Source organism: Thalassospira lucentensis, from assembly GCF_001613805.1.
GTDB lineage: Bacteria > Pseudomonadota > Alphaproteobacteria > Rhodospirillales > Thalassospiraceae > Thalassospira > Thalassospira lucentensis_A.
The window spans coordinates 288,357-402,758 of sequence record NZ_LPVY01000002.1; the positions used below are offsets into that span (position 1 = coordinate 288,357).

The window sequence follows — 114,402 nt, forward strand, 5'->3', positions numbered from 1 at the left end:
AGCGTGTTTCTGAAACTGACCGGGGCCATGATGCCCTGGATGGTCGCGCTGACCGTCATCCTCACCGTGGTCGGGCTTTATCTGGCCCTGATCGGGTCACCGGTTGACTATCAGCAGGGCAACACCGTCCGCATCATGTATATCCATGTGCCCGCCGCATGGATGGGCCTGTTCTGTTATGTCGGCATGGCCCTTTGCGGCGCCATGAGCCTGATCTGGAAACATCCGCTGGCCGATATCTGCGCGCGCGCCACCGCACCGGTCGGCGCGACCTTTACCGCCCTGACCCTGATTACCGGGTCGCTTTGGGGCGAACCGATGTGGGGAACATGGTGGGTATGGGATGCGCGTCTGACCTCAATGCTGATCCTGCTGTTCCTCTATCTTGGCTATATCGCGCTGGTAAATGCCTTTGACGATCCCGAACGCGGGTCAAAGGCCGGATCGGCACTGGCGCTGGTCGGGGTGGTCAATGTGCCGATCGTCAAATTTTCGGTCGACTGGTGGAACACCCTGCATCAACCGGCATCGGTCGCCCGCATGGGCGGCCCCAGCATCGATCCCAGCATGCTGGCCCCGCTTCTGATCATGGCCTTTGCCTTTACAGGATATTATTTCATCGTATTGGTTTTGCGTGTGCGCCTTGAACTGAACCAGCGCCGCATCCGCGCCCTTCAGCTCAGCGGCCTGTTTGACGAACGCGCCGCTGCCAATGGCGATGACGACGCACTTGCCTATGATCAGGGTCACAACGCCGGAGCCGGAAAATGAGTGAATTCTTCTCAATGGGCGGATACGGCAGCTATATCTGGGCCAGCTACGGCATCGCTGCCCTTGCCATGATCGTCCTTCTGATCGCAACCCTGCGGGGCCTGCGTCAAAGCAAAACCGAACTTGATCAGCTTGAAACCGTTCTGAAAGCCCGCCGTCCCAGACGTGCCCGCACCACAGACCAGTCTCAGACATCCTGAGCGGAGAATATCGAAGTGTCTCTTTCGCGTGCCAAATCCCGCAAACGTCAGCGCATGTATATCATCATGGCCGCCATTCTCGCGGTCGGTGCGGCTGCCGCACTTGCCCTGACGGCGTTTGAAGATTCGGTTGTGTTCTTCTTCAGCCCGACCGAAATCGCCGAAAAATCGCCGATTGATCCCGATCAGCGCCTGCGCGTCGGCGGCCTTGTCGAAGAAGGATCGCTTAAAAAACTCGGCGGCGGTGAAACCGTCACCTTCACCGTTACCGACATGGCAAATTCGGTCACCATTTCCTATACCGGCATCCTGCCCGACCTGTTCCGTGAAGGTCAGGGCGTCGTCGCCGAAGGCCATATGGGCTCCGAGGGTCAGTTCATCGCATCCGAAGTTCTGGCAAAACATGACGAGAATTACATGCCGCCAGAAGTCGCTGACTCATTGAAAAAAAGCGGTTATTGGGAAGAAATCGAAGCCCGAAATGCCGAACAAATGCGTAATTAAGCCACATTCTGCCATCATAAAAACCTCATATTGAAGCCTTCAACGCGGCATTAAAACTGGGTGGATGCCTTGCTATTTGACAGCAGGGGCTGAGTGGTGTTCGTTTACCGCACATCACGTACGGGGAAATCTGAAGAAACGCATGATCGCAGAGTTTGGACATTTTGCCCTTATCCTCATTCTCGCATTGGGGACCTGCCAGGCCGTCCTGTTCTGTCCGGCCCTGTTTCGCGCAAGCTATCGCGCGCTCGGCCCGACACCGGCGATGGCTCCGGCAATCGCAAGCGGCTCCCTGCCTGACGGAATGACCGGCACGACCGGGCCTGCCGAAACATCCGGTTTCGGTGTCTGGCCACTGCCCTTTGCCATGTGCGTTCTGGCAATCATTGCCGAGGCCGCCCTGATCCATTCCTTCATTGTCAGCGATTTCACCCTGCCCGTGGTGGCCGGTTACAGCCATTCTTCGACCCCGCTGATTTACCGCATCGGTGCAGCCTTCATCCCCGATAGCGGCGCGATGCTGTTCTGGGTCGCGACCACTACTCTGGCGACATTGTTATTTGCCCTGCAAAGTGTTGCGCGCGGCGTTACCGAACAGGACCGTGTTGCCCTTGGCATTCTTGGCATCGTTGTCGCCCTGCTGGCGGCGGCAGCAATCATTGATGCCGATCCCTTCATGCGTTCCGGGATGGCGCCCCTTGATGGCAGCGGCCTTGACCCGGAATTGCAGGACATCGCCGGCATGATCCGCGGACCGATCCTCTATGCCGGTCTTGCCGGACTGTCGGTGATCTTTGCCGTAACCTTTGCCGCCTTGCCGGGTGCCAAGCTTGATCGTGCATGGTCCGAACAGCTTCGTCCGTGGGCAATGGTCTCCTGGACGTTCCTTGGCGGTGCCATCGCGATTAGCGCCTACCGCGCCTATACCGAACAGGCATGGGGCAACTGGTGGTATTGGGATACATCCGAAAATGCCCTGCTGCTGCCCTGGCTTTTGACCACGGCCTTCGTGCATTGCCGGGCGGTTCTTGAAAAAACCGATACCCTGAAACCCTGGACGGCCCTTTTGGCCCTGTCTGCCTTCGGGGCGGGCTGGTTCGGAACATTCCTTGTGCGCTCTGACCTGCTCGGGCCATTGCCAACCGCCCTGCTCAGCAACGGCGATAGTGTGGCCCTTCTGGTCGGCTTCTGTGTGCTGTTTGCCGGGGCCTATTTCATGTTCTGGCGCTGTGCTGGCGGCATGATCGACAACAAGGACTTTTCCCTGATATCGCGCGAAAGCGGCATGTTCTTAAACAGTGTGATGCTGTCGGTTGCTGCCGCAACCGTTCTGATCGGCACCATTTATCCGCTGTTCCTGCGCTGGTTTGACGGCGATATCATCACGGTCGGTCCGCCGTTCTTCGTCCAGGCGCTGATCCCGATCGGTTTGCCGCTTCTGTTCCTGATGGGTTTTGCCCCGACACTTCGCTGGCGCAATGACGAGGCATGGCAGATCGGACGCCGGATGAAACTGGCGGCCATGATGTCGCTGATTGTCATTCTGTTTGTCTGGATGCGCTTTATCAATGCATCCCCCCTGCCATTGCTTGGCATCGGCCTTGCGGCATGGGTCTTTACCGCCGCCCTTGGTGATCTTTGGGAACGCCTGTGGCGTCAGCCCGATCACGGCGAAGGCAAATACCGCAATCTCCAGCTTCTTGGCCCCCGCTATCTCAGCATGACCTTTGCCCATATCGGCATCGCCATCCTGATCGCCGGTGGCTCGGCCAGTGCCATCTGGGAACAGCAGATATCGCTGTCGGCCCGCACCGGCCAAAGCATCCAGATCGGTCCCTATAACCTGCAATATGAAGGTGTGGCACTGCTGCCCGGTGAAAACTTCGCCACGCGCAAGGCGACCTTTATCGTCTATCGCAACGCCCAGCCGGTTGCCGAACTGTTCCCCGAAGTCCGCTATTATCCGATCCGCGGCATTGAAACCAAGGAAGCCGATATCTGGCACGGACGCGACGGGGATTTGCATGTTTCCGTCGGCGAACGTGCCGAAGACGGCGGACGTGTCGTGACCGTCCGGTTCCTGCCGATGATGCCCTGGGTTTGGGGTGGAATGTTACTGATGCTGATTGGTGGTGCCATCAGCATCTGTACGCGCATCGTCCTGCGCTATAAGAAGAACGGAGTTCCCGCTTCATGAGATTCTGGATCGCAGTCATCCCGCTGGTGCTCTTTGCGGCCCTTGCCGGTGTCTTTCTGATGAATATCGGCAAGGATACATCTGTTGTACCATCTGCCTTGCTCGACAAACCGGCGCCGGATTTCCAGCTTCCCCCGCTGCCCGGTCGTGATCAGGGATTGTCGCGGGCCGATATTTCAAAGGGCGAGGTTTCGGTTCTGAACGTCTTTGCCAGCTGGTGCATTCCGTGCCGTGCCGAACATCCGCTGATCAAGCGCCTCTCGCGCGAGGCCGATGTGCCTGTTTACGGTCTGAACTACAAGGAAAAAGACCCGCAGGACGGGGTGAACTGGCTTGATGAACTGGGCGATCCCTATACCGCGGTCGGCATGGATCTGTCTGGGCGGACCGGGATCGATTTCGGTGTCTATGGCGTGCCGGAAACCTTTATCATCGATGGCAGCGGACAGATCAGATACAAGCATGTCGGTCCGGTCACCAATGAAATCCTCGAAGAAGTCCTCCTGCCCAAGATTGCGGAGTTAAAGGGATGATCCGTCGAAATTGCTCACTGTTCGCGGCCTTCGTGATCCTGCTGGGTTTGCATGCAGCCCCGGCATTTGCGGTCAACCCCGATGAAATGCTGGCCGATCCGAAACTGGAAGAACGCGCGCGCGACATCAGTCAGGAACTGCGCTGTCTGGTCTGTCAGAACCAGTCGATTGATGATTCCGATGCCGATCTGGCTCGCGATCTGCGCATTCTTGTCCGCGAACGTCTGGTTGCCGGTGACAGCAACGAGGAAGTCATCGATTACATTGTCGAACGCTATGGCGATTATGTTCTGCTGAACCCGCCGCTGAAACCCGAAACCTATATCCTTTGGATCAGCCCGGCGGTTCTTGCATTCCTTGCCCTGATTGCCGTGATTGCCTTTTACCGCCGCAAACAGCGCGAAGACGGTGCAGGACCAAAATCGCTTTCCGCCCAGGAACAGAAGCGGCTTGATGAAATCCTCGGCACGTCACAGGATCACTCGTAACGATGCAGTTTGATCACCCTGCATACCGCATTCCCCGCAAGCGAGGTTCCCTGTGATCTGGCTTGGTCTTGTCATACTTGCCGCGTTTGGCGGGCTTGCGATTTATGCCAGCCTGCCGCGCCACCTTGGCAAATCCGGTGATGCTGCAACGCCGGGCACCAAACTTTCCTTTGGCCCCGTCGCCCGGATCGGCTTTTCCGCCCTGCCGATTATTGCCGCGGTTATTCTTTATACGGCGATTGGCATGCCGCAAGTTCCGTCGCGCCCCTATGCCGAACGGGAAGGCGAACGCAATCTTGCCGCGGCGGCGGCCGCCGCAACCGATGTGACAGATCCCGATTTCCAAACCGATCAGCAAATCCGCCGTCTGCTCAGTCAGATCGTCCTCACGCTTGAAGCCAATCCGCGTAACCTGCAGGGCTGGATTGTTCTGGCGCGCGGGTCGTTACGGTTGGGGGACGTTGAACGGGCGGTCGCGGCCTTTGCACGTGCCTATGCCCTGTCGGGGCACAATCCGTTACTCGCCATTGAATATGCCGACACACGCATCACCGCCCAGCAGGGCCAGATTGATCAGGTATCACGTGATCTTGTCCTGCATGCCCTTGGCCAGATGCCAAACCATCAGCTCAGCCGCTATTACTATGGCATGATGCTGAAACAGCAAAACAAGTATCAACAGGCCCTGAATGTCTTTACCGATCTCTATCACGACATTCCAAAGGACGACCCGCTCAGCGGCGCGACCGAGGCGGAAATCCAGTTGCTGAACGCGGAAATCGCCGACGCGACAGAGTCGGAACCGAACTAGGGTTCGACCCCAAACCATCCACTATTGCGTGATCAGGGCGCAACCGGTTTTCGCTGCCAGTTCCGGGTCACATTGCGGGTCGCTACAGATCATGTCGAACTGCTCCAGCTTGGCAAACAGCATGGGCTTGATGACATTGAATTTTGTGGAATCAACAACAAGGATTTTGTTGGCAGCGGTCTGAAGAACCGCCTGTTTGATATCAACTTCATGGGGATTGGAACAACTGACCCCCCGGCTGATATTGACCCCGCCCGCCGACATGAAAGCGGTATTGATATTCAGGTTCAGAATGGCATTCACGCTGTTGCTGTCTGCAAAAGATGCCGATGACGCATGATACATCCCGCCCAGCATGATGACTCGGATGCCCGGCTTTTTGCACAGGATCTCGGCCACATTGATCGAATAGCAGATCGCCGTGATATCGCGGTTTTCCGGTATCGCATTGGCCAGGTAGGGAATGGTCGTACCGCAATCAAGGAAAATGGTATCACCCGGTTTCACATAACGCGCCGCAATATGGCAGGCCGCCCGTTTGAGGTCGGTATGGGAACCGCGTTCGCGGTCCATGATATATCCAAGCCCGCCGGCGGCTGGCGACTTGAGTGTGATATATCCGCCCATATATGTGAAAATGTTATCACAGGCGGCAACATCGCGGCGGACCGTCATTTCTGAAACGCCAAGAAGATCGGCGGCATCCTTCAGGCGGATCACATTGCTGACTTCCAGACTGCGGGTCAGGGTTTCGATCCGATCCAGCGATTTGGTCGACATTCAGACTCCATTAATGGCCGAAAAGCTGGCTGTCGTCAGATATGATCTGACTGGCGCGACGCCACCACATTTAAAGAGACATTCACAGAAACACAATCCAACCAAAGATTTATCAAAGGCCGTCTGGCCAAGGCCTGGTCGGACAGAGAATTACGCAATCAAGTTCTGCAATGCATGATTTTGCCTTGACCGGATGTTAGCCGGATGACAGGATCATTTCAATAAATGTTATAAAATTAACAAAAGACGACTTTGAATCGTCGTCTAGGGAAACGTTAAATGTCGAATGATCAAACTCCGGTCGCTGCTGCCGACCTAGCCGCGTATATTGATCACACCCTTCTGGCTGCCGATGCTACCCCGGATCAGATTATTTCCCTGTGCGCCGATGCGCGCAAACACGCCTTCAAGGCTGTCTGCGTCAATCCGGTCTATATTCCGCTGGTCGTAAGCGAACTGGCCGGTTCGGATGTTCTGGCCTGCTCGGTCGTCTGTTTTCCGTTTGGCGCCGACCCGGTATCGGCCAAGGTGTCCGAAACCCGCTGGGTGGTTGAACAGGGTGCCCGCGAAGTCGATATGGTCATCGCCCTTGGCCTGCTCAAAGCTGGCGATACCGATGCGGTGCGCGCCGATATTGCTGCGGTCAAGGAAGCCTGTGGCGATGCGGTGCTCAAGGTGATTATCGAAACAGCATTGCTGACAGACGAACAGAAAATCATTGCCTGCGAACTGTCCAAACAGGCAGGTGCCGATTTCGTCAAAACCTCGACCGGTTTCGCCGGGGGTGGTGCCACCGCCGAAGACATCGCCCTGATGCGCAAAACCGTTGGCCCGGATATCGGGGTCAAGGCATCGGGCGGTGTACGCACCACAGAAGACGCTTTTAAAATGATTGCGGCCGGTGCATCGCGTATCGGTGCCAGTGCCAGCATCCGTATTATCGGTCAGTAAACGGTACCAGTGGCTTTATCCCCGCCACAGGTAAAATTGCCGTTTTCGGAACCAATCGCGTGAAAGTCGCGGCTTTCATGCCAATAAGACGCAGAAAACTGCCAGTCATAAAATGAGTACAAATTGGAGGTAACAATGAACAAGCTTCTTTCATCGCTTGTCGTCGCCGGTTCCCTGCTTGCAGGTGCGGCCCATGCTGACGAGGCGGTCAAAACGCCGGACATCATTTCGAAATTCACATCCGAAACCACCGGCAAGGAATATTCCATCGCCACCGTGGTCAAGGTTGACGGCATCGCATGGTTCGACCGTATGCGCGAGGGCGTTGAACAGTTCGGTGAAGATACCGGTCATGACACCTGGATGGTCGGCCCAAGTGCCGCTGACGCCGCCGCACAGGTTCAGCTGGTTGAAAACCTGATTGCGCAGGGCGTTGATGCGATCAATATCGTGCCCTTCTCGGTCGAAGCCGTTGAACCGGTTCTCAAAAAGGCCCGTGATCGCGGCATCATCGTGATCGCCCACGAAGCCTCGAACCTGAAAAATGCCGATTTCATTCTCGAAGCCTTTGATAACAAGGCTTATGGCGCAAACTTGATGGAAGTCCTCGGCAAATCCATGGGTGGCAAAGGCAAATATGCTGCCACCGTCGGCAGCCTGACATCCAAATCCCAGAATGAATGGATCGACGGTGCGGTCGAATACCAGAAAGAGCATTTCCCGGATATGGAACTGGTGACCGAGCGTCTGGAAACCTATGACGACGCCAACACCGACTACACCAAACTCAAAGAAACCCTGACCACCTACCCCGACCTTCAGGGCATCGTTGGCGGTCCGATGCCAACTTCGGCTGGTGCTGGTCGTCTGATCGCCGAACGAGGCCTTCAGGGTAAACTGCACTTCGCAGGAACCGGTCTGGTGTCGGTTGCCGGAGAATATCTTGAAAACGGCGATATCGAATACATCCAGTTCTGGGACCCGGCCGTTGCCGGTTACGCAATGAACATGCTGGCCGTTATGGCGCTCGATGGCAAAGCCGACCAGATCAAGGCTGGTCTGGATCTTGGCCTTCCGGGCTATACCGATCTCAGCACCCCGGAAGGCAGCAATGCCAATCTGGTTTATGGCCAGGGCTGGGTCGGCGTGACCAAGGAAAACATGGACAAGTATAACTTCTGATTTCATCAGTTGATGAAGGCGCCCAGTGTGGGCGCCTTCATTTTAATGAGAAATCAGGCCCTTTGCTTCACATTGACGGGCTTGTCATGTCAGAGAATTTTATTGAATTGCGGAACGTCCGGAAAGAATTTGCCGGCGTTGTTGCGCTTAAAGACCTTTCGCTGACGATCCGAAAAGGCGAAATCCACTGTCTTGCCGGTGAAAACGGTTCGGGCAAATCGACCCTGATCAAGATCATGTCCGGTGTATATCAGCCGAATACCGGCGAGATTTACATTGATGGCAACAAGGTTGAAAGCCTGTCTCCCATGGCGTCCATCGAACATGGGGTTCAGGTGATTTATCAGGACTTCTCCCTGTTCGGAAACCTGACAGTGGCCGAAAACCTTGCCATGAATGTACAGCTTCGCGAACAGCGCCATGTGCTGAACTGGCGCAAGGTCCGAGAAATTGCCAGGGAAGCGGTCAAACGTCTCGGGGTCGATCTTGACCTTGATACCGATGTCGAAAAACTGTCCACGGCGGGCAAACAGCTTGTCGCGATTGCCCGTGCGCTGATGTCAGATGCCCGTCTGATCATCATGGATGAACCGACAACCGCCCTGACCGGCAAGGAAATCGAAACGCTTTTTCGCATCGTCAAGGATATCCAGTCGCGCGGAATTGCCATTTTGTTTGTCAGTCACAAAATGCGCGAAATGCTGGAAATCAGCGAACATATCACCGTCATCCGCAACGGTCAGAAAGTGGCCGACGGTCCGACCGGCGATTTTGACGAAGCCCTGATCACCCGCCATATGACCGGCTCTGACATCATTTCCGAACCCTATATCTGGGATCAGCAGAAATATGGTGCGATGCCGCCGCGCATTGAAACCAGAAACCTGACCCACGGAAACGATCTGGACAATATCAACCTTGCCATCAAACCGGGCGAGATTGTCGGTGTTTCCGGTCTGCTCGGATCGGGACGTACTGAACTGGCCCTGTCACTGTTTGGCATGATGCCCGGTTATAGCGGCACCATCGCAGTCAATGGCGAGGAAATCGTCCTTGATACGCCGCAAAGTGCGATCAAGGCGGGCGTGGCCTATGTTCCCGAGGATCGCCTCAGCGAAGGTCTTTTCCTAACACAGGGAATTGATCGCAACATGCTGGCGACCAGTTACGAAAAACTGGCACCGGGCCTTCTGATTGATCAGAAAAAAGCCGAAGAATGGGTTGAAGCCATGATCCGCGACATGCAGATCGCAACCCCCACCGGCAAAAAACTGGTCAAGGAACTCTCTGGCGGAAACCAGCAACGCGTGGTGATTGCCCGCTGGCTTCTGACCAACGCCAAATTTCTGGTCCTGAACGGCCCGACCGTCGGGGTGGATGTCGGATCAAAGGCGGAAATTCACCGGATCATTCGCGAACTGGCCCAGAAAGAGGGGCTGGCGGTGTTGATGATTTCCGATGATGTGCCCGAACTGGTTCATAACTGTAACCGTATTGTCCTGATGCATCGCGGGGCCTTTGTCGAGGAAATGGCATCTGTCGATACCTCCGAAGACCAGATCAGCGACAAGCTCAAGAATTTAACGTAAGGAAAAACTCGATGGCCTGGTTTCATAAATCAGAGGTGGTCATCGCGGGCATTCTTGTGCTTGCCATGATCCTGATCGGGCTGGTCAACCCCGCCTTCTGGAGCCTGGACAACATGTTCAGTCTCCTGCGCAGCAACGTGATCATCGGCATCATGGCGCTTGGGGTTTTACTGGTGATGATTTCCGGCGGGATTGATGTTTCTTTCCCGGCATTCGCTGTTGCCGCGATGTATCTGACCATCAAGGGCATGCTGTACTTCAACTATGATGGCGTGGTTCTGCCATTCGTTGCCGCCGCAACGATGGGAGCGCTGTTTGGCTGCCTGAATGCGTTCTTTGTCTATAAATTCCGCATGATCCCGCTGATCGTGACCTTGGGCACCGGCAGCATGGTGCGCGGTTTCCTGCTGGGTGTTGTCGGCACCAGCATGATCAACATCAACAAAATGCCTGATGCCCTGATTGATTTCGGCAAATCCGAAATCATCAGCATGGTCAAACCCGATGGCACGACCTATGGCCTTACCGCCATGGTTCTTGTTTATGTCGGCCTGGCCATCGCCCTGCATTTTGTCCTGCGTTACACCATGATCGGTCGCGGTGTTTATGCCATGGGCGGCGACCCCGAAGCCGCCAGCCGCGTTGGTTTCAACATCCGCAAGATCACCTTCTTCATCTATTGCGTCGCAGGGGCTCTGGCCGGTTTTGCCGGTCTCCTGCACAGCGGCATGATCTGGCTTGCCAATCCACGTGATTTCGTTGGACTTGAACTGGACGTGATCGCGGCTGTGGTTCTGGGCGGTGCCTCCATCTTTGGGGGGCGCGGTTCGGTTCTTGGCACCATGCTGGGCGTGTTCATGCTGGTTATGGTCAAAAACAGCCTGATCATCATGAAAATCGACACCACATGGCAGCGCGTTGTTGTCGGTGTCATCATTGTAATTGCCACCGCCATCACGGCATGGCGTGACCGCCGTGCAAATGCGTGAGGGGGCCGATATGAAACGTGAACTCGATTTCCGCAACCTTCTGAACAAAGAAAACAATATCGTTCAGCTGATCGCGATGACGATCCTGATCTTTGTTGTCATGACCGCCCTTAGCCCGGATAAATTCCTGCGCTATTACAACTTTGAATCCATCACCTATACCTTCCCGGAACTGGGTCTGCTGTCGATTGCAATGATGATCGCCATGCTGACCGGCGGAATTGACCTTTCGGTGATCGGCATTGCCAACCTGTCGGGTATCTTTGCCGGGGTGATGTTCAAAAAATTCGCCACCGATGCCGGCGTTGCCGATACCGGTTTTGGCATCGTTCTGCTGGGTGGCGTTGTCGCCCTTGGTACCGGGCTTGTCGCCGGTGCCCTGAATGGCCTTTTGATTACCCGGCTTAAAATCACGCCCATTCTGGCGACCCTTGGCACCGGGCAGGTCTTTACCGGACTTGCCATCGTCATGACCGGTGGCCCGGCAATTGTCGGCTTCCCCGAAGCATGGGCCTTTATCGGCAACGGTAAGATCTTTGGTCTGGCAACGCCGTTTGTGCTGTTTATCGTTTTGGCCTGCCTGATTGCCTTCATATTGCGCCGAACGACCTTTGGCATCAATCTGATGATGATCGGCACCAACCCGAAGGCCGCCCTTTTTGCCGGTTTGAAACGCGAAAAGATGGTGCTTCTCAGCTACATGCTGACCGGGGTTATGGCCTCTATCGCCGGGATCATTCTGTCAGGGCGAACCAATGCGGCAAAATCCGATTACGGCACATCCTATCTGCTCCAGGCGGTTCTGATTGCGGTTCTGGGCGGCACCAACCCGGCCGGAGGCCGTGGCACGGTACTGGGTGTGTCAATCGCGGTTGCCGCCCTGATGCTGCTTTCAAGTGGCTTCCAGATCCTGCGCTTCTCGAACCATCTGATCGACTTCATCTGGGGCGTTTTCCTTCTGCTGGTGATTGCACTCAACGCCTATAAAAACCGTTCGCGTTAAACGAGGTGGCTCCATGACTGCGTCAACCAAGGTTAACCTGCGCAAAACCTTCTTCGGTGAAGCCGAACATGTCATCGCATCGCATGGTGGCATGTCGGCCAGCCTGTTTCGCTATGAAACCGGCATCGAAGCAATCCGGCTGAAAAACGAACGCGGCTATCTGGTCATTCTGCCCTTCATGGGGCAGATGATCTGGGATGCGGTGTTTGATGGTGTGGATCTGACCATGGAAAACATGTTCAGCATGCCGCGCCCGGCCAACATCATTGTCGAAACCTATGGCTGTTTTGCGTTCCATTCCGGGCTGCTGACCAATGGCTGCCCCGGCCCGACGGATACCCATCCGCTGCATGGTGAAATGCCCTGTGCCGAAATGGACAGTGCCGCCATTGAATTTGGCCATGATGACGAGGGTGCCTTTATGGCAATCAGTGGCACCCGCGAATATGTCATGGGTTTCGGGGCGCATTACATAGCGCGTCCCCGTGTGGTTCTGCGCCCGGATGCGACGCTTTTTGATATTCAGATGAATGTCGAAAACCTGTCGGGTGCGGCAATGGACCTGATGTATATGTGCCACGTCAATTTCGCGTTCCATGACAGCGCACAGATCATCCAGCCCGCCGGTTTCACTCCGACCGACACCATCGTTCGCACCGAAGTCCCGGCCCATGTGCCGCGCAACCCGGATTACGATGCGTTTCTTGAAACGCTGGCGCAAAATCCGGCGGCGATGGAAACCCTCGACGAACCGCATCGCTATGACCCCGAACAGGTGTTTTACATCCGCAACGCCAAAACCGATGCGCATGGCAACACCGCCTATCTGATGCGCCGCGTCGAGGGCGATGGCTTCCACATTGCTTACAACACCAATGACTTTCCGAAAACGGTTCGCTGGATACTGGCCAATCAGGATCAGAAGGTCGCGGCCTTTGCCCTGCCATCCACCTGCGAACCCGAAGGCTTCAATGCCGAAACGGCCAAGGGAAATGTCATTTCCCTGCCTTCTGGCGAAAGACGGAATTTCTCGGTACGGCTGGGCTATATGACACCGGCCGAAACGGATGCGGCCCAACAGGCGATCCGTTCGCTGTAAATCAGGAGAATGAATATGGCAGGCAAAATTGCCATTGTCGGAAGCAACATGGTCGATCTGATCACCTATACCGATCGCATGCCATTGCCCGGCGAAACCATCGAAGCACCGCGTTTCGAAATGGGATGTGGCGGCAAGGGTGCCAATCAGGCCATCGCGGCGGCACGTCTTGGCGCCGATGTCATGATGGTCACCAAGGTTGGCGATGATATCTTTGCTGATAACACCATCCGTAATTTCGAAACATCAGGCATTGATACCCGCTTTGTCGAACGGGTCCCCGGCACCTCAAGCGGCGTCGCCCCGATCTTTGTCGAACCGTCAGGCGAAAACAGCATCCTGATCGTCAAAGGCGCCAACGCGCAACTGTCCCCGGCCGATGTGGACCGCGCTGCCGATGCGCTCAGGGAATGCGACCTGATTTTGATGCAGCTCGAAATTCCGCTGGAAACGGTGTATCACACCGTCGCCTTTGGTGCCGAACATGGCATTGAAACACTGGTTAATCCGGCCCCGGCCCCGGCTGACCTCGACAGCACCAAAATCGAAAAGGCCACCTTCCTCGTCCCGAACCAGACGGAACTTGCGACGATTTCGGGTATGGCCGTGAATTCACTGGCCGATGCCGAAGCCGCCGCAAGAAGCCTGATCGCACGTGGTGTCAAAACCGTAATTGTGACACTGGGCGGCGATGGCGCGCTTCTGATCAATGGCAATGACGACGCAGTCCATATTGATCCGGTATCGGTCAAACCGGTTGATACGACCGGCGCTGGCGATGCCTTCATCGGCAGCTTCGCGCGCTACTATGTCGAAAACCGTGACGTAAAAGCCGCCCTCGATATGGCCGTGCGTTATGCTGCTGACAGCATCACCCGTCCCGGCACGCAGAAATCATACGCAACCGTGCAGGATTTCGAAAAGTTCTGCCAATCGCTGTAATCAGGTCTGATCTTCGGACAACAAAAAACGGGCGCACTCATCTGCGCCCGTTTTTTATGTGGTCTGACGACGCGGCACAGACAGTACCGGCACAGCACACTAAGCACCAATCAGATACAGCACACCCAGCAAAGCCGCGACAATCAGAATGAAAGTTCCCGCGACCACCGCAAATCGCATCACCGGATGCAGTTTGGCAAGTTCCGTGGTCTCGTCGCTCTGTGATTTATGGCCGCCTGCTTCGCGGTCCTTGTGGAACCGGCGAAGCGCCTCATCCCCACTCATCGGTGGCATCTGCATCCGGTCAAGGACCGTACCCTGATCCCGACGACCAGATGCCGGTTCATCATTGCGATGGTTGTTTGCGGTCATCAATCCCGGCTTAGCGTTCAGCGTTCGGCGGTCAGGCCACTATCACCCGTACCGCCAAGGTCCTGTGACTGGTAAACCGGCCACTGTCCCGCGGCAAGACGATCGAGCGACGGACTATCCTGTCCCAGACGCGACCGATACATCCAAAGGTTCGCCATCACACGCTCGATAAACAGGCGCGTTTCGCGCGACGGAATGCTTTCGATGAAATACAACGGATCTTCGTTATCCTTAAGCGCCTTCTGCCAGCGCCCCAGATTGCCGATCCCGCCATTATAGGCCGCCATCAACTGCAGGAAGCCGTTATCAACCCCGTCCTGCCCCAGCAGGTGATCGACATATTTCTGGCCCAGCGACAGGTTGATTTCCGGCTCATACAGTTCCGCACGCTTTTCACCGCGATAACGGGTATTGCCGATATAGCTGGCGGTTGCAGGCATCAACTGCATCAAACCGCGTGCACCGGCATGGCTTCGTGCCTCGGCATTGAAACCGGATTCCTGACGCATCAGCGCATAAATCAGTGCCCGGTCAACTTCATACCCGCCTTCCGGTGCCCATGGCGGAACCGGATAAAGCGCATTGACGATCACCTCGCCGGTCTTCTGGGCGATATATCCGCCAAGCCGCATGGTCAGCGACGCAAAATTGGCATTGTCCGCAAGGGAAAGCACCGCCCGGCGCAGCTTGTCGTCATCACTTGCCGCGGCCTTGCGCAATTCACGTTCCGCCTCGTCACGATTGCCAATCTGGATCAGGGCAAGTGCACGGCGACCATGCGGATCAAGTTTCAGCTTGTTGGCGCGATTTTCATCCAGCGCCAGACTGTCCCAGTCAAAAACGTCATCCCGGCCAAGTGACCGCAATGCCAGAAGCCCATAGAACGACCGCGGATATTCCGCCGCCATCTGCAACAGCTTGTCGGCTTCGACAAAACGCCCCGCCGCCAGATCAATACGCGCGGCCCAGAACGCCCCGGCCGAACGGGTCCAGCTTGACGCGTATTTGTTTTCGGTCAGTGCGATGAAATGGCTGTGCGCCTGATCCATCTTGCCAAGGCGCCACGCGGTAAGGCCCGCCGTCCAATGCGCCTGCGGCAGGTATTTTCCCGACCGCTTTGCGGCTTCGGCAGCATGACGCAATGCCAGATCCGGCTTGCCGAAATAATAATATCCCGACGCGATCGATGTCCGCGATTCGTCAAGTTCATAGGCATCAAACAGGCGTTTGGTTTCCTGCGCCTCAAGAACCTGCAACGCCCCGGTCGGCCAGCCGTCACCGATCCGCTGGCGAATGCGGCGTTTCAGAACCGAAACGCGCGAACGCTGCGCCGATGAAAGGCTTTTGGTCGATTTATGGTGATAGGGACGGATGTCTTCGTAATCATATCCGGCACCGTTGACATAACCACCAACCGGCTTTTTCGGATAGCTGGCACTGCCACGGCGCTGCAACGCCAGTTTGTAAATGCGCGGTGCCTGCGGATGGTCCGCATAAAGCGCCAGCCAGTCCTTCAATTCCTTGTAACGCGACCGATATGCCGTCGGATGCAGATAACGCTGCGCCAGGACATGGCCCATCAGCAGATCATCGGACAAACGCGAAATCAGGTTATCCGCATCTTTCCAGCGGCCCTGTTCCTGAACGGCAAAAATCTGTTCGTAAAGTTCTGCGTCGCGCTTGGACAGCGCAAGGGGAACCGATACCGAAGCATCGTCACCAGTCTCCGGCGCGCTTAAGGCAGCCTGTTCCTTGGTAGCCTGGGCATGCGTTACGGGCACTGCCAGCGCGATGGCACCAAGTGCTGTGAAGAAAACGGTACGCCGTAATGCCAATGCGGCACGCGGCAGGCCTGTTTTTATTGCTTCGATCAAAACCAGTCTTTCCCCTGCGAGACTCCGGCAAAGCCGTGTTTGTATCCCGAAGCAGTTTCTCGTCGCAACCTGTAGAGTGCGGTGTCCCCCCGCTTGAAGCCGCCATATATACCAGCAAAAGCCTGCCTCGCGAAATGATTTCTCCGAAATCAACCACTTGGCGGGGATGTTCGCACGCTGCCTGCCCGCTGCATATCGGCCATGCATCGTGGGTTTCGTAAGGTAATTTACGACAATTTCTGTGCCACGGCGCGCAAATCACGCCACGCCAGCCGCTTCTGTTCGGGTGTCCGAAGCAGATAGGCCGGATGGAACATGGCCGTCACATCGGCGACACTGGACGCCCCCAGTGTCATTTCCTTCCACGTACCGCGCAACCGGGTAATGCCGCGATCCTCTTCCATCAGGGTCTTGGCCGAACTGCCGCCAAGGCAGACAACAACCTTTGGCCCGATCAGTTCAAGATGACGGCGGACAAACGGTTCGCACACCGCGATCTCGGCGATGGTCGGCTGGCGGTTTCCCGGCGGACGCCACGGCAGGATATTGGTGATATAGACTTCCTCACGCGCAAAGCCGATGGACCGCAACATCGCATCAAGCAACTTGCCGCTCGGCCCGACAAAGGGTTCGCCCTGCCGGTCCTCTTCCGCACCCGGTGCTTCGCCGACCAGCACCAGACGTGCTTCGGGATTGCCCACGCCAAACACAGTATTGCTCGCCGATTTCTTAAGCGCGCAGCCTTCGAACTTTTCGACCGCTTCCTTAAGATCGGCCAGACTGGTTGCCGCCGCGGCAAGATCACGGGCCGATTGCCGGGCTTCGTGGGGCGTATCGGATAACAGGAAACCGGCACCGGGTGCCATGGGTGGCGGCGGTGTCATCGCACCTGCGCCACCGGCGGGCCGGGGCATCGCCGGGCGGGCGGCCCCGCCACCATTGGGCGGCAATGCTGCACGGCCCGGAAGGCCTGCCTGACGGCTGAGGCTTTCGGACGCCTTGAAACGGTCCAGCGGCTCATCGGCAATTGCTTCGTCCGCGCCCATTTCAAACTGCCAGATCAATGCCTGCAGCGGGTCGAGGTTATTTACATCAAAATCTGTAATTGGTTTGCTCATCTACACAGGAACGGTGTATGTTGCGGCGCACTCGTTGGAATGGCGCATGGATTTAAATCGACTTTAACGATTTTGGATCACTTGCACCATATACAAACGCGGCTTAAATCGGTACACCTATACCGATTAACCAATGAATGTGAGAAATCAGGGCTTGGGCGAGACTCTGATCGGTGAATACCGGCTTGTGACCCATACGGACGGAAACAGTCCGAAACGGTCGGCAGCCAAAGGAGAGAGGCCATATGGAACGCGAATCCATGGAATTTGACGTGGTTGTCGTCGGTGCCGGTGTATCCGGTCTGTCGGCTGCCATTCGACTGATGCAACTCGCCCAGGAACATGAAAAAGAAATCACCGTCTGTGTGGTGGAAAAAGGTTCCGAGGTCGGCGCGCATACGCTTTCGGGTGCGGTGATGGAACCGCGTTCGATGAACGAACTTTTCCCCGACTGGAAAGAACGCGGCGCACCGCTGAATGTCCCCGCTGGCAAGGACGAATTCCTGATGCTGAGCGAAACCGGCGGCATCAAGCTCCCCACCCCGCCGCAGATGCATAACAAGGGCAACTATATCGTCAGCCTCGGCAATGTCTGCCGCTGGCTTGGCGAACAGGCCGAAGCCATGGGGATCGAAGTTTATCCCGGCTTTGCTGCCGCCGAAGTCCTGTTTAACGAAGACGGTTCGGTCAAGGGGATCGCGACCGGCGATATGGGCATCACGCGCGATGGCACGCCCGGCCCGAACCACGAACCGGGCATGGAACTGCATGCAAAATACACCTTCTTTGCCGAAGGTTGCCGTGGCTCGCTGTCCGAACAGCTGATCAAAAAGTTTGATCTGCGCAAAAATTCCGATCCGCAAACCTATGGCATCGGGATCAAGGAACTCTGGGAAGTCGACCCCGAAGTTCACGAAGAAGGCAAAATCACCCATACCACCGGCTGGCCGCTTGATAAAAACACCTATGGCGGGTCGTTCCTGTATCACCTTGACAACAATCAGGTGGTGGTCGGCTTCGTGATCGGGCTTGATTACGAAAACCCGCATCTGAGCCCGTTTGACGAATTCCAGCGTTTCAAAACCCATCCGAAAGTCCGCAAGATTTTCGAAAAGGGCCGCCGCATTTCCTATGGCGCGCGCGCGCTGAACGAAGGCGGGTTCCAATCGATCCCCGATCTGGTCTTCCCCGGTGGCTGCCTGATCGGCTGTTCGGCCGGTTTCATGAATGTGCCGAAGATCAAGGGTTCGCACACCGCGATGAAGACCGGCATGCTCGCCGCCGAAGCCGCGTTCGAGGCGCTAACTGCCGAAACACCACCCGCTTCGATGGAAAGCTACCCGGAAAAGCTTAAAAACAGCTGGGTCTATCCCGAACTGCACAAGGTCCGCAACATCCGCCCAAGCTTCGCCAAATGGGGCTTCTGGGGCGGCATGGCCTATAGTGCGGTCGATACTTATCTGTTGGGCGGCAAGGCCCCCTGGACCTTCAAGAACCATGCGGACCACGCCTGCCTAAAACCGGCGGCCGACATGCCGAAAATCGACTATCCGAAACCGGATGGCAAAATCAGCTTCGACAAGCTGTCATCGGTGTTCCTGTCAAACACCAACCACGAAGAAGACCAGCCGATCCATCTGACGCTCAAGGATGCCAGCGTGCCGGTGGACGTCAACCTTGCGGTCTATGACGGGCCCGAAGCCCGCTTCTGCCCGGCTGGTGTTTACGAATTTGTCGAGGACGAGGATAAAGGCGGCAAACGTCTGCAAATCAATGCGCAGAACTGCGTGCATTGCAAGACCTGCGACATCAAGGACCCGACCCAGAACATCGTCTGGGTGGTGCCCGAAGGCGGCGGCGGCCCGAACTATCCCAATATGTAATGCTTTAAAAAAGGGAATGCTTTAAAAAAGGGCCGCGTCGTGCGGCCCTTTTTCGTGATCCTGATGATCGATATGCGCCCTATTCCGGCGCATAGCCAAATGCGGCGGGCGGATTGGCCGCCGTTTCGGTCCAGACACTTTTGGGCTGCATATATTCCATCAACCCTTCCTTGCCGCTGGATCGGCCATAGCCACTGGCCCCAAATCCACCAAAGGGCGACATGACATTGATCGTCTTGTAACTGTTGATCCAGAACGTCCCGGCACGGACATTCGCCGCCACCCGGTGCGCCCGGTCCACCGATTGCGTCCACACCGCCCCGGCCAGACCAAACTTGCTGTCATTGGCAATCGTAACCGCCTCGGCTTCATCCTCGAACGGGATGACGGAAACAACCGGGCCAAAGATTTCCTCGCGCGCAATCGCCATATCATTGCGCACATTGCCCAACACCGTCGGACGCAGGAAATAACCCTCGTCATACCCTTCCGGGCGAACGCCGCCGGCCAGCAGTTCCGCGCCTTCTTTCTGACCCGCCGCCACCAATCGACGCACCGTCTGATATTGCGCGTCATTGTTGATCGGGCCGATCTGGGTTGCGCTATCCATCGGATCCCCGACCGGAATGCGATTGGCCCCATCGACCAGCATATCAAGGAACCGGTCAACCACATTTCGCTGCACCAGAAGACGCGATCCCGCGACACAGCTTTGCCCCGCGCCGCTAAAGATCGCGGCCTGCGCACCAAGCACCGCACGTTTAAGGTCGGCATCGCCAAACACGATATTGGCCGATTTCCCGCCAAGCTCCAGCACGCAGGGCACGATATTCTGTGCGGCCTGACTTGCGATAATCGCCCCTGTGCGCGGCGACCCAACGAAAACAACCTTGCGCGTCACGTCATGGGTGGTCGCCGCCACCCCGGTCGTGGTGCCAAGCCCGGTCAGAACCGTAATCACCCCATCGGGCAATCCGGCCTTCTTGGACAAAACACCAAGCGCCAGCGAGGTCAAAGGCGTCATTTCGGACGGTTTCAGAACCGCGGCATTCCCGGTGCAAAGGGCCGGGGCCAACTGCCAGCCGGCAGTAAAGATCGGCGCATTCCACGGCGTAATCTGTGTCACCACGCCATAAGGTTCGGGACGGGTATAGTTCAGATGGCTGGTCGGGACCGGGATCACATCACCATGCAGCTTGTCGGCCCAACCGGCGTAATATTCAAACATCTCCGCGACTTTAAGGACTTCAACCTTGGTATCGCGGATCGGCTTGCCCGCCGCCACGGTTTCCAGCAACGCAAGCGCATCAAGGTGATCACGCACCTGTTGCCCGATCCGCCACATGATCCGGCCACGTTCCGCCGCCGTCATGCCCCACCAGACTTTCTGTCCGGCACTGGCCGCCTTCATTGCCGCATCGACAACCTCCGCCCCGGCATCCTTCAGCGTCAAAAACGCCTTGCCGGTCGCCGGATCGATCAGTTCGAACATATCACCGCGTCCGGGCATCATCGCCCCATTGACCCAGCTTCCGATCTCATCGCTGCCAAAAAACGGCGCCATGGCCTTGTGATAGTCACGCGCCATCATTTTGGAATCACTGCTCATGATTTGGCTCCTTTTTCGGCAGGATCACATTCGGTGATACGGTTGAAATCAGCGTCATCGGCAAGAACTTCGGCACTCGCCGCCCAAATCTGTCCGGCCAATCCCGAAACTGGCAGGGAAACGTCCTTGTCCTTGGCCAACGCCATCGCAAGGCGCACGTCCTTTCGCATCAGTCCCATGGTAAAGCCGCTGTCAAAGGCACCGTTCATCACCCATTTCGGATAATTGACCTCGCTGATCGCACTCCGCCCTGATCCGGCATTCAATGCCGCAATCAGGTTTTCCGTCGTCACGCCTGCCGCATTGCCAAGACGCACCGCCTCGCTCATGGTCAGAAGGTGGCTTGCCACCAGCATGTTATTAACGATCTTGACCGCATGGCCGGCACCGACCGGCCCGACATGGGTAATCTTCCCGCCCAGTGAATTCAGGACCGGCATCGCACGCGCCACATCGGCATCCCCGCCGCCAACCATCATGGTCAGATTGCCGCTATTGGCACCGGCCGGTCCGCCGCTGACCGGCGCATCAATCAGGATATGCCCCTGTGTCCGCAGCACCGCGTCAAGCTCGCGGGTTACATCGGGTTCCGATGTCGTGGTGTCGATCACAAGCCTTGGGTCCATATCGCGTGCACCAAGGCCATCCTCACCGGTCAGAACCGTGCGCACATGGTTCGCCGTCGGCAGCGACAGGACAATCGTCGGGCACGCTTCAAACAGTTCAGGCAGGCGGGCAACGATGGTCGCCCCGGCGGCGGCGGCTTCGGCCTGACGTTCCGGCGAAAGGTCAAACCCGACCACCGAAAAGCCATCCCGCAACAGGGTACGGACCATGCCCAGCCCCATATTGCCAAGACCAACGACACCAATGGTGCCGGTTTCTGGATTACTCACGATAAATGCCTCTTTGCTTTCAGACAGCCGGGCTCAGCCGGTGAAGACACGCGCCTTCCCGTCACGGCACCAATGCGGTCCGATGTGATTTTTTGATTTTGCCCCCCGACTTTCCGGTGGATATCGGGTGAACTCAAGATCAATTGCCGGAACATGTTGTTGCCGAAACAGCAACACATGTGGTCTGATTAGGTGATCAGCTTCACAAGCACCAAATATCCGCCACCCCAATCAGGCACCACCACCATGAAGATCGACGACAAGCCGCTGCGTTATTTCCTTGCCGTGTTCGAGGCCGGCTCCATCCGCACCGCGGCCGAAAACCTGCGCATTGCCCCATCCGCCATCAGCCGCCAGATCGCATCCCTCGAAGCCCATCTTGAAACGCTTCTGATGGAACGCACCAAACGCGGCATCATCTTTACGGAATCGGGCCATATGGTTGCCGCCCATGCCAGACGCCGCTTTGAAATGGACGAGGCCTTTTCGGTCGATCTGGCCGCTGCACGCGGTGCCATTGCCGGAACGGTGCGCATCGCGACCGGCGAGGGCTTTGTGGTTGATCTGGTCAATCACGTTGTCCGCCCGCTTCGCGATGAATTCCCCGATATCCGCCTTGAAATCGATGTCGCGGGTACTGAAAAAATCACCCACGGCATCCTGCGTGATGATTACGATATGGGGCTTGTCTTCAACCCGCCGCGCAATCCCGATCTGGAACTGCTGGCCGAGGATCACGCACCGCTATGCGCCCTTGTCCCGCCGGGATTTGATCTGGCGAAAAAGGAAACCTGCACGCTTTCCGATACGCTGAATTACCCGGCTGCCTTGCTGAACCCGCATTTTGGCGTTGCCAAGCTTCTGGCCAATGTCGATCACGGCAACCGGGTGGCGCGTGATGCGTTCCTGACCGCCGATTCGATCAATGTTGCCGTCCATTTCGTGCTATCGGGGGGCGGCATCACCTTTCTTCCGGCCTTTGCCGTATCGCGACAATTACGCAGGGGCGAGGTCGTGGCGATCCCCCTGACCGACCCTTTTCTGGCCCGCGTTCCATCGCATCTTCTGGTCCGCAAGGGACGGCCGAAAACCGCCGCCGTGCGGGCGGTTACCGGCATGATCCGCGACCGGATGGAGGCCTTCGGCTCCGCCTGGTATCCCGAAGAACACGCATAGCATCAAGGCACCTGTTGCCGTTCCGGCAACAGAAGCATCCCAAAATGGCACTTGCTCCACCCCGGTCGAGTTTTCATTGTCGGACAAAATCCCCGGCGCCAAAAATGGCAAAATTGTGAAATCCGCCAATGCCGGGATACGCAGGGATGATGCAACAGTCTGGCCTTTTTGACCGTGGCCATGGTTGCGTCGAACACGCCACGTCAAGGAGATTGGGAAATGAACGCGCTTCGGGGACAATTGGAGCTTTGGCGGCTCCACCTCGCCGTTATCGTACTCGGCGCCATCGCCGAACTGATCGGCATTCAGAAAATTCCGTTGGGCATCGGCGCGATCCTGCTGCTGCCGCTGCTTTATGCCTTCGTCATGGCGGCATTGATGAACCCGAATGTCATGCCGAAATTCGGAAAATTCATCCGCCAGAAGGAAGTCGCCGCCGCATCGCCGCTGATCGTGATTGCGATCATGCCGTTCATTGCGAAATTCGGTACCACCATCGGCCCGGCAATCGAAACCATCATCGCAGCCGGCCCGGCCCTTCTGTTGCAGGAACTGGGCAATCTCGGCACCATCGTTCTGGCCTTCCCGCTTGCGGTCTGGGGCCTGAAAATGGGCCGCGAGGCCATTGGCGCGACCTTCTCGATTGCGCGTGAACCCAACCTTGCGATCATCGCCGACCGCTATACCCTCAAAAGCCCCGAGGGCACGGGTGTGATGGGCGTCTATGTGATCGGTACCCTGTTTGGGACGTTCATCTTTGCCATTCTGGCGTCCCTTTTCGCCAGTGCGGACATCTTTGATCCGCGTGCCCTTGCCATGGCATGTGGCATCGGCAGTGGCTCGATGATGGCGGCCTGCACCGGCGCGCTGACCGAGGTCATTCCGTCCATGAAGGACGAAATCCTTGCACTTGCCGGGGCCAGCAACCTTCTGACCTATGCGACCGGGCTTTATGCCGGCCTGTTCATCGCCCTTCCGATTGTTGAAAAACTCTATAACGCGACGGCTGGTAAAAACGACATCGCCACCGCAAACAAGAAGGAGGCCTGATCATGTCCGAGAACGCAATTGCAATGGAACGTACCCGTCCGAACATTGATCTGACAGATCACGCCGTCACCCTTGTCATCGTCTGCCTTGTCGGACTGGTGATGAATACGGTCGGTCCGGCCATCCCGCTTGCCGATGGTTTTGTCGGCATGGTGGTGATTTATCTGATCACCATGGTCGGCCTGCTTCTGACGCGCTTTGCACCTTTCTATCTGCCAAGCGTCGCATGGATTTCGCTGGTCGGTATCCTCGCGACCCTGCCCTGGACCCCGGGTTCGGAATGGATCGTCGAGCAGGCCAAATCGGTCAACTTCCTGGCCCTTGCAACCCCCGCCCTTGCCTATGCCGGCTTTGCGATTGCCAAAAAGGAAATCGAGGTCGCCAAACATTCCGGCTGGAAACTGGCACTGGTTGCCTGCCTTGTCTTCCTTGGCACCTATGCCGGTTCGGTTCTGGTGGCCGAACTGATCCTGCGCCTGCAAGGCGCCTGATCAGACACCATATGAACGGGGGCGATCGCGTCCCCGTTTATCGCGGGGCTCCGATGCCCACGATAAGACCCCCGCTTTTGATATGACACACGACAGAGTATGCAGATGACAGTCTCCGCTTCCTCCCTTCATCCTCGTGCCACCCAACTCGTTGATGAATTTACGGCCTGGCGACATCATCTGCATGCTCACCCCGAAACCGCGTTCGAGGAAAAGCTGACCAGCGCCTTTGTCGCGCAAAAGCTTCAATCCTTCGGGCTGGACGTCAAGACCGGCATCGCAAAAACCGGTGTGGTCGCCACCCTTCAGGGCAAAGGCGGACCCGGAAAACGTATTGGCCTTCGCGCCGATATGGATGCGCTTGATATCCACGAAACCACCAATCTGCCCTATGCCTCGAAACATCCGGGCAAAATGCATGCCTGCGGTCATGATGGTCATATGACCATGCTGCTCGGTGCGGCCAAAATTCTGGCCGAAAATCCCGATTTCACCGGCACGGTCGATTTCATTTTCCAACCTGCCGAGGAAAACGAAGGCGGCGGGCGCGAAATGGTCGAAGAAGGCCTGTTTGACAGCCACCCCGCCGATGCGGTTTACGGCATGCATAACTGGCCCGGTCGCGATGTCGGCACCATGGCAATGAAGCCAGGTCCCATGATGGCCAGCTACGATATTTTTGAAATCGCCATTGATGGCCGGGGCTGCCATGCCGCCATGCCCCATCTGGGCCGCGATCCGATTACCGCTGCCGGTCAGGTGCTGCTGGCCCTGCAAACCATCACTGCGCGCAACGTCAATCCGCTGCAAAGTGCGGTGATTTCGCCGACCCAGATTTTTGCGGGCGACACATGGAATGTCATCCCCGATACCGCCACCATCCGCGGCACGGTCCGCACCTTCGCGCCCGACATTCAGGATCTGGTCGAAGAACGCCTTAAAACCGTTGCCGATGCCACCGCGCGTGCTTTCGATTGCACCGCGCGCGTGATGTATCAGCGCCGTTACCCCGCCACGATTAACAGCGAAGCCGAAACCGCCATCGCCTTTGCCGCCGCCTCACGCGTCGTCGGCGCCGATCAGATCGATCAGACCCCCGAACCCTCCATGGCCAGCGAGGATTTCGCGTTCATGCTCAATGCCAAACCCGGAAGCTACGTCTGGCTTGGCAACGGCCCGACCGATGGCAACTGCCTTTTGCATAACGCCGCCTATGATTTCAATGACGATGCCATCCCTTATGGTGTGAGTTACTGGATATCACTGGTCGAGGAATGCCTTTCCGCATGATTTTCTGACGGAAATATCGCATTTTCCTTGTCTAAGCCCCAATCTGCGCGTTCAATAGCCGCCCTTTTTTGACTGGCGATGGATGTGTGATGGAAATCGCGATTGTAACGCTTGATGGTTTTAACGAACTCGACAGTTTTGTCGCGCTCTCGATCCTGAACCGGGCCAGGGGCAATGGCCTTCGTGCCGTCATTACCGGCACGGGCCAGTCCGTAACCTCGATGAACGGGGTCGAAGTCACGATACAGGAACCGTTATCCTTTACCGCGACGGCCGATGTCGTCCTGTTTGGCAGCGGCATCCACACCCGCGATCATATCAATGATCCCGACCTGATGGCACAGATCAACCTTGATCCGTCGCGCCAGATGATCGGCGCGCAATGTTCGGGTGTGCTGTTCCTGCATAAACTGGGCCTTCTGCCCGCCACCATCACCACGGATACCAAAACCCGGTCCCTTCTGGCGCGCACCGATACGGTCCTTGAAGACCGCCCGCTGGTCGCGCAGGGCAATATCGTCACCAGTGGCGGCTGCCTGTCGTCGCAATATCTGGCGGGATGGGTGCTGGCGCGTGCGCTTGGCACCGACAGGGCAATGTCGATCCTGGAATATGTCGCCCCGGTCGGCCAGAAATCACAATTCACCAAACAGGCGCGCGACATCATCGTGCCGCAGCTTGATGTTCCGGCCAAACGCCCGCTTTACTGCTAGGGTCAGGACCCATCACGAGAACGTTTCTGGCTTTGCGCAACCACCTGTGGGAAGTCATCGTACAATCACGTATGCTGGCGCATGACCGGTTGCGCGAAATGGCAAATGTTTTGCCTTATATTTGCCGACTAGTTAGGGTTAGCTCAACAAAAGTTAGTGGCCCGCATTGAAGGCAAAAAATGCGGCCGGTTGCGAATTGCAGACGCAGGACAAGTTTTTGAAACGCCATCTGTTAAATATCGTCATTCCGATGACGGCTCTTGCCCTTTCGGCCTGTGGCACCATGTCGCAGCGCGCCGACCGTGCCGAGTTCGATTATCCGCAAAGCAACAGCTTCTCTGGCAATTTCCTTGCCGGCAAGGCCGCCCAGATCGAAAACCGCACGGATTATGCTTCGCGCTATCTGCTGCGCGCCCATGAAATCGACCCGGGCAACGATGATCTGCGCCGCCGCGCCTTTCTGGCCCTGATCGCCGAAGGCCGCATTGCGGACGCGGAACCGATTGCACGCGTTCTGGTCGATGAAAACCCCGAAGACCTGTTTGCCGTGATGGCGGTGATGGATGCCGAAATCCGCGATCAGGATTATCAGGCCGCCCTTGATACCGTATCAACCCTGCCGCAACGCGGGATCACATCGCTGATCGTGCCGCTCGCCAAGGCATGGCTTTATACCGGCCTTGATCAGCCGCAAAACGCCATGGCCGCCCTTAACGAATTGCAGGGCAACGGGTCGCTCAATCCGCTGTCGGAATATCATCGTGGCCTGATCCTTGCCTATTTCAATGACCTGAACGCCGCCGAAGTCGCCCTTGCCAGCGCCTATGGCGATCCGGCCGATGCGCCGCTCCGCGCGGCCGAGGCACTCGGTTCCGTCTACGAACGCAAAGGCCAGACGCAAAAGGCATCGCTTTTGTATGAAAGCTATATGGATCGCCATCCGCAGTCGCTGGCGATGCCCTATCACCTTGACCGTCTGGCAAAGGGTGAACCACCAACCAGCACGGTTGTGACCCCGGCATCGGGTCTGGCGGAGGCATATCTTGATATCGCGACCCTGCTCAGTCAGGAAAACGCGGTTGATCCGGCCCTGCTCATGGCGCGCTTTTCGCTGTCGCTGCGCCCCGGTGATGACATAACCCGCCTTCTGGTCGGCGAAATCATGGAAATCCAGAAACGCTTTGACGCGGCGATCATTGTCTATCAATCGATCCCCATCGAATCCCCGCACAGCTGGAACGCGCGCCTGCGCGCCGCCTCAAGCTATGAACAGCTTGGCAAGACCGACGACGCCATTGCCCTGCTCGAAACCATGGTCAATGAACGCGGGGATCGTCCCGATGCCCTGATCCAGCTTGGCGATATCCTCCGCTTTGATCAGGACTTTGCTGGCGCGGCCAATGCCTATGACCGGGCGATTGAACGTCTGGGCGGGGCCGATGCTGTCGGCTGGCGTCTGCTTTATCGTCGCGGCATTGCCTATGAACGCGCCGGAAACTGGCAAAAGGCCGAGGCCGACTTCCTCAAGGCGCTCGAACTTGAACCCGATCAGCCCTATGTCATGAACTATCTTGGCTATAGCTGGGTCGATATGGGCAAAAACTTCGATCAGGCCGAAGACATGCTCAAACGCGCGGTCGAACTGCAACCTGATGACGGTTACATCATCGATAGCCTTGGCTGGGTCTATTACAAGCTCGGCCGTTATGACGATGCCGTCGAACAGCTTGAAAAGGCGGTTGAACTCAAACCCGATGATCCGACCATCAATGATCATCTGGGCGATGCCTATTGGCAGATCGGCCGCTTCCACGAAGCCCGTTTCCAATGGCACCGTGCGCTTTCCTTCAACCCGACCGAAGAACTGCGTGCGGATGTTCAGGCCAAGCTTGAAGGCAAAACACCCCTTGTTGGTGCGGTTGCCGCAAACTGATTGATCGGGGATATCGGGCATATGTCTTCGACCCATACCGAACCGGCCCCGGCCAAGCTGAACCTGTTCCTGCATGTCACCGGCAAACGCGATGACGGCTATCACCTGCTCGATAGCCTCGTCTGCTTTGCCGATTGCGGCGATGTGATTACCGCAACCGCACGCGATGATGCTGAACTCACCCTGTCGATCACCGGCCCGATGGCGGGTGACCTCGCCACCGGCAATATCGAAGACAACCTGATCCTGCGTGCTGCCCGCCTGCTTCGGGCCGAGGCGAATGTGACACAGGGTGCCGACCTCACACTTGAAAAAAACCTGCCCGTCGCATCTGGCATCGGCGGCGGATCGGCGGATGCCGCCGCCGCCCTTCGCGTGCTGTGCCGGGTCTGGCAGCTTGATATTCCGGCCGACTCCCTTGCAAAACTCGCCCTTAAACTCGGTGCCGATGTGCCAGTGTGTTTGCATGGCAAAACCGTGCTGATGCAGGGCATCGGGGAAAAGCTGATTGATCTGCCGGAATTGCCCAGCCTGTCACTGGTGCTGGTCAATCCGGGCAAGGCGGTTTCAACGCCTGAAATCTTTGCCGCGCGCGATGCCGCTTTTACCGACGAAAACCTGTGGGATCGCACGGCAAAGTTTAACAGCGGGGCATCGCTTGCTGCCACCCTTCAGGAATGCCGCAACGACCTGACCCTTCCGGCATCGGGCATATTGCCCGAAATCTGTGACGTGCTAAATGCGCTGGCCCGCGAAGACGGCTGTCTGCTGGCCCGCATGTCGGGCAGCGGGGCGACCTGCTTTGCGATTTATGACACCGAAAATCAGGCGGAACGTGCGTCAAACGCCATCGCCGAAAGCCAGCCCGACTGGTGGGTACAGGCCACCGGAATTCAAACGACCGAGGATCGCGCACGCGCACAAATCGGCGCATCCTTCCCGGCCTAAATCCCCGGCAAAAAAAGGTTCAAATAGAGGGTTGCACTCCGGCGCGGGGAACGCTATTTTCCGCGCCACACACGCTGATGGGGCGTGGCCAAGTGGTAAGGCATCGGTTTTTGGTATCGTGTACCGTAGGTTCGAATCCTACCGCCCCAGCCAAGACAAACCGCTTTGAGGTTTTCCTCAAAGCGGTTTTCTTTTTTCTGCTTCAAAACGACCGATAGCAGCGATTTTTTCCCTGACATCGCGCGGGGTAGTATCTCGCTGGCCGGACATATTCGAGCTTGATGACCGCAAGGCGACACCGTGCAATGAACTAGGATCTATTCCTTGGTCAGCCCCCTTGGCCGGAATGCCAGTCCCGCCTTAGAAATCAAAATAATAGAAGTTTTGGGGATGCTGTGACGCCAGTACCGAACTTCCGATAATCATTACCAGCAGCACCGGAACAAGAAGCGGGGCAGGAATGCGGCTGGCGGCTGAGCGAATTTTCGCAACCTGATCGACTGGATGCAACGCCAGCAAGATAATCCCGCAGATCACCGGCACCGTGGCATCTCCTGCCCAGATGCTCCAACCGCCTCGGGTAAAGCTCCCGATGGCCACATCATAGGCCACAGACAAGTTCGGTGAGCGGAAAATGACGGCCAAAAAAGACCAGATCAGAAAAGTCCCAGCTACGCAAAGGCCAGCCTGCCAACCGCGGACTTTATTCGCATAACGGGAATATCCGGTTGCGTTCTCGGCAAACATGATCAAGCCATGGAGAAGCCCCCAGAGAACAAATGTCCACGCCGCCCCATGCCAAAGACCCGATACCGTCATGGTCAGGATGATCGATAGATGGCGGGCATACTTATGCAGACGGTAATGCAGAGGCTTGAACACATAATCGCGCAACCAGAAGCTAAGGGTCATGTGCCATCGCCGCCAAACTTCGGTTAGCGAGGTTGAGGCATAAGGCGAGCGAAAATTCTCCGGAAAGGAAATGCCCAGCATCCCGGCAAGTGCGATCGCCATGTCGGAATAAGCAGAGAAATCACAGTAAATCTGTATCGCAAAACCAAATATGGCGGCCAATCCTTCCCAACCGGAAAGTGTGGCATGCCCCGCATAGGCTTGATCAACAAAAGCCCCGACTGGATCTGCCACCAACACTTTCTTCAGCATACCTGTTGCGAACAGGGCAAGATTTGGCACAAAGGCGGAGCGATCCAACCTCAGTTGTGGCAGTTGTGGCAAAATGTGATGAGCCCGCAAGATAGGCCCGGCGATCAGATGAGGAAAGAAGGTCACATAGACAGCAGTTGGCCAGAATCTTGGTGGGGTTTTCTCAGGCTTTTGCGCCGTATCCACCATGTAGCTGACGACGGAGAAGGTTACAAACGAAACGGCCAGCGGCAAGGTCCAGTCAAGGCGAGGTGTAGAAAGTCCTGTCATCGTCGCCACCGAGCCGAGAAGAAAATCGGTGTATTTGAATAGCACCAACGGCATAAACGAGATAACGAGCGACACCGGCAACCAGCGTTTATCATGCCATATCAGCTGTAAAAGCAGCCAGCACCCGACCACCATGCCAACCAGCAAAAGAAGATAGGGCGGATACCACCACGCATAAAAAAACAGGCTGGCCAGAGTGACAAAAACCAGTCGTAGACGTTTAGGACAGAACGCGAACAAAACGCAGAACGCCACGAAGAAAATCAGAAACGATGGCAATTGAAACAGCATCGCTGCTTAGTCCTTCGGGATGGTTAGTTCTGGCACTAGAAGATCGGTAAAAATTTCAAAGGCTTTAGCATTCGCATGCACATCATTTGATGCCACCCAGTATTTCTCGGCCGGAGCAGATTTCATCACTGGCACGGGATCAATAAATATCCAATCCCGTTCTTTTGCCTTTGCAGCCATGACCTGATTGATAAAATCGAAACGATAGGGATCAAAACTGTGGGGCTCGGGCACCAGAAGAATAACGACGCGATACCCCCGCCTTTCCTGATCCAGCTTAAGCCGGTCCATCGCCGCATCCATTGCCGCCATGCCAGGCCCTTCGGTCCAGACAGCTCGGTAGGAATCGACAAGCTCTTGCTCCCCCGTGCTGTTGCTGGCAGCCATTTCTATAAACGAGACGATCAGGGCATACAGTTGGCTATGACGCACCAGCCAACCGGCATGATCTGATTTTTGAATGATCGGTGCACGCGCCGTGGCGAGCATAACGACAGTCTGGGGATCAATTTTGGGACTATAGTGCAGCCAGTGCGCAACGATCTGCGACATGTTCATATTGCCGACACCCGTTGTCATCACTTCGGCATTTGGCCCGAGACGATCTGCAAGTTGGCCGCGCAGCGTGTCTTCTTCCGGCACACCCCAACCCATAGCAACGGAATCCCCGATGATCACGACCCGGTTTTTCCCTCGCGTGGCAAGGTCGACCTCTGGTCCGCGCATACCAAGGGAATTGATCGAAACCTCAACCCCCTGTAGCCGGGCGGAGGTACCCGGGATGTGTTCGTGCCCAACAGCCGGATCATCACTTTTCTGCTTCAGCAGCGTTGCATAGCGCCACATTTCGACCAGATAGTTTTTCTGATCCGCCGTGGCGAGCCGTACCAAGCCTTCCCCCGCGCCACAGGCAAGGATCAGACCGCACAGAACCAGCGCTGCACCAGACAGAAACCGTCCCGCAAAAGTTTTTTTATTCGTCATGAATCAAAATACTGCGTATACAAACGGAGCCCAGCTGGTGTTGGCTAGGACCACAAAAAGCACCGAAAATATCAGAATCAGTAAAAAAAACGGGATGAGCACTAATCGCGATTTTTTGCCGAACAGAAATCCAAAAAGATCTGCTATAAACCTCATGCATTCCTCCGCAAAATACGCAAATTTTCCATTGCATCCATTAGCCAGAAAGCCATTGAATCCGCAACAATTTTATTGTTCTTCTTACATACTCCAACAATTAAAATAAATATCATTTCATCATATTGGCAGGACAGGCAGGTAGCTTGATGACAAACAGGGTTTTTGGCTTTATCTGGTGTATAATTTTTATGATCGTGGCCCTGCTGCCATTGCGCCATAATGGGGACCCCCGCTGGATATTTGCAGCAGCAGCTGTGCTTCTGGCATGCTTTTCCACGTTCCTTCCAAACGCACTATCCCCTCTAAACCGGGCATGGACCCGATTTGGCATGGTTATGCACACCATCATCAGCGAGATTGCACTTTTTGTGATCTACTATGGTGTCATCACGCCCGGGGGGCTTCTTCTGCGGGTTTTTGGACGGCACTCCGTCACAAAGGACTTTGATCAGGCTGCCGACAGCTACTGGAAGTCCCACGACAACGAAACCACCGACTTTACCAAACCTTACTGATTTCTCACATGCAGATTCTTGGAATATCCGCCTATTACCATGACAGTTCCGCCGCACTCGTGCGCGATGGAATGGTGGTGGCCGCGGCACAGGAAGAGCGTTTTTCCCGCCTCAAGCATGACCCGGCTTTTCCTGCCAAAGCTGCACAGTATTGTTTGGAAATGGCCGGGAATATGCCTGTCGATTATGTCGTCTTCTATGACAAGCCATTCCTGAAATTTGAACGGATTCTCGAAACCTATCTTGGCTTCGCCCCCAAGGGGTTCTCCACCTTCCGGGTTGGCTTACCTGTCTGGGCGAAGGAGAAACTATTTCAGCGTTCTCTGCTGATGAAGGAATTGCAGGCGATCGCGCCAGACCGCTTTACCTCTGAACAGCTTCTGTTTTCCGAGCATCACTTAAGTCATGCTGCCTCGGCTTTTTATCCGTCTCCGTTTGACGATGCGCTGGTTCTAACTATGGATGGCGTCGGCGAGTGGGCGACCACTTCGGTCGCGATCGGTCACGGTGCGGATATGAAAATCCTGCACGAGATTAATTTTCCACATTCGCTTGGGCTGCTCTATTCGGCATTTACAGCCTATGCCGGGTTTAAGGTCAATTCCGGCGAATATAAACTGATGGGGCTATCCCCATATGGCCATCCACGATTTGTCCAGACCATTCTGGATCACCTGATCGACCTGAAACCCGATGGCAGTTTCCGCCTGAATCAGCGTTACTTCAGCTACTGCACAGACCTAAAGATGTTTAATTCCCGGTTCGCTGAATTGTTCGGAGAACCTGCCCGTACCCCAGAAGCACCGCTCACGCAGTTCCACGCCGATATAGCCGCATCCATTCAGCATGTTACGGAAATGGTGGTGCTGCGCATATGCCGCGCCATGGCAAAGGAAACCGGGCAGAAAAATCTGTGTCTGGCCGGTGGGGTTGCGCTTAACTGCGTGGCAAACGGTAAAATTGCGGCGGAAGGAATCTTCGAGAATATCTGGATCCAGCCAGCTTCCGGGGATAGCGGCGCAGCTCTTGGCGCTGCCTTGGCAGCCTCTCACCTGCACCTCAAAACCCCACGTAGCGTGCGAAAGCCAGATGCCATGGCGTCCTGCGCCCTCGGCCCGGAGTTTTCCCAGAGCGAGATCGAAGACACATTGACCCGTGCAGGGGCAAAGTTCTTGGTAATGCCGGACGACGATCTTTGGCAGGATACGGCAGCAGCTCTCGCAGACGGAGAAGTAACGGGCTGGTTTCAGGGCCGGATGGAATTCGGTCCGCGCGCGCTGGGGCAACGTTCCATCCTCGGCGATCCGCGTGATCCGGCAATGCAGAAAAAGCTTAATCTAAAGATCAAGTTCCGCGAGAGCTTCCGCCCGTTTGCACCCAGCGTTCTGGCAGAGGACGCGGCGGATTGGTTTGATATGCCTCAACCTGATTCCCCTTACATGATGCTGGTAACGACAGTTGCAAAGAAACACCGTAAAATCTCCGCAGAAGAAGCGGAAACGCGTCACGGCCTAGAATATCAGGATATTCAACGTAGTGACATTCCTGCGGTCACACACACAAATTTTTCCGCCCGGATTCAGACTGTTCGACACGAAAGCAACCCACGTTATTACGCGCTGCTTGATGCATTTAAACAGAAAACCGGCTGCCCGGTTCTGATTAACACCAGCTTCAATGTCCGAGGAGAGCCGATTGTCGCTTCCCCGGCAGAGGCGTTTCGCTGTTTCATGGCCACCGGCATGGATCGGCTCGTCATTGGCAACTGCGTGCTAAAAAAGACAGACCAAAACCCGTCACTAGCAAGCGATTACCATATTCATCAGGAAGCGGATTAAAATGAAAATAACAGCCCGGGTAAAAAATGGAATCTATCTGGTCTCAACACGGCTGTTCCAATTTTTCATTGTTCTATGCCTGATCGGCGGCTTTCTTGATATTATGATCCCGATCGTCGAACATTCTACATCGGTATTAACAAAAAAATTTACTGAACTGCAAAGACCAGCTCAAATAGAGCCCGGCTCTGTAAATGATGTCATAGAGAAATTGCCTGCTTTGCCCGTTTTGCGAATACCCGGTATCGAGGGTGTCTTGAAGGAACACCATTCCCCGGGCATCAACATTTCAGCCGATGGCATGCGCTCTAACGGGCAACCCTTACCTCAGAATGTAAAATCAACAGTGTTTCTTCTGGGATCGTCGCCAGCTTGGGGCTACCGAATTGCGGATCATCAGACATTGTCTGCTCACCTTGAACGGAATCTGGTAAACACGCGGGTAGAAAATTATGCCGGATTGGCACAAAATCTGGCAGGTAATACATTGCGCTGGCATTTATTAGACAAGAAAAACCCAAAACCGGACCTTGTAATTATCTCCGGCGCCAGCACAGACATAGGATTAAATTGCCACGCACAATACAACATACGAAATGTAAAAAACATTAACCATGACAGCAAAAATTTTTATTACAACTTATACAAAAAATTCTTAAGTAAAAACAAAGAATATGATGATTTTATTTGCGATACAAAAATAAATCAAGAAATAGCCGTAGAACAGTCGATAATAGCAGTTAAAAATGCTGTAAATTTCGCCAGAGAGCAGGGCATTCCATTTTATATTGTATATTTACCAACGCCATATGATGGTTTCAGCAACAACGAAAATCTATTGAATGTTGGCGAATTTGGTGCCCATTTGACGACGAAGCAACATGTATTCAGCCTTCACTATAAGGCCCTGCTGGAACTGAATATCCCTGAGTTAATCGACCTGTCGCAGGCTCTGCCACCAGATCAAGTCTATTTTCTTGATAAGGGATCGCATCTCTCAGGTAACGGCAATAAAATCCTTGCCTCCAAAATAGCCGATCGCATTCGGAAGGATTATCCCTCTATATCCGAGTAAACATCCCCGTAGAATTTCGATACCAAGCAATTTCAAGTGCTCGTGGACGAACTGGGTTTCGCCCCCATTACGACGCAGTGAATGACGCCATCAGCACCTTAAGCACCCGCACGATATCCCCATCGGTGGCGACCCGTCCGGCGGCGTAACCGTCCCCCGCCGGGATGGCTTTCTTGCACGATGCGTGCAGTTCCGTTGCCCCGGTTGTGCGCAGCAATTTGGCCGCATTTTCCGGCGTGATACCGCATCCGGGCAGAATCGTGATCCGCCCGTCTGCCTGTGTGATCAGGCGTACAATCATGTCCGCTCCCTGTTCGGCGGTTGGCTGCTGGCCCGATGTCAGGATACGGTCAAAGCCAAGGTCGATGGCACCTTCAAGCGCGTCAAACGGATCGGGCACCGCGTCAAACACCCGATGCAATGTCGCGCCAAGCCCGCCCGCCACGGACAGAAGATCGGCCAGCATGTCGCGATCAAGCCGCCCGTCCGGCGTTGCCGCGCCAATCACGATCCCCTCTGCCCCGTGGTCGCGGGCAAGGGCGATGTCGCGTTTCATGATCGCCACGTCAGACGCGCCATAGATGAAATCGCCGGGCCGTGGCCGGATCATCACCCGGCAGGGCACGGGAATATCGCGCAAAGAGGCCATCGCCCCGGCACTTGGCGTCACCCCGCCGACCGCAAGGGCCGAACAATATTCAATGCGATCCGCCCCGGCGCGCGCGGCCACCATCGCATCGTCAAAACTTTCAACACAGATTTCCAGAAGCGGCTTTTTTGCGGTTGTCATACACCCGCCCCGCCAGCCAGAAGATGCAGCATCGCCGCCCCGCGAAGCCCGCCATCGCGGCTATAATGGCCCGGCACCACCAAGGGCGCGTCATAGCGGCCGAGAACCCGTGCCCGCACCGCGTCGTCGATCATCGCGATCAGGCGGCTTTCAGAAGCCAGCCCGCCGCCGACCGGCACGCAATCGGGGTCAAGCACATTGACCATCAATGCAAGCTCCCCCGCGATCAGATCGACAAAAATCTCCACCGCGCGGCTTGCCATCGCATCCCCGCCCTGCCAGCCATCGGTGATCTCGTAACTTGGCCGTTCCTGCCCGGCGCCAAGTCCAGCACCAAGCCCGGTACCAAGCCCTGCAATCTGCCCGTAAATCCGTTCAAGCCCGCGCGCCCCGCCCCAGGCATCAAGGCACCCGTTCCGGCCACAGCCGCACACAACACCCGCAAGCCCATGGCGGATCAGCGCACCGGAAACATCATTGCCATGGCCCCATTCGCCGCGAATGCCGCTGCGACCGCCAATGAACTGCCCGTCAACAACAATGCCGCCGCCCACCCCGGTACCAAGGATGATGGCAAAAACCGTTCGCGCGCCCTTGGCCGCCCCGCCGCGTGCCTCGGCAAGCGCAAAGCAATCGGCATCATTGGCGACCCGCACATCACGATTGAGGATTTTCGAAAGCTCCGGGCCAAACGGCCATCCCTTGATCGCCGGGATATTGGCCGAAATCACCGCCCCGGTCTTGGGGTCAAGCCCCCCGGCAAAGCTGATGCCGATATCGGCATCCTCGCCAAATTCGCGGTCGGCATCGACAATCAGCCCGGCAATCGCCGCGACAAAGGCATCGCGATCCTGCGCGGGTGTCGGCACCTTGATCTGGGAAAGAATGTCGCCACTGGCGTCAAACGCCCCGAATTCGATTTTCGATCCGCCGATATCAAATGCGTAATGCACCGAAACCTCTATTGTCAGGGATCAAAACGATCATATCGCTGTGTAAGGCAACCGGACATTCGCAACAATCTTTGCGGAACTTGTGGCCAAGCTTGATCAAGATAATCTGGTCATGACCTCGGGATAGAGTGTTTTTCTATAGCTTCCTTGGGTAAAGCATTGGTCAGAAGGACTCCCAAAAGAAGCCACAGTATCCTTTGGTACATTATTTCATGAGCCAGACCAATAATGGATGCGCCAAAGAGAGTGGCCAACAAAGCATACATCCTGTCATTTTTGCACCAGGTAAGGTTAACCAGGTTCTTAACAGCATACATACCGATTGGGCCGAAAATAATAATGAAGCCCAGAAGGCCAAACTCAGCCAAAACCCATAGGAAAGAATTGTGTATGACCAAAGGCATACCGGCATTCGTTTGCTGATAATAAAACCCGCCCAACCCTGCTCCCCAAATCGGAGAATTCAGAAACAGCTTCCACCCCTCACGCAGACTGGTCATTCTGTCGTCCTGCACTGCGGCAAACCCGCTGCCAATCAGATCTTGCGCAACATGAGGAACAACCGCTCCATCATAGAAGAAATATATTATCTCCCGGGAGACGCTTAAAATCCCGACCAAGATAAACGCAAGAACGAATGTCGGGATCATTTTTCTCCAATAAGAAAAACTCAAAAAGGAAACGACAACAACCATTGCCACAAAAGCTGCTCTTGATCCGGTGTAATAAATACCCACCAAAAAAATTGCCGCTGGGACATATGAAATAAACTTCTGCCCCCAAGATTTGCCGACTTCTGAAAAAATAAACACGATCGGGAAGCAGCAAACCAGGAAAAATGCATATGCGTTGGGATTCCCGAACAATCCAAACCACCGGCGGAATGCCCATCCCAATACGTATATGCTTTCATGCTGCAAGAATATTCGTGCGAAATACTCACAAAGCAGCATGATCAACACTGAAATAGCAAGTAATCTTGCAATATAAATTATGCCATCCTGCCCCCAGAAAGACGACAAAGCCATTCCGGAAACGAAGTAAAGCCCTAAAAGACCAGCTCCGATAAATCTATTGTAAAAAGCCCAACTTAAAAATCCATGCTGAAAATAACCAATCAGAAATCCCGAACATATTACAAATATTATTCCAATCAGCGCGTGACCACAGAAATCCCCCTCCCAGGATCTCGACCACATTTTTCGTTGTGAAAAGACAAATATAAATGTCATTCCGCAAACAATAACAACTGGATCTGCAAGATTTACTGTAAGTTTACCAACGCCGACAGGGACTGGCAGCTGAACCATCACCAAGACAAAAATAAATACCGGCAAAACCCAAGCCAGAGCTGAGATAAAAACTCTGGAGTCTTTGCGCCCAGTTTCAGAAACTGGTATTTTGGAATTCTTTTTTGAACTTAGGAATAATTCCCCCACCCAGACCCCGCAGGCATTAACACCAAGTGCAACAATGGTGAGAAGCCCGACACCGACACCAACAGCAACACCAAGCTCAGGGGGCAAAGACGCCGCATTAAATGCAAATCCTGCGGTAACCTCCCTTATCCCCCATCCCCCGAAACTTATTGGCACAGATGCTCCCAGCATCGTCAGAAGAGCAGCTAGAACAGCAAAGACCGATAGGCCATCAACACCGACAACACCAATAATCAGGCACAGGTAGCTGGCAAGCATGAACAGATGCATCAGGATCGTGATCAACAGCATCCAGAAAAGGCCTCCTCCAACAGGTTTGGAGAAAACCTGCGAAACCCCTTCCAGTTGCCGATCAGAAAGCGAAAAGAAGAAATAGCAACCTAAAGAAACAACAACAAAAAATACCACGAAGAAAATCATTGCAGCAGGTGATTTATCAAAACTCATCCCGCCAAAACACAATAGAGAAAAAGATATTGCAGCAACCAAAAGAACAGAAACGGAGACAGCCCGCTCAACAGCGGTTAAAAAAAATGCGGACTCTTTACCTAAAGATCCGCCGATCAAATAAGATCTAGATAAACTTTGCCCAAAAAAATTAAAGAACACAAATCCGGAAATCAAAGAATAAATATTAATTCGATTCGAATCTTCAATCCGAAGATCCACACCAAAAATATATAGAGAAACCTTAAATCTTATAGAACTTAGGAGCTGATTCCCCACAATAAAAAAAAGAGAAATAAATAAAAAATAGTAATTCAGATCGGAAAAAAAATCGAGAGCATTATTAAAGTCATAAAAGTAAGCCAACACAAACAATGAGGCTAAAACTGAAAATGACTTAATAGCAAGAAGAACATTACTCCTTGATAGCATCAAGACCACCGAACAAATGAGTGTTAAATTTAATCTCTTCTTTAACCGGCCCAAGGGCCGTCACCGTCGGCGTACCGCCCAGAAGCGATTTGCCCGCCGCACGCACCCGTTCAAGGTCAACCGCGTCAACCTTGGCAACGATTTCCTCGATGGTTTGCGGACCACCGAAAATCTGGATCTGGCGCGCAAGCGTTTCGCAGCGGCCGGAATTGCTTTCCATGCCCATCACGACGGATGCCTTAAGCTGTGCTCGCGCCCGGTTCACTTCTTCCTCGGTCAAATCGACCGTGGCGCGCACCAGCTCGTCGCACATCACCGGCATCAATTCGCCAATGTCATTCGGCCCGGTGCCGGCATAAATCGAAAACAGCCCGCCATCGACATAGTGTGACGAGAAGCTATAGACCGAATAAACCAATCCGCGCTTTTCACGGATTTCCTGGAACAGCCGCGAAGACATGCCGCCACCCAGCAACGTGTTGAACACCTGCAGATCATAGAAACTGTCATCGGTATAAGACACCGTCGGCAGACCGAAAATCACATGCACCTGTTCAAGGTCGCGCTGCTCGATCCGGTTGCCGCCTTCATAGCGAAGGGCTTCCATTTCATGGTCTTCATGCGTCGGAAGGTTATCGAATTTCGACGACACCAGATCGACAATCTGCTGATGATCAACCTTGCCCGATGCCGAAAACACCATGCGTTTCGGGCTGTAACGGCGTGACATGAAATCAAACAGATCATCACGTGACAGCGACGATACATTTTCCGGACTGCCAAGGATCGACCGGCCAAGCGCCTGATCGGGCAGGGCCGTTTCCTGGAAATAGTCGAAAATGATGTCATCGGGCGTGTCATTGGCCTGCCCGATTTCCTGCAAAATCACCTGACGTTCGCGTTCAAGTTCCTTCGCATCAAGGGTCGAGTTCTGCAAAATGTCGGCAATCACATCAATCGCCAGTTCCTGATCTTCATGCAGGACCTTGCAGTAATAGGCCGTATTCTCGCGCGAGGTATAGGCATTCATCTGCCCGCCGACATTCTCGATTTCCTCGGAAATCTGAAGCGCGCTGCGCCGCCGCGTACCTTTGAACGCCATATGTTCAAGCATATGGGAAATGCCGTTGATTTCAGGCGTCTCGTTACGCGCACCCACATCAACCCACGCACCAAGTGCCACGGATTGCACATGCTCAAGGCGGTCGGTCGCAACGATCATCCCGTTGTCAAGCCGGGTAAGCTCGACTGTCATATGGTTATACTCCTGTGTTTCACATCATGTCCGAAATCGCACGTCATCAGGCCGCACGTCGCTTTGCGCGAACATGCGCCATCAGGGCGCTGACATCATTGGACATGGTTTCGGCCTTCTCTGGCCGGTCATATAGGTCAGACAGCCGTGCCGGCAAGTCCGGATAAATCCCCGATGCCTGTTTGACCGCATCCGGGAACTTCGCCGGGTGTGCGGTCGCCAACGCCACCATCGGAACCGATTTGTCACGATTGCAGTGACGCCCGGCGACGATGCCGATCACCGAATGCGGATCGACAAGCTCGCCACTGGTCGCCAGCACATCCCTGATCGCCGCCCGGGTTTCATCGTCGCTCAGCCGATAACCGTCGAAATGTTCCTGTGCACGGGCAAACTGCCCCTGCGACATTTCCATGACCCCGGTTTCGCGGAACTTGGTCAGCATCCCGGCAATCGCAAGGCCATCACGATCATAAAGGTCAAACATCAACCGTTCGAAGTTCGAACTGACCTGAATATCCATCGACGGGCTGATGGACGGCTCGACACCTTCCATCTTCATAACCCCGCTTTCGAAAAAGCGGGCGAGAATGTCGTTGCGGTTGGCCCCGACCACAAACTGCTTGATCGGAAGCCCCATCTGCATCGCGGCATATCCGGCATAGACATTGCCGAAATTGCCCGACGGCACCGAAAACGACATTTCGCGTTCCGGCGAGCCAAGCTGCACGCCCGCCCAGAAATAATAGGCGATCTGGCACATGATGCGCGCCCAGTTGATCGAATTGACCGCCGAAAGCCCGACCTCGTCGCGGAACGCATGATCATTGAACAATGCCTTCACCAGGTCCTGGCAATCATCAAACGATCCCTCGACCGCGATGTTATGCACATTGTCCGACAGGATGGTCGTCATCTGGCGACGCTGGACTTCGGAAACGCGGCCTTTGGGATGCAGGATGAAAATATCGATGTTTTCCCGATCCCGGCAGGCTTCAATCGCGGCTGACCCGGTATCACCCGATGTCGCACCGACAATCGTGATGCGTTCGCCGCGCTTGGCCAGAACATGGTCAAACAGGCGCCCAACCACCTGCAACGCATAATCCTTGAACGCCAGCGTCGGACCATGGAAAAGCTCCATCACCCAGTCATTGGCACCAAGCTGCTTAAGCGGTGCGACGGCTTCGTGATCAAACCCGGCATAGGTTTCTTCAAGGATGGTCTTAAGCGCATCATCATCGACCGAACCGGTCGTAAAGGGCTGGATCACCTTATAGGCAACTTCGGCATATGTCAGGGTTCGCAGCGCACGGATGTCATCCGCAGTGAAGGTCGGCCAGCTTTCGGGCACATACAATCCACCATCACGGGCCAGACCGGCCAAAAGGACATCATCAAACTGCAAAACGGGCGCGGTTCCCCGCGTGCTGACATAACGCAACGACCTGTGCTCCTGAACTGGGCTTTCACAACATTCAGGCGACTTTGTCCCTAACGGACAAAGACACTCCAAACCGAAAGTTAGTGAGGGGAACAGCCGCCATAGTCAAGGGTCAATCAGGCAGATCAGGCGTGCTTTGCGCAATATCGCGTAACCGGCTGGAATGACAGCCTGTCAATCAAGCGTGATCCCGTGTTCCTTGAGCTTGGCCTCGGCCACGGCGGCACGGCGCACCACGGTGCGATAGTTATTCAAAAGAATCCGCAGGACCGCCTTGATGAAGCGGTCGGACGCCGCCATTTTTTTCTCGAACATCTGGCGATTGATCGCAATCAGCACCGTCCGTTCGCAGGCGCGCGCCGATGCCATGCGCGGCTCGTTATCGACAAGCGCCAACTCGCCAAACAGGCCCCCGGCTTCTATCCTGCCCAGAATGACTTCTTCGTCGCCATTCATGGTCTTATAGATTTCAACCCGGCCTTCCTGCACGACAAAGGCCGCACTTCCCGGTTTTCCTTCCCGAAAAATGACCTGACCGGCGGCATAAACATGCCGGTCCATGACTTTCTTGTTGCCGTCGGTTATTCCCATGACGCTTCCGGGAAAATGGACATTAAATCAAAATATCCTGATGTGGGGCCTGATGCCTGCCGTCACCTGTGCCGGAAGGATGATTGATGCTAGCAGATAAGTACCGCCAATCAATCAGTTTCACCCGCCATACCTGTTTTCCATATGGGCCTTGAAGGCCGCCACGCCAAGCGGTTGACCGGTTGCCTCAATCAGAATCTCGTCGGTTGATTTGCTCGATGCCTTGCCATGGATATTTTCGCCAAGCCACCCCATCAAGGGGCTGAAATCACCACGCGACAGTGCCGCAGGGATTTCCGGCCGGGCCTTTTTCGCCGCGGCAAAAATCTGGGCGGCGGCCATCGCACCCAGCGTATAGGTCGGGAAATATCCCCACGCACCTGATGGCCAATGGATATCCTGCATGCAGCCATCCTTGTCATCGGGCGGCGTAATGCCCAGCAACTTGCCCATCATCTCGTTCCAGGCACCCGGCAGATCGGCAAGCTTCATGTCGCCTTCGATCAGGGCGCGCTCCAACCGATACCGCAGGATCACATGCGCCGGATATGTCACCTCGTCCGCATCCACACGGATCAGGCCCGGCTCGACACGGGTATAAAGCCGATGCAGGTTGCTGGCCGTCCACGCCCCGTCATCGCCCCCGAATGCCGCCTTGAAGACCGGCCCGGCATAGGTCAGGAATTCTTCCGACCGGCTGGCCTGCATTTCCACCAGAAGCGACTGGCTTTCATGCATGGTCATGCCGCGTGCCTTGCCGACCGGCTGATTGCGCCACGCGCCGGGTAATCCGCGTTCATACATCGCATGGCCGGTTTCATGCAGAACCCCCATGATCGCCGATGTGAAATCATTTTCGTCATAGCGCGTCGTGATGCGCACATCATCGGGAATGCCGCCACAGAACGGATGATGCGAAATATCCAGACGGCCATGCTCGAAATCAAAACCGACCGCCTTCATCAGATCAAGGCCGACCTTGTTCTGAACCGGTATCGGGAACGGCCCGGTCGGACTGATCGGCGCTTCCTCGGATTTCTGGCGTTCGATCACCTGGGCGGTAAAGGACGGCAGGAACGCTTCAAGTTCGGCAAACAGGCTATCGATCCGATCTGACCGCATCATCGGATCATACTGATCCAGCAACGCATCATAAACCGACGTGCCCAGCGCCTCGGCCTTGGCCTTGCCTGCCTCGATCGACAGGTCCAGAACGGTCTGAAGTTTCGGCAAAAGCCCGGCAAAATCATTATCCGCCCGCGCACCGCGCCACGCGACCTCGCACGACGTCGCCGCCAGTGACATTTTCTCCACCAGATCGGACGGCACCGCCGTGCCATGCACCCAGTTGCGTTTCATTTCCGCCAGATTGGCCTTCTGCCACGCATCAAGGTTTTCACCCCCGGCCACCTCGATCAGATCGCCCATATCGGGTGCATTGATCAGTTCGTTTGCCATGACATCAAGGGTCGCCAGTTGCTCGGACCGGGCATTGGCCCCGCCATTGGGCATCATCGCCGCCATATCCCAATGCAGCATGCCGCCGATATCGGACAGAACATTGATCCGGCGAAAACGGGCTTCAAGCGATTTATAGGCGTCAGTCATGGGAACTCCTGTTCGGCGGAACCGGAAAAATCTGGCAAACCGGGCAAACGAAACGCCGCAACCGGTATCGGGCAGCGTTGCGCAAAGAGCGGCTGGAAATATCGTCAGAAGGGATCAGCTTTCGGCGTCATCTTTCTGCGGGCGGCGGTGATAAAGAATAAAGATCACAATCAGCGAAAGCGCAAGGCTGTACCATGTGATCGCATATTCAAGGTGATTGTTCGGAAGATCAATCTTGGCCTGACCACCTATCGGCAACCCGCCAGGGATTTCCGTTTCATCAAGCTCAAGATAATACCGACTGGCAAGATCGGCCCCGCTATCCTCGGCCATCGCATCGACATCGACAAAGAACCACTGGTTTTCCAGCGGTTCGTTTTCCGGCTGGACCCAGTGGCGGGTCTGCGGCAGGCGCAGCACGCCGGTTACCCGGACATTGCCCTCAATCAGGCTGTCGGGCCGTGTCGAAGGATCGCGAAAATCCTGCGGCACCCAGCCGCGATTGACCAGAATGATCCGGCCATCTTCCTGTTCAAGCGGCGTGATCAGATGAAACCCGATATTGCCCCGCCGGGTCCGCGCCATCAGATACATTTCCTGATCGTTCAGGAAATGGCCTTCGGCATAGGCGGCCCGGAATGCCATCGCCGGGTCGGGCGCAACATCTGTCGGCACGGCAATAGGCGGCTGGGTCGCCTGCGCCTGGCGTTCCGCGATCAGGTTCTGTTTCCAGAACAGGCGATCCACCTGCCAGGACCCAAGTCCCAGAAGGATCACAAGGGCAAGACCGGCACAGATTTTGATCGCGGGGCTTGGGCGTGTCGTCAGAAGCGGCATCTATTCAATTCAATCCTGTTCGGAAGTCGACCGGTGGCGATATTGCAGCGCCACCATGAGGCCTTTTAACGGTCGCAGCAAGGCCAGTGTTACCCCGATGATGGTCGGGAACCATAACACCGCATGCAGCCACAAAGGCGGCATATAGGTCATCTCGACCCAGAGCGCCATCGGCACCACGATAAAACCGAGAATGAAGATGATAAAAACGGCCGGGCCATCACCGGCATCATGACCGCGAAGATCAAGACCGCATTGCGAACAGCTTTCGCGAACATTCAGAAAGCCCGAAAACAGCTTTCCCCCGCCACAGCGGGGGCATTTGCATGCCAGCCCGGTGCGGATGGGGGAAAGTGCTGGATAGTAATCCATGGTCATTGGCTGACCGGTATCCTTTATTCGCCGCCCCAGATGTAAACGGCAAAGAACAGGAACAGCCAGACAACGTCAACGAAATGCCAGTACCATGCGGCGGCTTCCAGACCGAAATGATGGTCGGGTTTAAAGCCATCCTTGATCGCCCGCACAAGGCAGACCGCAAGGAACACGGTGCCGACAAACACGTGGAAACCGTGGAAACCGGTCGCCATGTAGAAGGTCGACGAATAAATGCCATCGGCAAAGCCGAATGCGGCATGGCTGTATTCATAAGCCTGCAGGCCCAGGAAGATGACGCCAAGGGCAACCGTAATCGCCAGCCCCTGCACCATGTCCTTTTTCTTGCCTTCAAGGCAGCCATGATGCGCCCAGGTCAGGGTGCAGCCCGACAGAAGCAGGATCAGGGTGTTGAGGAACGGCAAATCCCACGGATCAAGAACTTCGACACCTGCGGGCGGCCATTCGGTCACACCGGGGCTGAAAATAATGAACGCGTTGTGGAAGAACGCCCAGAAGAAGGCGACAAAGAACATCACCTCGGACGCGATAAACAGCGACATGCCGTACCGCAAGCCGATCTGCACAACCTTGTTATGGTAGATGGTGGACTCGCTGATCACGTTGCTCCACCAGCGGAACATCACGAACAGGATGCCCGCCAGTCCAAGTCCGGCCAGCCAGAAATCTGTCGGCGCACGATCCGAATGCATGAACATGACCATGCCACCGGTAAACAGTCCCGCAGACAACGCGGCCACCAACGGCCACGGGCTCGGGTCTACCAGATGGAACGGATGTTTCTGAGCGTGATCACTCATTCCTCGCCCCCCTCAATCCTCACAAATGAAACCTTCAAAGCTCTCTTCATTGGAAACGCGGAACCTGCCAACCGGTCAGGCCCTAGCCTCCTTTTCCTTTATCCCCGCCCGGACCTTCAACCGATGCCTCGGTCTTATAGAAAGTATAGGACAGGGTAATGGTCTTCACGTCTCTGGTATTCGGGTCTTCTGCAATCGCCGGATCGACATAGAAACTGACCGGCATATCCACGCGCTGACCGGGTTCAAGCGTCTGCTCGTCAAAACAGAAACAGGCGATCTTGCTGAAATACTGCCCGGCCTTAAGCGGCGTTACATTGTAAAGCGCCTGGCCGGTCACCGGTTTGACCGACATGTTTTCGGCCATGTAATAGGCAAGGTTGTCCTCGCCCAGCTTCACGGTGATTTCACGCTGTTCGGGTTTGAACTGCCACGGCAGGCGGGAATTCACATCGGCATTGAACCGGATTTTGATCGTCTTTTCCGAAACATCGCGCGGCGCATCGGTGGCAACCTGTGTGGTGCCGCCATATCCCGTCACCTGACAGAACAGCGCATAAAGCGGGACCGAGGCATAGGACAGACCAATCATGCCGCCAACAATGGCAACACAACTCAGCAATACGCGCTTGTTCCGCGCCTTTGTTTTGTCCGCATGCTTCTGATCAGCCATATATGCCCTAGCTCATCTTAAGAATGGTGATGGCGAAAAACAGGACCGCCAGCCCGCCAAGAATGGCAAGAAACGCCCAGTTCTTCTTGCGCCGCTTGGCGTAAAACGCATCCAGCTCGGCTTTGCCCATTTTCGGTTCGGTCATGCCAGATATCCTTTGATCCAGACATCGGCGACCATCGCACCAAACAGGACGAACAGATAAAGGATCGAATATCCGAACATCTTGTGCGGTGCCTTTTCCTCGGCATTGCGCAGCACACGAACCGCATGGCGCAGGAACCACAAACCGGTCAGAACCGCCGTCACACCGTAAAACACGCCCAGCAACCCGGTCGCAACCGGCACAAGCGTGATCGGCAGCAGCAGGATCGTATAGATCAGCATCTGCTTCTTGGTCGCGGCCTCACCGGCAACGACCGGCATCATCGGAACGCCGACCTTGGCATAATCGCCACAGCGAAACAGTGCCAGCGCCCAGAAATGCGGCGGCGTCCACATGAAGATAATCAGAAACAGCGCAATCGAATTGATATCGATCCCGCCGGTCACCGACGCCCAGCCGATCATCGGGGGGAATGCCCCGGCGGCACCGCCAATGACGATATTCTGCGGCGTGCTGCGTTTCAGCCACATGGTGTAAACGAACACGTAAAACGCAATCGACACCGCCAGAAGGGCGGCGGCGGCAAAATTGATCGCAACCGCCATGACGGTCACGGAAAGGATGGATAACGCAATCCCCAGCGAAAGCGCCTCGTCGGCGGGCACGCGGCCGGCCGGGATCGGGCGGTTCTGGGTGCGTTTCATGTGGATGTCGATATCGCGGTCATACCACATGTTGATCGATGCCGCCGCACCGCTGGCAACGGCAATGCAGGCAATCGCAACCAGCGCCAGAAACGGATGAAGCGTTCCCGGTGCAATCAATAGACCCACGGCACCGGTGAACACCACAAGGGTCATCACACCGGGTTTCAGCAACGCAATATAGTCGCGCACTTCCGATACCGGTAATGCGGCGATGTTATCGATTGCAAGGGTCTGCTGGGCGGCCTGCTTGGTCATGTAATTCTGGTCTTCTTTTCTCGGGGCGGTCGTATGTTCCCCGCCGGGACCGGCTGGTCACGGCGGGGAACGCAAGATCGGATCAATTACTTGATGCGCGGCAGTTCGTCAAAGGTATGGAACGGCGGCGGCGAGCTGACGGTCCATTCCAGTGTATCCGCACCTTCGCCATATGGGTTGGCTTCGGCCTTTTTGCCACGGATGAAGGCATGCGCCACCAGCCCGACAAAGAAGATCGTCGCCGCGAACGAAAGATACGCGCCATAGGATGAAACCAGGTTCCAGCCCGCAAACGCATCCGGGTAATCGGCATAACGACGCGGCATGCCGGCCAGCCCCAGGAAGTGCTGCGGGAAGAAGGTCAGGTTCACACCGATAAAGAACAGCCAGAAGTGGATTTTACCGCCGAGATCGGAAATCTCGTAACCCGACATCTTGCTGAACCAGTAATAGAAGCCCGCAAAGATCGAGAACACGGCCCCCAGCGACAGCACATAGTGGAAATGCGCCACCACGAAATAGGTATCGTGCAGCGGCAGATCCATGCCGGAATTCGCAAGGATAACCCCCGTCACACCGCCAACGGTGAACAGGAAGATAAAGCCGATCGCCCACAGCATCGGTGCGCGAAGCTCGATCGAGCCGCCCCACATGGTCGCGATCCACGAAAAGATCTTAACCCCGGTCGGCACCGCAATCACCATCGTTGCCGCGGTGAAATAGGCACGCGTATCAACATCAAGGCCGACGGTATACATGTGGTGCGCCCACACGATGAAACCGACAACACCGATTGCGACCATGGCATAAGCCATCCCGAGATAGCCAAAGATCGGCTTGCGCGAGAAGGTCGAAATGATGTGGCTGATGATGCCAAAGCCCGGCAGGATCATGATGTAAACTTCCGGATGCCCGAAGAACCAGAACAGGTGCTGGTACAGGATCGGGTCACCGCCACCGGCCGGATTGAAGAAATCCGTGCCAAAGTTGCGGTCGGTCAGAAGCATCGTGATCGCGCCACCAAGAACCGGCACCGCCAGAAGCAGAAGGAATGCCGTCACCAGCATCGCCCATGCAAACAGCGGCATCTTGTGAAGCGTCATGCCCGGTGCGCGCATGTTGAAAATGGTGGTGATGAAGTTCACCGCCCCAAGGATCGAGCTCGCACCGGCAAGGTGCAGGGCAAAGATCGCCATATCAACAGATGCGTCCGGGTGGCCCAGCACGCCCGATAGCGGCGGGTAAACCGTCCAGCCGGTCCCGGCACCGCTGCCGACAACGGCAGACAGCATCAGAAGCACGAAGGCCGGAACGATCAGCCAGAACGAAATATTGTTCAGACGCGGGAACGCCATGTCCGGCGCCCCGATCATGATCGGAACGAACCAGTTGCCAAAACCGCCAATCATGGCGGGCATGACAACAAAGAACACCATGATCATGCCATGTGCGGTGACCAGAACGTTAAAGAACTGGTGGTCTTCGATGATCTGGGTGCCCGGATGGGCCAGTTCCATACGGAACCAGACCGAGAACGCCCCGCCGATCAGACCGGCAACCAGCGAGAATGCAAGATAAAGCGTGCCGATATCCTTGTGGTTGGTCGAAAGGAACCAACGGGTAAAGAAACCGGGCATGTGATCATCATGCGAATGTGTGTCAGCGTGAGCCATAAATCTCTCCCTCACTCTGCCGAGGCCACGGAAACCGCCGACGGCAGGTCAACCGACGCGAATTTCTCCTGGGCCTCTGCGACCCATGCCTCGTATTCTTCCATGGTCACGGCTTTCACCGCGATCGGCATGTAGGCGTGGTTCACGCCACAAAGTTCCGAACACTGGCCATAGAAGGTGGTGCCTGCATATTCGCCCGGAATGCGGGTCCAGGTTTCGTTCAGGCGGCCCGGCACGGCATCCAGCTTGATGAACAGCGACGGCATGGCCCAGTTATGGATCACATCGTCCGATGTCATGATCAGGCGGATATTGGTGTCAACCGGCAGAACAACGGGGTTGTCCACATCCAGAAGGCGGATCTTGCCTTCTGCAACGGCGGTTTCCTCGTCGATCATAAGGGAATCGAACGTGAAATTGCCATTGTCGGGATATTCATACGTCCAGTACCACTGCTTGCCGATGATCTTGAGCGTCATATCGGCATCTTCGACGTGATCTGCATAATACAGCAGACGGAACGACGGGATCGCAATGATCAGAAGGATCAGTACCGGCGCCACGGTCCATACGATTTCAAGAAGCGTATGGTGGGTGGTCTTGGACGGGACGGGATTGCGTTTCCGGCTAAAGCGGAAAAGAACATAAAGCAACAACAGCAGGACGATCACCGTAACGGCGGTCATCAGCCATGTCAGAAGAATAAAGAAATCATGGCCCTGTACAGCCACCGGCGAAACCGGGTGCTGAAGACCCAGTTGCCATGGCTCAGGCTGACCAACCGCGGCAAGCGCGGCACTATCCAGTCCGGTCAGAACTGCCAATCCCAGCAAAAGAATGGGAAACAGCATCTTGATCGACATGCGAATCTGCCCCCTCGCATTACATCTCAAGGCAATTTGTCCAAAGGAAAGCCACATCGTGACCATCGACATTTACGAACATAACGGGTTGTTCGTTCATCGAAAAGGCATGCCGTGATGACTCAACCATAAATCGGCACGCCATCAGGATCACAACACAACATCAGACAAACCTGATTTTTAAACCCGCATGCACTGCGGCACAACGGTATGGCAGGCAAATAGCCTATCTTCACTACCTGTTCCAGAAAAAACCTCGCTGCGTTGCACAAAAATATTACTTGTCCTTTCAGGAATTTAGCGCACTGGTTCAATTTTTTTCTAAATCCAGAGCCCTACCCCTGCGATAGAAATCCTGCCATTCCTTATCGCGTCGGGCCATCATAGCCCCGATTGCTGCCACGCAACAGACAGCAGGAAATTATCCTTTAGACGATACAAACCGCAGGTAAAATAATCATTTAGGTACGGATTTATCGGCATCCCCCGAACGACGCGACTTTGATCCCGAAACCGGCCCCAGTTCTGGCAAGTTATCCACAGGCAAAGCCATCGCAATCAATCATTTACCGCAACACCGAGTCGTAAAACCCAACTACCCCGATCCGGCCCCACTGTGCCTCCGGCCTGCCCCCGATCTGCCCCCGGCCTACCGGTTTCGATCATCGGGAACCGGATCGCGCATGAAGTTTTTCGAATGCACCGCACAAAGGTTGATAATCGCCGCGATCTCTGTGATTGTTGGCACAAGGAACCTGCCGGATCACTTGCGCGCCGGGCTTCCGCTTTCGGGACACGAAACCTACATAAAAACGCGCATATGCCTTTAATTGCGGGATTTTTTCCCAATATCAGGAGAATGGTATCAGCAACCTGACCGGTTGGCTGGAACTGTTCTATTCGAAAGTATTATTTTTCCTGTCCTTCCGATAATTCTCGATTATCATCCGGGCAGGATTACCGTGACGTTTCAGATCGAGGTTCGCTCATGTCCCGCCAAGGAAGCAAAAAGCTTTTCACCGCAGAGCTCCGGCTGCTCAACAAGCTGGAAAGTATGAGTGATATCGTATCCATGCCGTTACCGGCACCGGCCGCTGATGGCGGTGCCACCGGTGGTGCGGATATGTCCTCACTCCATAATGCGATCGAGGATCTGAAGGTGGAACTTCTGTCCGACATCCGCATCATGATGGAAGAACAGAAAAAGCTGAATGCGCGCGCCGATGACGAAGATCAGGACGATGCGCGCAACGAGCTTCGCATGCTCAAGACCGAAATCCGCGCACTCGCCAATTCCATTCAGGAAACCAAGCGCGAAATCGCCGCCCTCTATACCGCACCGGATGATAGCAGCGGCACGCGGCTTAACATCGTCAAGGGCGAGCTTGATTCCGTCGTCGCCGCGACGGAGGACGCCACCGCCAACATCCTTGAAACCGTCGAAAAAATCGATGCCGTCGCCCATAATATCCGCTCCGCCGCCCCGGATGACTACACGCAGGGGCTGGCCGACGATATCGTTGATCTGGTGGTCAAGGTGTTTGAATCCTGCAACTTCCAGGATCTGACCGGGCAGCGCATCACCAAAGTCGTCAACACCATGAAATATATCGAGGAACGCGTGACCCGCGTGATCGAAATCTGGGGCGAGGATGACTTTGGCGAGTTCGATCTGCCCGCCGATCCCAAAGGTCAGGACAATCTCGACAAAACCGTCACCCGTGCACCACAGAATGTCGAGCGCGTCAGCCAGGACGAAATCGATCAGATTTTCTCGCAGGAAGAAATCGACGCCCTGTTCGACTGATCCGTTTATTGGCCTGAAACGTCACCAAAACAACAAAGCCTGCCGGAAACGGCAGGCTTTTTCATGTGCGGAGTTTGGTCCCGTGATCTTACGCGTGGCCCGCCTCGCCCGAAAGAAGTTCGGGGGCAAAGCCCAGTTTGGCAAAGGCCCGTTCCCATTTGTCTTCGCAATCGGTGTCAAACAGAAGGTCGGCATCCGCATCAACATGCAGCCAGCCATTGGCAAGGATTTCACTTTCAAGCTGCCCGCTGCGCCATCCGGCATAGCCAAGCGCCAGAATGCTGCTTTTCGGCCCTTCGCCCAGCGCAATCTGTTCAAGGATATCGACCGTCGCCGTCACCGACACACCGGGATCGACATGCAGGGTCGCCTCGTTTTCAAAATCGGTACTGTGCAGAACAAACCCGCGCCCGCTTTCAACCGGGCCACCGAAATGCACCTGAATATCGGCAATCGTCGGTGCCGGGCGCGCAATGCCAAGCTGTTCAAGCAGTTCGGGAAACGTGATGCTGTCGATCAGCCGGTTGACCACCAGCCCCATCGCCCCATCCTCGTTATGGGCACAGATATAGACCACGCTTTGCGAAAAGCGGGGGTCACGCATGCCCGGCATCGCCACAAGCAGCTTCCCTTCCAGATATTCGCCAGTGTGTTCTTTAATTCCCATTCCCGAACTTTTCCTGTTTTGCTCATACAAACCTAACGCGATCCGTCGCCCATTACCACCGAAAGCCACCTTTGCCTGAAAACAGTCCAAAAATGACATTGATCAAAGCCGAAACGCGCCACTGCTTTACATGTAGGTAGCCAGACAGGCAATCGACAGCAATCGCCTGGTAAAAAGATGGTGTTCCTGATCACATCACCGGGCACACCACCGATCACCCCACCAGGCACACGAGCCGGTAACGCAGTCGTGCCTTGCTTTGAACATCAACCGGGATTAGCCATCATTTCCATGGCATCCTGGGGCATGCCGGTGGCACAAAGCCCGGTTTTGTGCCATATCCACCAAACGGAATGTCATCGTGCCCGTTTCGAAAACCAGAAGGAACCACCCGTGATCCGGTCTTTGCCTGTCATCCTTGGCCTGTTTATCGCAGCCCTCGCCCCACTGGGTATCGGGGCGGGCGCAGGTGCGTACGCGCAAACCGCCGCCAGCAACCGGGTTGACGAGGATTTCGCATCGGTCCGCCTGCTAAGCGCGCGTGACGCCATCAATGGCCGCGATGAAATCCGCCTTGGTCTTGAATTTGAACTTGAGCCCGACTGGAAAATCTATTGGCGCAGTGCCGGTGATGCCGGTTTCCCGCCGCAGCTCGACTGGGCCGGATCAACCAATATCGGCAACGGCGAAATCCGCTGGCCCGCCCCGCACCGTTTTTCGATCTTTGGCCTCGAAACATTCGGCTACAAGGATCACATCATCCTGCCGATTGACGTCCCCGTGACCGATCCCGCACAGGCCGCCCATATCGAGCTTGATGTTGATTATCTGGTCTGCAGCGATGTCTGCATCCCCGCACAGGCCCACCTTACCCTTGATATCCCGGCAAACCTTTCGGGTGGCACGGATAGCGATAACCCCGCCATCAGCAGCTTTGCCCATGACATCGAAAAATTCGCATCCCGCGTTCCGCTTCGCGGGGGCAACTTGCCAATGTCGGTCACCGATATCTGGCAGTCGGTCGACGCATCGGGCGAAAATGACAAAACATTTCTCAATGTCACCGTCTCGGGCCTTGATCAAACCGCGGCCGATCCGGTTGAAATCCTGATCGAAGGCAATGTCCGCCTTGGCTTTGGCGTGCCGGTCCCGACCGCAACCGATGACACAACCGGCACACAGCAATTCCGGATCCCGATCTATGGCCTGAAAGACGGTCAGACCACGATTGGCGATGACGTGATCGTCACCGTCATTGCCGGCCCCCTTGCCATCGAACAGGACCGCCAGATCGCCGCTTCCCCGTCTGGTTCTGCCACCAGCAGCAACACCGTTTCCGGCACCAGCATCGCCGCCACCAGCCTCTGGCTGATCGGCGCGCTGGCCCTTCTGGGCGGCTTTATCCTGAATTTCATGCCCTGCGTCCTGCCGGTCCTCTCGATCAAGGTCATGTCGGCGATGAAGGCCCAGGGTGCCGAACGCAGTGCCACCCGGCGCGGCTTCCTTGCCAGTGCGGCGGGCATCATCACGTCCTTCTGGCTGATTGCCGCTGTCCTGATCGGCATCAAGCTTGCGGGCGGCACGATTGGCTGGGGCATCCAGTTCCAGCAACCGCTGTTCCTGACCGTGATGACCATCATCGTCGCCCTGTTTGCCTTCAATATGTGGGGCCTGTTTGAAATCAACGGTCCGGCTGAACTCGGCAATGCCGCCAATGATGCCATCACCACGCGCGAACAATCCGGAAGCCACCTTGGCGGTCATTTCCTGACCGGCATGTTCGCCACCCTGCTGGCAACCCCGTGTTCGGCCCCGTTCCTGGGCACGGCAGTCGGTTTCGCGCTGGCCGGAAGCAGCTTTGACATTTTCTGGATATTCACCCTGCTGGGCATCGGGCTTGCCATTCCTTATCTGGCGATTGCCGCCCGGCCCGAAATCGCCCGACTTCTGCCTAAGCCCGGTCGCTGGATGGGCTTTGTCAAAGGGGTTCTGGGCGTGGCCCTTGCCGGAACCGCCATCTGGCTTCTGTCGGTTCTGGCGGTTCAGATCGGCATGGGCGGGGCGATTGCGGTTGGTGTCGCCCTTGTGATCGCGGGCATCCTTCTGTTTGCCCGCCACCGCACGACGGTGCAGAAACGCAAATTTGCCTTTACAGCACTTGCCACCCTTGGCGTGCTGGCCGCCCTGTTTGCACCGGGCTTTTCCAAGGCCCCGGTTCGCGACACGGGGGGTGCTGAAACCGTCACCGGCAAACTCCCTTGGCAGCCCTTCGCCCCGGATGAAATCGCCCGCCACGTTGCTGATGGCAAAACCGTTCTGGTCGATATCACCGCCGAATGGTGTGTCAGTTGTCAGGTCAACAAGAAGCTGGTCCTTGAAACCGACGAGATCACCGCGGCCCTGTCTGCCGATGATGTCATTGTGATGCAGGGCGACTGGACCCGCCCCGACCCGGTGATTGCGGGCTATCTTGCCGGCTATGGCCGTTATGGCATTCCGTTTAACGCCGTGTTTGGCCCGAACGCCGAAAAAGGCATCCTGCTTTCGGAACTTCTCAGCAAAAAAGAAGTTCTTGCTGCACTGGCCGATGCAACCGGCCGGGCCGATCTTGTCAAAAACTGATCCGGTCCATGTCTTTGCATGTCGCGGCCAGCATGCAGGAACCGATGACAAAGATTTGAAACCATCGCAACATCACCGGATATGATTGAAGATCAACCCGTTTTGCTGTTTGATGGCCCTATCCCAGAACAAGGGCGGCAATAAAGCCGCCCGCATGACGGAGAAAACCCCATGACCATCGAAATCGGCAGCCCCCTTCCCGAAGTCACCCTTTTCCGCGCAACGGCTGACGGCCCCGAAGCCGTCAACACCAAGGAATTTTTCGCCGGTCGCAAGGTCGTCGTCTTTGCCGTGCCGGGTGCCTTCACCCCCACCTGCTCGGCCAAGCATCTGCCGGGCTTCGTTGCCAATGCCGATGCCATCAAGGCAAAGGGCGTTGATGAAATCGTCTGCCTGGCATCGAACGACGCCTTTGTTCTGCGCGCATGGGCCAAGGCGGAAAATGCCGGTGACAACATCACCATGTTGTCCGATGGCGATCTCGCCTTCGTCAGCAAGACCGGTCTTGAACTGGACCTGACCGGTCGCGGTCTTGGCAAACGCGCCAACCGTTTTGCGATGATTGTCGATGATGGCAAGGTTACCGATCTTGCGGTCGAAGAACCGGGTGCCTTTGACGTGTCGAGTGCCGAAACCGTGCTCGGCAAACTCTGATCGGTTCGCCCGAACCCCACGGCCTGAAAACAGAAAAGCTCCGCAGTGATGCGGAGCTTTTCCTTCATCTGTAGACGCTTAACGCGGCAAAAGGATCGGAATCGGGTCCGATTTGCTGTCAAAATCGCATTCAAAAGTCGGATTGGTGTGCTTGGCAATGAAATGCACCACACCTTCCCTGAAGTCCGCCTTGATCGGGGACCAACTCATGAATACGCCGCCCCGGTTGTCATATTCGCGAATATCGCGGTCCCGGAAAAGTTCGCGGAAACTGTGACCAAGATCCTCGGTCGCCCCGGCAACCAGCCACGACGGCTTCAAACCGCCATGCCAAAGCAGATAAACACCCCCGACATTGTCGAGTTTGAGTTCGCTGAAATCATCAATCATGAACAGACGATAATATTCGCCACGCGGGCTTTTCCGCCATTTGATATCTTGTGCCTTTGGCTGGCGCATACCGCCAAGCGACCAGAATCCCATTTCATCCTCCAAGCGTGCATGAATGCGCGCAACTGCCCGTCACACGCATCCCAACACAAGCTTTTGTTTTTATGAACAATACGATATCGGGAAACTGTAAACTTTTGGTTGACTGATTACAGGTCGCGATTTCGCAAGATCTTGTTCTGGCGCAAGACTCACTCCGGGTTTCAACCTGGAATATAATATCCTGTCGAACATTTTGGAATAGTCAGTCAAACAATTTGTCGATGTCGTCCTGGCTGATTCCCTCGCCTTCAAGCTGCGGACCATTCAGAAGATCGTCATCTTCATTCCTTGGCGTTCCGTCATCATCATCGGGAACCGGCAGGTCGCTAAAGGCATCCTCGCCCCAGATCAGGATCATGTTGTGAACCCGTTCTTCTACGAATTCAAGGGTTCGAACCACCTTGTTGATGCGCTGGCCGGTGATGTCCTGGAAGTTACAGGACTCGAAAACCTTGGTGACCAGAAACGCGATCTGTTCGACATGGTCGGCGACGAAGTCGTTCGGCGCCGCATTTTTAAGCGTCATCGCCAGGTCATCGATCTGTTCGGCGGATTCAAGGATCGTATGCGTTGCCATTTCCGTGTCCTTGATGATCGCATCAAGTTCGGTGGTCGCATTGACCAGACGGTCATCCTCCGCCTTCGGATGGCGCAGCGACGCAATCTGCATCTTCGCCTTGTGAATATGCTCGTTCATTTCCTCGATCTGCTTGCGGATCAGTTCGAGGTCGTCACGGTCGGGCTCGGATGCCCCCGGACGGTTGCTGTGGGTAAAATTGCTGCTGACCGGTTCGGGCAGAACATCCGTCGCACCACCGGATGGGGCCGGGCTTTCCAGAGGGGCCGCATCAACCGTGCCACCGGCACGAACCGCATCGCGAAGCTCGGCAACTTCGGATCGAAGGGCACGGATTTCATCCAGAACAGCCTGATTGATCCCCGTCGCATCCGCCGTCGCGGCTGGCTTTGGCGCCGGTAATGCCGCACCTGCCCCCATACCGGTTTCAAGCGTCGGATCGAAAAAGGAATCCGACCAATCTTCGACCACACCACCCGAACGTTCTTTTAAACGGCGTTCTGCGGTGAAAACCTTCTGCACGCGACGTGACATGACTGACTTCAATCCTCCGGCAACGGGGTGTATTCCCCGATCCCAATTCCCCCGATCATCCGTCCCCGTGGTCCGATGATCACTTTAAAACAAGTATAAGGGTCCAGATTGCTACAAGTCCAATGGGTTTCAAGAACAACCCCTTGAAAAAGCACACCCCGGCCAACCGACCGGGGTGTGCAAAAAGGTTATGCTGCGTTGCAAATCAAGCAGATTCAGGCATCCAGCGCAGAACCGGCTTTCTTGCCGCCGCCGTTTCGTCAAGACGACGGCGCGGCGTCAGATACGGTGCATTCTTGAAGAATTCCGCATCACCCGATTCTGCCTTGGCCACCAATGCCAGAACCGCATCGCAGAACTGGTCAATCGATTCCTTGGTTTCCGTTTCCGTCGGCTCGATCAAAAGCGCACCGTGAACCACCAGCGGGAAATACATGGTCATCGGGTGGAAGCCCTCGTCGATGATCGCCTTCGCCAGATCCAGCGTCGAAACACCGGTATCTTTCAGGAAATCATCGTCAAACAGCGCTTCGTGCATGCAATAGCCGGGGAATGCCACGCTCAGCTTGTCTTTCAGACGCGCCAGCAGATAGTTGGCATTCAGCACCGCATCACCCGATGCCTGACGCAATCCATCCGCACCATGGCTTTTCATATAAGACAGCGCACGAATGAACATGCCCATCTGTCCGTGGAAGCCCTTCAGACGACCGAACGGCTTTTTGCCATCCTGTTCTTCTGCGGTTTCCACCAGATGGAATTTCTCACCCTTGCGCACGACATAGGGGATCGGTGCGAACGGGGCCAGTGCGTCGGAAAACACAACCGGACCCGAACCCGGTCCACCGCCGCCATGCGGGGTCGAAAAGGTTTTATGCAGGTTGATATGCATCGCATCAATGCCAAGATCGGCCGGGCGCACCCGTCCGACAATCGCGTTGAAGTTCGCCCCGTCGCAATAGAAATACCCACCGGCCGCATGGACCAGATCGGCAATCTTGCGAACGTCACGTTCAAACAGCCCGCAGGTATTCGGGTTGGTCAGCATGATCCCCGCAACATCATCGCCAAGCTTGGCTTCGAACGCCGCCAGATCAACACGGCCATCTTCGGTGGCCGGGATCGAATCAACCGTGAAACCACATGCCGCGGCCGTTGCCGGGTTGGTCCCGTGGGCTGATTCCGGCACCAGAACACGACGACGGTTTTCACCGCGCGCATCAAGCGCCGCACGGATCGCCATCATGCCGCAAAGCTCGCCCTGCGCGCCCGCTGCGGGCGACATGGAAACGGCGGGCATCCCGGTCAGAACCAGCAGCCAGTGCGCACAACTGTCAATCAGTTCAAGCGCCCCCTGAACCGTGCTTTCGGGCTGCATCGGATGCAGGTCGGCAAGACCGGGCATACGTGCAACCTTTTCGTTCAGGCGCGGGTTGTGTTTCATCGTGCACGAACCCAGCGGGAAGAAGCCGGAATCAATGCCAAAGTTTTTCTGCGACAGGCGCGTGAAATGACGCACCACCTGCGGCTCCGACAGGCCCGGAAGACCAACATCGCTATCGCGATCAAGGCCGCCAAGGCGTGATTTGATGCCCGCTGGCTTCGGAAGGTCAACACCGGTACGACCCGGTTCGCCCTGTTCGAAAATCAGCTTTTCCTCAAGAACGAGGCCGCGGTTACCGGTATGGGTGGTAAAGCTCATGCCAGCACCTCCTTCAATGCAGACGCAAGGTCCGCGATGTCTTCGTCGGTGTTGGTTTCGGTCGCCGCCACCAGCATGTAATGGTCCAGATCGTCACGGTTCGGATACAGGCGCGACAACGGAACGCCACCAAGGATACCCTTGGCAACCAGTGCCTCGACCACCTCGGCTGCCGGTTTGGCAAGCTTGACGGTGAACTCGTTAAAGAAGCTGTCATTGACAACTTCCGCACCCGGTACCGCATCAATCGCATCGGCGGTCTTGCACGCGGTTTCATGGTTCAGTGTCGCCACACCACGATACCCGTCTTCACCCAGAAGGCTCATATGCACCGTAAAGGCCAACGAACACAGACCGGAATTGGTGCAGATGTTCGATGTCGCCTTTTCGCGGCGGATATGCTGTTCACGGGTCGAAAGCGTTAGAACAAAACCGCGCTTGCCGTCCTGATCGACCGTTTCACCACACAGGCGACCGGGCATCTGGCGTACCAGTTTGCTGGTCGTGGCAAACAGACCAACATATGGCCCGCCATAGTTCAGGTTGTTACCAATCGACTGGCCTTCGCCGCAGACGATATCCGCGCCAAAGCTGCCCGGCGATTTGACCGCGCCAAACGCCATCGCCTCGGTAAAGACCACGATCAGAAGCGCACCCTTGGCATGGCACGCATCCGCAAGCTTCGTGTGATCCTGAATACGGCCGAAAACGTCCGGATACTGAACCACGACGCAGGCGGTCTGATCATCAATCAGATCATCCAGCTCGTCGGCGGTTGCCTGCTTTTCCGGGTGCCCGTCGCGACCGGCAACTTCGGTATCGCTATACTGGCAATAGGTTTCCGTGACTTCACGGTAATGCGGATGCAGACCACCCGACAGAACCGCTTTCTTGCGCCGTGTTGCGCGGCACGCCATCAGAACGGCTTCCGCGCACGACGTTGCCCCGTCCCACATCGATGCGTTGGCCACATCCATGCCGGTGATCGATGCCACCTGGGTCTGGAATTCGAACAGATACTGCAACGTACCCTGCGCGATTTCCGGCTGATAGGGGGTATAGGCCGTCAGGAATTCACCACGCTGGATGATGTAATCGACCGTGGCCGGAACATGGTGGCGATACGCCCCCGCACCCAGGAAGCTCGGCACGCTGGCCGTGCCCATGTTTTTGGCGGCCAGTTTCGCCATGTCGCGTTCGACCTGCAATTCACCCAGATGATGGGGCAGATCGACCGGCTCGGACAGCAGCGCGCCTTCGGGCACGTCGCTATATAATTCATCAACGGACTTTGCCCCGATGGTTTCAAGCATCGAGACGCGATCCGCCTTGGTTAGCGGAAGATAACGCATATCTTAAAGGCCTTCGACAAAGTCTTTATACGCAGCTTCGTCCATCAGCTCATCAAGCTGGGACTCATCGGAAAGTTCCATGCGGAAGAACCAGCCATCGCTTTCCGGGGCTTCGTTCACCAGTGCCGGATTGTCATCAAGCTCTTCGTTGGCTTCGACAACGACACCATCAAGCGGCGCATAAACGTCGCTGGCGGCCTTGACCGATTCGACAACTGCCGCATCACCGTCCTTGGTCAGCTTTTTGCCAACTTCCGGCAGTTCGACATACACGATATCGCCAAGCGCCTGCTGGGCATAATCGGTGATGCCGACGGTCGCGACACCGTCTTCATATTCAACCCATTCATGTTCCTGCGAGAATTTTTTAGCCATTGTAATCGTCCCTGTAAGATCAGTTGTCTCTAAAATCTGTGGTCTGTCCGGTCTTCCCGTTTTCCGGGATGTTCCGGTTTTGCGGCTTCCCGGTTGTTCCGGTTGTTCCGCTATTTTTATCCCGGAAGGGCAACGTCGCGCCGCCCGCCCGATCCGTTCTGGCGATCAGCCGCGATAATAACGGTGCGGTGCAAACGGCAGCTCGACGATTTCCGCCGGGCGGGCCTTGCCGCGCACCATCAGATCGACTTTGGTACCCGGGGCGGCAAATTCAATTGCGACATATCCCATCGCAATCGGGCCATCCACGGTCGGGCCGAAACCACCACTGGTGATTTCGCCAATTTCTTCACCGTCACTGTTCAGGACAGCCGTATGTTCACGCGCTGGTGCCTTGCCTTCGGGCTTGATCCCGACACGTTTGCGATCCGCCCCGTTGGCAAGCTGATCAAGGATGATGTCTGCTCCCTTGAACCCGCCTTCTTCGCGGCGGCGCTTGTTGATGATCCAGTTAAGGTCGCCTTCGACCGGGGTGGTCGTGGTGTCGATATCGTTGCCATACAGGCAAAGACCGGCTTCAAGACGCAGCGAATCACGCGCGCCAAGGCCAATCGCCTCGACCTCTTCCTCGGCCAACAACTTGCGCGCCAGTTCTTCGGCGCGCTCATTCGGCACGGAAATCTCGTAACCGTCTTCGCCGGTATAGCCCGACCGGGTGACAAAGCACGCGATACCGGCAATATCGATCTCGGCAAAGCTCATGAATTTCATATCGGCAACCGACGGTGCAAACCGTGCCAGCACGCGGGCGGCGTCCGGGCCCTGCAATGCCATCAATGCCCGGTCATCAATCTCGATCAGCTCCACACCGTTATCAAGATTGGCACGCATATGGACAATGTCATCATCCTTGCACGCGGCATTGATCACCAGAAACAGGCTGTCGCCCGCATTGGTGATCATCAGATCGTCCAAAATCGTGCCATCGTCATTGGTGAATGCGGAATAACGGGTGCGGCCGGGTTTCAGGATCGCGATGTCACCGGGCACCAGCTTTTCAAGCTCGGCCACGCGATGTTCACCGGTCAGGCGAACCTGCCCCATATGCGAAACGTCAAACAGACCGGCCTTCGCACGGGTATGCAGATGTTCGCCCTTCACCCCCAGCGGATATTGCACCGGCATGTCATAACCGGCGAACGGCACCATCTTGGCACCCAGTTCCACATGCAAATCATAAAGGGCGGTCTTAAGCAGTTCGGTTTGATGATCGGCCATCAAGGTCTCCAGACAGGCGTTGCGAAACATAGCCGACCAGTGGCCAACCACGTCCCCCTCTGTCTTGGAGCCTGAAAGAATCACAGCCGGTTTGGACACCGGTCTGCTTACATCTTCGGCGAGGCGCACATCGATTTTCAATGCCGCCTGCTTTCCAGAGTCCCATCTCCCCGCGGTCCGTTTGCCTGAGAGTTTCCGGGGTGGTTGCTCCTTCGGCGTCCGCGCAATCCCTATCGATGCAATCACGCACATCGATCAAGACCGTGGCACTCTCCCACGGGGATCATTTGGGTATGCCCCCTTATACGGATTTGAATCCGACCAGACCAGCCCCAAAAATCATATCCTTTAAAATCACAATCTTTCGGCCCACCCATTGGTATGAGGATTAAAAGCCCTCTTTTAGTCCCTCCGGCAAATATCCATTATTTTGTATGAGGATTACCGAAAACGAACTTTTGTCCAAAAACGAAAATCCCGCCACGCGATGCGGGCGGGATTTGATTACTCACCAAAAATGAATAATAGGCCGGATTATTAATTTTTTCCGAAGCGCCGATTGTAATCAAGCTGGTCAGCACTCAGCTGGAAACCAAGGTAAATCTCGTAATCCGGACCGGCCCAGACATCGTCCAGCGGCACGTTCAGGGTCACCTGCTCGTCACGATACCGCGCCAGGTTCAAATTGCTCGGAAAGACCATGTCGACATCAAACAGATTCTTCTGGATGAACTCACCTGACGGGTCCTTAAGGGCTACGAAATACTGGAGTTTTGCGTTGCGCCCCTGCGCTGCCGGGCCCAGTTCGGCATTGATGATCGGGCTGATGACAACGTTCAGGACCTTGTCATCAAGGTCATAGCCGCAATCGCCCAGGTATCCGCCAAATTCGGCTTCAAGGATCACATCGGTCAGATCCCTGCCCTGACCGTTGAACTGCACCAGACGGGCGGTATCATTGGGCAAAAAGGCCCGCGGGCATGCCGGAACCGGCTGTTCCTCGAACGTGCCACACGCTGCCAGGAAACCGGCAAACGACACCAAACCCAATGCACAAATACGCCGCAGTCCGTTCGCAATCGTCATCCAAGCCTCTATAGAACTGGTCAAATCCGCTGTCATGCCCGATCCGGGCACAGCCGCGCGCAGTCTATTCGCTCCGATATGGCGACACAACCCGCTTCCGTTTGAAATCAGTGCATTCACAATAATTGCCACCAATACATGCATCCACATCCATCTTTGCATGGTGTCTGTCATTGCACGTCCGGTGCTGGCGGGTTATGTAACGAAGACATTTGAATAACCGTGCCATTGCATGGCGCGCATCATGAACATTCGGACCCGTATCATGTCTGACAAAGCCGACCTTCGGATCATTCTTGCCAACCCGCGCGGTTTCTGTGCGGGGGTGGATCGTGCGATCGAGATCGTCGAAAAGGCGCTGGTGAAGTACGGCGCGCCGGTCTATGTCCGCCACGAAATCGTCCACAACAAATTCGTGGTCGACCGCCTGCGCGACATGGGGGCTGTTTTTGTTGATGAACTTGATAAGGTTCCCGACGGGGTTCCGGTGATCTTTTCCGCCCACGGGGTGCCGAAATCGGTCCCCGAAACCGCCGAAAGCCGCAAGCTTGAATATCTTGATGCGACCTGCCCGCTGGTCTCCAAGGTGCATCGCGGGGCGGAACGCCACCATGCAGATGGCAAACATATCCTTCTGATCGGTCATGCCGGCCACCCCGAGGTGATCGGCACCATGGGCCAGTTGCCACCGGGCAGCATGACCCTGATCGAGACCGAAGAAGACGCCGAAAACCTGCAGGTCGAAAACCCGGAAAACCTTGCCTTCGTGACCCAGACCACCCTGTCGCTGGACGATACGGCAAGGATCATCTCGATCCTGCAAAGCCGTTTTCCGGCAATCGAGGTCCCAAAGAAAGAAGACATCTGCTATGCGACCACCAACCGCCAGCACGCGGTCAAGCTGATCGCAACCGATGCCGATGCCATTCTGGTGCTGGGCGCGCCGAACTCGTCAAACTCGAACCGTCTGGTCGAAGTCGCGAAACGCGAAGGATGTGACCGCTCGGTTCTGGTCGAACGTGCCAAGGATATCGACTGGTCCAAGCTTGAAGGCATTTCAACCCTTGGCATTACCGCTGGTGCCTCCGCCCCGGAAATCCTGGTCGAGGAAGTCATTGATGCCTGTCGCGAACGTTATAACGTCACGGTCGAAACCCTGACTTTGACCAATGAAAACGTCACCTTCAAGCTGCCCCGCCAGCTTGCCAGCTAACCCAGCTCTGATCCAGGAAATCCGAACATCACATGGCCGTCTATACCGACGTTTCTGACGAAGATATCGCCCGTTTTGTTGCCGAATACGATATCGGCAATGTGATTTCGTTCAAAGGCATCGCCGAGGGTGTCGAAAACACCAACTTCCTGCTTCAGACCGATCAGGCATCCTTTATCCTGACCCTGTATGAAAAGCGCGTGAACCCCGATGATCTGCCGTTTTATCTCGGCCTGATGGATCATCTGTCGGCCAAGGGGCTGAACTGCCCGACGCCAATCCACGGCAGGGACGGGGTTGCGTTGCGTCGTCTTTGCGGACGTCCGGCCGCCATCACATCCTTCCTGAACGGCATGTCGCCACGCCGGATCATGCCCCATCACTGCACAGGTCTTGGTACCGCGCTGGCGCAATTGCATACCGCCGGTCAGGATTTCGAGATGTATCTTGGCAATGCGCTGAGTGTGAAGGGCTGGCGACCGCTGTTTGAAAGCTGCCGTGCCGATGCCGATGGCGTTCAGCCCGGCCTTGAAAAGCTGATCGAGGATGAACTGGCCTTTCTTGAAGCCAACTGGCCCCACCAATTGCCCGCAGGCGTCATCCATGCCGATCTGTTTCCGGACAATGTGTTTTTCTTCCCCGGAAAGGACGATGTATCCGGCCTGATCGATTTCTATTTCGCGTGCAATGATCTGCTGGCCTATGACATTGCCATCTGCATGAATGCCTGGTGCTTCGAACCTGATAACAGCTTTAACGTCACCAAGGCACGCAACCTTCTGTCCAGCTACGGCAAGGTGCGCACCCTGTCCGAGGACGAACTGGCCGCCCTTCCGATCCTTGCGCGCGGGGCATCTTTACGGTTCCTTCTGACCCGTCTTTATGACTGGATCAATACGCCCAAGGACGCGCTGGTTACGCCGAAAAATCCGCGCGAATACATCAATAAACTGCGTTTCCATCAGCGCATCGACAGTGCCGGCGCCTATGGCCTGGGCGAGGAATAGGATCTAATGACGGCAACCGAAGACAACCGCGTCGAGATTTACACCGACGGCGCGTGCAGCGGCAATCCCGGCCCCGGCGGCTGGGGCGCAATCCTGCGATTTCGCGGGGTGGAAAAGGAAATGTCGGGCGGTGATCCCGAAACCACCAATAACCGTATGGAAATGATGGCTGCGATCAGTGCGCTTGAAGCATTGAAACGCCCCTGCATCGTCGACATTTATACCGACAGCAGCTATGTCCGGGACGGAATTACCAAGTGGATTTGGGGATGGCAGAAACGCGGATGGAAGACCGCAGACAAGAAACCGGTCAAGAATGTCGAGCTATGGCAACGGCTTCTGGATGCCCTGAAACCTCATAAAGTTGAATGGCACTGGGTCAAAGGACATGCCGGGCACCCCGAAAACGAACGGTGTGACGAGCTCGCACGACAGGCCGTACCAAAATAAACTTGGCCGACAAGTCCTTGAAGCTGCTGGACTTCGATCCAAAATAAATGGACCGGGACAGTTTTTGTGAACGCTATATGAAAAAAATGAAATCAAACTTGCTTTTGGGCTGACTTCCGGATTGAGTATGACAGTCCTAGGGGTATTGGAGCCCACCCGAAGGTCGAGTATGGTTGCCATTAACTAATCGATAGTGGGTGCCGAGGAGAAATACGCTTGTCGCGCGGATCGTACGGCTTTTTACAACGGAAGTCGCTTAGCAGCCGATTGCTTTTTATCGCGCTGCCGCTGGTTTCCTTGTTCTCCCTCGCCCTGTTCGTTGTCTTCGGATACGTCAGTTATACTGTGCTGCGCGACGATCTGACGGAAAAAATCGAACAGACGGCCGATATCAATGCTCGCGTTCTGGCAACACCTTTCTGGTATCTGGATGTCGACAATATTGAATCAGCCCTGAACGCCATGAGCCGCGATCGCGATATCGTCGCGGTGCAGGCCTTGGGGGCTGACGGCACCGAATTTGCCCATACCGGCGTATCCCAATCCGAACTGAACGACACCCTGCGCCTGTCGCGTCGCGTGTTCTTTGAACGCAACAATGTGCGCCATGATGTCGGCGAACTTGTGATCTTCTTCACAGAAGCCCGCGTTCAGGATCTGCTGTTCCGCCGGATCGTGATCGACATGATCCTGTTCGGCCTGCTGATTGCAGTTGTCGCTGCAAGCCTCCTGATCGCGAACAAGCGTTCGATCAAGGAACCGCTAAACCGGCTTTTGCATTCCATCCGCATGACCAAACATGGCCGGCTCCGCCGCCCCGTGGAATGGAACAGTGCGGATGAACTTGGCCTTCTGATCCGCGAATATAACGAAATGGTCGCCCTGCAGGGGCAGGCACAGGAAGAAGCCCAGCGCAAACAGGCCCTTCTCGAAGCCACCCTTCACAATATCGGCCAAGGCATATGCCTGTTCGATCAGGACCTGAACCTGATGGTCTGGAACGAACGCTATATCGAATTGCTGAACCTGCCGCGCGATCTGGTCAAGGAAGGCACGCCGCTTTCCGATATCCTGCGCTATAACGCCGAACGCGGCGAATATGGCGATGTCAGCATTCAGGCCCTGATTTCCGACCGTGTCGCGATTGCACGCCGTCGCGAACCCTATCGCATGGAACGCACCCGCCCGAATGGCCGTGTGGTTCAGGTCGATCATAACCCGATGCCCGGCGGCGGTTATGTTGCAACCTATACCGACATTACCGAACGCAAACAGACCGAAGCCCGCATGCGCCATCTGGCCGTCCATGACGTGCTGACCAGCCTGCCGAACCGCACCCTGTTCCTGGATCGCCTGCGTCAGGCATTGCTGTCCGCCCGCCGGTTCCAGCGCGGGGTCACGGTCCTGTTTGTCGATCTTGACCGGTTCAAGGACATCAATGATCACTTTGGCCATGATGTCGGCGATCTGATGATCCAGGAAATGGGGCAGCGCCTGTCACGGATCATCCGTGATTCCGATACCGCCGCCCGTCTTGGCGGCGACGAATTCGCGATCATCCAGACCGACGTTCAGAATATCGAAGACACCATCGCCCTTGCCCAGCGCATCATTGACGAGCTTTCGCAACCGTTCGATTGCCGTGGCATCCGCCTGCATTCAACCGCCAGTGTCGGCATCACCCTGTTCCCCGAAGACGGCGAAAACCCCGAACAGCTTGTCAAAAACGCCGATATGGCGATGTATGCCGCCAAGGCCGAAGGCCGCAACAATTACCGCTTCTTCCTGCCGTCAATGCATGAACGGGTCAAGGAACGCAAAACGATCGAAGAAGACCTGCGTAACGCGCTGGAATATGATCAGCTTGAACTTTACTATCAGCCGAAAATCGACTGTCGCACTGAAAAGGTCGTCGGGGCCGAGGCGCTGGTGCGCTGGCACCACCCGGATCGTGGCATGATCCTGCCGGGCGAATTCATTTCGGTGGCCGAGGAATGCGGCCTGATCAATCGGCTGGGTGCATGGGTTCTGAACAAGGCCTGCAAACAGACGCAAATCTGGCGCGAAACCACCTTGCCGGGCCTTCGCATTGCGGTAAACCTGTCCCCGGCCCAGTTCCAGGATGCCGAACTGGTCAGTTCCGTCACCCAGATCATGGATCAGACCCGCCTGCCCGATGGCACGCTGGAACTGGAAATCACGGAATCGATCCTGATGAACAACCCGGAAAAAGCCGTTTCGACCTTGAACGAGCTTAAAGGCCTTGGCGTGCGGATCGCGATTGACGATTTCGGTACCGGCTATTCATCGCTGAACTATCTGAAACGTTTCCCGGTTTCCTCGATCAAGATCGACCGGTCGTTTGTCAACGACATCCATGTCGATATGGATGACAAGGCGATTGTCGATGCGGTGATCGGATTGGGCCACAGCCTTAACCTTGAAGTCGTCGCCGAAGGCGTTGAAGAAGTCGAACAGCACGAATATCTGCGCGACAAGGGATGCGACTTCATTCAGGGCTTCCTGTTTGCCAAACCGTTGCCCGCCGCAACCTTTGAAAACTGGGTTCTTGAACGCCACGGCCGCCAGACGGCACGGATTGCCGTCAAGAATTGACCGGGCTTTAAGGCTTCAGGCAGGGATTGCGACATGGCGTTGCGTTCATTCACCGACATCATCACCGAAACGGCGGCTCTCAAGGGTGGCATGGATGCCATCAATGCCCGGCTGATCACGCCCAAGACCCCCGATGAAATCCGCAAAATCCCGTCGGACCGGTGGCTTTCGGCCATGACGATGTGCGTGTTTCAGGCGGGGTTTAGCTGGAAGGTGATTGAAAACAAATGGCCGAATTTCGAAACCGCCTATGACGGATTCGATATCGGCCGCTGGTCGATGATGCATGACGAGGACATTGATCGCCTGATGGCAACCGACGGGCTTGTCGCCCATGCACCGAAAATCAGGTCCGTTGGCCCCAACGCCCATTTCCTGTGCCAGATCGAAGAAGATCACGGCACCGTCGGCGCATGGTTTGCCGACTGGCAGATTGCCGATTATTGCGACAATCTGCGCATCGTTCAAAAAGGCGGTTCGCGCCTTGGCGGCAAAACCGGGCAGATGTTCCTGCGCCGGATGGGGGTCGATACGCTGGTCTTTTCCAACGACGTGATCAAGGCCCTTGGCCGTGAAGGCGTGGTTTCGAAAATGCCATCATCGGGCAAGGATTTTACCTCCGTTCAGGACGCGATTAACCAATGGCACGGTGAAACCGGTCGCCCCCTGACCCAGATCAGCCAGATACTGGCGTTATCGGTGGGCTGAGATATCCAGCCCACCGACCTGCAAATTCCAGACAAGAGCCGTTCAATCAGGCATTCACCCCGCTATCGACCGTGAATTCCGAACCGGTGACGACCTTTGCCTCCGGCCCGGCAAGCCATGCGACAAGACCGGCCGTGTCATTAGCGTCGCTATATTGCGAGATCGCCATGCGGCTGCGCTGGGCATCGGACATTTCGCCGTCTACCGGATTCATATCGGTTTCGGTTGACCCCGGATGAATGACATTGGCGGTGATTTTCCGTGGCCCCAGATCACGGGCAATCCCACGGGTAAAGCCCGATAGCGCGGATTTCGACATGGCATAAAGGCTAAATCCCGGCCAAAGCACGCGATGCGCCAAATTGCTGCCGGTTGTGATGATCCGGCCCCCATCGGGCATATGGGCCAGTGCTGCCTTGGTCGCGACAAAGACGGCCCGGACATTGACATCGACCGTCCGGTCAAACTGTTCGATGCTTAATTCATCGACCGGCCCCAACTCGATGATCCCGGCATTATTGACCAGAATATCGATCCTGCCGAATTTCGCGGCAGCTTCGTTAATCGCGGCCTCAATCTCGTCGGGTTTGCGGTTATCGGCCTTGATCGCCAATGCCACACCACCCGCAGCCTCGATTTCGCCAACCACATCACGGGCGCGATCCGGCGCACTGACATAGGTGATGGCGACTTTGGCACCTTCACGCGCCAGACGTTTTGCGATGGCGGCACCGATTCCACGGCTGCCGCCGGTAACGAATGCGACCTTTCCTGCAAGGTTCTGCATGATGAACTCCATTTATGTAATGATCACTACATAATTCGTGACAGGCTTGCATTTCTCCGTCAAGTGATTTATTTAGTGATCGTTACATAATTAGATGAGCACAAAATGGCGCCACGCGGAAGACCACGCGCATTCGACCGGGACGACGCCCTGAACAAGGCCCTGGCCCTGTTCTGGGAACGGGGATATGACAACACGTCCATGGCCGATCTGAGCGCGGCCATGGCACTAAGCCCGCCCAGCATCTATGCCGCCTTTGGCGGCAAGGAAATGCTGTTTGACGAGGTCATCACGCATTACGCCACGCATTATGGCGCATCGATCTGGGGAAATCTGGACAGGTTCAAACTGGCAAGGGATGCGACACAGCATGTCCTGATCGCGTCCGCCAATGCCTTTACCCGCGATGATACACCGCATGGCTGTCTGGTTGTTCTGGCCGCACCGCAGGCGGAATCAAACCACGCAACGGTTAATCAGACCCTGCGCGGCCATCGTCGCAAGGTGACGGAAATCCTGAAAAACCTGTATGACGCAGGCTTGAATCGCGGCGATATCCCACGCGGTACGAATATCGATAAAATGGCGAACTATTACGCGACCGTGCAGCATGGCATGTCGATCCAGGCCCGCGATGGCGCAACCCGTGACGAACTGATCGCCGTTGCCGAGGCCGCCATGGCAACCTGGCCAAGCCTGATCAGCACATCGCCGGTCAAAGCCTGAAACCGCCCCTACAGCAATCAAACGCCACCATCAATAGATCGCGGTTCCGGCCCCTTCCGGCTTGCCCTCAACCTTACGCGGGGCCGGATGTTCGGTTGATTTGCGATCCACCAGATCGACAATTTCGGAAATCACCCGCACCAGTTGGTAATCCTTGGGCGTATAAACCGCCGACACCCCCATCTGGCGCAGGACAAGCATATCCGCATCCGGAATGATGCCGCCAACGACGACGGGAATATGCCCCGCCCCGTGTGTGCGCAAACCATTCACCACTTCGCGCACCAGTGGCACATGCGACCCTGACAGGATCGAAAGCCCGATCACATGCGCGCCTTCGTCGATGGCATTGCGCACCAGTTCATCGGGCGTCCAGCGAATGCCATCATAAAGCACCTCGATCCCGGCATCGCCCGCCTTGACCGCGATCTGTTCCGCCCCGTTGGAATGGCCGTCCAGCCCCGGTTTGCCGACCAGCATCTTCATCCGTTCGCCAAGCTTTTCGGAAACTTCATCCACACGACTGCGCAGTTTTTTGATGTCTTCTTCGTCGCCGGTCACGATCATCGATGTGATGCCGGTCGGGGCGCGATACTCACCAAATACCTGACGCAGCGTTTCGGACCATTCCCCGGTCGTAACCCCGGCATGGGCGCAGGCAATCGAACTTTCCATGATGTTGCGGTCTTCGCGGGCGGCGGCTTCAAGATCGGCAAGGCTTTTGGCAACAGCGGCCTGATCCCGGCCGGACCGCCATTCTTTCAGTTTTTCGATCTGTTCCTGTTCGGCCATGTCATCGACCGTCAGGATCGATTTATCCCCCGATGTCAGGGGCGATGCTTCGGTTTCGGTATAGGCATTCACACCAATCACCTTGGTCAGCCCGGTTTCGATATCGGCCAGACGACGCGCATTGGATCGCACCAGTTCCTGTTTCATATATCCCCGATCCACCGCCGTAATTGCCCCGCCCATCTCATCGATTTTCGCCAGTTCCGCACGCGCCCCTTCCTTAAGCAAACCGACCTTGCGTTCAATCGCCGGATTGCCGTCAAACAGGTCGTCATATTCCAGAAGATCGGTTTCATAGGCCATGATCTGTTGCAGGCGCAGCGACCATTGCTGATCCCATGGGCGCGGCAAACCAAGGGCCTCGTTCCATGCCGGAAGCTGCACGGCACGCGCACGCGCATTTTTCGACAGCACCACGGCGAGCATTTCGATCAGGATGCGATACACATTGTTTTCAGGCTGTTGTTCGGTCAGGCCAAGCGAGTTGACCTGCACGCCATAGCGGAACCGGCGATATTTTTCGTCAGAGATGCCATAACGATCCCGCGTGATTTCATCCCACAATTCGCAAAATGCCCGCATCTTGCAAATCTCGGTCACAAACCGGATGCCGGCATTGACGAAAAATGAAATGCGCCCGACAACCTTGGCAAAATCTTCTTCGGGCACCTGACCGGATGCCTTGACCGCATCAAGCACGGCAATCGCGGTCGCCAGCGCATAGGCCAGTTCCTGTTCCGCGGTCGCCCCGGCTTCCTGCAAATGGTACGAGCACACATTCATCGGGTTCCATTTCGGCACCTCGCGATAGGTAAAGGCCGCAACATCGGTAATCAGCTTCAGGCTGGGTGCAGGCGGAAAGATATAGGTCCCGCGTGACAGATATTCCTTGATGATGTCGTTCTGGGTCGTCCCCTGCAGGCTGTCGCGCGGCGTTCCCTGTTTTTCGGCAACGGCAATATATAACGACAGCAACCACGCCGCCGGCGCGTTGATCGTCATGGATGTGTTCATCTGATCAAGCGGAATGCCGTCAAACAGGGTCATCATGTCGCCCAGATGCGATACCGGCACGCCGACCTTGCCGACCTCGCCGCGCGCCAGAATATGATCCGAATCGTAGCCGGTCTGGGTCGGCAGATCGAACGCCACCGACAGCCCCGTCTGCCCCTTTGCCAGATTCTGGCGATACAGCGCGTTCGATGCGCTGGCCGAACTGTGCCCGGCATAAGTCCGGATCAGCCACGGGCGATCGCGTTCCGACTTTGCTGCACTGCGTTGATTTTCCATCGACATGCCGACCTCGCGTATCTTTATTACCCAAAAGCTTTTTGTTTATTACAAAGAAACGTTATTAAATTACCTACTGGACATCAGTTGGATAATTATATAACAATTTGTGCAACGCGATAAAAGCGAAAACTAAGAAAGCATTCGGGAACCCCAACCAGAAACCAAGGGAAACCGGTGCATTTCAGGGAAAATATCACAAAATCCGTGGCTTGGAGGATTCGTCGACCGCAGCGCAACACAGGATAATTTTATTACCATCCTTTTACAGCGCGATTCGGATCGACCCGAACAAGGAGTGAAGGCCATGAATACGACTGCTGAAGTTCTGCCGTTCCGTGGTGGTCATGAAGAAAAAGACCTGTATGAAATCGGCGAGATTCCACCACTGGGCCATGTGCCAAAGAATATGTATGGCTGGGCCATTCGCCGCGAACGCCACGGCGAACCTGATACCGCCATGCAATGCGAAGTCCTGCCGGTCATTCAGCCCGACAGTCACGAGGTCCTCGTCCTCGTGATGGCGGCGGGTGTGAACTATAATGGTGTGTGGGCGTCACTCGGCAAGCCGATCTCGGTCTTTGACGTGCATGACCTGCCCTATCATATCGCGGGATCGGATGCGTCGGGCATTGTCTGGGCGGTCGGGTCAAAGGTCACGCGCTGGAAAGTCGGTGACGAGGTCGTCATTCACTGCAATCAGGATGACGGCGATGACGAGGAATGCAACGGCGGTGACCCGATGCTGTCCCCCACCCAGCGCATCTGGGGTTACGAGACACCGGACGGATCATTCGCCCAATTCACCTGCGTACAGGCGCAGCAGCTTATGCCACGCCCCAAACACCTGACCTGGGAAGAAAGTGCGTGCTACACGCTGACCCTTGCCACCGCATACCGCATGCTGTTTGGCCATCGCCCGCATATCCTGCGCCCCGGTCATAATGTTCTGGTGTGGGGGGCCTCGGGCGGTCTTGGATCGATGGCGATCCAGCTGATCACCACGGCGGGTGCCAATGCGATTGGCGTGATTTCGGATGAAAGCAAACGCGATTTCGTGCTGGGCCTTGGTGCCAAGGCCGTGATCAATCGCAAGGATTTCAATTGCTGGGGTCAGTTGCCAACCGTGAATGGCCCGGAATTTGGCGACTATATGAAAGAAGTCCGCAAGTTCGGCAAGGCGATCTGGGACATTACCGGCAAGGGCAATGACGTTGATATCGTCTTTGAACATCCGGGCGAACAGACCTTCCCCGTATCGTGCAACGTGGTCAAACGCGGCGGGATGGTGGTGTTCTGTGCCGGGACGACGGGCTTTAACCTGACATTCGATGCGCGCTTTGTCTGGATGCGCCAGAAACGCATTCAGGGCAGCCATTTCGCCAACCTGAAACAGGCAGCCCAGGCCAACAAGCTTGTGATTGAACGGCGCATTGATCCCAGCATGTCCGAAGTACTTGGCTGGGACGATATTCCGCGCGCACATATGAAAATGATGCGCAACGAACACAAACCCGGAAACATGGCCGTTCTGGTTCAGGCCAAACGCCCGGGCATGCGAACCCTTGAAGAAGCAGTCGACGCCTAAGCCCACATAAAGCGTCGACTGACCGTTGGTGGCCCTGATGCGTTCTCGCCCGATCCGCATCGGGGCTGCCACTTTTCAATCCTTGCCGAACCGGCATGACAACAATGATAGTCTGCTTCATGCACCAGATGGACCGAACCCGAGGATCAGACCAATGAGCGATAAAGCCCTGCTGCCCGAACTGACCCGGCTTTGCGACGATGCGCTGGCGGCCCTTGCCCCGGTGCATCAGGCCGCCGAAACCGCGATGCGCGAAATCGTGACGGTGGATGGCAAAATCGATGCGAGCGCACTGGATGAAAACCAGTATGCCGCCCACGGCTTTGCATGGTTTTCAACCTATGTCACCGCCCTAAAGCAGATGAAGGCATGGGCGGATCGGCTTACGACACAGGGAAAGTTTGGAACGCTTGAACAATTGATCCTTCAGGCGGCCTTTGGCGAATATCTGGCACAGATTCAGGGCGGCATTGCGATGTCGCAGGGCGAGTTTATCCGCCTTTCAACCCTTGGCGTCCCGGGCGATGTGATTGCTGCCCTTGGCGATAGCCGCGCGGTTGCGACCCTGACCGGTTCGGGCAACAGCGACGCCACCCGGCGCGCCATCGCCGATCAGATCAAGGACAGCCTTGATACCGGCCGCTTTGGCGAAACCGGACTTGAAGACGAAACCCTTGATATGGTCCGCGACCAGTTCCGGCGCTTTGTCGATGAAAAGGTCAGCCCGCATGCCCATGGCTGGCACGAACGCGACGAACTGATCCCGATTGAAATTATCAACGAAATGTCCGAACTGGGCGTTTTCGGCCTGACCATCCCCGAAGAATTCGGCGGGCTTGGCATGGGCAAAACCGCGATGTGCGTCGTGACAGAAGAACTCTCGCGCGGCTATATCGGGGTCGGCTCGCTTGGCACACGGTCCGAAATTGCCGCCGAACTGATCCGCCTTGGTGGCACCGACGCGCAGAAAGAACATTACCTGCCGAAACTGGCATCAGGTGAAATCCTGCCAACCGCGGTCTTTACCGAACCCAATAACGGATCGGATCTGGCGCATCTGCGCACGCGTGCGATCAAGGATGGCGATACCTATAAGGTCACCGGCAACAAAACATGGATCACCCATGCCGCCCGCTCCGACCTGATGACCCTTCTGGCACGCACCAACCCCGATGAAACCGGGTATCGCGGGCTATCCATGCTGCTGGCCGAAAAGCCGCGCGGCACGGAAACTGATCCTTTCCCGGCCAAGGGCATGAGCGGCGGCGAGATCGAGGTGCTTGGCTATCGCGGCATGAAGGAATACGAACTGTCCTTTGACGGGTTCGAGGTTCCCGCCGAAAACCTTCTGGGCGGCGATGAAGGCCAGGGCTTCAAACAACTGATGGCGACCTTTGAATCCGCCCGCATCCAGACTGCCGCCCGTGCGGTTGGCGTCGCACAGAACGCGCTTGAAATCGGCATGCGCTATGCACAGGACCGCATCCAGTTTTCCAATCCGCTTTACAGCTTCCCGCGGGTTTACGGCAAAATCGCCTGGATGGTGGTTGAAACCATGATCGCCCGTCAGCTCACCTATTTTTCCGCCATCGAAAAAGATCAGGATATCCGCTGCGATATCGAGGCGGGCATGGCAAAGCTTCTGGGCGCACGTGTTGCGTGGTCGAACGCCGATAATGCGCTGCAAATCCATGGTGGCAATGGTTACGCCCTTGAATACCAGATCAGCCGCGTCCTGTGCGATGCCCGCATCCTGAACATTTTCGAAGGGGCGGCCGAAATACAGGCGCAGGTCGTGACCCGCGGCCTTCTGGGCCGATAGACGGGGCCGTTGCCCGAACGTCTCGCTTAGTTCCTGTTCCAGCGAACCGTGGCCCCGGTGAAAAACCTGGGCAAACTTGGCCCGTCAACCTTGACGGGCCTCTTTCTTGTATCAACCTAAAGTATGATATCTGTATACCTACCCTGCGGTGGTAACATCACTTTAATCAACAGGTAAAAAATCGAAAAATCGAAGCCTGTGCGGCCTGATGTGCCGAAGGGGAAATAGGGAGAGACGTTTTTATGAATCACGCGTCTGCATCACCGGAAAATACAATTTTTACGCGTGCAAACGCCGCGCGCGAGATTTTTGACAAACATGCCGACAAGCTCGCCGAAAGCCTTCTGGCCGAGCTGTTTGGCACAGGTCAGAACAGCCGCAATCCGCACGATCCGAAAGCCCATGTCAGCGCACTGGCAAAACGCCTGCGCACATTGATGGCGGCCAGCAGCGGATCGGATTTTGATGCCTGCTTTGCCGATCACATTCTGGCCGATGCCATTGTCGGCACCCCGGCAAGCCGCATCGTTCAGGCCTACCACAACACAATCGAAAATTTTGCCCGACTGGCGGCCTCCGAGGGACGCGGCAGACGCGATCCCGGCGTGCTGGACGCCTGCCGTTCGGTGCTGATGGGGGATATGGCCTGCCTGATGGCCAAGGCGGAACGTAAATCCGCACAGGGCCGTTCGGCATCGGAAATCCAGTCGATGTCGGAAATCATCGAACGCGAAACCGATAACATGATCGCCGAAGTCGGTTTTCAGGCCGGTCGCACCAATGACGTGGCGCAAATCATGGCATCCGATGCGCATGATCTGTCGGAACTGGTCGAACGGATCACATCGACCACCGCCATTGCCAGCAACAATGTGTCCACCGTCGCCTCCGCGACCGAGGAATTGCAGGCATCGAGCGAGGAAATCGCGGATCGCATCCACAAAACCAACGATATCGCCAGTCAGGCCGTGACCCGCGCACAGGAAACATCGGTCACGATGAACAGCCTGTCAGACACCGCAAGCGAGATCGGCAAGGTCGTCGATATCGTCAAACGCATTTCCGATCAGACCAAGATGCTGGCGCTCAACGCGACCATCGAGGCCGCCCGCGCGGGCGATGCTGGCAAGGGCTTTGCGGTTGTCGCGAACGAGGTCAAGAACCTCGCATCGCAAACCGAAAAGGCCATTTCCGATATCAACGCCCAGATCACCGCCATTCAGAACGCCACATCCGAGGCGGTCGGCGCGATCGAAGGCATTGGCGGCGCGATTGACGAAGTCAGCCAGCTGTCATCGGATATCGCCTCCTCCGTTCAGCAGCAAACCGCCGCCATCAGCGAGATTTCAACCAGCGCGCAGGAAGTGTCCACCCACATGCAGGGCATTTCCAGCGACATCGCACTGGCCAGCGAAAGATCACACAACGCCAGCAAGACATCGGAAAACCTGCGCATTCTCGCATCGAATATCCGCAAGGATATCAACGAGATGGAAAACCGGTTCCGCGTTGTTCTGCGTTCGGCAGACACCAGCAACCGCCGCAATCAGGAACGCGTTCCGATTGCCGTTGATATCGAAATGGATTTCGGCAATGGCGACAAACGCAAGGGCGTTACCGCCGATATGTCGGTTGCCGGTCTTCTGGCCCGGATCAAGGCCAGCGATCAGGACAATGGCAAACCGGTTTCGATCCTGCTTGATGGCAACACCCGTTTGCACGGCATCCTGAAAGCGGTTTCAAATCTGGGATCGCATGTCCAGTTCACCGAACTGGACGAAGAAGCCAACCGCACGATCATGGGGCTTTTGCAGAAAACCCGCGATCATGACAACAAGATCGCCGAACTGGGCGCACCCTTGGCGGCCCAACTGGCAAAGGTACTGGAAAACGGCATCCGCAATGGCGAGATCAGAAAAGAAGATCTGTTCCGTCCCCGCTATGAACCGATTGACGGCACCGACCCGATACAGTTCATGACGCCCTATATCCCCTATACCGACCGGCATTTCACCCCGTTACAGGAAGAAATCCTGCAAAAGGACAAACATATTGTCTTTGCCGCCGGGGTGGATATCAACGGCTTCCTGCCGACCCATAACAAGGTTTACAGCCAGCCTCAGCGCCGCGGTGAACCGGCATGGAACATGGGCAATTGCCGCAACCGCCGCATCTTTGACGACCGGGCCGGCCTGATGGCGGCGCGCAACACCAAACCCAAACTGTTGCAAACCTATTTCCGCGACATGGGATCAGAAGTCGTGTTCATGAAGGAATGCGACATCCCGATTGTGGTCAATGGCGAACAATGGGGCAATCTGCGCATCGGCTATCGCGCCTGATCATTGCCAGAGACAGAAACAGAAACAGAAACAGAAACAAAAGCACCCCGGTCACATGCCGGGGTGTTTTGCATTTGATGAACCGGAAATCAGCTATGCGACCGTAAAACCGCCTCGGCGATTTCGCGTTCAACGTCCGCCGGGTAATCATAGAATCCCGGCTTGAACGACGATGCCCCACCCGATGCCAGCCAGTCGATCCCGCGAATCAGAATGGCGGAAAACGGATCAAACAGGTCCTTGCCCGATCCCCCCATGCCCGGCGCGAGGTTCAGAAGACTGCCCCGGTTCAGAAGGTAGACTTCCTTGCCATTATCAAGCGTGAAACGCTCGATATAGCGGCGCATCCGGGTGCGTTCCTGCGTATCAAGCCATTTGACGTCAATTTCGGTATTGGAATGCCCGACATTGACCAGAATGACACCACGACGCGCCAGTTTGATCTGATCCAGGCCAAGGATGCCGGAAAAACCCGTCGCGGTGACGACAATCGCACATTCCCGAAGCCCGTCTTCAAGCGCCACAACCCGGCAACCGTGATGCTGGGCTTCAAGGGCGCGAACCGGATCGCGTTCCGCGACCGATACGACCGCCCCCAGATTGCGCGCCCGTTCGGCAACGCCACGCCCGACCGGCCCAAAACCGATCACAAGAACCGAACGGCCATAAAGCGCCAGACCGGTGACGTTGGAAAAGACCGGCCACATTTCCTGTGCCACATGGTGGCGGTTATGCAGGCGGTCCTTGATCGCGATATCGTTCCAGTTAAACACCGGGAAGGTAAAATCAAGCTTTTCAACGCGGTGAACACCGGTCGTGGTCGCTTCAAGCGCCCCATCGACCTTATGGCCCTTTTTCACAAACGCCTCGATCAGTTCCCCACCCATGTCGGCCACGATATCGGCCGGACCATCAGACAGGATATCGATGCTTTTGGCGTATTCATCGGGCGTCATGCCGGAAAAGGCATGGACCTCGACCCCGTTCGCCGCCAGATAGGCCGCCGCAACATCATCGGTGCTATCGGGGTTGCACGCGCCCACCTTGACCGTGGCACCCGCTTTGACAAACGGCAACAGGGTCGGAATGGTGTCTTCAAGCACGTGCTGGAAACTGACGATGGTTTTGTCACGCAGGTCGCGTTTGGCAACGTAATTGCCGTATTTGGCGGTCACCGGGCAGATCACCTCGCGCCAGGCAAGGGTTTCATCGGTGATATTGGCGGCAAGTGCCGGGTCCTTGATGCGGCTGGTCGTAGAGGTGGTCATGGGTGGGCTCGCTTGAAACGTGGGACGAATACTGGATTACCCCCATGTGTTAATCCCAGCCCGACCGGATGAAAAGCATTTCTGACCATGTGGTCAGATTTTTCATCCGGCGGGCAGGATCAAGGACGCGAACCCCTTACTTTAAGGACGCGCCGGAATTTCCAGACCACGCTTCACCGCCGGTCGCGCAAGCCCGCGTTCAAGCCATGCCGGAACGTTTTTCAGGCTGTCATAATCCACCAGTGCCCCGGCATCATAGAAACCGACCAGATTGCGTACCCAGCCAAGGGTCGCGATATCGGCAATGGTATATTCATCACCCATGATCCAGTCACGCCCGGCAAGACGGGTTTCGAGAACACCCAGCAGACGTTTGGATTCCCCAACATACCGATCCCGTGGGCGTTTATCCTCATACTCGCGACCGGCAAATTTGTGGAAGAAGCCAAGCTGGCCAAACATCGGGCCAATTGCTGCCATCTGGAAAAACACCCACTGGATGGTTTCGATCCGGGCAATCGGATCAGACGGCAGGAATTTTCCGGTTTTTTCCGCCAGATACAAAAGAATTGCGCCCGATTCAAACAGGCCAACCGGCTTCCCATCCGGCCCGTTCGGGTCAATGATGGCCGGGATTTTGCCATTCGGGTTCAGCGAAAGGAATTCCGGCGTCCATGTTTCGTCCTTGCCGATATCAATGAAATGCGGCTCGTAATCGATGCCGGTTTCTTCCAGCATGATCGAAACCTTGACCCCGTTTGGCGTCGGCAGGGAATAAAGCTGCAATATATCCGGGTTCTTGGCGGGCCATCGCTTGGTGATGTCAAATGCGGACAGATCAGCCATCTGAATATTATCCTTCCTGATTTGGGTCATGGCGGTTGATCGGGTCGGCATTGCGCCAGACCATCAACCCTTATCCAACGTGATGTCCCCAAGATGTAGGATAAGACGACCTTCCCGCCAGCGCGAATTTGGCAATTGACTGTTTCCCGCCCTGTTTCAGTCCTGCGGCAACAACAGATCAGGCCAACCCGCGCATGCAGATTGGCCTGACTGGACTGCGACATACGGATCAATATTCATCCGCTGCCGATATGGGATTGCCTTAACCGCGTGCGATATTATCTTACCAGGCACGATAAGGCAGGAATTTGCCATCAAGGGTCACGACAACGCGGTCCCCCTTCGGATCGGCCTTGCGTTCGATATACATTTCGTAATCAATCGCACTCATGATGCCGTCGCCGAACTTTTCATGGATGATTTCTTTGATCGTTTCGCCGTAAACGCCCATGATTTCATAGATACGGTATACCGCCGGATCGGTCGGCACCGCCTGTTCCCAGATTTTCATCGGGCATTCCTGCAGCACGGCGGATGCCTCCGCCGGAAGCTCCAGCAGGGCCACCAGCATATCGGCCTTTTCCTTGGGCGCGGAATTCATGCCAAGGCAGACCGACGTGGTCCAGACCGGGGACATGCCGATCTTGCTGGCGATTTCTTCCCAGCCAAGACCCTTGGCTTTTTTGGACGTAATGATCAGTTCTTTCACATCTGCTTTTTTCACAGCTTTTCTCCACTTCACTGTCTGTGTCGTTACGGATTAGTCGGCACCATTCACCACCCGCGGGCGGGCGGGTGTCTCGTCGGCACCTTTGTTGGATTTATTGGCAACCGGCCCGTTCAGGCCAAAACGGATGACGTTTGGTTCAGAAACGCCATCCTCGTCACGTTTCCCGGCCAGTTCGCGGGACCGCTTGGCAAGGAATTCGACCAGATGGTTGCGAATGTCGTAATAGTCGGGATGATGGATGATATCGGCCCGAACGCGCGGGCGTTCGATATCGACCTGTACCGATTCCGCGACCCGCGCATAGGGGCCGTTGGTCATAAGGAGGATACGGTCGGCAAGCAGGATCGCCTCGTCGACATCATGGGTGATCATGAAAACAGTCTGATCCGACCCGGCCCAGATACGGATCAATTCATCCTGAATGCTGCCCCGTGTCAGGGCATCAAGTGCCCCAAACGGTTCATCCAGCAACAGCAGTTCCGGCTGAATGGCAAAGGCCCGCGCAATCGAAACACGCTGCCGCATGCCACCTGATAATTGTGATGGCTTGCGAAGCTCCGCCCCGCCGGTAAGCCCCACCATTTCCAGATATTTGATCGAATGATCATGGACCTGTTTCTTGGTCCAGTTGCGATGGCGCGCCTGCACGGCAAAGGTCACGTTTTTAAGCGCGGATAACCACGGCAACAGGGAATAGTTCTGAAACACGATACCGCGATCAAGACTTGGCCCCGATACTTCCCTGCCATTCATGATCACCGCGCCGTCGGTCGGCTCGTCGAGCCCGGCAAGGATATTCAGGATCGTCGATTTGCCGCAGCCCGAATGACCAATGATGCAGACAAATTCGCCCTTTTCGATCCCCAGATTGACGTTTTCAAACACGGTTAACGGATCAGATCCCTTGGGGCCGGGGAACCGCTTGCTTAGTCCCTGTACGCTCAGGAAGGGTGTTGGCATGGTGCTTTTCCTTATTCCTGGTACTGCACAAGGCGGGCGCAATAGGCGAACGCCGTATCAAGAAGCATGCCGACAAGGCCGATCATCAGGATCGAAAAGATCACACTGGTCAGATCCAGATTGTTCCATTCGTTCCAGACGTAATAGCCAATGCCGGTACCGCCCACGAGCATCTCGGCGGCTACAATCACCAGCCACGCAATCCCGATGGAAATCCGCATCCCCGTCAGGATGGTCGGTGCCGCCGCCGGAAGAATGACGATCCACGCGGTTTTCAGCGTGCCCAGTTCATGGGTGCGCGCGACATTGACCCAGTCCTTGCGTACACCGGCAACGCCAAAGGCCGTATTGATCAGCATCGGCCAGATCGAACAGATAAAGATCACGAAAATCGCCGATGCCTGACTGTCCTGAATGACAAACAGCGCAAGCGGCATCCACGCCAGCGGCGAAATCGGGCGAAGGATCTGGATGAACGGATCAAGTGCCCGATACATCAATGGCGACATGCCAATCAGGAACCCGGCCGGAATGGCAATTGCCGCGGCCAGAAAATAGCCCGACAGCACGCGATAAAGCGAATAACCGATCTGAATGCCAATCCCCTTGTCGTTAGGACCGGCATCATAGAAAGGGTTGGAAAGTTCTTCCCACGCCTTGACGAACACCGCAGATGGTGGCGGCACGGCGGCCTTTGGCTCTGCCCCGCCCATCAGGATTTCATATTCCGTCAGTTCACTGCCCAGTTTCTGCTGGGGGCTGGCGGCCTCCCATATTCCAAGAAGAACCGCCAGCAAAACAGCAGACAACAGCAGCGCCCTGGCATTCAGGGATGCGATCATATCAGCTTACCCCTTTGCCAATCGGGAAGCTGTTGACATAGGCCTCGGGCTGATCGGGGTCGAACTCTTTGCCCATGATCGTATATTTCTGATAGGTGCTGTCTGGTGCTTCGTAGCCAAGGTCTTTCATGATCTTGGCGCAATCGGCCGCGACATAGACTTCTTCGGCGATTTTCTTGTAATCGACATCGCCGTCGATATAGCCCCAGCGCTTCATCTGCGTCAGAATCCACACACCCATCGAATGCCACGGGAACGGATCGAAATCGATGCGGTCCGGCACGTTCTTGACCTCGCCCAGACCATCGGCATAACGCCCGGTCAGGACCTGCTCGATGACCGGCACCGGCTGGTTCAGATAGTTGGTCGGCGCGATTGCTGCCGAGATTTCCTTGCGGTTTTCCGGCTTGGATGCGTATTGCGTCGCATCGACGATCGATTTCAGAAGCGCGCCATAGGTATTGGGCATTTCATCGGCAAACGCCTTGGAACAGGCAAACGCACAGCACGGATGACCTTCCCAGATATCCTTGGTCAGGGTGTGGATGAAGCCGATTTTTTCCCAGACGGCACGCTGGTTGAACGGATCAGGCGACAGATAACCATCAAGGTTACCGGCACGCAGGTTGGCGACCATTTCGGGCGGCGGAACGACACGGATCTGGATGTCTTTATCCGGGTCAAGGCCATGTTCGGCGACGTAATAACGCAGCAGGAAGTTGTGCATCGAATATTCGAACGGCACACCGAACTTGAAGCCCTTCCACTGTTTCGGATCGCGTTTATCAAGATGGTCGTTATGCAGGACAATCGCCTGCCCGTTGATGTTTTCAACCGCCGGCATCAGGAACGGGGTCGCGGTCGAACCGGCCCCCATGGTGATGGCAAGCGGCATGGGGGTGAGCATATGCGACGCGTCATATTCATTGTTCAATGACTTGTCACGTGCGACCGCCCAGCCCGCGGTTTTGATCACATCGACATCAAGACCGTATTTCTCATAAAAGCCCATCGGCTGGGCCATGATGATCGGGGTGGCGCAGGTGATCGGAACAAAGCCGATATTAAGCTTGGTCTTTTCCGGCGTGCCCAGATCATCAAGGATTGCCGCCTTGACCTTATCAAGCGGCAGGACCGACGCCAGTGCCGCCATCATCGTGCCGCTACCAACCATTTTGGCAAAGGAACGACGCGAAATCTCGTTATGCCCGAAGACAGAGCGGACCACCGCACTTTCAATCGCGCGATCCAGCATTTCCTCGCTGCTGGCAAGCTTGCCAGACGACGACGACGCGCCATCCACAGCCATATCGCTATGGGCGGGCATCGATGCCAGATCGTATGTGTCTTCGTGATGGTCATGACCGGCATGGTGATGTTTGCCGGTTGCGCAAGCCTCGCAGCCGCACGATTTGCTATGCCGCAGATCGCTTTCGCCACTGAATGGATCGCCCAGACTTTTGATAGACATGTGGTCACCCCCTGTTTTGTTTACGCCGCCCGTCAGGCGACACCGATATTCGGGGTGATAACAGCAACCGGCGTGCCAGATTTGTGCGGCGCGAAAAACTCTAGGGAAACACTGGACTTTGGCCCGAAACAGGCGCAATCTCGGGTCATACGAAATTTCGTAATTTACGATATTTCGTAACCATATTTACGAAATATCGTAGGCCGATCACGATGGATCAGATTGCAAACCCGCCACCTCCAACGGTTTCGGGCGCCCTGTATCAACAGGCGCTTGCATCGCATATTCATCCGACTTTGCTGGTTCATCCGCAAAGTGATCGCATCATGTTTGCCAATCAGGCGGCGGCGCATTTGCTGGGCCGCAGCATTGCGGACCTTAAATCCACCGCCATGAGCAGCCTGCACAAGGGGCAGGTGCCAAGCCTTGTGGTGTTCAGCCAGGCCGCCCTTTATCACGGCTTTGCCTGGACGCGGGGCCTTAACCTGATGCATTCCGATGGCACCGAAATCCAGCTTGAACACGAAGCCCGCGCCCTGCACTGGGAGGGCGAGGATTACCTGATCATCATCCTTTGTGATCTTGATGCCCGCCACCGCCGCGATGTCGATGCAGAGGCCGATAATTACCTGCGCGAAGGCATTGCCGAATGGCGGCGGGCCGAACGGTTTTTCCGCGAAATCGAACGCGAAAACCAGTTGATCCTGGGTGCCGCGGGCGAGGGCATTTACGGGGTCAATAGCGACGGCATCACCACCTTCGTCAATCCGGCTGCCGAACGGATGCTGGGCTGGACGGCCGAGGAACTGGTGGGCAAGGAAATCCATTCGATCATCCACCATTCGCATATCAATGGCGATCCCTACCACGCCGAACATTGCCCGATTTACAATGCGTTTCGCGAAGGCATCGTTCGGCGCGTTGATGACGAGGTTTTCTGGCGCAGCGACGGCAAACCGATCCGGGTGGAATATACCTCCACCCCGATCCGCGATCATGGGCTGGTGATCGGGGCGGTGATCGTGTTTCGCGATATCACCGAACGCAAGATTGCCGAGGAAAAGCTGCATGCGGCGCTTGCCGAGGTCGACCGCCTGCGCGAAAGGCTGGAACTTGAAAACGCCTATCTTCAGGAAGAAATCCTCTCGACCAACAACCACCACGAAATCATCGGCCAGTCCGAGGCGATCAATAGTGCGCTCAAACAGATTGATCTGGTCGCCCCGACCGATGCCAACGTCCTGATCACCGGGGAATCGGGCACCGGCAAGGAACTGATTGCGCGCGCCATCCATCAGGCAAGCCACCGGCGCGACCGTGTTCTGGTCCGCGTGAACTGTGCCGCCATCCCTCATGAATTATTCGAAAGCGAGTTTTTCGGCCATGTCCGCGGTGCCTTTACCGGGGCCGTGCGCGATCGCGTCGGGCGGTTCGAACTGGCCGATGGCGGGACGCTGTTTCTGGACGAGGTCGGCGAAATTCCGCTGGAACTGCAGGGCAAGCTTTTGCGCGTTCTTCAGGATCAGAAATTCGAACGCATCGGCGAGGAACGCACGCGCGAGGTCAATGTAAGGCTATTGGCCGCCACCAACCGCGATCTCAAGGAAGAAGTCCGGCTGGGCCGCTTCCGCGAGGACCTTTATTTCCGCCTCAATGTGTTTCCCATCGAATGCCGGCCGCTGCGCGAACGGCCCGACGATATCCCGCCATTGGCGACACATTTCCTGCGCAATATCTGCCAGCGGCTGAACATTCCGCAACTGACGCTGACCAACGGGCAGGTCCGAAGCCTGATGAAATATGACTGGCCCGGCAACGCGCGCGAACTTGAAAACATCATCGAACGCGCTGCCATTCTGGCCCGCGACGGCAAACTGAATTTTGACCTGCCCGAACCCAATCGCCGCGAAACAGATCATGGCAATGCCAACCCCGCGCGTGATCAGGCCAGCCCCCAATCGGCAATCCTGACCGAAGATGACCGGCGCAAACACGAATATGACAATATCATCCGCGCCCTTGAAACCACACGCGGCCGGATTTTCGGCCCCGATGGGGCGGCGGCCCTTTTGAATGTAAAGCCGACAACCCTGGCGTCGCGGATCAAAAAGCTTCGGATTGACCGGCGTGATTTCACGCCATCGGGCCAGCCCTAAGCGTCAGCCATCGGAAATCGCAAAGATTTTTCGATCTGCGACCTTGCCCCCGCCCGCAGTTTGACGCAGCATGTCGCCCCGCCCGGCACATCACACCCGCAAGGGCGGCACAAAGGAGTAGTCCGGTATGGCTGGATTTTTACAGATTGGCGTTCTGATCGCGATGGCCGCGGTCGCGGTTATTCTGGTGCTTGGCATCATCACCATGGCGCGTGGCAAGGATGCCAGGAAATCCAACAAGCTGATGCAGCTTCGCGTACTGGTACAGGGGATTGCCCTGCTGCTTCTGATCATCCTGTCCTTCATGGCGCTGGGCAAATAGGCCCGCCGATGATCCCCCCCGAAAGTCACCCATCAGGACAACGGAATTCACCATGGTTCAACTGACCCGCATCTACACCAAATCCGGCGACAAGGGCAAAACCGCCCTTGGTAATGGCACCCGCGTTGCCAAAAACGATATTCGCGTTGCAGCCTATGGCACAGTGGACGAAACCAATGCGGTGATCGGGGTTGCCCGCCTGCATGCGAGTGGTGATGTCGATGCCATGCTGGCCCGCATCCAGAACGACCTTTTTGATCTTGGTGCCGATCTGTGCACGCCCGGTGATGGCAGCGACGATAACCCGGAACGCCCGGCCCTTCGCATCACGAGCAAGCAGACCGAGCGGCTGGAAAGCGAAATCGATGCGATCAATGCCGGTCTTGATCCGCTGAAATCCTTTGTCCTGCCCGGCGGCAGTGCCCTTTCGGCCCAGCTTCATGTCGCGCGCACCGTATCGCGCCGCGCCGAACGGCTGATTGTGGAGCTCTCGGGAATCGAGGCGATCAACCCCGAAGCGGTGCGCTACATCAACCGCCTGTCGGACCATATGTTCGTTCTGGCCCGCCATGCCAATAATGGCGGCAAGGACGATATCCTGTGGCAACCCGGCCTGACCCGCTAGGCAGATATTGGAAATAAACCCCTGTCTTTTCAGGGTTCGGTTGCGTATCAAGGCAGCCCGAGACTTCAGAATTTCAGTAAAGAAGTTGTCGTTAACGTTAACCTCTTTACGTAAATTGACAAGCCCCGTAGCACCCCCTATTGTGCATCGCGGGGAAAACAGTAACATCGGGCCCCACTGCGGACTGCCCCGGCAGAACGCAGCAAGCCCATAGCTTCGACAACAAAAACGAACAGGTCTGTCATGAAGGTTCTTGTCGCCGTTAAGCGCGTTGTGGATTACAACGTCAAGATCCGTGTCAAACAGGACCAGTCTGGCGTTGAATTGAACAACGTCAAAATGTCCATGAACCCGTTTGACGAAATCGCCGTTGAAGAGGCCGTCCGCCTCAAGGAAGCCGGCACCGCGACCGAAGTGGTCGCTGTATCGCTGGGTGTGAAACAGTGTCAGGAAACACTGCGTACCGCCCTTGCCATGGGTGCCGATCGCGGCATTCTGGTCGAAACCGACGACGAACTGCAACCGCTTGCCGTTGCCAAACTTCTCAAGGAAGTCGTTGCCAAGGAAAGCCCGGATCTCGTGATCCTCGGCAAACAGGCAATTGATGACGACGCCAACCAGACCGGTCAGATGCTGGCCGCCCTTCTGGACTGGCCGCAGGGCACGTTCGCATCCAAGGTCGCCGTTGCCGATGGCAAGCTTGACGTCACCCGCGAAGTCGATGGTGGCCTTGAAACCATCAAGATCGACCTTCCGGCCATCGTCACCACCGACCTTCGCCTGAACGAGCCGCGCTATGCGTCGCTTCCCAACATCATGAAAGCCAAGAAAAAGCCGCTTGATACGCTAAGCCCGGCTGATCTTGGTGTCGACACCGCGCCGCGCCTGAAAACCCTGAAAGTGACGGAACCGCCGGCACGTCAGGCAGGTGTAAAAGTTGCCAGCGTCGCCGAGCTTGTCGACAAGCTTCGCAACGAAGCAAAAGTGATTTAAGCGGGGGCCGATCAAATGAGCATTCTTGTTATTGCCGAACACGACAATACCGAACTGAAGGGCGCAACGCTCAATACCGTTGCCGCCGCACAGAAAATCGGTGGCGACATCACCATTCTGGTCGCGGGCGAAAACTGCCGTGCGGTTGCCGATGCGGCCGCAAAGGTGGCGGGCGTTTCCAAGGTTCTGGTTGCCGATAACGCGGCCTATGGCCATTTCCTGGCTGAAAACCTGGCCGGTCTTGTCAATGAACTGGCCGGTGATTACAGCCACGTTCTGGTGGCCGCTTCGACCACGGGCAAAAACTTCATGCCCCGCGTTGCAGCACTAAAGGACGTCGCACAGATTTCCGACATCACCGATGTCGAAAGTGCTGATACGTTCGTCCGTCCGATCTATGCCGGTAACGCGATGGCAACCGTTCAGTCGTCAGACAGCCTGAAACTGATCACCGTCCGCACCACGGGCTTTGATCCAGTTGCGGCCGAAGGCGGTTCTGCATCGATCGAAGATATCGCAACTGCGAAAGATGCCGGAAAATCCGCTTTTGTCAGTCAGGAACTGACCGAGTCGGAACGTCCGGAACTGACCGCAGCCAGTGTTGTCATCTCTGGCGGTCGCGGCATGGGCTCGGGCGAGAACTTCCACCTGATCGAACCGATTGCCGATAAACTCGGCGCTGCCATTGGCGCTTCGCGCGCCGCAGTCGATGCGGGATACGCTCCGAACGACTGGCAGGTCGGCCAGACCGGCAAAGTTGTTGCACCGCAGCTATACATTGCGGTAGGCATTTCAGGTGCGATACAGCACCTTGCCGGCATGAAGGACAGTAAGGTCATTGTTGCGATCAACAAGGACGAAGAAGCACCGATCTTCTCGGTTGCCGATTACGGTCTTGTCGCGGACCTGTTCGAGGCCCTTCCCGCACTGGCGAGCGAACTCGACAAATAATCAGATCCCATCTAGGGTCAGAACAGTCAAAGAACATTGTTCTGACCTTGTTTTGACCCTGGGGGATGAGTGGGGAACAAATGGCTTCGCTTGAAGATATCAAGACCATTGGCGTAATCGGCGCCGGTCAGATGGGCAACGGGATTGCTCATGTGATTGCGCTTGCCGACTACGACGTCCGACTGCTTGACGTATCGGCAGAGGCGCTCGACAAGGCGCTTGGCCTGATTGGCAAGAACATGGATCGTCAGGTCAAGAAAGACCTGATTACCGAGGCACAGAAAGAAGCGGCCCTTGCCCGGATTACCACGGGTACGGATTACAGCTTCCTGTCTGACTGCGATCTCGTGATCGAGGCCGCAACCGAAAACGAAGAGACCAAGAAACAGATTTTCAAGGCTCTGTGTCCGGTTCTGGGTCCCGAAGCCATCATTGCGACCAACACATCGTCCATTTCGGTGACGCGTCTGGCTTCCTATACAGACCGCCCGTCGAAATTCATGGGCATGCACTTCATGAATCCGGTGCCGCTGATGAAGCTGGTCGAACTGATCCGTGGTATCGCCACGGACGAGCCGACCTATCGCACCATTCATGAACTGACCAAGAAACTGGGCAAGGACACGGCAAGTGCCGAAGATTTCCCGGCTTTCATCGTGAACCGTATTCTGCTGCCGATGATCAACGAAGCGATCTATACGCTTTACGAAGGTGTTGGCAATGTCCGGTCCATCGACGATGCCATGCGCCTTGGCGCAAACCACCCGATGGGGCCGCTGCAACTGGCCGATTTCATCGGTCTGGATACCTGCCTGTCGATCATGCATGTGCTCCATGATGGTCTGGCCGATACCAAGTATCGCCCCTGCCCGCTTCTGGTCAAATATGTCGAAGCCGGCTGGCTTGGCCGCAAGGTCGGCCGCGGCTTCTATGACTATAGCGGCGACGAGCCGGTTCCGACCCGCTGATCATCGCCGGATCAAAAATTCAAAAGGCCACTGCATCGCTGCGGTGGCCTTTTTGCATTGGGGGTATACCCCCGTCTTGATGATTTAACCGACGTGCAAAGCTTTTGATCTTTCGATCAGAAATTGCCCTGCTATGATGACCGCAAGTAACGAATATCAAAAAGAGTCCAGGTCAGGACCCAGGAGGCCGTCCCACATGTTTCTCGGAATAGATGTCGGTACATCTGCCGTTAAAGCGCTTCTGATGGATGAACATTCGGTCACCGTCGCCGAAACAGATGTGCCCCTGACGCTCAGCAACCCCAAACCATTCTGGAGCGAACAGCACCCGGATGACTGGTGGGCTGCGACCTGCACGGCGATGGATCAGTTGAAATCATCCAATCCCGCCGCCCTTGCCGCGGTTCGCGCGATTGGCCTGTCTGGCCAGATGCACGGGGCGGTGATCCTTGATGCCGATGATAAACCACTTCGTCCGGCGATCCTGTGGAATGACGGCCGGGCCAAGGCCGAATGCGATGAATTGCAGGCCGCCCTGCCCGATCTGCCATCGCGTGCCGGTGTGGTCGCCATGCCGGGCATGACCGCGCCCAAACTGATCTGGCTGCGCAAACATGAACCCGAAATCTTTGCCCAAATCAAAACCGTCCTGCTGCCCAAGGATTACATCCGTTTCTGCCTGACCGGCGAAAAGGTCACCGAAATGTCGGATGCCGCCGGCACGCTCTGGCTTGATGAAGAAAGCCGAAGCTGGAATTTTGACGCCATTGCCGCAACCGGCATGGATATCGCCCAACTACCCCGCCTTGTCGAAGGAAGCGACCCCACCGGCCATCTGCGCGGTGAACTGGCTGCGCGCTGGGACATGAAGCCGACCGTGATTGTCGCGGGCGGCGGCGGCGATGCCGCGACCGGTGGCATCGGTGTCGGCGCGGTCAGCCACGGCGACGGGTTCATTTCTCTTGGTACGTCGTCACAGATTTTCGTCGCATCGGATCGTTATCGCCCGAAACCCCACGAACTTCTGCACAGCTTCGCCCATGCCGTGCCCCAGCACTGGTTCCAGATGGCGGTCCTTCTGAACGGGGCAAGCTGCCTTTTGTGGGCGGCAAACCTGTTGGGTGAAAAGGATATCGGCGCATTGCTGCAACGGACCGAAGCCGGGCACAAGGCCCCCTCGGATGTCGTGTTCCTGCCTTACCTTAATGGCGAACGGACCCCGCATAACGATCCTTATGCGCGCGGCGTTTTCTTTGGCCTTGGCAGCGACACATCACGCGAAACGATGGTCCAGTCGGTGCTCGAAGGTGTCGGTTTTGCCCTTCTGGACGGGCAGTCACGCCTGCATGCCGCCGGAACGCATTGTGAATTGCCCGGTGTCATTGGCGGCGGTGCGCGCAGCCGATACTGGATTCAGCTGATATCGGACATCATGGGCTGCCCGCTTGCCCGATACGAAGGGGCGGCCAAGGGCCCGGCCTTTGGCGCGGCCCGTCTTGGACGGCTGGCACTCGATAACGAAACGGTCGAGGATGTCTGCCAGAAACCGGCCATTCAGGAAGTGATCGAACCCGATATGAACAGACACGCGGCCTATCAACCGCGATTTGCCAAATTCAAACGCATCTATTCCGCGCTCCGCGAAGAATTCCAACCCGCCTGACCCTACACCTTTTGCCCCACCTGATCGGCTTTTTTGCGGTGTGATGCATTTCACCTGAAATGTTGCACCGGGTTCTTTAATCACTTCAAAAGATGCCAATATCAGCAAAAGGTATTAGAAATTTGCCAATCGGATAGCCCATGACCATTGCCATTGTCGGAAGTTCCAATATCGATTTTGCCGCCCGCGTTGCCGAATTGCCCAAACCCGGCCAAACCGTATCGGCCAAGGATTACATCACAGGCCCCGGCGGCAAAGGCTGCAATCAGGCGGTTGCCGTGGCCCGTCTGGGGCAGAAACCTGTCTTCATTTCCAAAATCGGCAATGATGTTCTCGGGCGCAGCCTGATTGATACGCTCAAAATCGAAGGATTTGACACCAACCAGCTGATCCAGACGACGGATGCGCAGACCGGCACCGCCCTGATATCCATCGACGATGCCGGGGAAAACATCATCACCGTGGCCGGTGGTGCCAACATGACCATGAGCCGCGCCGACATCCGCGAAAAACAGGTTTTCCTTGAACATTGCGACTATCTGCTCGTGCAGCTTGAATGCCCGGTTGTCGCCGTGGCCTGCGCCATGAAATATGCCCGCGACGCCGGGGCCACCATCATTCTAGATCCGGCACCGGTACCGGACCGGGTTGTTCTGCGTGATCTGATGGCGCTGACCGATATCGTCACCCCCAACAGCAGCGAATGTTTCGCCATGACCGGCATTCTTCCCGAAAACCTTGAAACCGCCCATCAGGCCGCCGAAAAGCTGCGCGAAATGGGCGCACGTATCGCGATCATCAAAATGGGATCAAAGGGCGCGTTTTATTCGGATGGCGATCAGTCCGGGATTGTCCCGCCATTTGATGTCTCGGCGATTGACACGGTTGCAGCGGGCGATTGCTTTAACGGCGGCCTGGCCGTCGCCCTGCATGAAGGACGCCCCTTGCGCGATGCCGTCCGCTTTGCCTGCGCAACCGGGGCACTGGCGACCACACGCTATGGTGCCGCCGATGCTGCCCCGACCCTTGATCAGGTTTTATCGCTTCTGGAACAAGATACCGGCACCTGATCGCGTCAGGACGCGGCATCAATCAGGCTGTTGAAATAATCGATGACCGGATCGGCATCCCATTTGGCCGTCCCTTCCAGCTTGCCGATGATCTGCCCGTCGGCATCAATCACGAAACTGGTCGGAAGGCCGCGTGCGCCAAAGGCCCGTGCGGTCGCCCCGCGCGGATCAAGCACGACATCAAGATTGCCGATTCCGTTTTCATCAAAGAATTCCTGCACGATTTCCGCCCCGCCGCGATCCTGGCTAAGGGCCAGAACACGGAACGGCTTGCCCTCCATTTCAGACGCCAGACGATCAAGATCGGGCATTTCTTCGATACAGGGCGCGCACCATGTCGCCCAAAGATTGACCAGAATAACCTGACCTTTCAGGTCTTTAAGGTCACTTTCGCTGCCATCTTTTTCGATGAAAACCGCCTTTTCCGGCAGGCTTGTGCTATCAGGTGCGGTGTCCATTTTCGAAAGTTCTTGCGGCAATTGCGTATCTGCAAAGGCAGGGCTTGCATAAATGGCCGATATGGCGACAATCACGCCCAGTTTTACGTAACGAAGCAGTGCCTTCACAATACTCACCTTTCCAACGCTTGCGGATCACAATGACCGATCAAAACGCCACTGACCAGAAAAATGCCAACGCCCTGTGGGGAGGCCGCTTTGAAGCGGGCCCATCCGCCATCATGGAAGAAATCAATGCTTCCATCGGCTTTGACAAACGCCTGTACGCCCAGGACATTCAGGGTTCCAAAGCCCATTGCGCCATGCTGGTCAAGCAGAAGATCATCCCCGCAGAAGATGGCGAGAAAATAGTCGCGGGTCTAGACCAGATCCTTCAAGAAATCGAGAGCGGCCAGTTTACCTTCTCTGCCGCCCTTGAAGACATCCACATGAATGTCGAAAGCCGCCTGCGTGATCTGATCGGGCCTGCGGCCGGTCGCCTGCATACCGCGCGCTCCCGCAATGACCAGGTCGCGACCGATTTCAAACTCTGGGTGCGCGACGTGGCACTGGCCGATCTTGAAGCCGGGCTCAAGGGCCTTCAGGAAGCACTGGTTGAACAGGCCGGCACCCATGCCGAGACCATCATGCCGGGCTTTACCCACCTTCAGGCCGCCCAGCCGGTCACCTTTGGCCATCATCTTCTGGCCTATGTCGAAATGTTTGGCCGGGATCGTGGCCGCGTTGCCGATTGCCGCACGCGTGCTAATGAAAACCCGCTGGGTTCGGCGGCACTGGCCGGAACGCCCTATCCGATTGACCGTCACATGACGGCGTCATCCCTTGGCTTTGATCGCCCGACCGCGAACTCGCTTGATGCGGTGTCGGATCGCGACTTTGCTCTGGAATATCTGAACGCAGCCTCGATCACCGCCATGCATCTGTCACGCCTGGCCGAGGAAATGGTCATCTGGTGTTCGGCACAGTTCCGCTTTGTCGGCATGTCGGACAAATTTTCGACCGGCTCCTCGATCATGCCGCAGAAACGCAATCCCGATGCCGCCGAACTGATCCGCTCCAAGATCGGCCGTATCGTTGGCTGCTACAATTCACTGATGCTCTCGATGAAGGGTCTGCCGCTGGCTTATTCCAAGGACATGCAGGAAGACAAGGAACCGGTCTTCGAGGCCCACGACCATCTGGGTCTGTGTGTCGCCGCCATGACCGGCATGATTGCCGACATGAAGGTGCATAAGGACAACATGCGTGCGGCTGCCGGTGCGGGTTACACCACCGCAACCGATCTGGCCGACTGGCTGGTGGCCGAACTTGGCATGCCGTTCCGCGACGCCCATCACGTGGTCGGTGCGACCGTGAAACTGGCTGAAGGCAAAGGTTGCGATCTCGATCAGCTTTCGCTCGAAGACCTTCAGGGGATCGAACCGAAAATCACCAACGCCGTTTACGATGTCCTGACTGTCGAGGCATCGGTCAGTGCGCGTCAAAGCTTTGGCGGCACCGCCCCGGTCCGGGTGAAGGAACAGGTCGCGGCGGCAAAGGAAAGGTTCCTGAAATGAGCAACCCGATCTTTAAACGCAGCACAGTGATCGTACTGGCGGTGATGCTGGGCCTGTCTGTTGCCGCCTGCGGCAAAAAAGGCCCGCTTGAACCACCGACCGACGAAGGCAACAAATATCCACGGACATATCCGGCACAATGAACCATTTTGAATATATTGATGGCGTCCTTCACGCAGAAGGCGTTTCCATCCCCGAGCTTGCCGAAAAGGTCGGCACGCCGTTCTATTGCTATTCCACCGCCACCCTTGAACGTCATTACAGGGTTTATGCCGGTGCGTTTGACGGGCTTGATGCCACGGTTTGCTATGCGATCAAGGCAAACTCCAATCAGGCTGTCCTGAAAACGCTCGCCAGACTGGGGGCCGGTGCCGATGTGGTTTCGGTTGGTGAAATGCGCCGCGCCCTGCGTGCCGGTGTTGCCCCGGGCAAAGTCATCTTTTCCGGCGTTGGCAAGGCCGATGCCGAAATGCGCGAAGCCCTTGATGCCGATATCGCCCAAATCAATGTCGAAAGCATCCCGGAACTTGAAGAACTCAACCGGGTTGCCCTCGACATGGGCAAAAAGGCCCGGATCGCGATCCGCATCAACCCGCATGTCGATGCCAAGACCCATGAAAAGATCGCCACCGGCAAGGCCGAAAACAAATTCGGCATCGACTGGACCCGCGCGATCGAGGTTTACCGCATGGCAGCCGCCATGGACGGGATCGAGGTCACCGGCATTACCATGCATATCGGATCGCAGCTGACCGATCTTGCCCCCTTCCGCGAGGCATTCACCCGTCTTGCCGGTCTGGTCGAAAAACTTCGCGCCGAAGGCATCAATATCCGCAATCTCGACCTTGGTGGCGGACTTGGCATAGCCTATCAGGGCGAAACACCGCCCCTGCCCGATGCCTATGGCCAGATGGTGCGTGAAACCGTCGGTCACCTTGGCTGCCACATCACGCTCGAACCGGGCCGCCTGATTGCTGGCAATGCCGGTGTGATGATTTCGCGCGTCATGTATATCAAGGACGGCGAAGCCAAACGCTTTGTCATTCTCGATGCCGCGATGAACGACCTGATCCGGCCAACGCTTTACAGCGCCTATCACGAAATCATCCCCGTCGATGAACAGGGTGAAGGCGACAAACAGGCGACCGTCGATATCGTCGGACCGGTCTGCGAAACCGGCGACACCTTCGGCAAGGACCGCAAACTGCCCGATGACCTGAAACCGGGCGATCTGGTCGCCGTCATGTCGGCAGGTGCCTATGGTGCGGTGATGTCATCGACCTATAACACCCGTGCCCTGACGCCCGAAGTTCTGGTCAAGGGAGACGATTTCGCCATCGTCCGCCCGCGCCAGTCGATTGACGACCTGATCGGTCTGGACCGTATTCCCGACTGGCTCGACTGATCCGGACCGGCAGAAACCGGAAAAACTTTGCAAGGCGGTCTTTCAACACGAAAGGCCGCCTTCTGCATATCCGCATCCTGCCCGACAGAGATCATCTGACCTGCCCCATCTCCTTCGATCTCCCGAATGGTTCCGGGGGGCTCCGAGGGCCAAGGGCAGGACAGGAACGCCAGACTCCGAAAGCACGGCAACAGGGTGATTTTCCCCGAAGCAGACGAAATGCCCCACCCGAACAAAACACGGCATTCCAACAGACGTCCCACTGACAGCCACAGGCTTACCGCCCGCTCCGGTTCCTTCCGGCAACGCCATGACCACGAAGCCCGGCCAAACCTCGGACCTCCGAAAGCCTAACCACCAGACGACCCACAAACCGCCCAAAACCTCGCTGCCCGCTTCGGCCGCTTCCGGCAATGGCATGATCACGAACCTTGGACGTACCTCGGGCCTCCACCAGCCCTCGCCAGCAGATGGCCCTCTGACGGCCCACAGCCTCGCTACCCGCTCCGCCCCTTTCGGCAATGTCATGAACACCGACGCCCGGACAAAACTCGGGCCTCCGGCAACCGTCGCCGACGGACCCTCATCGGGCTCTCTGCCGCATTGATCACCGTCCGGCCAAGGCGGCAACCTGCCACCTCGACGACCAGACACACTTCGGGTCGTCGCCAGTTTCTCCCGCAGACGGTCCAGGGGCTCGCTGCCCACTTCGGGCACTTCCCGGCCACGGCGACAACCTGCCACGCCGACATCCAGATACACCTCGGGCCGCTGCCATTTTCACCGGCAGACGGACTTCGGGCGCACTGCCCCCAACCTGTCCACCACCGACGGGCCACAAATCACTGCCGCCACCGCTGCCATTGCTGCCATTGCTGCCGCTTCCGGCAAATCCGGGGTCCGTTCCCCGACAAGACGCACCTCTCCCGTCATGACAAATAAGTGTGTTAAAAGCGTATTAGAGCCAGTGCGGAATACCGCCGTAATGGCTCCGCCATCCCCCGATCCATATCCTGCGGACTACTCCGCCGCCCTGCCTCAATCCTTGCCGCTGCATCCCGATCACCTCTTTGATCTGGCCCCAAACGCAAAAACCCGCGAGGCGCAAGGCGCTTCGCGGGTTTCGGTCCGGGTGCATTTCTCCCGTTGACTTTGCTCTTATGCCATAAATAAAAGAACAAATCAAGAACTTTTTTTGAAAAAACTTTATATACCGCCAAAAGCTGCCCCATCACGGACCGCCTTTTATTTTGGCCTGGCCGCGATCCTGACTTGACCCGCCCCGCCAAAGCCCCAAACTTAGATTAAGGTCTGAAATCTGTTCATAGGACCACGCTGGCGTCACATGTCCCGGACACGGGGCGATTGCAGGGGCCTGAAATCGATATGTCGATCATACCACCCAATCCCCGACTGGAACGCCATCTGCGCCTGGCGCGGATGATCATGTCGTGGGAACGGGTGTGGCCACGCCTGATCCCGCCTTCGACAATCGTGATGCTGATTGCCGGGCTGACCCTGACCGGTACCTTTGAAATACTGCCCGCGACCGGGCATATCATGTTGCTCTCGATCCTGTCGGTTGCCGGACTTGTCGCCATCATCCTCCCGTGGCGGCACTTCGCTTGGCCCAATCGCCGTGCTGTCCTGCAAAGGATCGAACAGGAAAATGGCCTTGAAAACAACCCACTGCAAAGCCTCGAAGACCATATCGATGATGGTGACGACCCGCTAACCAGCTACCTGTGGCAAAAGCAGCTGCAACGCCACGAGGCGATGCTTGATAACCTGCATTTGCCCCGCCCCCTGCCCTCGCTGGCGCGCATTGACCGCTATGGGCTGGTGGTTTTGCCGGTATTGCTCCTCGCCGTCGGGCTGTTTGTCGCACATGACCGGATGGGGGAACGCTTTTATAAGGCATTCAGCCCGTTGCAACGGCTGGGCGCTGCCGATTTCAGCACGACATTATGGGTCACCCCGCCTGCCTATACCGGGCAAATCCCGCGAGTCCTGCGTTTTGCCGATGGCACAGACCAGCCGCAGCAGCAGCCAGCAGATACAAACGCCGGGAATCCCAACGTCATCGATGTGGATGTCCCCGTCGGATCAACACTGGCCGGCAGCATCGGAAGTGTCTGGCAACCGACACTGCATACCCCCACCGGCGAACGCGAGATATCGGAAAGCAGCGACAACAGCTATGTCATCTCGACCGCCCTTGATCAGGCCGGACCATGGCGCATTTCGGTCTGGGGCAATGACCGGCTGACACTGAATGTCAATCTGGTGGCCGATAAACCGCCCGCCCTTTCATTCGTCAGCCCGCCCTCGGTGACCCGCCGCGATCATATCCGTCTTGATTATGTCGCGACCGATGATTACGGCATGAACAACCTTGATCTGATCATCACCCCCGCGACCGATGGCATTGGCGCCGAACAGTTCGGGTCGATCGACAATATCCGTATCGATATGTCCGGTCGCGATGGTCAGGGGGGTGCTGTATCCATGCCGACCCGGATCGAGGGGCCACGTTTCCTTGATCTTGTTTCGCACCCCTGGGCCGGGCTTCCGGTCAATCTGCAACTGGTATCGCAGGACAATTCCGGGCAGCGCGGCGAAAGCGACATGCGATCCATCGTGTTGCCGGAACGCGAATTCACCCATCCGGTCGCCAAAAAGCTGATCACGATCCGGCGTGGCTTGCTGCGCTATCCCGACAAGGCGCTTGAAATGCGCAATGCCCTTTTGCCCGTGCTGTATGCCCCGCAGGCATTTAACGGCCATATCGGTATTTTCCTTGCCCTGTCGGTCACCGAAGCCCGTCTTTCGGCCCATCTGCGCGACCGCGACACCCATCAGGAAGTCGCCGGATTGCTATGGCACATCGCCGAAGAAATCGAACGCGGCAGCTATGGCATGGCCGAACGCAATCTGATGGAGGCCGAGGAACGGCTGCTCGAAGCACTCGCCGATCCGAACGTCACCGAAGCCGAAATCGCCGAGCTGATCGAAAATTACCGCCGGGCCCTTAACGAATATATGGCCGCCCTCGCCCGCGAGGCCCCGCAAAACCAGCAAAGCCAGCAACAGGCCCCCGCCGCCATCCTTGAACAGCAGGACCTCTCGCGCATTGTCGATCAGATCGATGCCCTGATGCGGGCCGGTGCCCGTGATCAGGCGCGTGCCCTGATTGATCGCCTGCGTGAACTGGTTGAAAACATGCAGGTCACATCGGGTGACGGCGGGACCGATATCACATCGACCCTTCGCGAAATGCTCGATGGCATCCGTGATCTTGCCCGTCGGCAGCAGGAACTGATGAACCAGGGGGACAATCCGTCCACCAATTCCGGCGGCAATGGCAACCGGGCCGAGGAACAGCAAAACCTTGCCGGTGATGCCCAGAACCTGACCAACAATTCCGGCTTTGGCCAGTTTGGTAATCTCAGTGGCATTGAAACTGCCATCGAGGCGATGCAGCGCGCCGCAGAAGCCCTTGGCCGCAACCGCGCCCACGAAGCCCTGCAACAGCAGGGACAGGCCATGGAGGCCCTTCAGCGCGGCATTGGCGAACTGAGCCGCGCGCTCGAAGGGCTTAGCCAGATGATGCCGATGCTTGATGAACTGCGCGGGTCGGGCAACCGTGATCCGCTTGGCCGACCGGTGGGCGGGGATGGCACAACCGTCATCCCCGAAGTCGACACGCTTGAACGGGCATGGCGTATCTTGCAGGAACTGCGCCGCCGATCCGGCGACCCGGACCGCCCGGTGATCGAACAGGAATATATCGACCGGCTGCTTAAACGGTTCTAGGGCGTCCTATCGGCCCCTTTGCGAACGACCATAAAAAAGGGCAGCGACGGATCGCTGCCCTTGTCATTTTCAGATCAAACCGATCAGGGTTCGACCGCCTCGCGCGGATCAAGGAATGTAACCTGCAGGCGGGTTGCGGTCGGGTTCGGACGGCGGATCTTGGTTTCCACCGTCATGGTTTCGCCAACCGGCAGCATCTGGGCTTCCATTGGCATTTCCGCACTGCCCTGAACCGCACTTTCGTCATAGATCAGCGGCACTTTTTTGCGCTGAACAACACGATCCAGCGGATCAAGAAGCTCGATCAGCAGATAGGGCAGAACGCGGTCAACCTCACTGATATTGACGATCTCGGCGCGCACGACAAGAACATCGACACCATCTTCTTCTTCGCGAGTCGGCGGCAATTCACGAATATCAAGGCCTTCGCCAACATGGGGCACGTCAAGCCCGACCATGTCATAGACCTTGGCAATCGGCGGCCACAGATTGATCAGGATATCTTTGGCAAAATATCCGCCCACGCCAATCCCGCCAAGGATCAGGAAGAACAGGATCCAGCCAACCACACCCTTTTTCGATTTCGCAGGCGGCTTCGGATTGTTGCGAATCAGCTGCTGCGGGATGGGGGGCGGATCGGGGATTTTATCGGCTTCTTCAAAACCGGGATCAACCTGACCTGGCATCTGGTCGGCATTGAAGTCGGCACCAAGTGCGCCGTCCTGATCGAAAGGTGGCGGCAGCTTGTTTTCCTGCGCTGGCGACGGGGTTTTCATTCCCGGTGGGTCCTGATGCCAGCTATTGCCGCAATTTTTGCAGCGCACGGTTCTGCCCTTTGGGCCGATCGCCTCTGTTTTCACAGAGTATTTTTTTGAACAATCTGGGCAAGTAATGATCATTGCAAACCTGGCATCTCGATGTCAGCGGCATGAAACCCGGGGCACGGCCATAACCTGAGTGATTTCCGGCGATCCCCCGAATTCGCCGGTGTAGGGCAGAACCTACACTATATGTAAATAGCGGCGATTTAACAGACTGTTAAGCACAGATAACTGAAGCTGCCCGAATTTGGTTGGCACAGCATTGCATATATGGTGCTTCGATGACATCCGAAGAACTGTTTAAGTCGTCATATTTTAGGCCAATCTGCAATGATACCCACTGTGGGGTCTGCCAGATCGGACTTTTGCAATTGTTCAACCGGCCCCCGCATTATCATGTTATGTCGGGTCTGATACGTCGTGCTGCGATATGGAGCGCAAGTTTTGACTGAAGTCGTAAGTTTCAGGAATGTGGGTGTCCGCTATGAATCCGGGCCGGAGATTCTGCGCGATCTGAACTTTACCCTGCATCGTGGCAGCTTCCATTTCCTGACCGGGGCTTCGGGTGCGGGCAAATCGACATTGATGCGCCTGCTTTATCTTGCCCTGCGCCAGACCCGCGGCGAGATCAACATTTTCGGCCGCGACAATATCCGCATTCCGCGCGATGAACTGCCCGCCATCCGCCGCAGGATCGGCGTGGTATTTCAGGATTTCCGCCTGATCAATCACCTGACGACTTTTGAAAATGTCGCCCTGCCGCTGCGCGTCGCCGGGGTCGAGGATTTGCAGATCCGCAAGAACGTGACCGAACTTCTGGAATGGGTCGGACTTGGTGATCAGATCAACGCGGTACCGTCCCGGCTTTCGGGCGGACAGCAGCAACGCGTTGCCATCGCGCGCGCCGTTATCGGACGCCCGGCCCTGCTTCTGGCTGACGAGCCCACCGGTAACGTTGATGACCGCATCGCCATGCGGCTGTTATATCTTTTTGAAGAACTGAACAAACTTGGCACAACCGTGCTCATCGCCACCCATAACCGGCAACTGGTGCGTCGTTTTGGCCATAATCAATGGCTGCTCGAAGCTGGCACCCTGCACGACATCACGCATAGCGCGTAACCGGACCAACCGACGGCAACTGGCTCAGACAGGACCCAAAATCGATCATGGCTTTTCGTTCGCAACCGTCACATCTGCCACTTGATAGCGATTCATCGACGCGCTTTTTGCCAAGCATCGTCGCATTGATGGTGGCCCTGCTGACGTTTTCGATTGTTGGCCTTGCCGCCCTGCATGACAGCGTCGGCAAATGGTCCGGCCAGATCGAAGGCAGCCTTTCGATACAGGTTCCCCCGACCGGCATGGCGGATCGCGACCCCGAAGAACGCGAACAGGCTTTGCAGGCAACGGTTGACGATATTATCGAACAGCTCGCCGACATGCCGGGCATTTCCCGGATCGAGGAACTCAGCCCCGAAACCATGTCCGCCCTTCTGGAACCTTGGCTTGGCCCGGACGAGGTCGTCAGCGAATTACCCATCCCGCGCATTATCGAAATCACGCCTGAAACCGGTTTTAATTTCGATACCCTTGAACGCAGGCTGGGCGAAATCGCGCCCGAGGCGGTTCTGGACGATCATCGCATCTGGATTGAACGGATTGCCGATGTTGCCTTTTCGGTCGAACTGGCGCTGATTACGCTGATTATCGTGCTGTTCGGGGCAACGATGCTGTCGGTCGTATTTGCCACCCGATCAGGTCTTTCCATTCATCGCACAATCATCGAATTGCTGCACCTGATCGGGGCGCAGGATTCGTATATCGCGGGCCAGTTTGCCCGTCATAACCTGCGGCTGGCGTTTTTTGGTGCCCTGATCGGCCTCCTGATCGCCCTGCCTGTTTCGGGGGTGATCGCGTGGCTTGGCATGCGGGCGGGATGGCCGATCCCGACACTGGTTTTCAGCCCGCTTTTCATTGCGATCATCATTGCCATTCCGTTCGTGGTCGCCGGTGTCGCCCAGATGACGGCCAAAAGAACTGTGCTGCGTGTCTTGCGCAGAATGTTGTAACCTGCCTCACTCCTCCGTATAGTCGGCCTGCAGCGTCGTGATCATTTACTGTTTCGGATCATGACCTTGTCCCAAAAGGAGAGCCCCGTCGCATGCCAGCGTCCCGCCAGGCCCAATCATATGAATAGGCCGCCCCTTTCCGTTCAGCACCGACGACGCTTTCGCCGGTTCCGGTTTTTGCTATCGACCCTGATCCTGCTGGGGCTGGTCTGGGCGGGTGGCTTTATCTGGTATGTCGACATCATTCCAACCGCGGTTGATGAACCTGATCGCAAGACTGACGCCATCGTTGTTCTGACCGGTGGCAGTGAACGGCTTTCGGAAGGGCGCCGTCTTCTGACCCGCCAGCTTGCCAGAAAACTGTTTATTTCCGGCGTCTATCGCGGGGTTGAAGTCGACGAGCTTCTATCGGCGGGCAAAGCCGATCCCCGGCTGGTTTCATGCTGTGTAGTTCTGGGTCATGTTGCGGAAAACACCCGCGGCAATGCGCAGGAAACGGCGGTTTGGGTGTATGAGGAAGGCTATAAAAGCCTGCGCATCGTCACGGCAAACTATCACATGCCGAGGTCGCTTCTGGAATTTCGCAGCCTGATGCCCGATGTCGAAATCATCGCCCACCCGGTGTTCCCCGATAACGTCAAGGTCGACAGTTGGTGGCGGTGGCCGGGAAGCGCCAGCCTGATCGCAAGCGAATATAACAAATTCCTGTTTGCCAGCCTCAGGAACTATATCCTGCGGCTGCTGCCAGACGGTGATCGCGCCAACCTGCATGGCCCCGCCCCGACACCAGACCCCTCCGGACAGGATTATTCCGCATCAAATCGCCCGGCGCAGAAATCGGGTTGAAGATACAGCGTTTCACTCGTGTCGTATAACTGTTACAAACCCTTTGACTAAGTGTTTGAAGGATCTGTCTGCATGAGAGCCCTGCGCGCGTTTTTGTTTAACGTGTTGTTTTTCGCCGGTACAACAGCACTTTGCATTTGTATGGTTCCCCTGATGCCGTTTGGTCGCAAGGCCAATCAGCTTGTTGGACATATGTGGTGTCATTTGACGCAAGGCGCGTTGGCCATCTCTGTTGGCATGTATAAACGTATTCGCGGCCTTGAAAACCTGCCCAAAGGCCCCTGTATTCTGGTTGCCAAACATCAGTCTGCGTGGGAAACCCTGACCTTTCACACGGTCGTGCCTGACCCGGCATATATCCTGAAAAAGGAACTGACCCGCATTCCGTTGATGGGGCAGTTCCTGTTGTTTTCCGGGCAGATTGCGGTCGACAGATCGGCTGGATCATCCGCCCTGAAAGACATGATCAAGGGTGCTGAACGTGCGCTTGAGGACGGCAGGCAGATCGTAATCTTCCCCGAAGGAACCCGCACACCGCCCGGTTCGGATCGGCCGTATCATCCCGGTATTTATGCGCTATACAAGGCGTTCCCCAATACGCCGGTCATTCCCGTTGCCATCAATTCCGGCATGTTCTGGGGACGTCACAGCTTCATGAAATACGGTGGCGAGGTCACCATGGAATTCCTGCCCGCGATTGAGCCGGATCTGGATCGCAAAACATTCATGAAAACGATCAAAAGCAGGATTGATGACCGCACGCGGGAACTTGAACGCGAAGCACAGGCCGAGTTTAATCTGCCGACCCTGACATCACGTGACGTCGAGATCGAGGAAGCCCGAGAAAAAGCCGAAGCCGAACAGCAGGAAGCCAAAACCGCGATTCCGATGAAATCCGTCGACCAGGAAAAAACGCCGTCCTGATCATACGGATCGTTCGAACACCAAAAAGGCCGGAGTTTGATCCGGCCTTTTCGATTCTGTCCGTCCGGCAGCTTTTATGCTTTCCGGCGTGTCGCCTGCCAGATGCCAAAGGCAATCAATGTGATCCCGCCCAGATGGTAAATATGCAGTTCCTCGCCCAAAAAGATGATGGCAAGGATGCTGGCAAAAACCGGCATCAGATACAGAAACACACCGGCATTTGCCGGGCCGACAACCGCAACCCCTTTGTTCCAGAACAGATAACCCAAAAAAGCGGGCCCCGCGCCGATATAGAAAATCTTGAGCATATCGGGCCATGCCGGATCAAGATGGGTAAAGAACGGCTCATTGCGAACAGTCACCGACCAGATATAAAGCGGAGTCAGGAACACCAACCCGATCAGGGCCGAAACAAACACTAGGCTTAGTGGATGGACCCCTTTGGGGGCACGTTTCAAAAGCATCGAGTATGCCGCCCAGACCTTGGCTGAAATCATCGCAAACAGATCGCCCGAGACAAAGTTCATCTCGGCAAAGACCGAAAAGTCGCCTTTGGCAATGATCACCGCCGTCCCGACACCGGCAATCAGCACACCAACCCACTGGCCAAGCTTGGGTTTATCGGCCGTAAGCACCGCTGCAAATAACAGAACCCAGACCGGGGTTGTCGCATTGAGAAGCCCGGTATTGACCGCCGTTGTGTTGTAAGCCGCCAGATAAATGACGATTGAAAACATGAAAACGCCGGTTGTTCCGATCAGGAACATCGACATTTTATGATCCGCCATCAGCCTCAGATCGCGTTTAAGGTGCGGAATACAAACCGGAAACAATAATACGGCGGCCACAACCCAACGCCAGAACGCCAATGCTTCAAGCGGCACCGTGGCATTCACCCCGCGTGCAACGACATGGTTTGACCCCCACATCATCGCGCAGGCAACCAGCATCAGATAGGCGGCCATCAATGGAGCATTGGCACCTTTGGACGTTGTGGTGGCGTCCGACATCAGATTCCGGCTCCCATATTGATTTCACCGTATTCGCGGCGCACCAGATCCATCAGATCATGCAACGGCGGGTCGACAATTCCCATCTCGTCAAGATGGCAGACCGTGTTTTCAAGATATTCCAGGTTCGGGCCAATATTGCCATGTGCCGCAACAATGATTTCAACCGCCGTTCGCACCGGCAGGTTTCCGGCGAACTGTTCATGCGTTGGATCGGCGACATAGGTGTGCGCGATCACCTTGCGTCCGTCGGCAAGCTCGACCTCGACATCGGCGGGAATATAGGTGTTGGTCACCAGTTCGCGTTCATCAAGATAGGCCTTGACCAGCGGCCAGTTGTCCGGCGCGATCCGAAACGCGTTCCCGACACATTCCCCGCCAACATTCAGCCCCAGAACCAGCCCCGGATTTTCCGGTGTGCCGCGATAATGATGGGAATAGATACAAAAGGACCGGTGATAGCCGCGCAGCGTCGCGCGTGCCCGTTCTTCAAATTCGAAGCCCGGACGCCACAGCAGCGATCCATATCCAAATACCCATCTTTCCTGGGGCTCAGTCAAAATTTCCTCCGGTCATGCTGGTATTTTATGTCCGGTTCTGAACCTAGCGTTTCACCATCACCAATGCCACCCCAAGTGCGGCAATTGCAAATCCGGCAAAACCGAGCATGCCCAGATGTTCATCAAAAAGCAGCCAGGCAAAGAAGGCAGCCGTGGGCGGGACAAGGTAGAACATGCTTGCAACCCGGGTTGCCTCGCCCTGCTTGATCAAAACCATCAGAAGCATGATCGCGCCGATTGACAACACCAGAACCAGCCACGCCATCGCAAGAATGAAGTTCATGCTCCATTCGATCACCAAGGGTTCCTTGATCAGGGCAACCACCCCGACAAAGGCCGCGGCGGCAACATACTGGATAACCGTACCGCTCATCAGGTCCATGCCCGTGCAGAACCGCTTCTGATAAAGCGTCCCGGCCGTCATGCCAAACAGCGCCATGATGGCAAGCCCGATGCCAAAGGCCGTAATACCGATCCCGTCACCGATTTTGGGCACCAGCACCAACGCCACACCGATCAGGCCAAGAACAAGCCCCGCCCACTGGCGTCCACTGACACGTTCCCCAAGAAGGGCACCGACGACCGATGCGGTCACGACCGGCTGCAATCCGACGATCAAGGCCGCCAAGCCCGACGGAAGCCCCGTATCAATTGCCCAGAAAACACCGCCCAGATAAATCCCGTGGACAAGAACACCGGTCGTGCTGATATGGGCAACCTGCCGCCAGCTTTTGGGCCATTTGGCGCCCAGCAGCGAAATCACCGGCACCATCAGAACAATCACAATGGCGAAACGGGCAAACAGAAAGGTAAACGGGTCGGCATAGGGAAGTCCGAACTTTGCGCCAACAAAGCCCGTGCTCCAGAGGAACACAAACAAGAACGGCATAATCCGTGCAAAAGCCGGATGATCGGTGGCAGGCATGACGTTCCCCTTTTTCCGGCGAAAGATGCTGTTTGGGGCACATCTTTCCACCCGACGACGGCCTGCCATTTGCAAACCGTGAATTGATTATTTATCGGTCTTGTTTTTGCCCTTGGCGTCGCTTTGGCGGTCTTCACCTTCGGCCGAGAAATTGGTGAAATACTGCCCGGCATCGACAATACCACGGCGGATTTCACGCGTACGGCTGAACAGGTCGAACAGTTTTTCGCCCTCGCCCCAGCGGATCGCGCGTTGCAACGCCATCAAATCTTCCTGAAAACGGCCAAGAACCTCAAGGACCGCTTCGCGGTTGTTCAAAAACACGTCGCGCCACATCGTCGGGTCGGATGCGGCAATACGGGTGAAATCACGGAAACCCGATGCGGAAAACTTGATGACTTCCTGACGCAGTGCATCTTCAAGATCGGTTGCCGTCCCGACGATGGTATAGGCGATCAGATGCGGTAGATGCGATGTGATGCCAAGAATGCGATCATGATGATCGGCATCCATGCACTCAACCTTCATGCCACATGCTTCCCAAAGGGCCTGCACACGTGCGGTCGCACTTTCCTTTTCCCCCGGAACCGGGGTCAAAATGCACCAGCGGCCTTCAAACAGTTCGGGAAAACCGGAATCCGGTCCGGAATGTTCGGTCCCGGCCAACGGGTGGCCCGGCACGAACGAAACACCTTCGTCAAGATGCGGGGCGATATCGCGAATGACCGCCTGTTTGACCGACCCGACGTCGGAAACAATCGCACCCTTTTTAAGTTTTCCGGCAAGCTGGGCGCCAATGGCTTCATTGGCGCCCACCGGGGCACAGATCATCACCAGATCGGCATCCTTAACCGCTTCCTTGATGTCGCAATAGGCTTCATCGGCAATACCAAGTTCAAGCACCCGGTCACGGGTAGCTTCGGAACGCACGGCACAGGTGATTTTTTTCGCCAGACCATCGCGCAGAATGCGACGCGCCAGGGACGAGCCAATCAGCCCCATGCCGATAAAAGCAACGGTATCAAAAAGCGGTTCGGATGCGGTGTTGGTCATTTTACCTGTTCACAAAGTCTTTGATCGCCTTGAGGCAGATTTCCATTTCTTCCTTCGTACCGATCGAAATACGAAGCATCTGCGGCAGGCCATAGGCACCAATTTTGCGCGGGATAACGCCCTGTGCCATCATGAAATCATTGGCAGCATCGGCGTTCTTGCCTTCTTCCTTGGGGAATTCGACCAGCACAAAGTTGCCATAGCTCGGATGGGCGATCAGCCCGTCAATCGCGTTCACCTGATCGCGGAACCACGCCAGTGTTTCGGCATTGTGACGCACGCAGGCATTGACGAATTCATCATCATCCAGTGCCGCAAGACCGGCTTCCTGTGTCGGAAGGGCCACGTTAAACGGATTACGCAGGCGTTGCAGAACATCGGCAATATCAACCGGCGCATAGCACCAGCCAAGACGAATGCCGCCAAGACCATAAATCTTGGAAAATGTACGGGTCATGACGGTATTTTTACCGGCTCGCACCAGTTCTTCACCCGCAGAATAATCTTCCTGACCAGTCATGAATTCGGCATACGCCGCATCAACGACCAGAACGATATCTTCGCGCAGGCCATCACGCAGGCGTTTCATTTCCGCATCATTGATGTAGGTCCCCGTCGGATTGTTCGGGTTCGCGACAAAAACGATTTTGGTTTTTTCGGTCACAGCGGCCAGCAACGCATCAACGCTGGTGGTCATGTTGGTTTCGGCCGCGGTCACCGGAACCGCACCGACACCCTTGGCCGCAATCGGATACATCAGGAAGCCATGCTGCGAATACAGCACTTCATCCCCCGGACCGGCATAGGCACGGATCAGAAGGGTGATCAGCTCGTCCGAGCCGGCACCGCAGACAATCTGATCGGCTTCAAGATTGTATTTCTCGGCCAGTTTGTTGCGCAGTGCCTCGCAACCACCATCGGGATAGCGATGCAGCTTTTCAGCCGACTTGCGGAGCGCCTCGATGGCCTTGGGGCTCGGACCAAGCGCGCCTTCGTTCGATGAAAGCTTGATTACGCGGGTTGCACCATCGGTGCGCGACTTGCCGCCAACATAAGGCGCAATATCAAGAATGCCGGGACGTGGGGTGGGCGCAGACATTTCCTAGTTTCTCCCAGTGGGCAGGGCCGGTGACAATCAACCGGCCGGTATCAATCAACTCAGCGCGTCTTCGGGAATCGGCACGCCATAGGCACCAACCACACTGAGCCCTTCGGGATCAAGTCCCTGATCGGTCAGTGCACGCTGAAACACTTCTGCGCGATTACAAAAGAATCCCGGCACATCAACAAGAACAAAACGGCGATCACCGGTTTCATCGGCAGAAAAGCCAAGGATTGCCGATCCATCAATGCCATTCGCAATTTTTTTGCGCGCCGTATCCATCGAAATCTCGTTTGGCAGGCTGACGATAAACAGCGTGCGATCATCCCCGCTTTCTTCAAGCTCGATCGCCGCCAGGACAAATCCTTCGGTCTGCTCGCCTCGTCCGACCGGGCGCCCACCAAATGGCAGTTTCGAGACAATGCGCACCGGGCTATCATCGGACAGTAAAGTCCACCATGGCTGTGCTTCGCCAAGTTCCGGTTTCGGGAACACACCGACCGCCGCACGTCCCTCTTCAAGGGCGTAAAATGCCTCGCGCGGGGTATCGAATTCGACGATTTCGTTGAGGCAACCAAAGTTAAGGCGCGCAAGTTCCCAGCAATCAACACCATCAGCATTCCGGCAAAGTGCAACCGTATACGGCGCTTCAAGACGCGTTCCGGCCGCAATCATTTCGCGCCAGATCTGAATCAGGGCCGTTTTCGGAAAGGCACCATCGTGACGGTCAACCAGCGTGCGCATGATGCGAGCTTCACGTGCCGGACGATAAGGCACTTTTACCTTGCCACCCGCGGCAATCACCCGGTCCTTATAGGCCCCGACAGCCTGAACCACCTTTGTGCGCCGGATGATCAGGGATTGCAGTGCCTGATCGATATCATCGATTTCCGCCCTGAGCTCGTTCAGGTCAAGATTTGCTAAATTTTCGTCGCTTTGCGCCATGATCCGCTCTTTTCTCAAACGGCGCCCAGTATTAGGACAGGGCAGCCGAAAAGCAAAGAAAAGATTGACTAAATCCCGCTCTATTCCTAGCTAGAATAGGCTTGTTTCCTTCGATAGCAAGGAACAGCCAACCTTGCCTGCAAGAAAAACAACCTAATCAAAGGGAAACGGACATTCATGTCGACCGCCGCCAGCACGGATCAGCGCAGCAAACTTCCCGGCCATCACATGGTCCTTGGGGAAACGGAAAAGCTGCGCCTTGATAGCGGCATCGAATTCGGGCCGTTCACCATTGCCTATCAGACATATGGCGAACTTAACGCTGAGAAGACCAATGCCATTTTGGTCTGCCATGCATTGACCGGCGATCAGTATGTCGCCGACGAAGTCCACCCGATCACCGGCAAGGAGGGCTGGTGGCGTGAAATCGTCGGGCCGGGCAAAATCATCGATACCGACAAATATTTCGTCATTTGCTCGAACGTGATTGGCGGTTGCCTGGGCAGTACCGGGCCCAAGGAAATCAACCCGGCCACCGGCAAACCCTGGGGTCTTGATTTCCCGGTGATCACGATTGCCGACATGGTGCGTGCGCAGACCATGCTGATTGATGCATTGGGCATCGATACCCTGTTTGCGGTTATTGGCGGTTCGATGGGCGGCATGCAGGTTCTTGAATGGTGCAAAAGCTATTCCCATCGCGTTTTCGCCGCCGCCCCGATTGCAACCAGCTTCCGCCATTCGGCGCAAAATATCGCGTTTCACGAAGTCGGGCGTCAGGCGGTCATGGCCGATCCGGACTGGTGCGGGGGCAATTACCTGCTGGAAGGCAAAAAGCCGTCCCGCGGGCTTGCTGTGGCGCGCATGACCGCGCACATCACCTATCTGTCGCAACCGGCTCTGCATCGTAAATTCGGCCGCAAGCTTCAGAACCGCGGGGCGATCACCTATAGCTTCGATCACGATTTCCAGATCGAGAGCTATCTGCGCCATCAGGGCAAAAGCTTTGTCGACCGGTTTGACGCCAACAGCTACCTTTATATCACGCGCGCAATGGATTATTTCGATCTGTCCGCGGATGCAGAAGGTCGCCTTGGCGAGGCGTTTGTTGGCTGCAAAACCCGTTTCTGCGTCATCTCGTTTTCCAGCGACTGGTGCTTTACCACTGCCGAAAGCCGCCAGCTTGCCCACGCATTGAATGCATCATCGTGCAATGTCAGTTGCGTCGAAATCGAGAGCGACAAGGGGCATGATGCCTTCCTGCTCGACGAGCCGGATTTCCATATGGTGTTAAGCGGCTTTATCGAAGGTGCTGCTGAAATCCGGGGATTGAAATAGGTTATGAATCACTCTTTACCAAACGGTACTGGCGTTATCCCGAATGATCGTATTCGTGTCGACCTGCAGCTTATTGCTGATATGGTCGAACCCGGCACGCGTGTACTTGATATCGGGTGCGGCGATGGTGAATTGCTGGGCTATCTGACGCGCAGCAAAAATGTGGATGGCCGTGGGCTTGAGCTTTCCAACGAGGGGGTGCGCAACTGCGTAGCACAGGGTCTTCCGGTGATGCAGGGTGATGCGGATCGCGATCTTGGCGATTATCCCGACGGGGCGTTTGATTACGCCATTCTCAGCCAGACTTTGCAGGCGACCAACCGCCCGAAACAGGTTCTGACCGAACTGCTGCGCATCGGCCAAAAAGCCATCGTTTCCTTTCCGAATTTCGGGCACTGGCGCGCACGGTTTGATTTGATGTTCCGCGGGCGCATGCCGCAAAACCCGAACCTGCCGATCATGTGGTACGAAACCCCGAACATCCATTTTTGCACCGTCCGGGATTTCGTCACCCTTTGTGATGAGTGCAGCTTTAAAATCGAACGGTCGATGGTGCTTAACGAAAGCGGATCGAAAGTCAGTCTCGACAGTCATTCCCGGCTTGCCAATTTCTTTGGCAATCAGGCGCTTTTCATGCTGAGCAAATAGCACCTGCCGGTATCCGGATTTTAAAAGGCCGCAGCAAATCTGCGGCCTTTGTTATTTTTGCCATCACATTTTGCACCTGTTCCCGTCAGATGACGAGCATGATCACGTGATGGGGACGTTATGGCAGTTTCATCGATCTACCAATTCACACGCAAAGCAGTCCTGATTATTGGCATCGGGCTTTTGGCCGCCTGTTCGCAAAAAGCCGAAACCCTGAAAATCACGGTCACCCAGTTTGGCAGTGCGACCGAGGATGCCTTTGATGCCTATGGCACGGCACAGACCGCGCAATTTGCACCAACACCAAAATCGCAAAACGCCCGGCAATCCGAATTCATCACGAATATGGAAGCCTTCACCGGCAAGGTGACGCCATCCAATCTGCCCACCCTGCTTGATCCGGATGCGGTTAAAATAGATCCGAATGTTGCGCAACAATGGCAAAAGACACTGGCCGACCTGCGCAGCCAGTATCGGCAATTTGTCGCAATTTTCGATCAGATCGAGGGCGGATCGGCCCTTGGGGCATCGGCGGTCACGGATTCCGGTCCGATCCTTGAAAAACTGCGCAGTCAGCTTGACGCCATCACCAGCGATCTGGCCAAAGACCCGCC

General features: G+C 56.2%; 104 protein-coding genes, 1 tRNA gene, 1 pseudogene and 2 riboswitches (1 of these 108 cut by a window edge). Of the genes and pseudogenes, 57 read left to right on the plus strand and 49 right to left on the minus strand.

The window, feature by feature from the left end; all coding sequences use genetic code 11:
* The 7 genes from AUP42_RS01745 to AUP42_RS01775 form a co-directional block, all read left to right on the plus strand.
* Positions 1 to 771: the 3' portion of a heme ABC transporter permease gene (locus AUP42_RS01745; protein ID WP_062948284.1), read on the plus strand. 21 nt of this gene lie to the left of the window's left edge; 771 of the gene's 792 nt are visible here — the last part of the coding sequence; the start codon falls outside the window, past its left edge; it ends in the stop codon at positions 769 to 771.
* Positions 768 to 971: a heme exporter protein CcmD gene (ccmD, locus tag AUP42_RS01750; protein WP_062948287.1), complete on the plus strand. Its 204-nt coding sequence runs from the start codon at positions 768 to 770 to the stop codon at positions 969 to 971. Before AUP42_RS01745 ends, ccmD begins: the two co-directional genes overlap by 4 nt.
* 15 nt (positions 972 to 986) lie before the next feature.
* The gene (gene ccmE, locus AUP42_RS01755) at positions 987 to 1,475 is read left to right on the plus strand and encodes a cytochrome c maturation protein CcmE (RefSeq protein WP_082824644.1); all 489 of its coding nucleotides are present in this window, start codon (positions 987 to 989) and stop codon (positions 1,473 to 1,475) included.
* Positions 1,476 to 1,617: 142 nt separating this feature from the next.
* Complete coding sequence (locus AUP42_RS01760) at positions 1,618 to 3,672, plus strand: heme lyase CcmF/NrfE family subunit (RefSeq protein WP_062948289.1); 2,055 nt, start codon at positions 1,618 to 1,620, stop codon at positions 3,670 to 3,672.
* A complete protein-coding gene (locus AUP42_RS01765) occupies positions 3,669 to 4,205 on the plus strand; it encodes a DsbE family thiol:disulfide interchange protein (RefSeq protein ID WP_062948291.1) in 537 nt (178 codons plus the stop codon). Before AUP42_RS01760 ends, AUP42_RS01765 begins: the two co-directional genes overlap by 4 nt.
* On the plus strand, positions 4,202 to 4,693 hold the full coding sequence (locus AUP42_RS01770; RefSeq protein ID WP_062948293.1) for a cytochrome c-type biogenesis protein: 492 nt from the start codon (positions 4,202 to 4,204) through the stop codon (positions 4,691 to 4,693). Before AUP42_RS01765 ends, AUP42_RS01770 begins: the two co-directional genes overlap by 4 nt.
* Positions 4,694 to 4,745: 52 nt before the next feature.
* On the plus strand, positions 4,746 to 5,504 hold the full coding sequence (locus tag AUP42_RS01775; protein ID WP_062948295.1) for a tetratricopeptide repeat protein: 759 nt from the start codon (positions 4,746 to 4,748) through the stop codon (positions 5,502 to 5,504).
* A gap of 21 nt (positions 5,505 to 5,525) precedes the next feature.
* On the opposite strand, the gene AUP42_RS01780 is transcribed toward AUP42_RS01775, so the two are convergent.
* Entirely contained in the window at positions 5,526 to 6,284 is a 759-nt protein-coding gene (locus AUP42_RS01780; protein WP_062948297.1) for a DeoR/GlpR family DNA-binding transcription regulator, read from the minus strand.
* Between the two features lie 279 nt (positions 6,285 to 6,563).
* On the opposite strand from AUP42_RS01780, the gene deoC reads away from it, so the two are divergent.
* The 7 genes from deoC (at position 6,564) to rbsK (AUP42_RS01815) (ending at position 14,039) form a co-directional block, all read left to right on the plus strand.
* The gene (deoC, locus tag AUP42_RS01785; RefSeq protein WP_062948299.1) at positions 6,564 to 7,235 is read left to right on the plus strand and encodes a deoxyribose-phosphate aldolase; all 672 of its coding nucleotides are present in this window, start codon (positions 6,564 to 6,566) and stop codon (positions 7,233 to 7,235) included.
* A gap of 135 nt (positions 7,236 to 7,370) precedes the next feature.
* Positions 7,371 to 8,417: an autoinducer 2 ABC transporter substrate-binding protein gene (locus tag AUP42_RS01790; protein WP_062948301.1), complete on the plus strand. Its 1,047-nt coding sequence runs from the start codon at positions 7,371 to 7,373 to the stop codon at positions 8,415 to 8,417.
* Between the two features lie 86 nt (positions 8,418 to 8,503).
* Entirely contained in the window at positions 8,504 to 10,006 is a 1,503-nt protein-coding gene (locus tag AUP42_RS01795) for a sugar ABC transporter ATP-binding protein (protein ID WP_062948303.1), read from the plus strand.
* 11 nt (positions 10,007 to 10,017) lie between these two features.
* The gene (locus AUP42_RS01800) at positions 10,018 to 10,995 is read left to right on the plus strand and encodes an ABC transporter permease (protein WP_062948305.1); all 978 of its coding nucleotides are present in this window, start codon (positions 10,018 to 10,020) and stop codon (positions 10,993 to 10,995) included.
* 10 nt (positions 10,996 to 11,005) lie between these two features.
* Positions 11,006 to 11,998, plus strand: coding sequence for an ABC transporter permease (locus tag AUP42_RS01805; protein WP_062948508.1), 993 nt, complete (start codon positions 11,006 to 11,008; stop codon positions 11,996 to 11,998).
* A 13-nt stretch (positions 11,999 to 12,011) separates the two neighbouring features.
* Positions 12,012 to 13,097, plus strand: coding sequence for an aldose 1-epimerase family protein (locus AUP42_RS01810; RefSeq protein WP_062948307.1), 1,086 nt, complete (start codon positions 12,012 to 12,014; stop codon positions 13,095 to 13,097).
* Between the two features lie 15 nt (positions 13,098 to 13,112).
* Positions 13,113 to 14,039: a ribokinase gene (rbsK, locus tag AUP42_RS01815; protein WP_062948309.1), complete on the plus strand. Its 927-nt coding sequence runs from the start codon at positions 13,113 to 13,115 to the stop codon at positions 14,037 to 14,039.
* Between the two features lie 99 nt (positions 14,040 to 14,138).
* Here the strand turns inward: rbsK (AUP42_RS01815) and AUP42_RS01820 are convergent, their stop codons facing one another.
* The 3 genes from AUP42_RS01820 to AUP42_RS01830 all read right to left on the minus strand — a co-directional run bounded on the left by AUP42_RS01820 (position 14,139) and on the right by AUP42_RS01830 (position 17,403).
* A complete protein-coding gene (locus tag AUP42_RS01820) occupies positions 14,139 to 14,411 on the minus strand; it encodes a hypothetical protein (RefSeq protein ID WP_062948311.1) in 273 nt (90 codons plus the stop codon).
* Between the two features lie 17 nt (positions 14,412 to 14,428).
* The gene (locus AUP42_RS01825; protein ID WP_062948313.1) at positions 14,429 to 16,285 is read right to left on the minus strand and encodes a lytic transglycosylase domain-containing protein; all 1,857 of its coding nucleotides are present in this window, start codon (positions 16,283 to 16,285) and stop codon (positions 14,429 to 14,431) included.
* 227 nt (positions 16,286 to 16,512) lie between these two features.
* On the minus strand, positions 16,513 to 17,403 hold the full coding sequence (locus AUP42_RS01830) for a uracil-DNA glycosylase (RefSeq protein WP_062948315.1): 891 nt from the start codon (positions 17,401 to 17,403) through the stop codon (positions 16,513 to 16,515).
* Between the two features lie 245 nt (positions 17,404 to 17,648).
* Between AUP42_RS01830 and AUP42_RS01835 the strand changes: the two genes are divergently transcribed.
* A complete protein-coding gene (locus tag AUP42_RS01835) occupies positions 17,649 to 19,286 on the plus strand; it encodes an electron transfer flavoprotein-ubiquinone oxidoreductase (protein WP_062948316.1) in 1,638 nt (545 codons plus the stop codon).
* A 79-nt stretch (positions 19,287 to 19,365) separates the two neighbouring features.
* On the opposite strand, the gene AUP42_RS01840 is transcribed toward AUP42_RS01835, so the two are convergent.
* Positions 19,366 to 20,895, minus strand: coding sequence for an aldehyde dehydrogenase family protein (locus AUP42_RS01840; protein ID WP_062948318.1), 1,530 nt, complete (start codon positions 20,893 to 20,895; stop codon positions 19,366 to 19,368).
* Positions 20,892 to 21,791 (minus strand): NAD(P)-dependent oxidoreductase, encoded by a 900-nt coding sequence (locus AUP42_RS01845; RefSeq protein WP_231858122.1) that lies wholly within the window; start codon positions 21,789 to 21,791, stop codon positions 20,892 to 20,894. Before AUP42_RS01845 ends, AUP42_RS01840 begins: the two co-directional genes overlap by 4 nt.
* A gap of 192 nt (positions 21,792 to 21,983) precedes the next feature.
* On the opposite strand from AUP42_RS01845, the gene AUP42_RS01850 reads away from it, so the two are divergent.
* The 8 genes from AUP42_RS01850 (at position 21,984) to AUP42_RS01885 (ending at position 29,545) form a co-directional block, all read left to right on the plus strand.
* Positions 21,984 to 22,967, plus strand: a complete 984-nt coding sequence (locus AUP42_RS01850) for a LysR family transcriptional regulator (RefSeq protein WP_231858123.1) — start codon at positions 21,984 to 21,986, stop codon at positions 22,965 to 22,967.
* 219 nt (positions 22,968 to 23,186) lie between these two features.
* Positions 23,187 to 24,017: a DUF3100 domain-containing protein gene (locus tag AUP42_RS01855; RefSeq protein WP_062948322.1), complete on the plus strand. Its 831-nt coding sequence runs from the start codon at positions 23,187 to 23,189 to the stop codon at positions 24,015 to 24,017.
* 2 nt (positions 24,018 to 24,019) lie between these two features.
* Positions 24,020 to 24,508: a hypothetical protein gene (locus AUP42_RS01860; protein ID WP_062948325.1), complete on the plus strand. Its 489-nt coding sequence runs from the start codon at positions 24,020 to 24,022 to the stop codon at positions 24,506 to 24,508.
* A gap of 105 nt (positions 24,509 to 24,613) precedes the next feature.
* Positions 24,614 to 25,798, plus strand: coding sequence for a M20 aminoacylase family protein (locus AUP42_RS01865; protein ID WP_062948327.1), 1,185 nt, complete (start codon positions 24,614 to 24,616; stop codon positions 25,796 to 25,798).
* A gap of 89 nt (positions 25,799 to 25,887) precedes the next feature.
* Entirely contained in the window at positions 25,888 to 26,511 is a 624-nt protein-coding gene (locus AUP42_RS01870) for a DJ-1/PfpI family protein (protein ID WP_062948329.1), read from the plus strand.
* Positions 26,512 to 26,728: 217 nt separating this feature from the next.
* Positions 26,729 to 28,444 (plus strand): tetratricopeptide repeat protein, encoded by a 1,716-nt coding sequence (locus tag AUP42_RS01875; RefSeq protein ID WP_062948512.1) that lies wholly within the window; start codon positions 26,729 to 26,731, stop codon positions 28,442 to 28,444.
* A 21-nt stretch (positions 28,445 to 28,465) separates the two neighbouring features.
* The gene (locus tag AUP42_RS01880) at positions 28,466 to 29,392 is read left to right on the plus strand and encodes a 4-(cytidine 5'-diphospho)-2-C-methyl-D-erythritol kinase (RefSeq protein ID WP_062948514.1); all 927 of its coding nucleotides are present in this window, start codon (positions 28,466 to 28,468) and stop codon (positions 29,390 to 29,392) included.
* Between the two features lie 78 nt (positions 29,393 to 29,470).
* Positions 29,471 to 29,545 (plus strand) — tRNA-Gln (locus AUP42_RS01885).
* Positions 29,546 to 29,752: 207 nt separating this feature from the next.
* Here the strand turns inward: AUP42_RS01885 and AUP42_RS01890 are convergent.
* The 4 genes from AUP42_RS01890 to AUP42_RS01900 are packed head-to-tail and all read right to left on the minus strand — an operon-like array spanning position 29,753 to position 32,478.
* Positions 29,753 to 31,117 (minus strand): MBOAT family O-acyltransferase, encoded by a 1,365-nt coding sequence (locus AUP42_RS01890; RefSeq protein ID WP_062948331.1) that lies wholly within the window; start codon positions 31,115 to 31,117, stop codon positions 29,753 to 29,755.
* Positions 31,118 to 31,123: 6 nt separating this feature from the next.
* A complete protein-coding gene (locus tag AUP42_RS01895; protein WP_062948333.1) occupies positions 31,124 to 32,101 on the minus strand; it encodes an SGNH/GDSL hydrolase family protein in 978 nt (325 codons plus the stop codon).
* A gap of 3 nt (positions 32,102 to 32,104) precedes the next feature.
* On the minus strand, positions 32,105 to 32,257 hold the full coding sequence (locus tag AUP42_RS22035; protein WP_366934230.1) for a DUF5989 family protein: 153 nt from the start codon (positions 32,255 to 32,257) through the stop codon (positions 32,105 to 32,107).
* Positions 32,254 to 32,478, minus strand: a complete 225-nt coding sequence (locus tag AUP42_RS01900) for a hypothetical protein (RefSeq protein ID WP_062948335.1) — start codon at positions 32,476 to 32,478, stop codon at positions 32,254 to 32,256. Before AUP42_RS01900 ends, AUP42_RS22035 begins: the two co-directional genes overlap by 4 nt.
* Before the next feature lie 111 nt (positions 32,479 to 32,589).
* Here AUP42_RS01900 and AUP42_RS01905 point away from each other — a divergent pair, with 111 nt between their 5' ends.
* From AUP42_RS01905 to AUP42_RS01915, 3 genes are read left to right on the plus strand one after another with little or no spacing between them, the layout of a single operon-like run.
* On the plus strand, positions 32,590 to 32,775 hold the full coding sequence (locus AUP42_RS01905; protein WP_062948337.1) for a hypothetical protein: 186 nt from the start codon (positions 32,590 to 32,592) through the stop codon (positions 32,773 to 32,775).
* 8 nt (positions 32,776 to 32,783) lie between these two features.
* On the plus strand, positions 32,784 to 34,613 hold the full coding sequence (locus tag AUP42_RS01910) for a carbamoyltransferase (RefSeq protein ID WP_062948339.1): 1,830 nt from the start codon (positions 32,784 to 32,786) through the stop codon (positions 34,611 to 34,613).
* A 1-nt stretch (position 34,614) separates the two neighbouring features.
* Positions 34,615 to 35,688, plus strand: a complete 1,074-nt coding sequence (locus AUP42_RS01915) for a hypothetical protein (protein WP_062948341.1) — start codon at positions 34,615 to 34,617, stop codon at positions 35,686 to 35,688.
* Between the two features lie 67 nt (positions 35,689 to 35,755).
* On the opposite strand, the gene AUP42_RS01920 is transcribed toward AUP42_RS01915, so the two are convergent.
* The 15 genes from AUP42_RS01920 to coxB form a co-directional block, all read right to left on the minus strand.
* Positions 35,756 to 36,478, minus strand: coding sequence for a copper homeostasis protein CutC (locus tag AUP42_RS01920; protein ID WP_062948343.1), 723 nt, complete (start codon positions 36,476 to 36,478; stop codon positions 35,756 to 35,758).
* Entirely contained in the window at positions 36,475 to 37,431 is a 957-nt protein-coding gene (locus AUP42_RS01925; protein ID WP_062948345.1) for an ROK family protein, read from the minus strand. The genes AUP42_RS01920 and AUP42_RS01925 overlap by 4 nt, the downstream gene beginning before the upstream one ends.
* 110 nt (positions 37,432 to 37,541) lie before the next feature.
* Entirely contained in the window at positions 37,542 to 39,749 is a 2,208-nt protein-coding gene (locus AUP42_RS01930) for an O-antigen ligase family protein (protein ID WP_062948347.1), read from the minus strand.
* Positions 39,733 to 41,004 carry a M16 family metallopeptidase gene (locus AUP42_RS01935; RefSeq protein ID WP_062948349.1) on the minus strand — a complete coding sequence of 424 codons (1,272 nt, stop codon included), beginning with the start codon at positions 41,002 to 41,004 and terminating at the stop codon, positions 39,733 to 39,735. The genes AUP42_RS01930 and AUP42_RS01935 overlap by 17 nt, the downstream gene beginning before the upstream one ends.
* 46 nt (positions 41,005 to 41,050) lie before the next feature.
* Complete coding sequence (gene thrC, locus AUP42_RS01940) at positions 41,051 to 42,448, minus strand: threonine synthase (protein WP_062948351.1); 1,398 nt, start codon at positions 42,446 to 42,448, stop codon at positions 41,051 to 41,053.
* Between the two features lie 174 nt (positions 42,449 to 42,622).
* The gene (locus tag AUP42_RS01945; RefSeq protein ID WP_062948355.1) at positions 42,623 to 43,039 is read right to left on the minus strand and encodes a Crp/Fnr family transcriptional regulator; all 417 of its coding nucleotides are present in this window, start codon (positions 43,037 to 43,039) and stop codon (positions 42,623 to 42,625) included.
* 120 nt (positions 43,040 to 43,159) lie between these two features.
* The gene (locus tag AUP42_RS01950) at positions 43,160 to 44,647 is read right to left on the minus strand and encodes a carboxypeptidase M32 (RefSeq protein ID WP_062948356.1); all 1,488 of its coding nucleotides are present in this window, start codon (positions 44,645 to 44,647) and stop codon (positions 43,160 to 43,162) included.
* Positions 44,648 to 44,761: 114 nt separating this feature from the next.
* Positions 44,762 to 45,484: an SURF1 family protein gene (locus AUP42_RS01955; RefSeq protein ID WP_062948357.1), complete on the minus strand. Its 723-nt coding sequence runs from the start codon at positions 45,482 to 45,484 to the stop codon at positions 44,762 to 44,764.
* A gap of 9 nt (positions 45,485 to 45,493) precedes the next feature.
* The gene (locus AUP42_RS01960) at positions 45,494 to 45,862 is read right to left on the minus strand and encodes a DUF983 domain-containing protein (RefSeq protein ID WP_062948359.1); all 369 of its coding nucleotides are present in this window, start codon (positions 45,860 to 45,862) and stop codon (positions 45,494 to 45,496) included.
* 17 nt (positions 45,863 to 45,879) lie between these two features.
* Entirely contained in the window at positions 45,880 to 46,680 is an 801-nt protein-coding gene (locus tag AUP42_RS01965) for a cytochrome c oxidase subunit 3 (RefSeq protein WP_062948361.1), read from the minus strand.
* 82 nt (positions 46,681 to 46,762) lie between these two features.
* Positions 46,763 to 47,353 carry a cytochrome c oxidase assembly protein gene (locus tag AUP42_RS01970; RefSeq protein ID WP_062948363.1) on the minus strand — a complete coding sequence of 197 codons (591 nt, stop codon included), beginning with the start codon at positions 47,351 to 47,353 and terminating at the stop codon, positions 46,763 to 46,765.
* 7 nt (positions 47,354 to 47,360) lie between these two features.
* Entirely contained in the window at positions 47,361 to 47,498 is a 138-nt protein-coding gene (locus AUP42_RS21330) for a hypothetical protein (RefSeq protein ID WP_156484554.1), read from the minus strand.
* Positions 47,495 to 48,421, minus strand: coding sequence for a heme o synthase (gene cyoE / locus AUP42_RS01975; RefSeq protein ID WP_170954139.1), 927 nt, complete (start codon positions 48,419 to 48,421; stop codon positions 47,495 to 47,497). Before cyoE ends, AUP42_RS21330 begins: the two co-directional genes overlap by 4 nt.
* A gap of 86 nt (positions 48,422 to 48,507) precedes the next feature.
* Positions 48,508 to 50,094, minus strand: a complete 1,587-nt coding sequence (gene ctaD / locus AUP42_RS01980; RefSeq protein WP_062948365.1) for a cytochrome c oxidase subunit I — start codon at positions 50,092 to 50,094, stop codon at positions 48,508 to 48,510.
* 11 nt (positions 50,095 to 50,105) lie between these two features.
* On the minus strand, positions 50,106 to 50,957 hold the full coding sequence (gene coxB, locus AUP42_RS01985; protein ID WP_062948368.1) for a cytochrome c oxidase subunit II: 852 nt from the start codon (positions 50,955 to 50,957) through the stop codon (positions 50,106 to 50,108).
* Positions 50,958 to 51,945: 988 nt separating this feature from the next.
* Between coxB and AUP42_RS01990 the strand changes: the two genes are divergently transcribed.
* A complete protein-coding gene (locus AUP42_RS01990) occupies positions 51,946 to 52,764 on the plus strand; it encodes a hypothetical protein (RefSeq protein ID WP_062948370.1) in 819 nt (272 codons plus the stop codon).
* A gap of 88 nt (positions 52,765 to 52,852) precedes the next feature.
* Here AUP42_RS01990 and AUP42_RS01995 read toward each other — a convergent pair whose 3' ends face one another.
* A complete protein-coding gene (locus tag AUP42_RS01995; RefSeq protein WP_062948372.1) occupies positions 52,853 to 53,431 on the minus strand; it encodes a YqgE/AlgH family protein in 579 nt (192 codons plus the stop codon).
* Positions 53,432 to 53,608: 177 nt separating this feature from the next.
* On the opposite strand from AUP42_RS01995, the gene AUP42_RS02000 reads away from it, so the two are divergent.
* Entirely contained in the window at positions 53,609 to 56,053 is a 2,445-nt protein-coding gene (locus tag AUP42_RS02000) for a protein-disulfide reductase DsbD family protein (protein ID WP_231858124.1), read from the plus strand.
* Positions 56,054 to 56,224: 171 nt separating this feature from the next.
* A complete protein-coding gene (locus tag AUP42_RS02005; protein ID WP_062948374.1) occupies positions 56,225 to 56,707 on the plus strand; it encodes a peroxiredoxin in 483 nt (160 codons plus the stop codon).
* Positions 56,708 to 56,785: 78 nt separating this feature from the next.
* Here the strand turns inward: AUP42_RS02005 and AUP42_RS02010 are convergent, their stop codons facing one another.
* From AUP42_RS02010 to AUP42_RS02040, 7 genes are all read right to left on the minus strand, one after another.
* Positions 56,786 to 57,190 carry a hypothetical protein gene (locus AUP42_RS02010; RefSeq protein ID WP_062948376.1) on the minus strand — a complete coding sequence of 135 codons (405 nt, stop codon included), beginning with the start codon at positions 57,188 to 57,190 and terminating at the stop codon, positions 56,786 to 56,788.
* A gap of 211 nt (positions 57,191 to 57,401) precedes the next feature.
* Positions 57,402 to 58,310, minus strand: a complete 909-nt coding sequence (locus AUP42_RS02015; protein ID WP_062948378.1) for a protein phosphatase CheZ — start codon at positions 58,308 to 58,310, stop codon at positions 57,402 to 57,404.
* A 205-nt stretch (positions 58,311 to 58,515) separates the two neighbouring features.
* On the minus strand, positions 58,516 to 60,012 hold the full coding sequence (gene gcvPB, locus AUP42_RS02020; protein WP_062948380.1) for an aminomethyl-transferring glycine dehydrogenase subunit GcvPB: 1,497 nt from the start codon (positions 60,010 to 60,012) through the stop codon (positions 58,516 to 58,518).
* Positions 60,009 to 61,364: an aminomethyl-transferring glycine dehydrogenase subunit GcvPA gene (gene gcvPA, locus AUP42_RS02025; protein ID WP_062948382.1), complete on the minus strand. Its 1,356-nt coding sequence runs from the start codon at positions 61,362 to 61,364 to the stop codon at positions 60,009 to 60,011. The genes gcvPB and gcvPA overlap by 4 nt, the downstream gene beginning before the upstream one ends.
* A 3-nt stretch (positions 61,365 to 61,367) precedes the next feature.
* Complete coding sequence (gcvH, locus tag AUP42_RS02030) at positions 61,368 to 61,739, minus strand: glycine cleavage system protein GcvH (protein WP_062948384.1); 372 nt, start codon at positions 61,737 to 61,739, stop codon at positions 61,368 to 61,370.
* 165 nt (positions 61,740 to 61,904) lie between these two features.
* On the minus strand, positions 61,905 to 63,017 hold the full coding sequence (gene gcvT, locus AUP42_RS02035; protein ID WP_062948386.1) for a glycine cleavage system aminomethyltransferase GcvT: 1,113 nt from the start codon (positions 63,015 to 63,017) through the stop codon (positions 61,905 to 61,907).
* Between the two features lie 57 nt (positions 63,018 to 63,074).
* Positions 63,075 to 63,177: riboswitch (glycine riboswitch) on the minus strand.
* Between the two features lie 3 nt (positions 63,178 to 63,180).
* Positions 63,181 to 63,304: riboswitch (glycine riboswitch) on the minus strand.
* 250 nt (positions 63,305 to 63,554) lie between these two features.
* Positions 63,555 to 64,277, minus strand: a complete 723-nt coding sequence (locus AUP42_RS02040; RefSeq protein ID WP_231858125.1) for a hypothetical protein — start codon at positions 64,275 to 64,277, stop codon at positions 63,555 to 63,557.
* A gap of 91 nt (positions 64,278 to 64,368) precedes the next feature.
* Here AUP42_RS02040 and ispH point away from each other — a divergent pair, with 91 nt between their 5' ends.
* The 5 genes from ispH (at position 64,369) to AUP42_RS02070 (ending at position 70,097) form a co-directional block, all read left to right on the plus strand.
* Positions 64,369 to 65,316, plus strand: a complete 948-nt coding sequence (ispH, locus tag AUP42_RS02050) for a 4-hydroxy-3-methylbut-2-enyl diphosphate reductase (RefSeq protein WP_062948520.1) — start codon at positions 64,369 to 64,371, stop codon at positions 65,314 to 65,316.
* Positions 65,317 to 65,348: 32 nt separating this feature from the next.
* Positions 65,349 to 66,323: a homoserine kinase gene (locus tag AUP42_RS02055; RefSeq protein ID WP_062948392.1), complete on the plus strand. Its 975-nt coding sequence runs from the start codon at positions 65,349 to 65,351 to the stop codon at positions 66,321 to 66,323.
* Positions 66,324 to 66,329: 6 nt separating this feature from the next.
* The gene (rnhA, locus tag AUP42_RS02060; protein WP_062948394.1) at positions 66,330 to 66,773 is read left to right on the plus strand and encodes a ribonuclease HI; all 444 of its coding nucleotides are present in this window, start codon (positions 66,330 to 66,332) and stop codon (positions 66,771 to 66,773) included.
* A 216-nt stretch (positions 66,774 to 66,989) separates the two neighbouring features.
* Complete coding sequence (locus tag AUP42_RS02065) at positions 66,990 to 69,389, plus strand: putative bifunctional diguanylate cyclase/phosphodiesterase (protein ID WP_231858126.1); 2,400 nt, start codon at positions 66,990 to 66,992, stop codon at positions 69,387 to 69,389.
* Between the two features lie 33 nt (positions 69,390 to 69,422).
* Positions 69,423 to 70,097: a DNA-3-methyladenine glycosylase I gene (locus AUP42_RS02070; RefSeq protein WP_062948398.1), complete on the plus strand. Its 675-nt coding sequence runs from the start codon at positions 69,423 to 69,425 to the stop codon at positions 70,095 to 70,097.
* A 46-nt stretch (positions 70,098 to 70,143) separates the two neighbouring features.
* Here the strand turns inward: AUP42_RS02070 and AUP42_RS02075 are convergent, their stop codons facing one another.
* A complete protein-coding gene (locus AUP42_RS02075) occupies positions 70,144 to 70,884 on the minus strand; it encodes an SDR family NAD(P)-dependent oxidoreductase (RefSeq protein WP_062948400.1) in 741 nt (246 codons plus the stop codon).
* A gap of 105 nt (positions 70,885 to 70,989) precedes the next feature.
* On the opposite strand from AUP42_RS02075, the gene AUP42_RS02080 reads away from it, so the two are divergent.
* Complete coding sequence (locus AUP42_RS02080) at positions 70,990 to 71,610, plus strand: TetR/AcrR family transcriptional regulator (RefSeq protein ID WP_062948402.1); 621 nt, start codon at positions 70,990 to 70,992, stop codon at positions 71,608 to 71,610.
* Positions 71,611 to 71,640: 30 nt separating this feature from the next.
* On the opposite strand, the gene AUP42_RS02085 is transcribed toward AUP42_RS02080, so the two are convergent.
* Positions 71,641 to 73,698 carry a protein meaA gene (locus AUP42_RS02085; RefSeq protein ID WP_062948404.1) on the minus strand — a complete coding sequence of 686 codons (2,058 nt, stop codon included), beginning with the start codon at positions 73,696 to 73,698 and terminating at the stop codon, positions 71,641 to 71,643.
* A 301-nt stretch (positions 73,699 to 73,999) separates the two neighbouring features.
* Between AUP42_RS02085 and ccrA the strand changes: the two genes are divergently transcribed.
* From ccrA to AUP42_RS02100, 3 genes are all read left to right on the plus strand, one after another.
* Entirely contained in the window at positions 74,000 to 75,280 is a 1,281-nt protein-coding gene (gene ccrA / locus AUP42_RS02090) for a crotonyl-CoA carboxylase/reductase (protein ID WP_062948406.1), read from the plus strand.
* A 154-nt stretch (positions 75,281 to 75,434) separates the two neighbouring features.
* Positions 75,435 to 77,102 carry an acyl-CoA dehydrogenase family protein gene (locus AUP42_RS02095; protein ID WP_062948408.1) on the plus strand — a complete coding sequence of 556 codons (1,668 nt, stop codon included), beginning with the start codon at positions 75,435 to 75,437 and terminating at the stop codon, positions 77,100 to 77,102.
* 242 nt (positions 77,103 to 77,344) lie between these two features.
* Positions 77,345 to 79,444: a methyl-accepting chemotaxis protein gene (locus AUP42_RS02100; protein ID WP_062948410.1), complete on the plus strand. Its 2,100-nt coding sequence runs from the start codon at positions 77,345 to 77,347 to the stop codon at positions 79,442 to 79,444.
* 89 nt (positions 79,445 to 79,533) lie between these two features.
* Here AUP42_RS02100 and AUP42_RS02105 read toward each other — a convergent pair whose 3' ends face one another.
* From AUP42_RS02105 to AUP42_RS02130, 6 genes are all read right to left on the minus strand, one after another.
* The gene (locus AUP42_RS02105; protein WP_062948412.1) at positions 79,534 to 80,712 is read right to left on the minus strand and encodes an adenosylhomocysteinase; all 1,179 of its coding nucleotides are present in this window, start codon (positions 80,710 to 80,712) and stop codon (positions 79,534 to 79,536) included.
* Between the two features lie 141 nt (positions 80,713 to 80,853).
* Positions 80,854 to 81,558: a glutathione S-transferase N-terminal domain-containing protein gene (locus AUP42_RS02110; RefSeq protein WP_062948414.1), complete on the minus strand. Its 705-nt coding sequence runs from the start codon at positions 81,556 to 81,558 to the stop codon at positions 80,854 to 80,856.
* Between the two features lie 283 nt (positions 81,559 to 81,841).
* On the minus strand, positions 81,842 to 82,282 hold the full coding sequence (cynS, locus tag AUP42_RS02115; RefSeq protein ID WP_007092354.1) for a cyanase: 441 nt from the start codon (positions 82,280 to 82,282) through the stop codon (positions 81,842 to 81,844).
* 36 nt (positions 82,283 to 82,318) lie between these two features.
* Positions 82,319 to 83,248: an ABC transporter ATP-binding protein gene (locus AUP42_RS02120; RefSeq protein ID WP_062948416.1), complete on the minus strand. Its 930-nt coding sequence runs from the start codon at positions 83,246 to 83,248 to the stop codon at positions 82,319 to 82,321.
* 11 nt (positions 83,249 to 83,259) lie between these two features.
* A complete protein-coding gene (gene ntrB, locus AUP42_RS02125) occupies positions 83,260 to 84,090 on the minus strand; it encodes a nitrate ABC transporter permease (RefSeq protein ID WP_007092352.1) in 831 nt (276 codons plus the stop codon).
* A gap of 1 nt (position 84,091) precedes the next feature.
* Complete coding sequence (locus AUP42_RS02130; RefSeq protein WP_062948418.1) at positions 84,092 to 85,561, minus strand: CmpA/NrtA family ABC transporter substrate-binding protein; 1,470 nt, start codon at positions 85,559 to 85,561, stop codon at positions 84,092 to 84,094.
* Between the two features lie 212 nt (positions 85,562 to 85,773).
* Between AUP42_RS02130 and AUP42_RS02135 the strand changes: the two genes are divergently transcribed.
* From AUP42_RS02135 to rbsK (AUP42_RS02170), 8 genes are all read left to right on the plus strand, one after another.
* The gene (locus tag AUP42_RS02135) at positions 85,774 to 87,717 is read left to right on the plus strand and encodes a sigma 54-interacting transcriptional regulator (RefSeq protein ID WP_062948420.1); all 1,944 of its coding nucleotides are present in this window, start codon (positions 85,774 to 85,776) and stop codon (positions 87,715 to 87,717) included.
* 127 nt (positions 87,718 to 87,844) lie between these two features.
* A complete protein-coding gene (locus AUP42_RS02140; RefSeq protein ID WP_062948422.1) occupies positions 87,845 to 88,039 on the plus strand; it encodes a twin transmembrane helix small protein in 195 nt (64 codons plus the stop codon).
* A gap of 52 nt (positions 88,040 to 88,091) precedes the next feature.
* Positions 88,092 to 88,664, plus strand: coding sequence for a cob(I)yrinic acid a,c-diamide adenosyltransferase (locus AUP42_RS02145; RefSeq protein WP_062948424.1), 573 nt, complete (start codon positions 88,092 to 88,094; stop codon positions 88,662 to 88,664).
* A 243-nt stretch (positions 88,665 to 88,907) separates the two neighbouring features.
* Positions 88,908 to 89,657 (plus strand): electron transfer flavoprotein subunit beta/FixA family protein, encoded by a 750-nt coding sequence (locus AUP42_RS02150; RefSeq protein WP_037987118.1) that lies wholly within the window; start codon positions 88,908 to 88,910, stop codon positions 89,655 to 89,657.
* Positions 89,658 to 89,672: 15 nt separating this feature from the next.
* Positions 89,673 to 90,608, plus strand: a complete 936-nt coding sequence (locus AUP42_RS02155; RefSeq protein WP_062948426.1) for an electron transfer flavoprotein subunit alpha/FixB family protein — start codon at positions 89,673 to 89,675, stop codon at positions 90,606 to 90,608.
* A gap of 80 nt (positions 90,609 to 90,688) precedes the next feature.
* Positions 90,689 to 91,576: a 3-hydroxybutyryl-CoA dehydrogenase gene (locus tag AUP42_RS02160; protein ID WP_062948428.1), complete on the plus strand. Its 888-nt coding sequence runs from the start codon at positions 90,689 to 90,691 to the stop codon at positions 91,574 to 91,576.
* Positions 91,577 to 91,772: 196 nt separating this feature from the next.
* Positions 91,773 to 93,239 (plus strand): xylulokinase, encoded by a 1,467-nt coding sequence (gene xylB / locus AUP42_RS02165; protein ID WP_062948430.1) that lies wholly within the window; start codon positions 91,773 to 91,775, stop codon positions 93,237 to 93,239.
* 140 nt (positions 93,240 to 93,379) lie between these two features.
* On the plus strand, positions 93,380 to 94,309 hold the full coding sequence (gene rbsK, locus AUP42_RS02170) for a ribokinase (protein WP_062948432.1): 930 nt from the start codon (positions 93,380 to 93,382) through the stop codon (positions 94,307 to 94,309).
* Between the two features lie 5 nt (positions 94,310 to 94,314).
* Here rbsK (AUP42_RS02170) and AUP42_RS02175 read toward each other — a convergent pair whose 3' ends face one another.
* On the minus strand, positions 94,315 to 94,875 hold the full coding sequence (locus AUP42_RS02175) for a TlpA disulfide reductase family protein (protein ID WP_062948434.1): 561 nt from the start codon (positions 94,873 to 94,875) through the stop codon (positions 94,315 to 94,317).
* A 32-nt stretch (positions 94,876 to 94,907) separates the two neighbouring features.
* Between AUP42_RS02175 and argH the strand changes: the two genes are divergently transcribed.
* From argH to AUP42_RS02195, 4 genes are all read left to right on the plus strand, one after another.
* The gene (gene argH / locus AUP42_RS02180) at positions 94,908 to 96,323 is read left to right on the plus strand and encodes an argininosuccinate lyase (RefSeq protein WP_062948436.1); all 1,416 of its coding nucleotides are present in this window, start codon (positions 94,908 to 94,910) and stop codon (positions 96,321 to 96,323) included.
* A complete protein-coding gene (lptM, locus tag AUP42_RS21490) occupies positions 96,320 to 96,466 on the plus strand; it encodes an LPS translocon maturation chaperone LptM (protein WP_147250134.1) in 147 nt (48 codons plus the stop codon). The genes argH and lptM overlap by 4 nt, the downstream gene beginning before the upstream one ends.
* Positions 96,463 to 97,728, plus strand: a complete 1,266-nt coding sequence (gene lysA, locus AUP42_RS02185) for a diaminopimelate decarboxylase (RefSeq protein ID WP_062948438.1) — start codon at positions 96,463 to 96,465, stop codon at positions 97,726 to 97,728. Before lptM ends, lysA begins: the two co-directional genes overlap by 4 nt.
* Positions 97,729 to 99,114: 1,386 nt before the next feature.
* Entirely contained in the window at positions 99,115 to 101,544 is a 2,430-nt protein-coding gene (locus tag AUP42_RS02195) for a DUF4175 domain-containing protein (protein WP_062948522.1), read from the plus strand.
* Positions 101,545 to 101,627: 83 nt separating this feature from the next.
* Here AUP42_RS02195 and AUP42_RS02200 read toward each other — a convergent pair whose 3' ends face one another.
* On the minus strand, positions 101,628 to 102,443 hold the full coding sequence (locus AUP42_RS02200; protein WP_082824647.1) for a DUF3426 domain-containing protein: 816 nt from the start codon (positions 102,441 to 102,443) through the stop codon (positions 101,628 to 101,630).
* Positions 102,444 to 102,809: 366 nt separating this feature from the next.
* Between AUP42_RS02200 and ftsE the strand changes: the two genes are divergently transcribed.
* The 4 genes from ftsE (at position 102,810) to AUP42_RS02220 (ending at position 106,207) form a co-directional block, all read left to right on the plus strand.
* On the plus strand, positions 102,810 to 103,487 hold the full coding sequence (gene ftsE, locus AUP42_RS02205; RefSeq protein ID WP_082824648.1) for a cell division ATP-binding protein FtsE: 678 nt from the start codon (positions 102,810 to 102,812) through the stop codon (positions 103,485 to 103,487).
* 47 nt (positions 103,488 to 103,534) lie between these two features.
* On the plus strand, positions 103,535 to 104,437 hold the full coding sequence (locus AUP42_RS02210; RefSeq protein ID WP_062948444.1) for a cell division protein FtsX: 903 nt from the start codon (positions 103,535 to 103,537) through the stop codon (positions 104,435 to 104,437).
* 120 nt (positions 104,438 to 104,557) lie between these two features.
* The gene (locus tag AUP42_RS02215) at positions 104,558 to 105,283 is read left to right on the plus strand and encodes a YdcF family protein (protein WP_062948446.1); all 726 of its coding nucleotides are present in this window, start codon (positions 104,558 to 104,560) and stop codon (positions 105,281 to 105,283) included.
* A gap of 72 nt (positions 105,284 to 105,355) precedes the next feature.
* The gene (locus AUP42_RS02220) at positions 105,356 to 106,207 is read left to right on the plus strand and encodes a lysophospholipid acyltransferase family protein (protein WP_037987098.1); all 852 of its coding nucleotides are present in this window, start codon (positions 105,356 to 105,358) and stop codon (positions 106,205 to 106,207) included.
* 74 nt (positions 106,208 to 106,281) lie between these two features.
* Here AUP42_RS02220 and AUP42_RS02225 read toward each other — a convergent pair whose 3' ends face one another.
* The 6 genes from AUP42_RS02225 to AUP42_RS02250 all read right to left on the minus strand — a co-directional run bounded on the left by AUP42_RS02225 (position 106,282) and on the right by AUP42_RS02250 (position 111,802).
* A complete protein-coding gene (locus AUP42_RS02225; RefSeq protein ID WP_062948448.1) occupies positions 106,282 to 107,217 on the minus strand; it encodes a DMT family transporter in 936 nt (311 codons plus the stop codon).
* Positions 107,217 to 107,777 (minus strand): gamma-glutamylcyclotransferase, encoded by a 561-nt coding sequence (locus AUP42_RS02230; RefSeq protein ID WP_007092003.1) that lies wholly within the window; start codon positions 107,775 to 107,777, stop codon positions 107,217 to 107,219. The genes AUP42_RS02225 and AUP42_RS02230 overlap by 1 nt, the downstream gene beginning before the upstream one ends.
* Positions 107,778 to 107,820: 43 nt before the next feature.
* The gene (locus AUP42_RS02235; RefSeq protein ID WP_062948450.1) at positions 107,821 to 108,702 is read right to left on the minus strand and encodes a DMT family transporter; all 882 of its coding nucleotides are present in this window, start codon (positions 108,700 to 108,702) and stop codon (positions 107,821 to 107,823) included.
* An 87-nt stretch (positions 108,703 to 108,789) separates the two neighbouring features.
* Entirely contained in the window at positions 108,790 to 109,755 is a 966-nt protein-coding gene (locus tag AUP42_RS02240; protein WP_007092001.1) for a prephenate/arogenate dehydrogenase family protein, read from the minus strand.
* Position 109,756: 1 nt separating this feature from the next.
* Positions 109,757 to 110,854 carry a histidinol-phosphate transaminase gene (gene hisC, locus AUP42_RS02245; RefSeq protein WP_062948452.1) on the minus strand — a complete coding sequence of 366 codons (1,098 nt, stop codon included), beginning with the start codon at positions 110,852 to 110,854 and terminating at the stop codon, positions 109,757 to 109,759.
* A 54-nt stretch (positions 110,855 to 110,908) separates the two neighbouring features.
* On the minus strand, positions 110,909 to 111,802 hold the full coding sequence (locus AUP42_RS02250; protein ID WP_062948454.1) for a chorismate mutase: 894 nt from the start codon (positions 111,800 to 111,802) through the stop codon (positions 110,909 to 110,911).
* 177 nt (positions 111,803 to 111,979) lie between these two features.
* Here AUP42_RS02250 and metX point away from each other — a divergent pair, with 177 nt between their 5' ends.
* From metX to AUP42_RS02265, 3 genes and pseudogenes are all read left to right on the plus strand, one after another.
* Positions 111,980 to 113,140, plus strand: a complete 1,161-nt coding sequence (metX, locus tag AUP42_RS02255) for a homoserine O-acetyltransferase MetX (RefSeq protein WP_062948456.1) — start codon at positions 111,980 to 111,982, stop codon at positions 113,138 to 113,140.
* Between the two features lie 3 nt (positions 113,141 to 113,143).
* The gene (gene metW / locus AUP42_RS02260) at positions 113,144 to 113,788 is read left to right on the plus strand and encodes a methionine biosynthesis protein MetW (RefSeq protein ID WP_062948458.1); all 645 of its coding nucleotides are present in this window, start codon (positions 113,144 to 113,146) and stop codon (positions 113,786 to 113,788) included.
* A 120-nt stretch (positions 113,789 to 113,908) separates the two neighbouring features.
* Positions 113,909 to 114,402: pseudogene (locus AUP42_RS02265) on the plus strand (hypothetical protein); the annotation flags it as partial.

Excerpts from the sequence above, each read along its gene's own strand:
- ccmD (WP_062948287.1), top strand. The coding sequence starts at position 768 with ATGAGTGAATTCTTCTCAATGGGCGGATACGGCAGCTATATCTGGGCC.
- AUP42_RS01760 (WP_062948289.1), top strand. The coding sequence starts at position 1,618 with ATGATCGCAGAGTTTGGACATTTTGCCCTTATCCTCATTCTCGCATTG.
- AUP42_RS01765 (WP_062948291.1), top strand. The coding sequence starts at position 3,669 with ATGAGATTCTGGATCGCAGTCATCCCGCTGGTGCTCTTTGCGGCCCTT.
- AUP42_RS01770 (WP_062948293.1), top strand. The coding sequence starts at position 4,202 with ATGATCCGTCGAAATTGCTCACTGTTCGCGGCCTTCGTGATCCTGCTG.
- AUP42_RS01780 (WP_062948297.1), bottom strand. The coding sequence starts at position 6,284 with ATGTCGACCAAATCGCTGGATCGGATCGAAACCCTGACCCGCAGTCTG.
- deoC (WP_062948299.1), top strand. The coding sequence starts at position 6,564 with ATGTCGAATGATCAAACTCCGGTCGCTGCTGCCGACCTAGCCGCGTAT.
- AUP42_RS01790 (WP_062948301.1), top strand. The coding sequence starts at position 7,371 with ATGAACAAGCTTCTTTCATCGCTTGTCGTCGCCGGTTCCCTGCTTGCA.
- AUP42_RS01795 (WP_062948303.1), top strand. The coding sequence starts at position 8,504 with ATGTCAGAGAATTTTATTGAATTGCGGAACGTCCGGAAAGAATTTGCC.
- AUP42_RS01800 (WP_062948305.1), top strand. The coding sequence starts at position 10,018 with ATGGCCTGGTTTCATAAATCAGAGGTGGTCATCGCGGGCATTCTTGTG.
- AUP42_RS01805 (WP_062948508.1), top strand. The coding sequence starts at position 11,006 with ATGAAACGTGAACTCGATTTCCGCAACCTTCTGAACAAAGAAAACAAT.
- AUP42_RS01810 (WP_062948307.1), top strand. The coding sequence starts at position 12,012 with ATGACTGCGTCAACCAAGGTTAACCTGCGCAAAACCTTCTTCGGTGAA.
- rbsK (WP_062948309.1), top strand. The coding sequence starts at position 13,113 with ATGGCAGGCAAAATTGCCATTGTCGGAAGCAACATGGTCGATCTGATC.
- AUP42_RS01820 (WP_062948311.1), bottom strand. The coding sequence starts at position 14,411 with ATGACCGCAAACAACCATCGCAATGATGAACCGGCATCTGGTCGTCGG.
- AUP42_RS01830 (WP_062948315.1), bottom strand. The coding sequence starts at position 17,403 with ATGAGCAAACCAATTACAGATTTTGATGTAAATAACCTCGACCCGCTG.
- AUP42_RS01835 (WP_062948316.1), top strand. The coding sequence starts at position 17,649 with ATGGAACGCGAATCCATGGAATTTGACGTGGTTGTCGTCGGTGCCGGT.
- AUP42_RS01840 (WP_062948318.1), bottom strand. The coding sequence starts at position 20,895 with ATGAGCAGTGATTCCAAAATGATGGCGCGTGACTATCACAAGGCCATG.
- AUP42_RS01855 (WP_062948322.1), top strand. The coding sequence starts at position 23,187 with ATGAACGCGCTTCGGGGACAATTGGAGCTTTGGCGGCTCCACCTCGCC.
- AUP42_RS01860 (WP_062948325.1), top strand. The coding sequence starts at position 24,020 with ATGTCCGAGAACGCAATTGCAATGGAACGTACCCGTCCGAACATTGAT.
- AUP42_RS01865 (WP_062948327.1), top strand. The coding sequence starts at position 24,614 with ATGACAGTCTCCGCTTCCTCCCTTCATCCTCGTGCCACCCAACTCGTT.
- AUP42_RS01870 (WP_062948329.1), top strand. The coding sequence starts at position 25,888 with ATGGAAATCGCGATTGTAACGCTTGATGGTTTTAACGAACTCGACAGT.
- AUP42_RS01880 (WP_062948514.1), top strand. The coding sequence starts at position 28,466 with ATGTCTTCGACCCATACCGAACCGGCCCCGGCCAAGCTGAACCTGTTC.
- AUP42_RS01890 (WP_062948331.1), bottom strand. The coding sequence starts at position 31,117 with ATGCTGTTTCAATTGCCATCGTTTCTGATTTTCTTCGTGGCGTTCTGC.
- AUP42_RS01895 (WP_062948333.1), bottom strand. The coding sequence starts at position 32,101 with ATGACGAATAAAAAAACTTTTGCGGGACGGTTTCTGTCTGGTGCAGCG.
- AUP42_RS22035 (WP_366934230.1), bottom strand. The coding sequence starts at position 32,257 with ATGAGGTTTATAGCAGATCTTTTTGGATTTCTGTTCGGCAAAAAATCG.
- AUP42_RS01900 (WP_062948335.1), bottom strand. The coding sequence starts at position 32,478 with ATGGCGCAATGGCAGCAGGGCCACGATCATAAAAATTATACACCAGAT.
- AUP42_RS01905 (WP_062948337.1), top strand. The coding sequence starts at position 32,590 with ATGGTTATGCACACCATCATCAGCGAGATTGCACTTTTTGTGATCTAC.
- AUP42_RS01910 (WP_062948339.1), top strand. The coding sequence starts at position 32,784 with ATGCAGATTCTTGGAATATCCGCCTATTACCATGACAGTTCCGCCGCA.
- AUP42_RS01915 (WP_062948341.1), top strand. The coding sequence starts at position 34,615 with ATGAAAATAACAGCCCGGGTAAAAAATGGAATCTATCTGGTCTCAACA.
- AUP42_RS01920 (WP_062948343.1), bottom strand. The coding sequence starts at position 36,478 with ATGACAACCGCAAAAAAGCCGCTTCTGGAAATCTGTGTTGAAAGTTTT.
- AUP42_RS01930 (WP_062948347.1), bottom strand. The coding sequence starts at position 39,749 with ATGCTATCAAGGAGTAATGTTCTTCTTGCTATTAAGTCATTTTCAGTT.
- AUP42_RS01935 (WP_062948349.1), bottom strand. The coding sequence starts at position 41,004 with ATGACAGTCGAGCTTACCCGGCTTGACAACGGGATGATCGTTGCGACC.
- AUP42_RS01945 (WP_062948355.1), bottom strand. The coding sequence starts at position 43,039 with ATGGGAATAACCGACGGCAACAAGAAAGTCATGGACCGGCATGTTTAT.
- AUP42_RS01950 (WP_062948356.1), bottom strand. The coding sequence starts at position 44,647 with ATGACTGACGCCTATAAATCGCTTGAAGCCCGTTTTCGCCGGATCAAT.
- AUP42_RS01955 (WP_062948357.1), bottom strand. The coding sequence starts at position 45,484 with ATGCCGCTTCTGACGACACGCCCAAGCCCCGCGATCAAAATCTGTGCC.
- AUP42_RS01960 (WP_062948359.1), bottom strand. The coding sequence starts at position 45,862 with ATGACCATGGATTACTATCCAGCACTTTCCCCCATCCGCACCGGGCTG.
- AUP42_RS01965 (WP_062948361.1), bottom strand. The coding sequence starts at position 46,680 with ATGAGTGATCACGCTCAGAAACATCCGTTCCATCTGGTAGACCCGAGC.
- AUP42_RS01970 (WP_062948363.1), bottom strand. The coding sequence starts at position 47,353 with ATGGCTGATCAGAAGCATGCGGACAAAACAAAGGCGCGGAACAAGCGC.
- AUP42_RS21330 (WP_156484554.1), bottom strand. The coding sequence starts at position 47,498 with ATGACCGAACCGAAAATGGGCAAAGCCGAGCTGGATGCGTTTTACGCC.
- cyoE (WP_170954139.1), bottom strand. The coding sequence starts at position 48,421 with ATGACCAAGCAGGCCGCCCAGCAGACCCTTGCAATCGATAACATCGCC.
- ctaD (WP_062948365.1), bottom strand. The coding sequence starts at position 50,094 with ATGGCTCACGCTGACACACATTCGCATGATGATCACATGCCCGGTTTC.
- coxB (WP_062948368.1), bottom strand. The coding sequence starts at position 50,957 with ATGTCGATCAAGATGCTGTTTCCCATTCTTTTGCTGGGATTGGCAGTT.
- AUP42_RS01990 (WP_062948370.1), top strand. The coding sequence starts at position 51,946 with ATGTCCCGCCAAGGAAGCAAAAAGCTTTTCACCGCAGAGCTCCGGCTG.
- AUP42_RS01995 (WP_062948372.1), bottom strand. The coding sequence starts at position 53,431 with ATGGGAATTAAAGAACACACTGGCGAATATCTGGAAGGGAAGCTGCTT.
- AUP42_RS02000 (WP_231858124.1), top strand. The coding sequence starts at position 53,609 with ATGGTGTTCCTGATCACATCACCGGGCACACCACCGATCACCCCACCA.
- AUP42_RS02005 (WP_062948374.1), top strand. The coding sequence starts at position 56,225 with ATGACCATCGAAATCGGCAGCCCCCTTCCCGAAGTCACCCTTTTCCGC.
- AUP42_RS02010 (WP_062948376.1), bottom strand. The coding sequence starts at position 57,190 with ATGGGATTCTGGTCGCTTGGCGGTATGCGCCAGCCAAAGGCACAAGAT.
- AUP42_RS02015 (WP_062948378.1), bottom strand. The coding sequence starts at position 58,310 with ATGTCACGTCGCGTGCAGAAGGTTTTCACCGCAGAACGCCGTTTAAAA.
- gcvPB (WP_062948380.1), bottom strand. The coding sequence starts at position 60,012 with ATGAGCTTTACCACCCATACCGGTAACCGCGGCCTCGTTCTTGAGGAA.
- gcvPA (WP_062948382.1), bottom strand. The coding sequence starts at position 61,364 with ATGCGTTATCTTCCGCTAACCAAGGCGGATCGCGTCTCGATGCTTGAA.
- gcvH (WP_062948384.1), bottom strand. The coding sequence starts at position 61,739 with ATGGCTAAAAAATTCTCGCAGGAACATGAATGGGTTGAATATGAAGAC.
- gcvT (WP_062948386.1), bottom strand. The coding sequence starts at position 63,017 with ATGGCCGATCATCAAACCGAACTGCTTAAGACCGCCCTTTATGATTTG.
- AUP42_RS02040 (WP_231858125.1), bottom strand. The coding sequence starts at position 64,277 with ATGACAGACACCATGCAAAGATGGATGTGGATGCATGTATTGGTGGCA.
- ispH (WP_062948520.1), top strand. The coding sequence starts at position 64,369 with ATGTCTGACAAAGCCGACCTTCGGATCATTCTTGCCAACCCGCGCGGT.
- AUP42_RS02055 (WP_062948392.1), top strand. The coding sequence starts at position 65,349 with ATGGCCGTCTATACCGACGTTTCTGACGAAGATATCGCCCGTTTTGTT.
- rnhA (WP_062948394.1), top strand. The coding sequence starts at position 66,330 with ATGACGGCAACCGAAGACAACCGCGTCGAGATTTACACCGACGGCGCG.
- AUP42_RS02070 (WP_062948398.1), top strand. The coding sequence starts at position 69,423 with ATGGCGTTGCGTTCATTCACCGACATCATCACCGAAACGGCGGCTCTC.
- AUP42_RS02075 (WP_062948400.1), bottom strand. The coding sequence starts at position 70,884 with ATGCAGAACCTTGCAGGAAAGGTCGCATTCGTTACCGGCGGCAGCCGT.
- AUP42_RS02080 (WP_062948402.1), top strand. The coding sequence starts at position 70,990 with ATGGCGCCACGCGGAAGACCACGCGCATTCGACCGGGACGACGCCCTG.
- AUP42_RS02085 (WP_062948404.1), bottom strand. The coding sequence starts at position 73,698 with ATGTCGATGGAAAATCAACGCAGTGCAGCAAAGTCGGAACGCGATCGC.
- ccrA (WP_062948406.1), top strand. The coding sequence starts at position 74,000 with ATGAATACGACTGCTGAAGTTCTGCCGTTCCGTGGTGGTCATGAAGAA.
- AUP42_RS02095 (WP_062948408.1), top strand. The coding sequence starts at position 75,435 with ATGAGCGATAAAGCCCTGCTGCCCGAACTGACCCGGCTTTGCGACGAT.
- AUP42_RS02100 (WP_062948410.1), top strand. The coding sequence starts at position 77,345 with ATGAATCACGCGTCTGCATCACCGGAAAATACAATTTTTACGCGTGCA.
- AUP42_RS02105 (WP_062948412.1), bottom strand. The coding sequence starts at position 80,712 with ATGACCACCTCTACGACCAGCCGCATCAAGGACCCGGCACTTGCCGCC.
- AUP42_RS02110 (WP_062948414.1), bottom strand. The coding sequence starts at position 81,558 with ATGGCTGATCTGTCCGCATTTGACATCACCAAGCGATGGCCCGCCAAG.
- AUP42_RS02120 (WP_062948416.1), bottom strand. The coding sequence starts at position 83,248 with ATGCCAACACCCTTCCTGAGCGTACAGGGACTAAGCAAGCGGTTCCCC.
- ntrB (WP_007092352.1), bottom strand. The coding sequence starts at position 84,090 with ATGATCGCATCCCTGAATGCCAGGGCGCTGCTGTTGTCTGCTGTTTTG.
- AUP42_RS02130 (WP_062948418.1), bottom strand. The coding sequence starts at position 85,561 with ATGTCTATCAAAAGTCTGGGCGATCCATTCAGTGGCGAAAGCGATCTG.
- AUP42_RS02135 (WP_062948420.1), top strand. The coding sequence starts at position 85,774 with ATGGATCAGATTGCAAACCCGCCACCTCCAACGGTTTCGGGCGCCCTG.
- AUP42_RS02140 (WP_062948422.1), top strand. The coding sequence starts at position 87,845 with ATGGCTGGATTTTTACAGATTGGCGTTCTGATCGCGATGGCCGCGGTC.
- AUP42_RS02145 (WP_062948424.1), top strand. The coding sequence starts at position 88,092 with ATGGTTCAACTGACCCGCATCTACACCAAATCCGGCGACAAGGGCAAA.
- AUP42_RS02150 (WP_037987118.1), top strand. The coding sequence starts at position 88,908 with ATGAAGGTTCTTGTCGCCGTTAAGCGCGTTGTGGATTACAACGTCAAG.
- AUP42_RS02155 (WP_062948426.1), top strand. The coding sequence starts at position 89,673 with ATGAGCATTCTTGTTATTGCCGAACACGACAATACCGAACTGAAGGGC.
- AUP42_RS02160 (WP_062948428.1), top strand. The coding sequence starts at position 90,689 with ATGGCTTCGCTTGAAGATATCAAGACCATTGGCGTAATCGGCGCCGGT.
- xylB (WP_062948430.1), top strand. The coding sequence starts at position 91,773 with ATGTTTCTCGGAATAGATGTCGGTACATCTGCCGTTAAAGCGCTTCTG.
- rbsK (WP_062948432.1), top strand. The coding sequence starts at position 93,380 with ATGACCATTGCCATTGTCGGAAGTTCCAATATCGATTTTGCCGCCCGC.
- argH (WP_062948436.1), top strand. The coding sequence starts at position 94,908 with ATGACCGATCAAAACGCCACTGACCAGAAAAATGCCAACGCCCTGTGG.
- lptM (WP_147250134.1), top strand. The coding sequence starts at position 96,320 with ATGAGCAACCCGATCTTTAAACGCAGCACAGTGATCGTACTGGCGGTG.
- lysA (WP_062948438.1), top strand. The coding sequence starts at position 96,463 with ATGAACCATTTTGAATATATTGATGGCGTCCTTCACGCAGAAGGCGTT.
- AUP42_RS02195 (WP_062948522.1), top strand. The coding sequence starts at position 99,115 with ATGTCGATCATACCACCCAATCCCCGACTGGAACGCCATCTGCGCCTG.
- AUP42_RS02200 (WP_082824647.1), bottom strand. The coding sequence starts at position 102,443 with ATGATCATTACTTGCCCAGATTGTTCAAAAAAATACTCTGTGAAAACA.
- AUP42_RS02210 (WP_062948444.1), top strand. The coding sequence starts at position 103,535 with ATGGCTTTTCGTTCGCAACCGTCACATCTGCCACTTGATAGCGATTCA.
- AUP42_RS02215 (WP_062948446.1), top strand. The coding sequence starts at position 104,558 with ATGAATAGGCCGCCCCTTTCCGTTCAGCACCGACGACGCTTTCGCCGG.
- AUP42_RS02220 (WP_037987098.1), top strand. The coding sequence starts at position 105,356 with ATGAGAGCCCTGCGCGCGTTTTTGTTTAACGTGTTGTTTTTCGCCGGT.
- AUP42_RS02225 (WP_062948448.1), bottom strand. The coding sequence starts at position 107,217 with ATGTCGGACGCCACCACAACGTCCAAAGGTGCCAATGCTCCATTGATG.
- AUP42_RS02235 (WP_062948450.1), bottom strand. The coding sequence starts at position 108,702 with ATGCCTGCCACCGATCATCCGGCTTTTGCACGGATTATGCCGTTCTTG.
- AUP42_RS02240 (WP_007092001.1), bottom strand. The coding sequence starts at position 109,755 with ATGACCAACACCGCATCCGAACCGCTTTTTGATACCGTTGCTTTTATC.
- hisC (WP_062948452.1), bottom strand. The coding sequence starts at position 110,854 with ATGTCTGCGCCCACCCCACGTCCCGGCATTCTTGATATTGCGCCTTAT.
- AUP42_RS02250 (WP_062948454.1), bottom strand. The coding sequence starts at position 111,802 with ATGGCGCAAAGCGACGAAAATTTAGCAAATCTTGACCTGAACGAGCTC.
- metX (WP_062948456.1), top strand. The coding sequence starts at position 111,980 with ATGTCGACCGCCGCCAGCACGGATCAGCGCAGCAAACTTCCCGGCCAT.
- metW (WP_062948458.1), top strand. The coding sequence starts at position 113,144 with ATGAATCACTCTTTACCAAACGGTACTGGCGTTATCCCGAATGATCGT.